The sequence below is a fragment of the Enterococcus massiliensis genome (assembly GCF_001050095.1).
Classification (GTDB): Bacteria; Bacillota; Bacilli; order Lactobacillales; family Enterococcaceae; genus Enterococcus_C; species Enterococcus_C songbeiensis.
In genome coordinates this window covers 115343-230685 of the sequence record NZ_CVRN01000006.1, presented here as the reverse complement: position 1 = coordinate 230685, position 115343 = coordinate 115343, and the positions used below count along the sequence as shown (strand labels likewise).

The following is a 115343-nucleotide window of genomic DNA, read 5'->3' as shown; positions in this document are numbered from 1 at the left end:
TATTCTAAAATAGGTAATTTTACCATCAACACTTCCATTTGTTACTTGTTAGATGTGCTGTACAGTTGTATTTTTGCCGAAAATTATCAGCAAAATCTTCAGCATTTGGTTCAAATCGGTCAAGCCATCGACAAACGACCAATCTCTTCTACCGTTATGCAGGAAAAACCGTTGGACTCTTTGATTCATGATTCTTTTTTGCCCAATTGACAATAAAACAAACGGTCTCAAAAGATTTTTTCTTGAGAGACCGTTTAGAAATCCATTAAATCAAAGCCGTAATCAATTCATCTCCATTACTGACGAAGGAATTCTGACTTTCTAAAATATCCAAATAATCCTCTGCATTCGTTACGATAACCGGAGTTTCCACACTGTAGCCGGCTTGTTTGATGGCTTCCAAATCAAAGGTAATCAACGCCTGTCCTTTTTTCACATGGTCGCCTTGCTGCACATGCGCTTCAAAAAACTTTCCATTCAGTTGAACAGTATCCAAACCAATATGAATCAACAATTCCAATCCGCCGTCAGAAACCAGCCCAATGGCATGTTTCGTTGGAAACAATGTCATCACTGTACCGTCAAATGGTGCCACGACTTCGCCGGTTTTTGGATAAATCAAGATTCCTTTTCCTAAAGCCCCTTGAGCAAAGGCTTCATCTTTTGCGACCGATAAAGGGGCGATTTCTCCTTGCAGAGGGGCGCTAATCGTTTCTTTAACTGTTGTTGCCGTATTTTTAACCGAAACTTCTGCTTCCACTGCATCGTCTTTCCAGAAGAAGAAAGTCAAAACAAAACCGACAACCGAAGCGATGGCAACAGCAATTAATGAGTAGACCATTCCACTCATATCACCTGTCTCTGTGTTGACAAAACTAGGAATCCCAAAAACGCCTAATCCGCCCATTGTGAATTGACGTGCTCCCATTGCAGCTAAGAAAGCACCACTGATCCCTCCACCAATCATTGAGAAAATAAATGGTTTTTTCTTAGGTAAGGATAATCCATAAATCGCCGGCTCTGTTACACCACAAAGTCCGGAAATAACTGCCGGAATAACCAAGGCTTTTTCTTTCGGGTTTTTCAATTTGAAATACATTGCAAAGACTGCCGCAGTTTGAGCAAAACTTGCCCCAAAAGTACCAATTAAAGCTGTCGCAAACCCTAAGGAAGACAGTTGAATCATCGCAATTGGAATGACACTCCAATGAAGCCCGAAGATAACCAAAACTTGCCATAGCGTTCCTAGAATCAGACCAAATAAAATCGGTGAGAAATTCATCAAAGCATCAAATCCACCTGCTAATAGATTGGTCAGCAAGCTAATCACTGGTCCAATTACTAAGAACCCTAGTGGAACGGAAATCAGCAATACGAAAAAAGGAACAAAGAATGCTTGAAGCAATTCAGGCAACGTCTTTTTCGCAACCTTTTGAACCTTGCTCGCCACCCATACGACAAAAATCGCTGGAACCACTGAACTGGTATAGTTTGTTGCTACCAAAGGAATCCCTAAAAATGTTGTGTAGACGGGACTAGCAAACAAACTGCCATTAAACAAAGTCATGATCGGTTCTCCAGCCGCCGAAAAAGCATCCAATTGCAAACTCGGATAAACTAAAGCTGCACCAATCGCTAATCCCACATATTGATTGACGTTGAATTTTTTCGCCGCCGCAACAGCCACTGCTACTGGCATGAAGTAAAACAACGCATCCCCAACACCATTCAACATCTGATAAGTACCGCTGGTGGTCGCTAAAACCCCTGTTGCTACCAATAGCGCATTGATCCCTTTAATCATCCCACTGGCAGCTAATGCGCCTAAAAACGGTTGAAACACCGAACTGATGACATCGATCAACGTATTGAAAATTCCTTGGTTTGTTTTTTCTCCCCCGTCTTCACTCATGACACCCGTCACTTCCACGACATCCTCAAAAACTGCTGGCACATGATTACCAATGACCACTTGATACTGACCGCCGCTTTTCATTACGGTCACTACCCCATCCATGTTTTTCAGAATTTCATCGTTTGCTTTGCTTTCATCTTTTAACTTGAAGCGTAAGCGAGTGATACAATGTGTCAAACCATTGATATTTTCTTTTCCGCCGACATTTGCTACAATTTTCTTTGCTAATTCTTGATATTTTCCCATGATTCTTCCTCCAATTTTGTTTTGATTGAAGGTTTAGCCAACTGAATGTCACTATCCAAAACGAAGCTTTTCCTGAAGCTTCATAGGCAGATGGGCTCTGCATTTTTGTTCAACAATCCTCCTTAAATTTTTTATTCTCAACGACTTTTTTGCACCAAACGGGCAATATGAATCGTTAAATACATTTTTTCGTCACTAGACATTGTGTAGGAATATTTATCTGCAAGAAATTGATCGATTTTTTCGACACAACGCAACGCATTACTGTATTTTTTTGTAACGATCTGCAACAATTCCTCTTCTACCTCGCCATCGTGGATTGTTTGGCTGGTAACTCGGGATAAAAAAAAGCGTAAATGAGTAGTAAATCGATAAAAATAAACCGACTCTTCATCAAAATCAATCTTAAAATAATAGCGAACAATATTTATAATATCCTGTAAAGTCTTGGTGAAGGCGTACATGTCTTCCTGACCTTCTTCTGTCTGACCATTCACCAGATGCAAGGCGATAAACCCAGCTTCATCTTCTGAGAGCTGCACTTGATAATATTCACTGATTTTTTCCGTTGCCTTTTTCCCAACTTGGAATTCTTTAGGAAACAACCGTTTAATATCCCAAAGCAAAATATTTGGGACTGAAATGTTGTTTTTGCTGCGTTCGATTGCTGTGTACAAGTGATCCGTCAGCGACACATAGACTGATTCATTCAAGGAGATCTCAAGAGAAGATTTTGCGTATTCAATAATTTCATCTGCCAACGCTAGATACTCAATAGGAATATCGTTTAGCAATTCCTGAAATTTCTGTGCTGTTGAGGTATTTGTTAAACGAAAGACTTTGTCGATTTTTTCTGCTGGAATCAAATCTCCGGCGCGTTTATTAAATGCCAAGCCTCTGCCCATTGCGATGATCTCGTTGTTCTCATTATCCCTTGAAACAATGACATTGTTATTTAGAATCTTTTCAATCCGCACTTTTCAAACTCCTTCCCATAAAAAAAGCCTAATTATCCTCAAAAAAAGACGAAAAAATTCGTTTTTAAGGCAATTAGGTTTAGCTTGTATTGAAACAATCACTATCCACATATTCTTATTACTTAAAATATACCGAGTTTGCGAAAGAAAGTCAATGTTTTTTAAAGCGCTTTATTTTATGAACTATACAATCCGTGTATTTCGTGTAACAACTTCTATCTATTCAAGAAAACTATGGTAACATACACTAAAAAGAGGAAATCAGCCTATGTTTAAAAAATTGAAAAAGGAATTTCATGAAACGAAACAAGTAAATGAAGACCTTTTGCAATGGATGCTTATCAGAAAATTAAGCACAAAAGGAAAAATAATCCTAGCACTAGTCCTTTGGATTCTATGGATGAGATATGCTTTTAACATAGTTTTTATGTTTAATTTTTTCAAATTTATTTTTATTATCAGCATTGTTTATGGAGTGATACGTCTGGGATACAAACTATTTACCCTATTGCATAAATCAACAAAAAATAAGTTTTAGGAAAATGAAACCTTGATCTAATTATTCTTTTTTGTCTTCCTTTCGTTCCCGTTCCCTTTCAATACGTTTGAGATTTTGTTCTCGTAAATACAATTCAGAATTTGCGTTCCGATTAAATGAATCTCCACCTAAAAAGTGCAGCAATTTTTTTTACTATGTTCCCCATAGCCCTCTCCCTCCGATCAGAATAGTAATACACTGTATATCTTCTATTTTATCATTTAATGTCCACCTGACTAATTAATCCGTTTGATTTCACAAAAATCAAAGATATTTTTGATAATAGGCAGATTTTAAAAACTTTTCCTCATTCAGGTATCCGTTTTGACGAATGCATCAGACAAAAAATATTCCTGATAAAACATTGAGAATGAGCATTTTCCAAAAAAGAGAGTTGATTTTCTACGTGATAGAAGGAGAGCTGGTTTTCATGTTGCAAGTAATCAACGTAAAAATGGACTATGTGAACCGGTTAAAGAATTTATTTAACATTTATCAACCGGATAAACCCGACTGATTTATACCTATAGAGAATTATTGTGAAAAAATCAAAAAGCAACGAAGCAAGATTACTTGATATGCTTCGTTGCTCATAAAATCATCCATCTTCTAATTAAAAAAGTAATTTTATTTATGATTACTCGTGTCATTAGCTTGTTTTTTTAACTCTTCTTTTATTTCCTTTAAACTATTTAAAACTTTAATCATAAAGATAAAAAGAGAGATACCTAGAATGAGTTTTCCCACACCCAAAATATAACTGAGGACCATAGCTATTTCTACTATCATTTCAATCCTCCTTCCGATATTTTATAAGTTATATTCTAACCAAAACTTATCACTTCCGACGCTAAAGTATAGGTATTTAGTTGATGTACCAGAAGATAATCCTAAACTAGATGCAACGTCTCATTGCCTTTTATTCCACCATAACACGAAACCGTTTTCTTTAAAATATTTTTTTGATTTTTTGAATAGTAGTATTAATTTTATTTATATGACACTATACGATAACGATTCAATGGAAATAGACAATTAATTTTTATCTGTAGCTAAGACAAGTTAGGATCAAAAAACGAGCACTACTCCAAAAATAATCAAGACCCTCTCCTTCATTCATTTCCCATCGCCCAAACTTAAAAAGACTGTAGACCTAAGCCAACCCACAGCTTTGTCTACAGTCTTTTCCCTTATGTTATTTCTTTAGATAGGTTTTCAAACGATTGATTTCATCTTCACTGACTTGATGGTCACCGTCCAACAATAGAAAATGAACATTGGAAAAAGATTTTTCCAATTGTTGTGACAATGCCAACGCTTCTCCCGGTAAGCTGATGGAATCTTGCGCACCACTTGTCAACAAAAGCTGTGTCGAAGCTGCTGTCGTTTCGAATTGATAGACGAAATTACTTGGATGAAGTAAAATAACCGTATCAGCAAGTTCAGGCTGCTTTTCCAACAAGCCTAAAATAAAATTAGCACCATTAGAATAACCGATGAAAATGATTCGTTCTTTTTTGGTTACGGTTGGCCATTCTTCTTCAAGAAATTCTGTCACTCGTTTTTCAAAATCAACCCGATCCAATTTTCCATCGACTAATTGTGCAAAGAATCGACGTTCCTGACCCGTTTTTTCAGTTCCCAAATAGCTCAGTACACTGGCATCCGGAAATAAAGCCGCGATTGTCGACAGCAGTTGGTATTCATTGCCGCCGGTTCCATGAAAGGCAACGACTAGCGTGTCATCTTGCCCTTGTTGAAAAAATTTTTCCATAATAACCTCCTAAGAGAAAGGATTTTTTAAATGAATGCACGCATCCATCATATCTCCATTTTAAATCGATTTATTCAACCGACGTTTGATTTTTATCATAATATACTTGGCTTAAAATTACTAATGAAAACGATCAATCAAGATGATCACACCATGTATCATCTCTTTTTTTCCGATAACCAAGAACGGATTGGTACAGAACTGACTTTTTTTGAAGTCCGTGAAGGGGAAGATCATAAATTTGGGACCAATAATATCGAACGGGTAGTTATGAAGGTCCCCTCCGAAGAATCCCTGACTTTCTGGGAGGCGCGATTGGAAGCTGCCGGCATTTGCCATTACGGTATCGAAACGTTCAATGGTCGCCCACTCTTGCGTTTTGAAGCCCCGGATGACACACAAATGTCCCTCACACCACTCAGAGAATTTGAAAAAGCCGATGATTTCTATCCCTTTGCAGATACCGACGTACCAGTGGAACATGCGATTTTGGGAATTGATGCAATCCAACTGCGTGGGCAATACCCAGCCGCCACAGAAAAAGAATTAACGAATCTTTTAGGTTGGCACCAACAAAAGCAAACGACTTTTTTTGACACAAATACAGAAGTCACCATTTTGGATAATCAAGAGACGACTTTCTATCAAGAAGTTCATTTGATCCACGATATCCATAGCCCATTAGCAGAACTGGGTATTGGCGGCATCCATCATGTTGCCTTCGGAGTCAAAGATGAAAAACGGCTGCGGGAATTGGACGAACAATTAAATCAACGAAATTTCCTAAATTCTGGTATCAAACATCGCGAATTTTTTACCTCCCTTTATTTCCGGGAACCAAATCGAATGCTGATTGAAATTGCAACGGAGGAAGGAAGTCTTGATCCTTCGGCTTATGAAAACCAAAGCAGGGTTTTTGAAGAGATTCCTTTGTATCTGCCCCACTTTTTAGCGGGCGAACGAGAAAGCATTGAACAAATTTTAGAGAATCAACCGCACGATCACGATGCGTAACAAAAAAGTTCGAAAAACTGTCCAGTTTGAGACAGTTTTTCGAACTTTTTTATTTGGTCGCTGCTGAAAAATAGGTTTGTGCAGCGGCTTTTTTTAAACGATTCATGTATGCAGCACCCAAGCCGGTTTCTGGAAAAACTTCAACAAAAATTACATCTAATCCCAAGCGAGGTTCATCCAACGCCCGCAATCCGGCAAATAAACCTTTTGCAGCAGCCTCAACTGTGTCTTTCGGAAACATAAAAACTGCGGCAGCTTCATAACGCATTTTTTCTGAAATTTGCGGTCCAGCGATCACTCCTGCACGAATTTGTTTGTCCTTCACCCAATCTAAAACGGCTTGCCAGTCTGCGGATTTTACCATCATGACTGGTGTATCCGGTGAATAATGTTTGTATTTCATTCCTGGTGCTTTCGGGGTCTCCGATTCTTTAACCAAATGCTTATCTAATAAAATCGTTGTCTGCAACTTGGCTTCTAATTCTTCTTTCGTGATCGCACCCGGACGCAAAATCACCGGTGAAGTTGTTGGATCACTTAAATCAAGTACCGTTGATTCAACCCCAATGGCAGTCGCTCCGTCTTCTAAAATTCCTGCAATTTTCCCTTTCAGATCATGGAAAACATGTTCACTAGTAGTGGGGCTGGGTTTCCCTGACGTATTTGCGCTCGGTCCAACGATTGGTACACCCGCCTGCTCAATCAATGAAAGTGTTTTTTTATTTGCAGGCATACGAAATGCCGCTGTGGATAACCCTCCCGTCACAACAGTTGGTAACTGTCCTTTTTTGATGGAAAAAATCAACGTTAACGGACCTGGCCAATACATTTCAACGATTTTTTCTGCTAAAGGATGTATTTTATCCACAAATGGAAGCACTTGCTGAAAATCTTTCACGTGAACGATCAGTGGATTGTCGCTAGGGCGTCCTTTAACTTTGAAAACCTGCTGGACAGCTTCTGGCAAAAGAGCGTTAGCCCCCAGTCCATACACCGTTTCAGTTGGAAAAGCAATTAGTTCTCCATCTTTAATTTTTTGTGCCGCTTCCGCAATATCCGTCCACTCATAGCATTTTGTTTCCACAGTTTATTCACAGCCTTTCTCAATAAAATGATTAAGTTTTCAACATTCCTCAATTAGTTATTCACATTTTGTGGATAACTAATTTGTCAAGTGTGCATAACCCTGTTGACAACTTTTAAACTTGTGTAACTACCAGTCTTAACCTGTTTTTTTAACGTGAAACATTTTAAAAAAATTTTTTTCCACATGTTGGCCTTTAGGAGACAAAAATCATCCGATCTTTCCCAGACATATCTTGAAGAATTTTCACTTTCTTTTCTGGAAAAGCTTTCTCAAAAATCTTTTTAACTGCGGGTCCTTGTTGAAAACCGATTTCTAAAAAAATCTTGCCTTCTGGATGAAGTTTTTTCTTTCCTTCTGCGGCAATTTTTTGGTAGAGAGCCAAACCGTTTTCCTCGGCGAACAAAGCCATTTTCGGTTCGAAAGTCCGAACACTTTCATCCATCAGTCCCCATTCTTCGGTACTGATATATGGAGGATTGGAAATTAAAATATCTATTTTTTCTTCGACAGGTGCCAAGGTATCCCCTAAACGAAAATCGATCACAGCACCTAAATTTGTTGCATTTTCTTTCGCCACAGTAAGTGCTTCAGGAGAAAGATCAACTGCAATCATTTGCCAGTCAGGACAAGCCAACTTTAAACTGATTGCAATGGCTCCTGTTCCAGTTCCTACATCAACAACAAGTTGTTTTTCTTTCCCGCTTTCCTTCAAACATTCCGCCACCAGCTCTTCTGTTTCTGGTCGAGGAATCAGTGTTGCTGGTGTCACTTTGAAGCGATGTCCGTAAAAATCCGCATAGCCCAACAAATAATGCGGAGGATGATTTGCCAGCAATGCCGTTAAATCTTGCTGGATCAGCTCTTCCTCTTCTGTAGAAATTGTTTGATTCATTGCCAGTAACCAGTCCATTTTCGTCCATTTTTTTCGTTCCAAAAACAAAAATTGAATGGCGTAGCCTTCTTTTCCCTGAGATTCTAAAAAAGAAGAAGCCCGGTTCAGGACTTCTCGATACGTTTTTTTAACCATTTTGAATTTCTTCCAATTTTGAGGTTTGATCGTAAAGAATCAACGCATCAACGATTTCATCTAATTTACCTGCAAGAATTTGATCCAATTTTTGGATAGTCAAGCCAATTCGATGATCGGTCACCCGATTTTGCGGAAAATTATAGGTACGAATCCGTTCCGAGCGATCTCCAGTTCCAACAGCTGATTTACGAGTTGCATCGTATTCGCTTTGTGCTTCGTGGGAAATTTGATCATATACCCGTGCCCGCAATACTTTCATGGCTTTTTCCCGATTTTTTAATTGTGAACGTTCGTCCTGCATCGCAACTACGATACCGGTAGGAATATGGGTCAGTCGAACCGCTGATGCCGTTTTGTTGACGTGCTGTCCACCAGCACCGGATGCGTGGTAAATATCGATCCGGATATCTTTGTCGTCAAGTTCCGCGTCTACTTCTTCTGCTTCCGGCATAACGACCACGGTTGCAGTAGAGGTGTGAATACGTCCTTGCGATTCTGTTGAAGGAACCCGTTGGACCCGATGCGCACCGCTTTCGTATTTTAATTTTGAATACACGTTGCTGCCGGAAATCATCATGATTACTTCTTTGTACCCGCCGATTCCTGTGATGTTGGCATCCATGACTTCAACTTTCCAGCCTTGGCTTTCTGCATATTTTTGATACATAGTAAATAAATCACCAGCAAAAAGTGCTGCTTCATCGCCGCCTGCTGCACCACGGATTTCCATGATAATATTTTTGTCATCATTGGGATCTTTTGGCAACAATAAAATTTTGATGCGGTCTTCGATAACTTCTTTTTCTTTTTTTAGATCGGATAATTCTTCTTTCGCCATTTCAGCCATATCCGCGTCCAAGCTTTCCCCTAGCAGTTCTTCTGTATCCTTGATTCCTTGGACTACTTCTTTGTAGCGACGATAAACTTCCACGGTTTCACGGGTATTTGCTTCTTCTTTTGAAAGCTCCATGAAGCGCTTGGTATCGGAAATTACCGCTGGGTCGCTCAATAGTTCGCCTAATTCTTCGTAGCGATCTTCAATCGCCTGCAATTGATCGTACATGCCTGTTCTCCTTCTTATTTGATTTCAGGATGGAAATAATGGTGACGACAAACTGGGTAATAGGCCTCATTGCCCCCAATTTGAACTTGGTCTCCTTCATAGATTGGTTTTCCATCAATATAGTGCAGATTCATAGTGGCTTTTTTATGACAAAACCAACAGATTGTTTTCATTTCTTCAATTTTATCGGCATACAGCAGCAAATATTTTGAGCCTTCAAACAGCTCATTACGGAAGTCATTTTTTAACCCAAAGGCCATGACTGGAATATTCAGATCATCTACTACCTTTGTAAAATCCAGCACGTGCTTTTTCATTAAAAATTGCGCTTCATCAATCAAAATACAATAAGGTTTGAAGGGTAAATCGCAAATAACTTGAAAAATATCGGTTTCCTCAAAAATCGGAATCGCTTCTCGCTCCAAGCCAATGCGACTGGATACATTGCCGATTCCAGAACGTGTATCGACACCGCTAGTCATGATTACCACGGGTTTGTCTTGTTCTTCGTAATTATGAGCAACCTTCAAAATTTCAATTGTCTTTCCACTGTTCATTGTACCGTATTTAAAAAATAATTGTGCCATATTCCGCCCTCCGCTTTCCTTTGGTATTATAGCGGAAAATCGAAGTTTTTTACAGTCCTAAATTCAAGGTAGATGGGAGAAAGGGCAAGACAGCATTCACTTTGATTGAAATTGCTGATAGATTTTATCTAATTGCCGTTGTTTTTTTATGAGGATTGTTTTTGTCGGATACTGGTTCTTGATTGCTGTAAAGTGGTTGCGTTTTTCTGCTGTTCTTCCTTCATACAACACCCACCATAAAAAAGCAGCATCTACTTTTTCGATGCAGCCGGCTGCCATATCTGGACGAACTTTCCCTCGATATTTAATGCCCCGGGCAAGAATTCTTCGTAAGGAGCTCCATCTTGAAAAGGTCAAAATATAAATCTGATCCGCTTGTTTTAAACGCTCCTGTTGCAAAAAGTTATTGTAATTGCCTTCAATGAGCCAGTCTTTCTTTGTTAAAAAATCCCTCACAATTGTTCTTGCTTCTTCTTTGTCTCGCTCTTGCCAATCCTGAACAAAATTGACCGCGTCAAGATGAAGGAGAGGAAGATTTCTTTTTTCAGAAATAAACCGCGCCAACGTTGACTTTCCACTGCCGGAATATCCTAGAATCGCTAGTTTCATGATAAAACCTCCTTCCTTTTGCTTCTGCCGCTTTTTTTCAGCGAGAACTCATTGCTTGTCCTTCGTCTCCCAAACAATCGTGGCGATTGCTTTTTCTTTGTCTTGGGCTTTTATTGCAGTGATAGTTGTCAGCTGTTTGTCCTCTGTGATGGCGTGATACACCGCAATGGGTTCATCTTTAGCGATTTCTTCTTCAAAGCGCATCGTCAATTTTTTAATTTGATTTTCCCGTAGTATTTCTAATGGCAAGCTGTCTAACATCCAATCATAGTAAAAGACATTGTATACATGCTGATTATAGTCTAGATGACTGTATTTTGGGAGTATCTGATAGGTTGGTGCTTCCGGTAATTGCGTTCCGTCTGTTCGTTCAAAACGATGGATTCGTTTTGAAAATTCTGCTCCAAAAGCTTCCCCGACTTCTTCGGAAATCGTATGAATCTTGCGCTTCTCCAGATTTAATAAGGATAGCGACATAAAAACTGTTCCAATAATTTCCTTTGTCTCGTTAAAAATCTCAAATTTACGGTAGATAAAAAATTTATTGTAGGTGGTTGCGTAGACTTCAATCGTAATCGTATCATTGTATTTTGGAAATTTTTCGAAGCTGCATTCAGCTTCATTGATGATCCAATTTACTCCCAAGCGATCAAGATATGCCGTATCGATTCCAATCACATTGCTATGTTCATAAGAAACAATGGTGCAAAGATCAAACAATCGGGAAAGTTTGATTTGTTGGAAAGCATCACTATCAGGATAATTTATCTGAAATGTTTTTGCGTATTTTTTTACCATTTTTGAAATAACCTCTTTTATTTTTAGTCTTTCCTATCATAACAAAAGACACCGAAAAATAAAATTTGAAAATAAAAAAGAACGTTGCAACTTCTTTCGTGGATGGATAGGTTCGGTTATAATATCAAAAAAAGGAGGGCTTCGTTTGACCGAAGGAATTCATTTTAGATTTTGGAATACAGTGGTTGTAAAAAAAGAGCAGCAGGTTTTGTTGATTGAACGAAACAAAGGTGATTTTTCTGGTTTTGTTCCACCGGGAGGGAAAGTTGAATTTCCTGAAACCTTTACCGATTCTGCCATCCGTGAATTAAAGGAAGAAACCGGGCTTGTGGCAAAAAGTATCACCTTGAAGGGCGTTTCTGGATTTATCAATGAAATCAAGCGGGAGCAATTTATTTTTTTAGACTACTTATGTACGGATTTTACCGGTGAATTGATTCCAACTGGAGCAGAAGGTGCGTGTCAGTGGTTTGATGTAGCTGAGATTCCTAATTTAGAAATCAAATCAGATATTAAAAAAAGGCTTCAACTGGTTCTGGAGGGAAAAAACTTTGAATATCAGATGTTCTGGAATGAGTTAACCCATACCTTTGAATCGGATAAATTGTTTGATTAGAAAAAGGCTGATCTAAAATTCTCTCAAGGTCAGCGTTCTTTTTATTTTTTCTGATACCTCATGTAGGCTTCAATCCACTCTGTTACAGTTATTTTTTGCGCCAATTCTCCTATCAGCTTATAAGGAATATGTTTCGTATTTGTAAAGCGAATACAACTTTTGCCCATGTTTAGCTTTGTTGGTACAGCTTCTGCATACTTGGTTTGAAACCAGGTCAGCAGTTCTTTGTTACCCATCAACCCCATGTGATAAAGGGCCAAATGATTTTTTTGCGCCGCTAAAGAAAGAAAAGGCAACGGCTCATTTTTACGTCCCAAATACCCTTGTGGAAATGTACTGAGAGGAACGACAAACGTTGGCATTCCGTATTGCATTATCAATTCAAAACCTTCTGGAAGATTGGTGAGAAGGCTTTCCTTTAAGCTGAAATAACTGTCCCGCCATTTTTCCGGCAATGTTGCTTCATAAGCTGCTAACTCCATTACTTTCCCTCCATTCTTTTTCTTAGTTAGCTTTTTCTAATACTTTCGCGGTACTTTGAAGGCAGCAGTCACCTGCTCAAAACCGAGTTTAGGATAATACGCCATCGCCTCAGGTGCCGCCAGTAAAACAAGAGAAATCTTTGGACCCAAGTCTTGCTTTAATGCTGTCATTAACTTTTTTCCGATACCTTGTCGCTGATAGCTTTTATCCACGGCCAAATCAGAAATAAAGCAGCAATATGAACCATCGGAGACGCCTCTTAAAAGTCCTACAATTTGTCCATCTTGCCAAGCTGTATACAAGATAGTGGCATTATCTCGCATTCGTTTCAACCGTTGTTTGTCGTGAATCGGACGTCGGATACCGGAATTTTTAAAAACTGCACTCATTTCTTCAATAGAAATGGTTTTATTTTTCTCAATAATCAACATGTTATCTCTCCCGATGGATTCGAAACATCGCATCCGTTTTTTCATACCCAATTTTTTGATAAAATCCTTGTGCTGTTTCTTCTGATCGCAAAGTCAGCAATACTCGATTTCCCAAATACTCCTGTACCTCCGCTAACAATCGGCTGCCGATTTTTTTCCCTTGGTATTCAGGAAGAATCACCAAATCACTGATATAACAAAAATATTCAAAGTCAGTCAAACATCGGACAAAGCCAATCAGCTCTTCCTTTTCCCATGCACTGATTGTCAACGGTGTCTCCGTCAGCATTTTTTTAAGCCGCATTTCATTTTCAATCGATTTATCAAATTCAGCCTCTTGATAGACGGCAGCAATTTGCTTAGGAGTTATTACCACATTTACTTTTATTTCAATCATAGACATCCTCCATTCTTAACTAGTTGTAAATAAAGGGAATTTTTTATACTAAAGATCAATCATTTATTTTTGTATAAACAGCTAAATCACCTAAAATCTGTTTGATGATGTTCTCTTTCTTTTGATGGTCAGTGAGTAAAACCGCATTAGTCACTCCTAGAAAATCTTTTTCATTCCACCATTTTTGTAGCTGTTCCTCGCCAAATTCCTCTTTATTTGGTTTTGTTTTATGACGTTTTACCGTTTCAGAAAAACTCAAATCAAAATAATAAACCAATGCATTCCCTTGAAAAGATTCAATCAAGGAAAACAGCATGGATTGGTAACGCCTATTGACTAAAATCCCTTCAATAATGACAACTGGGCTAACTGTTTTTCCATATTCAGCCATTTGCCGGATCAATTCAACAGATGGATTATTTTCTGTGTCGCGAACTTTCAAAATTTCTCGGCGTATAACATCTTGCGAAATCAACATGGTTCTAGCTCCTAATTTTTCTTGAAGAGATTTAGCAATCGTTGTTTTTCCGCTACCAGAAATCCCTCTTAAAACTACTAAGACACTCTCCATCGTTTCCCTCTTTCTTTTCTTTTTCCTCCTATTATAGTCGTCTCCCAAAAAAAGGATACAAAAAAACACGCCATTATCAAAAGATATGACGTGAAAAAAAGGGCCCCGTCCTTTTTCAAGAACGGGGAAGGAGTTAAAAATGAAAAGTGTTTTGGGTTGTTTGTTGGTATATCTATAGAATAGCTGGAAAGTATGAATAAATTGTGTTCAAAAGATAAGGTTTTTTTTAAGATTATTGATAATTATTGAAAAAAGTCTGGTTTTTGCTAACCGAAGGAAAAATACCGTATTTTCATTAAATTTGCTATACTGAAGGTATCGAATTTTAAGTTAGGAGAATTTCATGGACATCCGACGCTTTTTTCGGCTTTCTCTTCGTAAGGGCCGTTTTTTTCTTGCAAATAATGTATCTTCCATCCAGATTATCGTCTCGTATTATTTGATTATGACGGTGTTATCCTTGATTTTATTTTATTTGCCGGTCTTTCGCCAACCGGGAGCAGAAGCTTCCTTCATTGATATGCTCTTTATGGCGATCAGCACTGTCAGTGTGACGGGGTTAACGACATTTAATATCAACAGCGTCTTTAACGATCGCGGCATCTTGCTTTTGGAAATTTTGTTTCAAGTAGGCGGCTTAGGGATCATGATGATTTCCACCTTCTTTTTCATTGTATCCAAACGTAGGATTTCTTTGAAACAGCGGCAGTTGATCATGACTGATATGAATCAGCCACGACTCAGCGGAATTGTGCGTTTGATTCGTATCACCTTTATTATTTTGTTGGCAGCGCAAGGAATTTTTGGAACATTATTTTCCATTTACTTTTATGTTAGGGGATATTACACCCATTGGCGAGATGCGATTTTTTACGGCTTTTATCAAGCGGTTTCCGCAGTGACCAACTCCGGCTTTGATGTGACCGGTGAATCAATTCGCCCTTTCGCAAAAGATTATTTTTTTCTAACGATGATTATGATTTTGATTTTTCTCGGTGGAATCGGGTTTCCTGTCCTGATGGATTTTCGCGAATGGTTGCAGTATCGAAGAAAGAAACGCAAAGGAATGCTGCCTTTTCGCTTCTCCTTGTTTACAAAAATCGCGGTACTGGCATTCGTCATTTTATTTCTTGGTGGAGCGCTTTTGATCTATCTTTTGGAAAACAATCATCTGTTTGCGGACATGTCTCTTAGCGGCAAATGGATCAACAGTTTTTTCTACTCCATGACCACCCGTAATGCTGGCTTGCAGATTCACGATCTGAACCAATTTCAAGTAACCACCTTGATTATTTTTTCTCTTTTGATGTTTATTGGCTGTAGTCCCAGTTCAGTAGGAGGAGGAATTCGAACGACGACGGTTGCAATCATCGGTTTATATCTTTATTCTTTTCTGAAAAGTGAAGATCATATCAACATTTTCGGTCGACGAATCAGTGAGGCAGATGTGCGAAAATCCGTGGTGGTCTTTATGCTTTCTCTCGGGATGTGTTTTTTCAGCGTGCTTTTTCTTTCCGCAATTGAAGATCAGCCCTTGATTGCAATCATCGTCGAGGTGACCTCCGCTTTTGGAACCACCGGATTGTCTTTGGGCATTACTGCCGATCTTTCTGCCACCGGTAAAATCATTATCGCAATTTTAATGTTTATTGGACGAATCGGTATGCTTTACACCCTCCTGCTTTTCGTGCCAAAAGAAACCCGGGACTTGAGCTACGAATACCCTACAGAACAGATTATCATCGGTTGACTTATGGGTTTCAGCAAAATTTCTCTAAACTTTTTTAAGGAATTGAAAAGCTGTTTCCACATTTTTTCAATCCTATGGTATGATAAGTTGATTATTTTCATTATCCAACGTTACTTACTCAATTGGAGGCAAATCATCTATGAGTTTACGCAGTCATCTGGCGGTCACCGTCGGCAAGACATCTCAATGGGTTTTAAAAACCTTTTTTAAAGGCGGGTCCAGTTATCCTGGCAAACTTGCCCTAAAGATCGATCCAAATATTTTACACCATTTTTCTGAAGATTATGAAGTGGTCGTGGTTACCGGTACAAACGGTAAAACCTTAACGACAGCCTTAACTGTCAATATTCTTCGTCAGGAATTTGACGAAGTACTGACAAATCCAACTGGCGCCAATATGGTACAAGGAATCGTGTCCACCTTTTTATCAGCAAAACCAAAAAAAGGACAAAAAAACTTTGCGGTGCTGGAGATTGATGAAGCTAGTTTAAGCAAAGTCACAGAGTATATCAAACCCAAGCTTTTTGTTTTTACAAATATTTTTCGGGATCAAATGGATCGGTATGGTGAAATTTATACCACTTACCGTTTGATTGTCGAAGGTGCGGCAAAATCACCGGAAGCAATGATTCTTTGCAATGGCGATTCACCGATTTTTAATTCCTTAGAAACGGTCAATCCGCGCAAGTATTACGGATTTGATCATCTGCCGGATGAAGAGCAAATGGCTCACTACAATACCGACGGCGTTTTATGTCCCAAGTGCCATCATATTTTACACTATCAAATGATCACCTACGCCAACCTTGGGAAATATTACTGTCCAAATTGCGGATTTCATCGTCCAGAACTTGATTACAAATTGACAAAGATGGTCTCGATGAACAACACTTCCGCTAATTTTGTCATTGACGACCACCCCTACACGATTGAAGTCGGTGGCATGTATAATGTCTACAATGCATTAGCAGCCAGCGCTGTGGCAGAATACTATCACGTTGCTCCGGAAAAAATCAAAGCCGGACTAGGTTATGATGAAAAAGTTTTTGGCAGACAGGAAATCATCGAGATTGATGGAAAACAATGTACTTTGGTTTTGGTAAAAAATCCCGTGGGTCTAAATCAAGTCATCGACATGATCGGATTATCCCCTTATCCTTTCTCTCTTGTGTGTCTTTTAAATGCCAACTATGCAGATGGAATTGATGTCAGCTGGATTTGGGATGGCAATCATGAAGCCTTTGCTGAGATGGCTATTCCAAAAGTTATCGCTGGCGGCGAACGTCATAAAGATATGGCACTGCGTTTGAAAGTTGCCGGTATCCCAGAAGAAAAATTGACGGAAACAAAAGACTTGGATGAAGTAATCACCGATATCAAAGCTTTGCCGACAGAGCATGTCTATATTTTGGCAACATATACGGCTGTACTGCAATTACGAAAGAAATTAGCAGAAAAAGGTTATATCAAAGGGGGCATGGATCGTGGGTAAATATGAACTAACCTTGGCGCATCTTTATGGCAACTTGTTGAATACCTATGGCGACAATGGTAATCTGCTGATGCTGCAATATTTGGCAAAAAAATTAGGAATCACCATGACGACTGAAGTTGTCAGCATTCATCAACCCTTTGATCCGGAAAAATATGATTTGGTGTTTTTCGGCGGTGGTCAAGATTTTGAACAGCTGATCGTTTCTCAAGATATTCAAGAAAAAAAAGCTGACTTAACCAAATATATTGAAGACAATCGAGTGATGTTAGCAATTTGCGGCGGCTATCAATTGCTGGGGCATTATTACATGGGCGCCCACGGAGAAAAAATCGAGGGTATCGGAGCATTGGACCATTACACCCTTAGCCAGGACAACAATCGCTATATTGGTGATATCGTGATTCATAATGAAGAATACGATGAAACCTATTATGGATTTGAAAACCATAACGGTCGTACCTTTTTAGGAAAAGGGGAACGCCCATTGGGGAAAGTTGTCGAAGGTCACGGCAACAATGGCGAAGATCAATCCGAAGGTGTCATCTACAAAAATGTTTATGGCTCCTATTTTCACGGACCAATTTTAGCCCGCAATGAACAATTGGCTTATCGCTTGCTTAAAACAGCCTTAGAAAATAAATACGGCAAAGACGTAAAATTACCAACTTTATCAGAAATTGCTTAATCGCGAACGTTTACGACAAATCAGTCTGTTTGTCGTAAACGTTCTTTTTTGTAAGTGTCCTTTCTTGAAATTCCCTGCACTTCCTTCTATAACGAAAGAGAAGTAAGTGAAAAAAAGGAGTGATAGATAATGGAGATAGCTATTTTAGGCGCCCACGGAAAAATTGCGCAGCTAGTCACAAAAAAATTGGTGAAGGATCCAGTGACTCAACGCTTATTTTTACGAAACACAGCACGCCTTACAGCCCCACAAAATGGTCGGCTGATTGAAGGCGATGCTGAAAATTTAGAACAAGTAAAAGAAGCTATTGAAGGTGCAACGATCGTGTATGCAAATCTTGCCGGCAAAACCATTGAAAATCAAGCAAAAACTATTGTAGAAGCCATGAAAGAAACCGGTGTAAAGCGATTGATTTGGGTTTCAACCTTAGGAATTTATGATGAAGTACCGGGAAATTTTGGTATTTGGAATCATCAAATGCTGGATGGCGGCTATTTGGAAACCTATAGTAAAGCAGCCGAACTAATTGAAAACTCCGGGTTGGACTACACGATTCTTCGTCCAGCATGGTTAACAAATAAGACGGAGGTTTCCTATGAACTAACTCAAAAAGGGGCCCCCTTCAAGGGAACAGAAGTATCTCGTGAAAGCGTGGCGGATTTCATTCGTCAGTTGATTTTGCACCCTGAATCCCATCAAAAAGAATCTCTTGGAATCAATAAACCCAATACAGACGGAGATAAACCGGCATGGTATTAAAAAAAAGGGTCTTGCAAATTTTGCAAGACCCTTTTTTCACGCGGTTGTTACTGCTACGCCATAATGGTCACTGACAACAGGTGTTTGTTTGCCATCAAATACGGTTTGATACGTTAAAACTTCAAAGGAAGCAGAAAGAAAAATAAAATCAATTCGCAACGCTTCAGTATTGTTTTGCCATCCATCGATTTCTTTTTCGATCGTGTGGTTTCCCTTTCGTTGCTGCGCAGTCTGGAAGGCGTCTTGCAAGGTTAATGTGCTTTCAGTCACCAAGTGATAGCCTTCGCTGTCTGCCGGATTATTGAAATCACCCATAATAACCAACAACTCTTTTCCTGTCAGAGCCTTTTCTGTTTCTCGCCATTCCTTGGCAAAGCCTTCTTGCCACCAAGAATAATGACAACTGACTAATCGCACCATCTTCCCTTCGATTTCAGTCAGTCCCGTCACCAGTTTTCTTGTGTGATAGTCCGTTTCTGCTCGACTTTGAGAAACGAAAAAATCGTTGGCAATGATTGGTTCTTTGGACAAAATCGCAGAACCTTCTTGGTAAATATCATAGCCAATGTGACTATAAGCCCAAGTCCAATAATACTCTTGATCCTGAATCTGTAACAGTTCCACTAAACGCAGGGCAAAATTATCCTCCCGAATCGTCACTTCACTGTTCGTCGGGCAATAAGCCCCGTCAAGAACAGCTTCCTTTGCATCGATTCGTTGATTGACCTCCTGAAGACAAATTCCATCATACTGTTCTGCAAGAATTTGTTCTGCAAGTTGTTCCAATTTTTCTTCTGGATCTTCCTCCATCCAACTATGGGTATTTAACGTTAAAAATTTCGCCATTTCACCAAACAACCTTTCTGTCTTGCTTCTTTGTTTAGCTTAGCATTGATTGCCGCTATTGGCTAGAGTTCCACGGTACCGATTTGTTTGCCGGCTGTTTGTGGCCCCTGTTCAGTCAATTGAAGAGATTTAATCACAGCACTATTTGTAAAAGCAACGATCATAGTCGTTTGTTTGCCGGCTTGGGTGATTTTATCTAGAGCCACCTCTGCCAGTAAATCACCTGCTGCAACGGTTTGGCCCTCACTGACTTTAAGTTCAAAAGGTGCTCCTTTTAAATCCACCGTGTCGATCCCCATATGCACTAAAACTTCGAGTCCACTTTCTGTCAAAATTCCCAATGCATGCTTTGTTGGAAAAATACTTGTGATGCTGCCGTTGACGGGGGCAACGATCTTGCCATTTTCAGGCTCCACCCCAAAACCGTCTCCCATCATTTTTTGTGAAAAAACAGGGTCATTAACTGCCGTGATTGGGAATACATTTCCTGTTGCAACGCTCACAAATGTTTCTGTGATTCCTTTGTAGTCATCCGTTGCTGTTTCTGCCCCTGTCTCTGAAAAAACAGCTTTTGGAATTTCAACTCCGGATTCTAAAGTGTCTTGAATATCCGATTTTAAAATATCTGCTTTTGGTCCATAAACGGCTTGCACCCCATTGTCTTTTACCAATACGCCCATCGCTCCAGCGTTTTTCCATTCTGCTTCGCCGCCAACTTTTTCTCGATCCTTGACACTGACCCGTAAACGCGTCATGCAGGCATCAACGTCTGTAATATTTTCCCGACCACCTAACAAATTAATAATTTTTACAATTTGATCGTTGGGATCAAGAGTTCCTGTTTTTCTATCAGTTGTGGGAGTTGTTTCCGGTGCATCTGTTTCATAATTGCCGTTTCTTCCCGGTGTAGCAAAATTAAATTTCTTAATCAAAAAATTAGCCAAAAAGTACATCAACACGCCAAATACGAGAGTAACCCAGACAAAGTTCACCAAATCCATTCCCAGTCCCGCTTTAAGTGCCATCGGGGTTCGTGTCAACAATTCAATATTCCCGAAAGAATGCACCCGCAAATTAACAATATCTGCCATCGCAAAGGCTGCACCTTGAATGACAGCGTACACGGCATAAAGTGGTACTGCTGCAAACATAAACATAAATTCCAACGGTTCTGTCACACCAGTTAAAAAGACAGCCAGTGCTGCTGAAAAATACATTGATTTGTACCGATCTTTTTTATCAGGATCAACATTGCGATACATTGCAGCCGCCAAGCCCATCAAAATACCAGATGCCCCAATCATTTGTCCGACTTTAAACCGGGCAGGTGTCCAATTGCCTAAAACGTGTTGGTATTGACTAAGGTCACCGGCATCTTTCAAATTCACCAAATCCGTTGCCCACGCTAGCCAAAGAGGATCTTGTCCAAAAACCTGCGTTCCTGCTTGCGCACCAGAAAGAATCGTGTAGGCGCCTCCCAATTCTGTGTAGTTGATAGGAATTGTTAACATGTGATGCAAACCAAATGGCAACAGCAAGCGTTCCAATGTACCATATAAAAACGGCGCTAAAACTGGTGCAGATTCTTGTGACTGCGCAATCCACAAACCGAAATTATTAATTCCGGCTTGAATGACCGGCCAAACAAGTGCTAAAACTAATGAAACAAGCACCGAACGAAAAATAACGACAAAGGGAACAAATCGTTTGCCATTAAAAAAGGACAACGCTTCCGGTAATTTGCGGAAATTATAATATTTATTGTAGGCAGTGGCTCCAACAAATCCCGCAATAATCCCGACAAATACGCCCATGTTCAAAGCTGGCGCTTCTAAAACGCTGGTGAAAAATCCGTCTACCATAATTTTTGTTCCCAATAATGTGTGGGTAAATGCTTTTTCATCGGCAAGCATTGCACTGGTTACGCCAAAGATCGAACCGGTGATTCGGTTAATCAAAATAAATGACAGCCCGGCAGCAAACGCACCGCCTGCCCGTTCCTTCGCCCAGCTTCCACCGATTGCCAGTGCAAACAGAACATGCAAATTACCAATAACTGCCCAACCGATATTTTCAATAACGCCACCTGTTGTAATCAAAAATCCCAGCTCCGGATTGATCATCGGAATCGTTTTTCCAATACTGATCATTAATCCAGCAGCCGGCATTACTGCAATTACAACCATCAGGGCTTTCCCAAATTTCTGCCAAAATTCAAAGCTCAATAATTTTTTCATCTTTCTATCTCCTTTTTTATGTAGCAAGTTTTCACGTCAGCCATCGGCACTATCATTATTCAGCAACAAGCAGAACAAAAAGGCTTTTATTAACGCAATCGGTTTCGTTATGTTTTTCATTATAGTCAGAAAGATTGCGTTTGTAAACCACAAATAAATTGTTTTTTCTCTTCACTCTTTTTCCATTCGTTTCGGCTACCATCAACAAAAGACTCGTGACATTTCTCCTTTTTCCAAAAAAATTCTATTTTGCAACGATTCTTCTTGACTAATGCAATCGATTGCGTTTACTATTAGGTGGAAGAACGAAGTCTATTGGAGGGAAAATAAATGAAACAAATCCAACGCCTTTTTGCTATTGATCCTTGGAAAATCGCAACCACCACTTTAAGTAAAGACCACCGCCGCTTGCAGGAATCTTTGACCAGTATCGGCAATGGGTACATGGGCATGCGGGGAAATTTTGAAGAAAGCTACAGTGGTGACCATCACCTTGGCACCTATCTTGCCGGTGTTTGGTATCCTGATAAAACCCGCGTCGGTTGGTGGAAAAACGGGTATCCGGAATATTTCGGCAAAGTCATCAACGCAGTTAATTTTATTAAGATGGATCTTTTCGTCAACGATCAAAAAATCGATTTAAATCAACTGCCCCATCGTGATTTTTATTTGGAATTGGACATGCAGACAGGTATTTTGTCACGATCCTTTACCGTAGATGTTGACGGTGCAACCATCAAATTCAGCTTTGAACGCTTTTTAAGCATTGTTAAAAAAGAATTGGCTTTGATACGGTTAACAGCAGAAGTACTTGCCGGGGAAGCTGACATCACCGTTCTTTCTCAGCTTGACAGCAATGTTCGTAATGAAGACAGCAACTATGACGAACTGTTTTGGGAAGCCCTTGATAGCGGAACGACGGAGGATATGAGTCATTTGACCGTCCGAACAATACCAAATAACTTTGGTATTGAACGCTTTACTGTGACTGCTGCAATGAAACATTCTCTTTTAAGTGAAGAAACAACGACGGAAACTCTCGGCATCACGGATCGTTTTAATTTCCACGCCGCTGCCGGCGAAACAATCACTTTAGATAAAAAAGTCATTTTACTGACCAGCCGTGATGTTCCAGAACAACAAACAGCAATGGCTGCGGAGTTATTTTCAACCTATTCGGAATCCTACGAAGAATTAAAAGACGAACAAATTGATGCGTGGAAAAAACGTTGGGCATTGGCCGACGTAACAATTGAAGGCAATCCTGCAGCGCAACAAGGCATCCGTTTTAATTTATTCCAACTCTTCTCCACGTATTACGGCGAAGATGAACGTTTGAACATTGGACCAAAAGGATTTACTGGTGAAAAATACGGCGGTGCAACCTATTGGGACACAGAAGCCTATGCTGTTCCTTTGTATTTAGCTTTGGCAAAACCGGAAGTTTCGTTGAATCTTTTGAAATACCGTCACAATCAATTACCGGAAGCCCATCACAATGCGCAACAACAGGGATTAAAAGGAGCGCTTTATCCCATGGTCACCTTTACCGGTGTCGAGTGCCACAACGAATGGGAAATCACCTTTGAAGAAATTCATCGAAACGGTGCGATTGCTTATGCCATTTATAATTACACGAACTACACAGGTGACACAACGTATTTAAAAACAGAAGGCTTAGAAGTATTGACAGAAATCGCCCGCTTCTGGGCTGATCGGGTCCATTACTCTAAACGCAATAAAAAATATATGATTCATGGCGTGACCGGACCAAATGAATATGAAAACAACATCAACAATAACTGGTACACCAACACGATTGCAACGTGGGTTCTCAGCTATACCTTAGAAAATTATCGTCGTTTCAAAGAAAGTGCGACGGTGTCGATTTCTGAAGCTGAACAAGAAAAATGGCAAGATATTATCGACAACATGTACTTCCCAGAAAATAAGGAATTAGGAATCTTCGTCCAACACGATACTTTCCTAGATAAAGACCTAATGCCAGTTTCTGATCTTGACCCTGCTCAATTACCATTGAATCAAAACTGGTCATGGGATCGCATCTTGCGTTCTTGTTTTATCAAACAGGCAGATGTGCTGCAAGGAATTTATTTCTTCCAAGATCAGTTTACAGAAGAACAAAAGCGCAATAACTTTAATTTCTACGAACCAATGACTGTTCATGAATCTTCCCTTTCTGCCAGCGTTCACGCCATTTTAGCGGCGGAGCTGGGAATGGAGGAAAAAGCGTTGGAAATGTACGAACGGACAGCTCGTTTAGATTTAGACAATTACAATAACGATACGGAGGATGGACTGCATATTACTTCAATGACTGGCAGCTGGTTAGCAATCGTGCAAGGATTTGCACAAATGAAAACCGATCATGAAACCTTGCGTTTCGCACCATTCTTGCCTAAGACTTGGGACAGCTATGCCTTTCACATCAACTATCGCGGACGACTGATCGCCATTAATGTGAACAAAGAGACCGTTCGCTTGTCACTGGTTTCCGGCGAACCGATCGCCTTATCTCTCTACGATGAACCAGTTACCTTAACAGATGAACTTACTGTAGCGATTCCTGAATAAAAAGAAAGCGGAGATTTCCTCCGTTTTCTTCATTTGTCCGTAGAATCTTCAACAGAACTTTGATATGATGAACAAGAAAATTTTATCTTTAGCATGAGGAAGTGTTGATCCATGAGTATCACGGTTAAAGACGTAGCCAAAAAAGCGGGAGTCGCTACCTCGACTGTTTCCCGCGTGATCAATGACCATTCCAGCATTTCTGAGGAGACTAAGAAAAAAGTCCGCAAAGTGATGAAAGAACTGGGGTACGTACCAAACATGACTGCCCGCAATCTTGGGAAACAAATTTCCAGTGCGATTGGTGTCATCTTGCCACCGTTGGATTCCAAAGAACGTTTAGGCAATCCCTTTTATTTAGAAACGATCGAAGCAGTCAACGAGGAAGCCAGCCGGTTTCAAATGTCAGTGGCGGTTGCTTCGGCACCTGATTTTGACACCCTTTTAGAAAACGTTAAACGGATGCACCAACAAAAACAAGTGGATGGCTTCATCCTTACCTATTCAGACAATCATGATCCGGTGATTGATTATTTATTTAAAAACAGTATCCCCTTCACCTTGATTGGACAAGCCTACAAAAACGAGGAAAAAATCGTTTTTGTCGATAACGACAATCAACTGTTGGGAAAACAAGCCACCGAGCATTTGATTGAAAACGGGCATGAACGGATTTTATTCATCACCAATACCGTTCGGGAAAATCTTTATTTTGAACGCTATTTTGGTTACCAAAAAGCCTTGATGATTGCGCAATTGCCAACCTTTCCAGCAGTCACTTTTGAAGAACCGGAAGATTATGTAGCGTTTGAAACCGTATTAAAGGAAACCAAAGCAACTGCACTAGTAGTCATTGATGATTTGTTCGCTGTGCGGGTCATGCAACTGGCAAATCTTTTCGGGTATCACGTTCCGGACGATCTTTCTCTTGTCAGCTTTAATAACTCGATCTTTTCTACATTGACTCATCCTTACCTCACCAGTATCGATGTGGATGTCACGCAATTGGGAAAGATGGCGACTCAAAAACTGATGGAACAAATCAATCAACAAGTTTCTTCCGGTATCCGAGTAATCGTTCCTCACAAATTGATCCGTAGAGAAACCGTATTGAACCTGAAAAAAATCTAAAAAAATGCTCAGAGCTCGTTCATTTCGGGCTCTGAGCATTTTGTTTATTTCCCTGGTTCAGAAGCGATGATCGTTAGTTCGCCCTCTAGTTGCCATTGATCGATTCCTGTTGGTAAAAGACAACTAGTGCCTTTTTTCAATTCATACGATTTTCCATCAATAATCAAATGTCCATAGCCGTCAATAACTGTCATCAACGTATAAGGGGCTTGTGCCTCTAATTTAAGTTGACCAACCACTTGCCATTCATATACGTTGAAGAAATCTGTTTTCAGATAAGTGACTACCGACGATTTTCCTTGTTTGACTTCGGTGATTGATAATTCAGGCTTGCGTGCTGGAACTGTTGTCACATCAATAGATTGTTGAATATGCAGTTCCCGCGTATTGCCCTGATCGTCTTTGCGATCGTAGTCATATACCCGATAAGTCGTATCTGAACTTTGTTGAGTTTCTAAAATCATAATGCCTTTCCCAATTGCATGGATCGTTCCACTCGGTACATAATAGAAATCCCCTTTTTTCACAGGGACCCGTTTTAATAAATCATCCCAACGTCCATCATGAATCATTTCTGCTAATTCTTCCCGTGTTTTGGCATGGTGACCATACACAATTTCTGCGCCGGGCTCCGCATCGATAATGTACCAGCATTCCGTTTTTCCTAATTCGCCTTCGTGGATTTTTCCGTAGGCATCATCAGGATGGACTTGTACTGATAAGTCATCTTCTGCATCTAAAATTTTAATCAGTAATGGGAAAACTGGTTCACTAGGATTGCCAAATAACTCTTTATTGGTTTGCCACAATTCATCCAATTTTTTTCCTTTAAATTTACCGTTTTCAATTACGCTGACTCCATGGGGATGGGCACTGATTGCCCAATCTTCGCCAATTTTATCGTTAGGAATGTCAAAACCGAAAACAGAACGCAGACGGCTGCCGCCCCAAATTTTTTCTTGGAAGACAGGTTTCATAAATAGTGGTTCCATCTTAACTCTCCTCATTCATTTTTTTGGTATAAAATTTTTAGATTTCATACGATTTTTCATTACGGTCATCTTTCTCTTGCTTTGATTTACAAAATTAGACAGAATGACCGCACTTTCCTTAGCCATTATATCATTTTTTCATTCAAGGAAACGTTCTTTTTGATAGACCGCCAGAATTTCGTCTCGGTGTTTGATATAGCCCGCCCGATCATCATTGGGGTGAATGCGATTGCTCAAAAAGATACACGCCTCCTGCCTTTGAGGATCAATTAACAAAAAAGTGCCGGTATAACCGGTATGAAACAAAGCAGATTGTTTGGATGCTATTTTTAGATCCCAACCGAATGAGCGTCCGCCTTTTCCATCAGGAGTTTGATCTTTTAGCAGCTGAATAATTGTTTTTTTTCGCAAAAAAGACTGTCCCGCTATCATTCCCCAATCAAGATACATCTGCACAAATTTTTCCAAATCCGCCAAATTCGTAAATAATCCGGCATTTCCGGCATGTTCTGCTAATATTCGCGCTTTCGGATCATGGGTGATTCCCCGCAAAACAGTGCCGTCTGCTTGCTGCTGGGTGGGAATGATTTTTTTCTTATCTGAAGGCAAAAAGCAACTTGCAGTCATTTTAAGCGGTGTTAAAACTTCTTCTTGAAAGATTTCTATCACCGGTTTTTGAAACAATTTTTCCAACATGAATCCTAGCAAAATCGTACCGGCATCCGTATAATTAACGACTTTCCCAATATTTTCGCCATTTTCCATTTTTAGATACGCTTGTCGCAACGCCTCTTTATTCAGCTGATCCCGATTTGGAATCCAGGTCTGGATATCCGCCGTATGGGTCAATAAATGACGCAACGTAATTTCCCGATTCAAAAATTCTGGCAAATAGGTATGCAGTGATTGATCAATCATGAGTTTTCCTTGTTCCCATAATTTGAGAACCACCGTGGTTGTACATACAACTTTAGTCAAAGAGGCAACATCAAACAGCAGAGATTCTTCCATTCCCTGAAACTCCGGAAGGATGGCGGCAGCGCCGTAAATTCCCATCTCTTTATTTTTCCCATGAATCAATTCATAGATGACCCCGGGATAAACACCTTGTTGCATTTTTTTCTGGATGATTTTTTGTGTTGCTGGATACATGGTGTACCTCCGAAATTGGTTTTCTTTCATTATAACGCTTTTTTCCTTGTTTCGTTTTTTCCATGACGTTTGTTGTTTGTTCTTTATTACACATTGTAAAAAAACTTCCTTTTATGTAACAATCTTTATCCATTTGTGATGAAACGTCATCTTGTTTTTACCAATGAAATATAAATGCGTGTTAAAGTAGCTCTTGTACCTGAGAAACACACAATCCGCTTAGTGAACTCGGCCTAAGCACAGATGGAGGAATTTTTTATGAAATTAGGAAAAACAGTACTTTTTGGCGGCTTGCTTGCTGCAGGTCTAGGCTTTTCTTTTGGTTCAAATGCAGATGCGGCTGAAGTATATACCGTGCAAAGTGGTGATACGCTTTTTTCTATCTCTCAAGCATTCGTTGGAGATGACAGCTTAATCGACACTCTAGTTGCTGACAACGAAATCGCTGATCGCAATTTGATTTATGTTGGTCAACAATTAACAATCGATACTGAGGGAACAGTTACAACTGCACCTGCAGAAGTTGCTGAAACAACTGAAACAGCACAAGAATCAACTGAACCTGCTTACCAAGCGGAAGCAACACAAAGTACCGAACAAGCAGACACAACAGAGACGACATCGACCGCAACAACTTCTTCTGCAAAAGAATGGATCGCGCAAAAAGAATCTAGTGGTTCTTATACTGCACAAAATGGCAGATACTACGGTCGTTACCAATTAGACTCTTCTTACTTAAATGGTGACTACTCTGCTGCAAACCAAGAAAAAGTCGCAGACAACTATGTAGCTAAACGTTATGGCTCTTGGGAAGCTGCTCAATCCTTCTGGTTAGCAAACGGCTGGTATTAAGCCGACTAAATAAAAAAATCAGGTTGGCTCTCACGAGTCAACCTGATTTTTTTCTATTTCCTGTTTAGTTTGCGGCATCTGCCACAAACCACCATTCAAGACCAATAGCATCATAAATAGTTAAGATACCTTTTTTCTTATCGTAATAAAACGATTGTTTCTTCGCTTCCAAGCGATTTTCCAACGCTTCTAATTCTTGATTTGTTACGCTCACCTTGAAAAAATCCAACCCTAATACTTTATGGGTTTCCAGATCAATCGTTCCACCATGGGCTTCTGTTAATTCCACCTCGAAGCTCGCTTCTGACGTTCCATCTGCCGCGACAAAATCAGCTAACTTCAAATATTCGTCAAAAAAGAGGACTTCTTCGTTTAAATTGCTGGCGTGAAGATGAACTTTTCCAAAATGAGCGGGCTCTGTCAAACCGGCAAAGGTGCCTGTCGCTTGCGTTGCTAATTCTTCCGGTGCTGTTTCAGTTGCTTCATAATAAATTTCCAGCGGATTGCCTTCCGGATCTGCCACCAAAATTCCCCAAGCTTGTTCATAGGTTACATATTCAAGCGCGTACTCCCGATCATTCAAGCGTTTCAAAATTTCCGCTGCTTCGGTATCCGATACGACTAAACGCAGGCGCTGTAATTTTTTGATTTCTCCTAAAAAGTCTTCTGCTCGTGGGCTTTCCTCCAACCACAACAATTCATTTGGTTGATCAATCGTCCCAAAAATCGCTAGTTCGTTTTCTTCTCGTTTCAAAGAAAAGCCAATCATATCACGATAAAACTCAATCATTTTATCACGGTTTTTTACACGAATTGCAATCGTCTTGATACGTGACTGTCTACCTACAGTAAATTCTACCATGCCTATTGCTCCCTTCTGTCCCATCAACATTTTACTGACAAACCAGAAATGGCGCAACTGATATCCCTTGAAAAAAAGCAGATTACCGCAAATTATTCGTTTTTTCCTGCAAAAAAAGAGGTCGCTTTGTAATCTATTTTTTGATTTCTACAGCGATTTCCTCCTCACTACTTATTTTTCCTCAGAAAACACCATGTAGACCATTTATCCTATAAAACGAATAAGGAGCGTGAAATATCATTATTTACACCTATACTTTTAATTTATTATTTGCTATATTGGAAAGTGACCATGTAAAAAGGAGCGAAAATCGTGGAAGAAAAATACTTGCAACTATTGAAAGAAAAATTTGCAACGAAAGAAGCCGTTTTGACGGAATTGATCAATTTAGAAGCGATTCATCGCCTGCCAAAAGGCACCGAACACTTTGTCAGTGATATCCACGGTGAATTCGCAGCATTCGATCATGTTTTACGTAATGGTTCAGGAAGTGTGAAAGAAAAAGTTCGAGAATGTTTCCCCACGTTTTCCGAGGAACAATTGCTGGACTTATGTACACTGATCTATTACCCGGAAGAAAAAATGAAACAGTTACAGCTGTCTCCTGAAAAACGCCCCGTCTGGTTTCGCCAACAATTACTGGCTTTGCTACGGGTAACCAATTATGCCGGACGAAAATATACCCGTTCAAAAGTCCGCAAAACATTGCCTCCTCAATTTGCTTACATTTTAGAAGAATTATTAAGCGAAGTCGAAGCGCAAAAAGATAAAATCGATTATTTCGAAGGAATCATTACAAAATTAATTGCTCTTGAACAAGCCGAGGCGTTGATTGTGGCTCTTTCGTATACAATTCAACGTTTGGTGGTGGATCATTTGCATGTGGTCGGAGATATTTTTGACCGGGGACCTAAACCTGATGCAATCATCGAGCGATTGATGCAACTTCCCTCCGTCGACATCCAATGGGGCAACCACGATTTGATTTGGCTTGCGGCGGTTGCCGGCTCTCCTGTCGCAATGATGAACGTGATTCGCATCTGCGCCCGTTACAATAATCTCGCCTTATTAGAAGACAGTTACGGCATCAATTTGCGCCCTTTACTGCACTATAGCAAACGTTACACCGTTTCTCCGGCTTTTGATCCTAAATTCGATGACGTTCCCTGCTATCACAAAGAGGAAAGAAAACTTCTTAATCAGGTGCAGCAAGCAGCAGCAATTTTGCAATTCAAATTAGAAGGACAACTAATCCAGCGGCGACCTTGCTTCTTATTGCAGCAGCGAAATGTCTTGGAGCGGATTCATTTTCCGACACAACGGATTCATTTAGACAGCGGCAGCTACCCCTTGACTGATTTTTACGCCCCAACGATTGATCCTACTGATCCCACTGCTTTGACAGAGGAAGAAAATCAGTTGATTCAACGACTGCTTGCTTCATTTCAGCAGTCTGAAAAATTAACTCGACATACCGATTTCTTAATGGAAAAAGGTGGTATGTATCTTTGTTTCAATAATAATTTATTGTTTCACGGGTGTATTCCTCTTCATGAAAACGGCGATTTAAAATCACTGCGGATAGAAGGAATCAATTATGCCGGTAAAGACCTGCTGGATTATTATGAACAGCAAATTCGCAAAAGCTATCACGAACCAGAAAAACAAACCGATCTAGCCACCGATCTATTATGGTATCTCTGGATGGGAGAATGCTCTTCTTTGTTCGGCAAAGAAGCCATGACGACCTTTGAGCGCTATTATTTAAAAGATTCCCATACCCATTATGAGAAAAAGAACGCCTACTATCGTCTGCGAAAGGAAGAACAGACATGCCGTGAAATTCTCACACTGTTTGGTTTGCCGGAAAGCGGACATATCATTAACGGACATACCCCCGTTCAAGAAAAAAATGGGGAAAATCCAATCAAAGCTAACGGCAAATTAATCGTAATTGATGGTGGCTATGCAAAAGGTTACCAGAAAAAAACTGGCATCGCCGGTTACACCTTGTTAGCTAACAGCTACGGTATGCAACTAGCTGCCCACCAGCCTTTTACTTCCGTGGCGGATGCTGTGACCAACGGAACCGACATTTTATCCGTCCTTCGTTTAGTTGCTGTGGCAAAAAAACGGACCACCGTCAAAGACACGACAATTGGTAAAACAATCACGCAAGAGATCGCTGATTTGGAGAAACTTTATCGTCAATTCAACATGCTTTGATTTTTTATAGCGTTTTTTCTCATTTTTGTTCTTATTTTCTCTGACAAAAAACCAATGACTCTCTGCCTGCAACTACTTTCTGAAAATATTGCTCATTATTTTCTTACAATTAATCAGAAAGGTTGAAAATTCTATGGAAATGTCCTAAAATTCTACCATCTTACAAAATGAAAGTTGGTAAAAAAATGACCTCTATTTCGATGCAAGATTTCAATTCCTTGCGTGCAGAAAAAGATCTCGCGATTCTCGATATTCGCGATACTCAAGATTTTGACCTTCGCCACTTAGCAACCGCTCAATCGATTCCTGCCACCAGCATCCCTGGTAGCTTGAATACCTTAGATATGACAAAAACCTATTACATCATCAGTTATTCTGGTCGTCGTTCCGAAATCATTGCGAATTACCTAACCAGCAAAGGGTTTACTGCTGTCCATGTGATTGGCGGAATGCGAGCATTAGGGCAGCTCGCGGCTTAATTAAATGAATCAAGGCGACAAAAAATAAGGCAAAAAAAATCCGACCAATAGCAAAAGTTTCCCGCTGTTTAATAATGCAGCAGCTTTGCTATTGGTCGGATTTTTTCATCTGCAGAAACTTATTCTTTTTTGATTTCCTCTGGTTCTTTTTCATACAAACCGGAAATGCTGCGATACCATTCAAATAAGTGGGTAATCACCACTTTGGCGGCTGCATAGACAGGAATCCCGAAGATAACGCCGATAACACCAAAAAGTTTTCCAGAAGTCAGCAGAACCAACAGAATTGTTACCGGATGGATCGACAACTGACTACCTAAAACCAACGGCGAAATCAACCGTCCTTCAATTGTCTGCTCGATGACAAAAACAATCAAAACCTTTACCAGCATGAAAGGTCCCACTACGATTGCCAGAAAAACCACTGGAACCATTGCCAAAAATGAGCCTAAGTAAGGAATCAAATTTAAAAATCCTGCGATGATTCCCAAAGTAACGGCATACTCCAATCCGATGATTGAAAAACCAATGATAAACATAATTCCTACAGCCAACGCAACCGTCAACTGCCCACGAATGTAGGAAGAAACTTGTTCATTAACCTCTTTTAAAACTTTCAAAGTTGGTTTCCGCAAGCGAGTCGGCAAAAATTTTACAAAATAAGGTGCAAGGTTACGTCCGTCTTTCAATAAATAAAAGAGGATAAACGGCATCGTTAAAATTGCCACCACCACCGTTGCCACTGCACCGACAAAATGACCGATATTTTCAATCGTTGATTTTGAAAAATCCTGAATAAAAGCAGTCAACCAACTCATTACTTTATCGCCGTATTCTTCGACTTGATCTTGAATCTGTGAAAAAATCGGATCATTCAATATTTCCTGTACCTTATCATCCACCACTGTCAGATACCCGGGGAAATTTTCGGCAAAGCTTAACGATTGCTCACGGATTTTCGGTACAATGACCACAATTCCCCAAACAAGCAAGCCAATCAACAGTAAAAACAGCAAAGTGATACTATAAACACGTTTTAACCCTTTTTTCTCTAAAAAATCAACTGCCGGATTCATCAAGTAATACAAAATTCCCGCCATGACAATGGGCAGACTCACAACACCAATAAATTGAACCACTGGTGTAAACAGATATGAAACCTTTGTAAAAGCATTGAGAATCAACAGGATCAGCAGAATCATCAGCAACGCTGTCACAAATTGATTATTCAAAAACCATTTCCAAAACCAGGAAAGTTTGTGTTTGTCTTTTCGTTCCATCACGACCTCCTATGGATAAGTAACTGTCATCCCGACTGCAATTTTCGGTAACGCATCTGGTGCTAAATAGACCCCGTTGGCGATCACATTAGTTTCCGGTACTTCGTCAAAAACAAAGGTCACGTGTTGCAATGAGTGCAGATTTTGATTGACAGTATTTCCGGTAAAAGTCACCACATAGGATTTATCTCCAAAAGTAATTTGGTCTCCTTGCTTGATTTCGATGGTTTTCGGATCTGAAATCTCCTGAATCACCGAATAACGTTTCAAGCCCTCCGTCGCGCCGTCTCCGAAGAAAAGCAAAATTTTTTCATTTTCATCGATGGCTTCTTTGCCAATCGCAACGATTTTTCCTTTTGTCATAGCTTCGATCTCCTTTCGTCCATTCAAAAATATTATAACACAGTCGATCATTTGGTGAACGCTGACAATCCTTTATATGGTAAAATAAAAGAGTATTCATTTCTTAGGAGGTAGCTTATGTTAAAAAAAATATTGCTTGGTACGTATACTCGCCGAGAAAGCAAAGGCATCTACTCAATCGTACTAGACACCGAAAAAGAAACACTGGAACAATTAGAACTTGTTGCATCAGAAAATAGCCCAACCTATCTTGCCCGCAGCAAAGACAGCAATACTTACTCGGTAACTTCCGTGGAAGGCCAAGGCGGTTGTGCGGCTTACAATGAGAATTTTACCTTTTTAAATGCCATTACCGAAGAAGGTGCTCCCCTTTGTTACGTCTCCGTTGACGAACCACGTAAATTAGTCTATGGCGCCAACTACCACAAGGGGGAAGTCAATGTCTACCGCATTCTGGCAGACGGCTCTTTGGCAGCATCAGATGCTTTGTACCATGACGAACCGACCGGCAGCCACGAAAATCAAGACAAACCCCATGTCCATTATACTGACCTAACACCAGATGGGCGGCTGGCTGTTTGCGATCTTGGTACAGATCGTGTGTACACCTACGATGTTTCCATCGAAGGCAAACTTTCAGAAGTTGCCGTTTATGTTGCAGAAGACAAAACTGGTCCCCGTCATTTGGCGTTTCATCCAAACAAAGAAATTGCTTATCTTTTTGGTGAATTGGACAGTACGATTACAGTACTGCGTTACAACAAAGAAGATGGCAGCTTTGCAGCGTTACAAAAAATTTCTACCTTGCCAGAAGATTTTCATGAATTTAATGGTGGTGCTGCCATTCGTGTTTCCAATGACGGTCGCTTCGTTTATGCATCAAACCGAGGACATAATTCCATCGCTGTTTTTCAAACGGCAGACAACGGACAACAGCTTGCCTTTGTTCAACACATTTCTACAGAAGGCGACTTTCCACGGGATTTTGCCTTAGATCCAAGCGATCACTATCTCGTAGCAGCGAATCAAAACAGCGACAATTTGACTCTTTACCGTCGCGACAGCGAATCTGGTAAATTAACTCTGCTTCAAAAAGATGTCTACGCACCGGAAACCGTTTGTGTTTTATTTGAAAACTAATGGAGGAATCTTATGTTTACGAAAACCCCTGTAGAATTATTGCTTAAGGATTTTTCTAATCTGTTGAATAAATGCCAATCGGTGTACGACTTGGTGCTAAGCCGCCGCTACAACGAAAATCTGGCTATTTTGACGACTGCCGAGGCCTATGCCATTGCGGAAAAAACTTATGTCCGCTGTGATCAAAATCCCCAGTTGCAAACAACCGAAGTGGAAAACTTCATCAATGCTTTCGATGATTTTTATTTTGAACTAAAGCAGGTGTTGTTCCATGCGGATGATGACCTGCCTTCCCTTGAGAAACGTTTGGCAAAAATGCGGGATGAGTATGAAGCCTTGACCGCTGCCTTTCAGCTTTTTTAAGACGAAAGAAAGAAGGAACTCTGAATGAATCAAGATGAAGTTGTTGCACGTTTAAAGGAAGAATTAAATCTCCCTTTTTTTAACGGAAAAGTCGAAGCCAAAGAATACAGCGAAGAAGATTATCAAAAAGTAAAAGCTGATTTGATCAAATACTTCGACGACTACGTTCGTAATGTTGAAAATTAATCAAAAATAAAAAAACGCCAAAACAACCGTTCTTGCGGGCTGTTTTGGCGTTTTTCTTATTCTGGCTGCAACGTAACGATCTGTGTTGCCACATTTTGTAAAAACGTTTCATCATGCTCTACGATTAGCATCGTTGGTTGAATTTCTTGAATAATCTGCTCCAACTGTTCTTGATTGAAGACATCCAAATAATTCAACGGCTCATCCCAAATAAATAGTTCTGCGGGTGTTGCCAAAGATTTTGCCAGCTCAACTCTTTTCCGCTGCCCCATACTCATTTGCTCAATTCGATTTTGAAAAACGGTTCGCTCAACACCTAATTTACGCAAATTGTTTAATAATTCTTGATAGGACAAATGATGTTCCTCTGCAAATTCTGTCAACGTCCCCCGATTGTCCTCGTAATTTTGCCGAACATAACTGATAGCAACATTTTGCGGACGGAGAATTTTCCCAGCTGCTTCTCCGTTAAATTGTCCCAACAAATAATTAATAATGGAGGATTTTCCTGATCCGTTTGCTCCCCGTAAGGCGATACGTTGCCCTTTTTCCAAATCAAAGGTGATTGGGGCAAACAAGGGCTTTTCATAGCTTAACTGCAGATTTTCGACCTGCAACAGTGATTTATGATAACTCGGCTGAAAATTCATCGTCAACGGGTCGATATACTCGATATCTTTTAACAGTTTTTCTTTTTCCGATACCTGATCGGTCATACGTTTCACAATTGCCTTGGAACGTTTCATGGTGCGGGCAGCATCCGCACCGATAGCTCCTTTATTCGTTCGTCGGGCTTCCGTGTCGATAAACCCTTTTTTCTTTTTCGTTTTATCTCCTTCACGGGAACGCGACCATTCTGCTTTTTCAGCGGCAGTTTGTTTCAAACGTCCAATTTCTTTTTTCAGCTTGGCATTTTCTTCCTGCTCATGCTGATCCCGCAATCGTTTTTGTTCTTCATAAACCGAAAAATTACCCTGATACAAAACCAGTTGACTTTTCTCGATAGATAAAATATGATCCACGACTTCATCGACAAATCGTCGATCATGACTGACCACGATAAACCCCTGCCGTTTTTCCCGCAAATAATCCGCTACCTGTTGCCGGGCAACGATATCCAAGTGATTGGTGGGTTCATCGATCAAGGGGAAATTCACATCGTCTACAAACAATAAAGCCAATAAAACTTTTGTCTGTTCTCCCCCTGAAAGGCTGGAAAATTCCCGCCATAAAATTTCCGGGTCCACCTGCAGCAAATTCAGCTCCCGTTCGATCTTCCATTGCTCAAAATCGGATAATTCCTGCAAGACATAGTAGGTCAACTGCTGCTTATCCTCAATTTTTTGAGGAAAATAAGTGAAGGTCATTTGATGCTCGATTTTTCCGCTGTAAGGTAGTTTTCCCCTCAATAAATTCAGTAGTGTCGTTTTTCCTCGACCATTTCGCCCAATCAAACCCAATTTCCAATTGGTGTCAATCATTAGATTTGTGTGGTCAAAAAGATTGATTGTCTGACTATCAAAGCCAAACGTTAAATTTTTAATTGTAATTGTCATTTTTTTCATCACCTCAATAAAAAAACCTCTCCTATTTTCAGGACAGGCTTTCACGGCAGACGGATAGACAAAAAAGACCCCGCCAATTGAAAAACCACACCAATCCTGAAAATCTGCACACTGTCCCCATAAATTATTGAATACATCATAAATTAGGCACACTCTTAATGCAGCTTCAATCAATTGGTTAGTTTTTCAACGCAGGATCCCTCATTTCGTTTTTAATAAATTTAGAATAGCACGAGATTGCTATTTTGGCAATTCTAACTTCTTCACTACTTCCTCTTTACGAAACAAAACCATTTTTTTAATCAGTTCCGTCGGTAATGGCTGCGTATAGACAAACTGAACAGCACCTTTTGAAGAAGGGTAATTTATCAGCTCTTCTTGAAACTGTGCAATCGCTGAAGGTGTCGGATAAAAGCCCAGATGTTTTTTCGCTGCAGCAAAATGCACTAGGTTTTCATGAAAATAAAAAGTTGGCATTCCGTAGCTGATTTTTTCTGTTGCATCCGGTATTAATTTCTTAATTAGTTGATAGACTTCGTTTAAAATCGCCTGATGCTCGGCTGGTGCTTCATGGATATAATGCTCGATAACGGTCAAAAGACACGACCTCCTTTTTTCAGAAAAGAGTAGCATATTTTAAGAAGAAAGACGAATAAAAGAGAATTAAATGACGAAATAAAATCATTTCATAACAGACATAAAAAAACCATTGGGTCGGTTAAGCCCAATGGAAAAAGGAGTAATTACTCTTATAAGGAGTAAAATGAAAAATAAAAAGGTTGTTGTTGGTTATGAGTTAAGTATAGCGGTTCTTTTTATTTTTGTCCTAAAAATAACGTTATATTTAAATTAGATAACTCTCGTTTTTTGGATACGTTTTATTTCAGCAACAGACTCGTCATCCGTTGAATCGCAAAAGAAATTTCGTCTGTGGCTTCGTCTTGTTTTTTCTCTGAAGCATCAAATGCCGCCACATCAATTCCTTCTACTTGGAGGCTGGTCGTCATTTCTTCACAGCCGGCAACATATTTAACATACGAACGTTCAAATTTTTTATGGATTCCCATTACTTTTGCCGGTGGACGCAAATTGCTGATCTGTTTCAGCATGTCTTTGTATTTCACCGTTCCCTCGCTAAATAACGCAACAGTTTCTTTCAGTTGTTCTGCTGTGATTTCCGCTGTTTTATCCTCATCGATTGCTTTACGGATTGCTTCATAGCTGGGGTTCATTTTTTCACCGATTTCCTCGGTTGTTTTTACGATATCATTAATTGCTTGAACATAAAATCCTAAATTAGGTCTCACAAATTATTCCTACTTTCTGCTCTATTTATGGCTATTTTACCGTTTTTTTCGACTTTAGGGAAGAGTGACCGGCAAATTCTCACCGACCATCCTTTTTTTCTCCAAAAAGAGAAGTGCAAAAAATTCAGACTACCTGTTCATTTCCTCTGCAAGAACTCTTTTTCAACGCTAATCGGAGCAGATTTGGTGAAAAGGTGGTGCTTTTTTTATAAAAAATAGGTACCTGTTAGTTACAGCTAACAGACATCTTCGGCTCGATTAAGTTTTTATTTATATTTTCACCCATTTTGTAAACAAAACCACTAGCAAAACAACAGATTAAGTACCATCCAAAAAGCATCTCTTGACTAGTCAAACCATCTTTTTTCTACCCTATTTAAAATCATAATTGAACTTCTCATCTCAATCTATCTTTCATAAAAAAAGAAAAGCCCGTTTAAAAGGCTTTTCTTTTACTTTTTATTTCAATCAATAGTTCTATTAGCTTTTGCCCATTGCCCGTTGAATTGCTTTGACGATTTCTACAATCGGGATGATTGCAAAGGATGAACCTAACACGATACCCCATTGATACAAATCAAGGTGTGCAACGCGGAAAATGTCATTTAATCCCGGAACAATGATAATGACCATCATTAACGCAAAGGACAACAGGATTGCCCAGTTGAAGGTCTTGTTGCGGAATGGTCCCACCTTGAATAATGATTGGTGAACAGACTTCACGTTAAAGGCATGGAACAATTGCATCAAACCTAATGTTGCAAAGGCCATCGTCAACGCATCCGCATGAATAGCATCATATCCTTCATGCACTGGCCATTGAATGGCAGACCAGTATACAAATAGAACAGTTGCTGCTTCCAGCAACCCTTGATAAATAATACTGCTTAACACGCCACCTGAGAATAGGTTCGAATTACGTCCACGAGGCTTGTGTTCCATCAAATCTTTTTCGGCAGGTTCCATTCCCAATGCGATAGCAGGGAATGTATCGGTTACCAAGTTGATCCACAACAAATGAATTGGTAATAGCGTATCCCAACCCCAAAGAGTTGCCAAGAACAAGGTTAAAACTTCACCTAAGTTGGCTGCCAATAAATATTGAACTGCTTTTTGAATATTTGAGAAAACTTTACGTCCTTCTTCTACCGCTACGACAATGGTTGCAAAGTTATCATCGGCAAGTACCATATCAGAAGCTCCTTTGGAAACTTCTGTCCCGGTAATCCCCATACCAATACCAATATCCGCCTGTTTCAAAGCAGGCGCATCATTAACACCGTCACCGGTCATGGCAACTACTTTGCCTTCTTTTTGCCATGCTTTAACGATACGAACTTTATGCTCAGGAGAAACCCGTGCATAAACAGAATATTTTTCTACATTACGTGCAAATTCTTCGTCGGACATTTGATTTAATTCTGCTCCAGTCAAGACTGCAGCATCGTCACCAGGTTGGATGATCCCTAAACGTCCGGCAATTGCTTCTGCCGTGTCCCGGTGATCCCCAGTAATCATGATTGGACGGATACCAGCTTCTCTAGCTACACGTACAGCATCCGCAGCTTCAGAACGTTCTGGATCGATCATGCCGACTAAACCAGCAAAAATCAAATCATTTTCAACGATGTCTGATTCCAAGCTTTCTGGAATTGCATCCACATATTTATAAGCCATTCCTAAAACACGCAAGGCTTGTTTTGCCATATCTTTGTTGTTTTCAAGAATTGTTTGTTCTTCTTTGTTAGTCATTGGTTTGATTTCATCAAAGATTTGAACTTTTGAAGCACGTCCTAGCAAGACATCAGGAGCACCTTTGACAGCTACTAAGTAACGTCCTTCTGCTTCTTTGTGGATTGTTGTCATCAATTTACGTTCAGAATCGAAAGGAATTTCGGCTACCCGAGGTTGTTCTTGGACTTTGGCTGTTACATTAAAGCCCTGATTATTTCCGAATTGAACCAAGGCTGTTTCTGTCGGATCACCAATCAAACTACCGTCTTGGGCAATTTTCGTATCATTCGCATAGTTCATAATCTTTAATGCCATATTGTCTTCAGGAATATGTTGTGAAGAGCTGTATTGGCGATCATTTGTATACAATTTCTCAACGGTCATTTGGTTCAGTGTCAGTGTTCCGGTTTTATCAGAAGCAATGATGTCTGTTGAACCTAATGTTTCTACAGCTGGCAATTTACGGATGACAGCATTTCGTTTTGCCATGACTTGTGTCCCCAATGCCAAGATGATTGTAACAATAGCTGGCAAACCTTCTGGAATTGCCGCAACGGCTAGTGAAATTGACGTCAGCAACATGTCGCTCCATGAAGTATCGTTAAACAGTGTACCAACAAAATACATAACAACAGCAATAACCACGATAGCAGCTGTCAGGAATTTACCTAAATGGTTCAAGTTGTTTTTCAACGGTGTTTCTGTTTCATCTGCTTGCGCCAACATTCCGGCGATTTTCCCTACTTCGGTATTCATCCCCGTATTGACAACGATCCCTTTTCCGCGACCGTACGTTACGTTACTATTTGAGAAGGCCATGTTGATGCGGTCTCCGATACCAATTTCCGTACCTTCAAGGACAACAAGTCCTTTTTCAACCGGCACAGATTCACCTGTCAATGCAGCTTCTTCGATTTTCATCGAATTAACTTCTACTAAACGCATATCTGCAGGAACAACATCTCCTGCTTCTAGTAAAACAATGTCCCCTGGAACTAATTCATCACTCTTGATGGTAATGGTATGCCCATCCCGCAGAACATTTGCATTTGGTGTAGACATTTCTCGCAAAGATTCGATGGCTTCTTCTGCCTTCGCTTCTTGCACAACCCCCATGATTGCATTAATGATAACAACCGCTAAAATAATCGCAGCATCCACGATTTCATGGGAAACTGCTGCAGAAATAACAGCCGCTACCAACAAGACAAGAATCATCAGATCCTTGAATTGCTCCATGAATTTTTGGAACATGGTTTTTTTCTTACCTTCATCCAATTCGTTTGGACCATATTGTGAAAGACGTTTTTTTGCTTCTTCACTCGATAGTCCATCGACGGTAGTATCCATCGCTTTCAAGACTTCGCTGTCAGTTTGCGAATAGAAAGGTTGGTTTACCTGCGCTTTTTTGTTCGTTTCCTCTGCCAATGTTTCTCCTCCTTTGATTTTGTCGCTACACACCGCTCTATTTTTCAAAATTGAAAAAAAATAGACCTGTGTATGTAACGAACATACATAAGTCTCACTAATTAAGGCAACACCAGAAATTTCTTCCAGGATTGGTGACGTTGCCACAGCGTATGCTGCCAGTTACTCCCTCATGAAAATTAAATAATTACACCAATCATTATATAGTAGATTATCTGATAGGGCAACATTTTTAGATTTCTTAAAAATGCGCTTTTTAGGAAAGAAATCAACAAATAATCTGTAGCAGTGAAAAAAACCTGCTCTTTAATGATGAGCAGGTTTTTCACTAATCGCTTTATTAGTATTTCAGTTTATCCTTATAGTGGTAGCTGCTATCCCGTTAGAAACATTTGCAGTAATTTCTGATTAAGCGGCTTTTTTTCTATAAATCAGATAGCCACCCGCTCCTAGGAAAAGAACACCTAAAAGTGTGAGTGCAGCATTTCGTGTTTCACCGGTTTTAGGAAGATTTTTCTCACTATTGGTATTTCCTTTTGAAGTACTTGTGCTTGTTGCCGTTGTTGAATCGTTGCTGGATGTCGTTGACGTACTGTCATCCGTCGAATCACTGGAATCCGTTGTAGCAATCGTCGCTGCTACTATCGTTTGCGAGAATTCTGCCGTATAACCATTTGCATCCGTCACCGTTACTAGTAATTGATTCCCTTCTATAAACTGAAGAGATTGAATATCTAATTGAACGCTACCGTTTTCATCTGCAGAGGCACTGATTATTGGATTTACTGCTTTTTGTTTTGAAATTTTTGACACATTGATTTTAGCAGAAGTAAGTGTTTTTCCAACTAAATACGGATCGCCTTCTTTCACTTGTTCAAAAGAAGTTGCTTCTTTAATTTTGGCGATTGCTTCATTTTGGATTTCTTCTGCTGATTTATAAGTTTTTCGTCCTTCGACAGATGCTGAGATTTCTTTTCCCATAGACTCTAACGTCTTGATATAGTTGACAAAAGTTTCTGTATCCGGCTGCATAGCATCTTTGTAAATAGCATCCCTAAAGCCGGCAAAACCGTCTCCTCCGCCAAATAAAAAGTCATTGATGACAACATTATATGTTTGATTTTCTTCAATCGGCGTTCCATCAGATTCCATCATCTGGTGAACCACAAACGGATGTTCCAAATCTGTGGTATCCGGGTTATCTGTTACTGTATAGTTTAAACCGGAAACTTGCAGGAAGTAAGCACGTCCACCTTCCAGCTTTGTTCCAAAAGTTTGCTGATTCAAAACGGTTCGAATTTGAGCACCAGTCATTTCAACGATTTGCATGATATTACCAAAAGGTTGAACAGTTTGTGCCGCTCCCCAAGTAATTGAGCGGTCAGCATCGACAGCTAAATCTGCACGGACACCGCCATTATTTGTCATTGCAAAATCTGCATCAATACCATTTAATTTTGCCATAAAGACTTGACCATCTGTAATCAAATTTCCAACTGGTGATTCACCTAATTCATTTGTTGAACGAGAAATATCCTCAGCAGTTGCTGCTGTACCGATTTTTTGCTCAGTTACTTGAGCAACGATTTTATCTGCCTCTGCTACGATTGCTTCAACTTCTGCATCCGGTTCTATGGTAGGCATGACTGGATCAACTGTCGCCGTTGGTACGTCAGTAAAATCGCCCGTTTCAAGACTGATTTCTCCCTGCAGATCAATAAACGCTTTTCCTTGCGAGGTCGATTGAACGATTCGTGTTTGATCGACAACTCCATTTGTATACACATGATTATGTCCGGCAAAAAATGCATCCACACTATTTCCTGGATAAATATTTTTTACCTTCTGCATAATCGTTGCGGCTTCACCAACCACACCGTTTTCGCCAGATTGTTCAGAAGCAGTATGAGAAAGGACAACGATTGCATCTATATTTTTTTCTTCTTGCAATTCTTTCGCATATTTAGCGATTGTCTCCGCTGGATCAAGGAAGTCATAATTTATGTGGTGCTCCCGCAAAACTAAATTTGGAATCTCCGTTGTTACCACACCGATAAAAGCAATTTCAGCACTTTCATCCCCAGTACCCACGGTTTTAATACTATAAGGTTGCCAACCAAAAGGAATCGCCCCAGTATTTTTTTCAACAACATTGGCAATAGCCAAATCGAAGCCGCCCTTTAAAATTTCAGGCCCATGCTCCTTATTATAATCGTAAACGATCGGATAAAAATTATCCTCTGCTGTGGGAGCTTGTCCCAATAAAATTCGATTGAATTCAGCTAGGCCTTCATCAAATTCATGGTTTCCCAGTGTTCCAACATCAAAATTCATTTGATTCAAGATTCGCATCGTTGGTTGGTCCTGCAATAGACCTGAGTTGGCAGGACTTGCGCCCACCATATCACCGGATTGAACTCTCAGTGTGGTAGCATTTGTTTTATCCGTTTGAAAGGCAGTTTCTGCAGCTTTTAAATGGCTCGCTAACAACGCTGCGGTTCCAGCACCAGAATGGCTTTCAGAACCTAGATGAGCTGTACCTGTCGTGCTTAACGCACCATGAAAATCATTGATTCCTAAAAGTTGTACTGGAATCGTCGTTTCCTCAGCACGTTTTTCTTTCTCAATATTTCCTGTTTCTGCTTGAGAAATTGATTCTTCAGTTGTTTCTTCTGTACTCGTTGATTCAACAGTTGTATTTTCACTTATACTCGTATCTGTTGATTCTGTTGGAACATCTGTCGCAATTTCACTTGTTGCGGTTTCCCCCGTCTCACTTGTCGCAACTGTTGCAACCGTGGAGTCAACCGTCTCAGCTATGGCAATCGTATTAGGAACCGTAACTCCCGCTAAGATGACTAATGTTAACAAACTTCTACCAATCAGACGAATCTTTTTCATTTCATTACCTACCTTCCATTATTTTAACCCTCTATTGAAAAGGCTATCAATAATTTCATATAAGGTCAATATAATTATTAAAAACGATAAAACTTTTATTTTTATGTCCATTTTATAAACAAAAAAAACAGTCTGAAATAAATCAGACTGTTTAATCTTTGTTATATTTACGCAATAATCGCTCCGTTAGGCATCCCTTTTGGTGCTTCGACGATTGCTAAATTCCCTGCTTCATCTTCGGCGGATAAAATCATACCTTGGCTGACTTGTCCTCGCATTTTTCGTGGTTTCAAGTTGGCAACGATCACGACCTTTTTACCGATCAAGGCAGCTGGATCACTATAAAATTCAGCGATTCCCGATAGAATTTGACGATCTTGTTTATCTCCGGCATTTAAACGGAATTGCAGTAGCTTATCTGCACCTTTGACTTTTTGACAGTCAATGACTTCTGCAACTTTTAATTCGATTTTGTCAAAATCATCGTATTTGATTTCTTTTTTGGTTGAAACCAGTTCAGTTTCTTCAGGGTTCCATTTCACAGTGGCTTCCTCGGTTTGAACACCTTCAGACATTTTTTTCTGAATAAATTCTACTTCCGTCTCGATATCAAGACGAGGGAAAATCGGCGTTCCTTTACCTACGACTTTGGTTCCACTTGGGAATTCGCCAAAATGCAGTTCTTGCAAATTCATTGCTTCCACATCTAGTCCCAGTTGTTCAAAGATTTTCGCCGGTGTTTCTGTCATGATTGGTTGCAATAAAATCGCAACGATCCGTAAGCTTTCTGCTAAATGGACCATCACACTGTTTAACTCTCCGCGTTTTTCTTCATCTTTTGCAAGAATCCAAGGTTGTGTTTCATCAATGTATTTATTGGCTCTGGAAATCAACGTCCAAACCTCGCTTAAAGCTGTATTGAATTCCATTTTTTCCATTGCTTGGTGGTAACGTCCGATCACGTTAGCGGCAGTTGTCGATAATTCACTATCAAATGCCGTCACTTTTGATGCATAATCCGGCACAGTGCCTTCACAATATTTGTTAATCATGGCAATCGTTCGGTTTAGAAGATTTCCTAAATCATTTGCCAAATCATAATTTACCCGGGAAACAAAATCTTCAGGGGTAAACACGCCATCACTGCCAAAAGGAACTGCCCGTAAAAGATAATAACGTAATGCATCAAGTCCGTAGCGTTCTACCAACATTTCAGGATAGACAACGTTACCTTTTGATTTCGACATTTTGCCGTCTTTCATCAATAACCAGCCATGACCGTAAATTTTCTTTGGCAATGGCAAGTCTAATGCCATTAGCATGATTGGCCAATAAATCGTGTGGAAACGCACAATTTCTTTTCCGACCATATGCACATCTGCCGGCCAATATTTTTGGAACAGGCTATCGTCATCCGAGCCGTAGCCCAAGGCTGTAATATAGTTGGATAACGCATCGATCCATACATAAACGATATGTCGTGGATCAGATTTTACCGGGATTCCCCATGTAAAGGTCGTCCGAGAAACGGCTAAATCTTCTAATCCAGGTTTGATAAAATTATTGATCATTTCATTCTTGCGGGATTCTGGTTGAATGAATTCTGGGTGTTCGTCATAATAGGCCAGTAAACGATCTGCATATTTGCTCATACGGAAGAAATAGGATTCTTCTTTGACTAATTCTACTTCATGTCCACTTGGCGCTTTTCCGCCGATTACGTTGCCTTCTTCGTCTCGATAAACTTCAGCCAATTGGGTTTCAGTGAAAAATTCTTCATCTGATACAGAGTACCAGCCTTCGTATTCTCCAAGATAAATGTCCCCTTGTTCCAATAACTGGTCAAAAATCTTTTGAACTGCTTTTTGGTGGTAATCATCCGTCGTGCGGATAAATTTATCATAGCTGATATCAAGGGTTTTCCATAATTTTTGAATATCGGCAGCCATTTTATCCACGTATTCTTGTGGTTTGACCCCTAATTCCTCAGATTTTTTTTCGATTTTTTGGCCGTGTTCGTCGACCCCTGTTAAATAAAATACATCAAAGCCCATTAAACGCTTATACCGAGCAACTGCATCACAGGCAATCGTTGTATAAGAGTTTCCAATGTGTAATTTGCCACTTGGATAGTAAATCGGCGTCGTAATATAAAAAGTATCTTTTTCAGCCACGGGCGTGTTTCCTCCTTCTCACTACTGTGAATATGTTCTTTGATAGTATACCATAAATTAGGTTTTGTTTAAGAATTTTCCGCCAAATTGCGAATTCTTTCCCCTTTGTTCCCTGCATGCCGCTGGATATTTGGTATAATAAAAAAAGATCAAAACAAAGGAAGTTGTCTATGACAAAAAAACATCGAAATTTTCTTATTGGCATTCTGATTTTTTCTATTCTCCACCTGATTTTTTGTACTTTTTATCAGCGACTCTACGGCTACTTTAATCTTCATCAAGGTGTGCAGGGCTTTGTCACACTCACACAGATTCTCCGAGTTCTTTTTTTGGGAGCTATCGGTATCGGTGGCTTTCTCAGCTTGCGGGAACAAGTGAAAAAAGCGATTCCTTTTTATTTGGCATTTTTTCTCTTTAACTTGATTTTGCCATTTATTTTTCGCTGAACGGTTTGTTTTTTTTCTATGCGTGCTACAATAAGAATGAGCAATCAAAACAAGCGAGGTGCCATTTATGAAACACTTTTCTTCCAAAGCTGAAGAAAAAATATATTTTGAACAACAGGCAAGCGAAGAAGAGTTTCTTCGCTGGTACAAGCAGCAAGAACAGCCAGAATATGAAAAACCTGCCTTAACGGTAGATATGGTATTGATGTGTTACAACAAGGAAGAAGATCAGATCAAAACCTTGTTGATTCAACGAAAAAGTCATCCGTATAAAAACTCATGGGCTTTGCCGGGGGGCTTTGTCGAAGCAAATGAATCGACTGGCGAAAGCGTCATTCGAGAAACCAAAGAAGAAACCGGCGTGGTGATTTCCAATCATAATATCGAACAACTGCACACCTTCAGTCGACCAGACCGTGACCCTCGTGGTTGGGTGGTGACCGTCAGCTATTTGGCTTTCATTGGAGAAGAGCCTTTGAGTGCCGGTGACGATGCCGCAGAAGTCCGTTGGTTTACGTTGGAACGCAAACGCAACAATATCCATTTGACTAACGGAGATGTCGAGATTATCTTGGATCTGCAAACCGGAACCTCTTATGGTCGTGATACACTGGCTTTTGACCACAGCGAGATTATCTTGAAGGCCTTCAACCGGATTGCAAACAAAATGGAGCATGAACCCCTTGTGCTGCAAGTTTTGGGAGATTCTTTCACCATCACCGAAGCACGGAAAGTTTTTGCTAAATTTTTAGGTATGGATTTCAAAACCATTGACCATTCCAACTTTAAAAAAGCAATGCTGCAATATTTTGATGAAATTGGTGAACGTCCGGTGGGAATTGGTCGTCCTTCCAAAATTTATCGTCTAAAAGAATCGATTATTCCTGAAGAGGGATAAAAGAAACCCAGCGTCATCCATTGGCTTTTCAGCCTTGGAACGCTGGGTTTGTTTTTGGTTTATCATAATTAGTGAGCAATGATTCCTAGAAACAAAAATTTTTGCAAATTTTTTCTATGGCCTAGGCGATCCCTGGAGCCCCTTCCAGTTCTTACTTTCTTTTCTTCAACTGCTTGGTCCTTCACTGAGGAGCATTGTTTTGCCATACCACGTGCTTTTGTACTTTATTTTTTGGATAAAGTGCAGCCAGTCTGATTCGCTAAAAAGGCCTTTTTCTTCCATCTGACAAAGATTAGTCACGTGAATCACATCATATTGCCGAATAATGCCAATCGATAATTCATCAAGATAGGCTTTTTTTCGATCATAATAACGAGTATAAAGAGTGGCAACTTTGTGTTTTTGCTTTTGATAATTCTTTGCATCAGACAAATGGACCTTTCGCTTCTGAGCAGCCTTTGCCCGAGTAGCCAATTTCTTCTCTGCTTTTTTCAAACGAATCTGATCATTTTCTGATAAGAAAATAGGAACATCAAAGGAAAGCTCAGAGGATTCAACCAGTGTTTCCGGTGAAAAGTGCAGCTGGATGACTTGATTGGTTTGAGGCAGTGGTTCGATTTTTTCTTCGCAGAGGATCGACACATAAAATTCCTGACCATTTTTAGCAGAAATGGTGGCAGACTTGATATGACCGTAGACCCTTCGATGGATATTGACAGGAATCAAGGTTTTTAGCTTAGGGAGCTTTAGTTTTCCTTCCTGAAAATAAATCGTGTGCTGCTGATTATTTGTTCGATACGACTGCCAAACGCTTCTTTTGGTTTTCAGCTTAGGATAGCCGGCACGCCCCTCATAATAATTACGAAAGGCTCGCTCCAAATTCATCTGAGCATTTGCCAAGGCAAGGCTATCGGTCTTCTTTAAAAAAGGAAAGTCTTCTTTTAATTTAGCCGGCGTTAATTTTCCGGCGGGCTGCTCAATATGCCGCTGCTTTAATAGCATGTTATAAGTAAAGCGAACACAGCCAAAAGTTTCAATAAAAAATTGTCGCTGTTCTTCCGTTGGGTAGAGTCGAAATTTATAAGCTTTTAAAACGCACATCTATCCAAACACCCCTTTAACTTGCGACAGAACTGCCTTCTTTCTTTTTCTGTAATTTCTTTTGGTAGAAGACGATTTCGTCTTCTGTACAATAAATGTAGTGTCCCTCTTCGATCTCATGCATTCCACGAACCCGTCCATCCTCTGGTTCTGACTGATATTTGATTCGTGTGCGAGTGCGTTCATACTCAGGATCAGGCAATGGAATCGCAGATAATAGACTTTCTGTATAAGGATGGACACCGTGATGGTAGATCGCATCGCTCGTACCGACTTCCAATAATTTGCCATGGTGCATCACGCCAATTCGATCACTAATGTGTTTCACCATGGATAAATCATGGGCGATAAACAGATAGGTCAAATTTTGTTCTGCTTGCAAATCCTGCAGCAGATTTACCACTTGGGCTTGGATTGATACGTCCAAGGCCGAAATAGGTTCGTCACAGATAATGAATTTGGGTTTGACAGCTAACGCCCGAGCAATGCCGATCCGTTGCCGTTGCCCGCCAGAAAATTCATGGGGGTAACGGGTACCGTGACTGGGATTTAAGCCCACAATCTTCAATAGTTCATCTACGCGGTTATTTCGTTCCGTGTCAGAGGCTGCCAACCCATTGATGTCGATTCCTTCTGCAATGATATCGCGAACCTTCATCCGAGGATTCAGTGAAGCATAGGGATCTTGGAAAATCATCTGCACGTCTCGACGAAATTCTTTCAACGCCGCTTTGCCTTTGATTTTAGTGACATCCACACCGTCAAAATCAACTTCACCACCTGTAGGTTCGTTCAGTCGAATGATTGTGCGTCCAGTCGTTGATTTTCCACTACCAGATTCACCCACCAAACCAAACGTTTCTCCTTCATAAATATGGAAGCTGATATCATCAACGGCTTTTACTTCGTCTTTGCGACCAACGTTAAAATATTGTTTCAGGCCGTCCACTTTTAATAAGACTTTTTTCACCGGGCTTCCCTCCTTTATTTCTATTTAATGTCCTTAATTTTCTTTGTTCCATTAGATGATTGGAATGACGGCTTAAGCTGTTTCATTGGCTTGCTTGGAACGGAATTTTTCCCAACGAATTTGGATTTCTTTTGGCGGCACTACTTTTGGTGCTTGTGGTGCCAAAAGCCATGTTGCCGCTTTATGGGTCGGTGATACCTCAAAAAATGGTGGCGCTTGCTGGGTATCAATTTTCAACGCATATTCGTTCCGAGGATAAAACGCATCCCCTGTTGGCGGCTTCAATAAATCTGGCGGAGAACCGGGAATGGCATACAATCGATCGCCGGTTCCTTCCAACGTTGGCATGGAACCTAAAAGTCCCCATGTATACGGATGTTGCGGATTATAAAAGATTTCTTCTGCTGTTCCAACTTCAATGATTCTTCCCCCATACATAACTGCCACCCGATCAGCCACATTTGCCACGACACCAAGGTCATGGGTGATAAAAATAATTGAGGTATTGATTTTTTGTTGGATATCCTTCAATAATTCTAAAATTTGGGCCTGAATCGTTACATCTAGTGCTGTAGTTGGCTCATCGGCAATCAGAACTTTCGGGTAACAAATCAGTGCAATGGCAATCACAATCCGTTGGCGTTGTCCACCGGAGAATTGGTGGGGATAATTCTTTAACCGTTTTTCTGCATCTGGAATTCCGACAAGTTTCAATAGTTCCAGCGCTGAAGCCATCGCTTCTTTTTTCGATACTTTGTTGTGGATACGCAAAGACTCTGCCACTTGTTTACCGATTGTCATGGTCGGATCAAGAGAAGTCATTGGATCTTGAAAAATCATTGCGATTTCTTTTCCGCGGATTTTTTGCATTTCCTTTTCAGACTTATGCACCAAGTCTTCTCCTTCAAATAAGATCGACCCATTATCAATGTTGGCGTTGCTTGCCAACAAGCGCATGATCGTCCGTGTTGTCACGGACTTGCCGCTACCGGATTCTCCAACGATTGCTAAGGTCTCTCCTTCATTCAAATCAAAACTGACGTTACGAATCGCCCGAACTTTTCCGGCGTAAGTATCAAATGAAATTTCTAAATCTTTTACTTCTAGTGCTTTTTTCATAGTCCTCACTCCTTCATTTTCGGATCAAAGGCATCCCGCAAGCCATCAGCCAACAGGTTAAAACCAATCATGATCACAGACAGTGTCACTGCCGGAATCCATAATAGATAAGGTAAATATTGGAAGGTTTTGTAGCCATCACTCAGCATCATTCCTAGAGAAGCTGAAGGTGGTGTCAAACCTAAACCGATAAAACTTAGGAAAGCTTCAAAGAAAATCGCTGTCGGAATACTGAACATCATCTGAACGATGATCACGCTGGAAATATTAGGCAGAATATGTTTAAAGGCAATTTTGACATTGCTTTCTCCCAGTGTTTTTGCTGCTAAAACAAATTCCTGATCCTTCAGCTTCATGGTCTGTGCCCGTACAATCCGCGCCATAGGAATCCAGTTGGTGATTGCCATTGCCGCTACAATCGACATGAACCCCGGTTTGAACATAACCAGCATCAAAATCATTACAACCAGATTGGGAATCCCGGAAAGGACTTCAAGGAAACGTTGCATCAAGTTGTCTGTAGTGCCGCCTTTTAATCCAGAAATCAAACCGTAGCTGACACCAATCACGATATCAAACATTGCCGCTACAAAAGCAATCAACAATGAAATTCGTGTTCCCATGAATAAGCGACTCAAAACGTCCCGACCTAAACCATCTGTACCAAAAAAGAAATTTACATTGTCCGGTACTTTCGCTTGCGCATATTTGTCGACTAATTCTCCGCCCACCATTGCTTTTCCGTTCAAACCATCAATATCGATTCCCGGAATTCGAGGGGGCAAATTAATATAGCTCACATTTTGCTTCGTCGGATTGTGGGGAGAAACAAAAATTGTTACAAAAGCGATCAGAATAATGATGCCAAGTAACGACATGGAGAAAACAGCCGCTTTGTTTTTTCTCAAACGCCGCCATGAATCCTGTAAAAAGGTCAATGAAGGAGCCGCGATTGCTTCCCGTTCTTTTACGGTATCTTTTTGCAACAATTCAAAGTCTGTTGCGGGAATTTTTGCGATTTCCGAGTAGTTTTTTGATACTTCCATCAGCCTCTGCTCCCTTCTGAAACGCGGATCCGTGGATCAACGATGCCATATAAAATATCGACGATTAAAATGACTACGATCAACATACCAGAATACATTAGTGTAACTGCCATAATCGTTGGGTAATCATTCGTGGTGATCGATTTTACAAATTGTTCTCCGATTCCCGGAATAGCAAAGATGTTTTCAACAACCAAAGAACCAGTCATCAAACCAACTGCCAAAGGTCCTAATAATGTCAGTAATGGAATTAAACTATTCCGCAAGCCATGCTTGAAGGCAATTTCCCAACGCCCCAGCCCTTTCGCGCGAGCCAATTCGACGAAGTCACTGTGCATAACTTCCACCATTTCTGTTCGAATAAAGCGGGCAGAATCGGCTAATGGCGACATGGCTAACGCGATGGTTGGTAAAATCGTATAGGCAAAGCCTTCCCATTTTGCGATTGGCAACATATGCAACTGAATTGCAAACACATATTGTAATAAAACTGCAAATACGAAGTTTGGAATCGAACGACCTAAAATTGCCACTAGGGTTGCTAACGTATCTGCCCAGGAATTTTGTTTCATTGCTGAAATCGTTCCTAAAATAATACCGAACAATGTTCCAAAGATGATGGCCTGCATCCCTAATTGCAAGGAAGGTCCAATTCGATTAGCCAATAAAGCGGCAACCGGTTGATTTTTAAATTGGAAGGAAATACCAAAATCAAATTGCACCAAATTTTGTAAATAAATGCCATATTGAACCAATACTGGTTTGTCTAAACCAACTTGCTTATTCAGCAACTCGATGGTCTCAGGGCTTAACCGTTCCGCATTGGTATACGGTGTGCCCGGCAGTAATTTCATTAAGAAAAAAGTTACTGTTGCAATCAGCCACAAGGTGATCACACCGAAAAGCAGACGTTTTAGAAAGTATTTAATAAAACTGTTCACTATTTTTCCCCCTACTCTTTCTTGTCTTTGACTTTCTTTGCTGGTTTCGCTACATTATATAAGAATAAACTTTAAGGAGCCCATTTATGAATAAACGCAACTTCCCCTATATTCTATCCCTTTTAGGAATCGCCGCCATCTTATTGTGGCATTTTCTTCAAAAAAGTTTTACGCTTATCCAGCTTTCTGATTCTCTCTTTTTAGTGGGACTGCCTTTTTTGATTGTCGGCAGTTTGTTATGGGTTTTTTCTTCTGGCTTCTTCGACACCTTTCAACGCTCGATGCATGAAGCCTTTGGAAGAAGACAAAAGAAAAAATCTAACTTCATGCCGCTTTCACAAGTCGGCGCTCATGCCTATCGTTTTTGGCTGATTATCGCAGGGAGTTTAATTGGACTTTCCATTCTCCTGCTTTTAATCCATTATTTATAGGTTGAACAAAACAAAGTCCGGGGCATTAATCGATCGTTGATTAATGTCCCGACTTTTTTTCAAGTTCAAACTCTTACTTTTATTCTTCTACATAAGTCCATTTGTAATCCCATGAAGCGCCGGCACCGTGGTGAACGATTCCTTTGATTTTCGGATTAACCAAGTGTCCTTCTGCTTTTTGATAAACTGGAAGTACGCCCATTTCATCCATGATGATTTGGTTTGCATCCAGCATATTTTGCCAACGTTTTGCTGGATCTCCCGCATTTGTTGAAGAGGATTCTTTGACAGCGGCATCGTATTTCGCGTTGCTCCATTGGCCACGGTTGTATGAATTTCCCGTTACGAACAAGTCAGTAAAGCTGCTTGGATCAGAATAATCAGCTGCCCAACCACCTAATACGACATCGAAATCACCAGAATTTGAACGATCCAATCGAACAGAGAACGGTACAGGTGTTGGTGTGACTTTGACACCATCCAATGTTTCTTCCCATACATTTTGTAGGTATTCGATTACTTTCTTCGATGAATCATCATCAGAAGCCATCAATTCGAATTCTAAGGAGTCGATTCCTAATTCTTTTTTCGCTTTTTCCCAATATTCTTTGGCTTTGTCAGCATCAAAGGAAACTAATGTGCCGGCATCTTCGGTGAAGTCTTTCCCAGTTTCAGGATTTTTAGCCAAGTCTACCGGAATCAAACTAGTGGAAACAACAGAACCGTCACCCAAGACTTTGTCCACCAATGCATCACGATCGATTGCATAAGAGAACGCTTTTCTCAAGTTCGTATTGTTGAATGGGGAATCTTCATCCCGTTGATTGAATTCCGCATATGTTGTACGTGCTTCTTTTGCTGAATAGAACGCTTCGTCATTTGCATTTTGCTGTGCTAATTCACCAGTCAAGATAACGTCATCTGCTTGACCATCTTTAAATAGGTTCAAGCTAGTGGAGGATTCTTTCACAACACTGACGTTGATTTGATCTAATTTTACAGAATCTTTATCCCAATAATGATCGTTCTTCTTGTAAACCCAATCCGTATCAGAACCCGGACCATCAAATTCTTCTAAAGTAAATGGACCATTATAAACTGCTTTGTCACTGGCAGAAGCATATTCTTTGCCGTTTTCTTCTACAACCGCTTGGCTTTGTGGGAAGAAAGAAGCAAAGGCCAACAAGTAATCAAAGTAAGGTGTGGTTTTTGCCAAAGTGATTTCCAATTCATAGTCACTTACAGCTTTGATTCCTAATTCAGATGGGTCTTTCTTGCCGGCTGTGATTTCTGCCGCATTTTTTACAGGTTCGTAAAGATACGCATATTCAGAGGCGGTTTTGGGATCAACTGTCCGTTGCCAGCCATAGACGTAATCTGCTGCGGTAACGTTCTCGCCATTAGACCATTTAGCGTCTTCACGCAATTTTACTTTGTACGTTAAACCGTCTTCGCTGACTTCTGCCAGTTCGGTTGCACCGGCAGGAATGGGTTGATTGTCTTCATCAATACGGTAAAGACCTTCATACACATTGTTCAACGCGGTAAAACTAATTGTGTCAGTAGCTACTGATAAATCAGCGGTAGGCATTTCTTGTGGTACGACCAAGTTAAAAACTTGTTTACTGCCTCCTTTGCCTGAATCGCCCGCTGCTGCACTGTCATCTGTGGATTTGCCGCCACCATAACATCCAGCAAGAACGAAACCGCAGACTGCTACGATGCCCAATAACGATTTCTTTTTCATTTGCGTTACCCCTTTAGTTTGTAATTTTCAGAAAATTTAGCAACTTCTGAAGTTGAATAGAATTTTAATTAATAATTATTAAAAAAGCAATAGCAATTTCATCATTTTCGCATAAAAAAACAGTAAATTATCATTATTCTGATAATTCACACACCTTTAGAAAGCGCTATTATTGGTGATATATCTCAACTTCTTTATTCAAGTGATTTCTTTTTAAATAATTTCACTTTTTTTGAAAAAATCGCCGGATTTCAGAATTTTTCTCATTTAATTAGATAATCATGGCATAATTCAATTAAATTCAAAAAACAAAAAAATCCTTTATCCGCAAAGCAGATAAAGGATTTTTTCACTCAATCTTATTTTTATCAACAAATAAAAATGAGATAACTTTCATTGTAAGTGTAACTTTCTGAGAACTGTCAGATAAGAAACAGCTCTATTTCTTTTCAAATTTCATTTCCTTGATTTTATGAGGGAGAATTTTCATTTTCCGGTTCGGCAATTCGTTTTGCCATTAAAATATCTGGTTTGTTCCAGCCATTGGCATCTGGAATAACACCCACAATCTGATAGCCTTGTTTTTCATAAAATTCAAAGGGATGATTTTTTAAATTTTTGATTTGACTGAGGGCTTGAAACGTATCTTGATACAAATCCAGCTCACTCAATGAAGTGGCATGATTTTCATCATCTGTCCCCAGATACATGGTGATACCACCATGAGAAGCAACTTCTTTTTCTAAGAAATCCACCAAACGCATACCGATTTTTCGTCGACGATAGGCATCTCCAACGACTAACGGATGCAGCTCCCATCCCGTATGATCGTATTGTGGAATTGCGCCGATAAAGCCAATCAACATGTCCTCTTCCAGCGCCGCGACTGCCAAACGTTCTTCTGCTAACAAGGCGTTGATCTGCGATTCCTCCCTATATTCCTCCGGCCAAGTTTTTTTCAACAGGTCCGCCAACTGATCCCGCATGACCACATCTTCTCGATCAAATTCTGTAATAATCAAAGCAATCGCCTCCCGTTCTTATCGATTCTACCAGTCATTCAAAAAAAATGTTACTGATTTGCTTTTTGAAAAAACAGCAGGCACAAAAAAAACAATCCCACCCCATGAAAAGGGGCGGATTGCTCAGATTGACTTTGGGTTATACAGCAGCTTCTTTTTTCATCTGCTTGCTGCGTAATTGTCCGCAGGCAGCATCGATGTCTGTCCCATGTTCCTTACGAATAACACAGTTGATCCCATTCTTTTTAAGAATGTCATAAAACTTCAGCACGTCCGCTTTTTTACTGCGGGAATACTGATCGTGCTCACTGACTGGATTATACGGAATCAGATTGACGTAAACCAGTTTTTTCTTGTCTCTTAGCAAGTTTGCTAATTGTTGGGCATGATCTGGTCGGTCGTTCACATTTTGCAACATGATGTATTCAAAGGTGATTCGACGATTGGTTTTTGCCAAATAGAAATCAACGGCTTCCATCAATTTTTCAATTGGAAAACTGCGATTGATCCGCATCATAGAAGTCCGCACTTCATTGTTTGGTGCATGAAGTGAAATCGCCAAGTTGACCTGCAACCCGTTTTCAGCAAATTCTTTGATTTTTGGTGCTAAACCGCTGGTAGAAACTGTGATATGCCGTGCACCGATTGCTAAGCCTTTCGCATCATTGATGATGTGCAGGAACTTCATTACGTTGTCGTAATTGTCAAAAGGTTCTCCGATTCCCATCACAACAACATGAGAAACTCGATTTTCTGATTCCTGTAAATCAAAATAATGCTGTACCATCATGACTTGCGCCACGATTTCACCAGCAGTTAAATCTCGTTGCTTTTTCAGCAGACCACTGGCACAAAACGTACAGCCGATATTGCAGCCAACTTGTGTGGTCACACAAACAGACATCCCGTATTCTTGTCGCATCAGCACGGTTTCGATCATGTGTTTGTCTTGCAATTCAAAAAGGTATTTGACAGTCCCGTCTTTTGCTTCTTGAACGATGGTTTGATTTAATGGATTAATGATAAAATTATCCGTCAGTTTTTGAATCAAATCTTTAGAAAGATTCGTCATTTCTGAGAAATCCATCACGCGTTTTTCATAGAGCCATTCCCATAACTGATTGCCGCGGAATTTCTTTTCTTGATTTTCCTCCAGCCATTGGATCACTTCTTCTTTTGTCAGACCATAGATTGATGGTTTATTCACAAATTGTCCCTCATTTCACGAACTTCGCTACATACTATACCCGATTCCCTCAGTGATTGCAACCGGTCGAAAACGACAAAAACTCCTTTGAACCAATAAAATACGGCTCAAAGGAGTTTTCTCAGTGTTGAACACTTGCATAAACTTTTTTAAAGTAAAAATGGCGGGCAAACAGGTAATAAATCAGCTGAATGACGATAAACAGTCCTAAGACCATCAGTCCTTCTTTTTGCATCCCCATATTAAAAATGTGGTACATCGCAGTCAGAGCCACACCGCCATGAATAACCGACACAATAATCGGCGTAAAGAACAAAATTCCCACCTGTTGGCTGATCATCTTCTTTAATTCTTTTTTCGTCAAACCGATTTTATAAATCATCGCAAATTTTTCGGTATCTTTTGCTAAATCACTATATAGTCGGAAATACAAGAAGCTGCCGGCAGAAATGAAGAAAATCACTCCGATAAACACGCCCACAAATAAAATAGGTGCGTAGGAATCGATCACGGTTTGTACGATATAGGTTTTTGCCATCACATAAGTTTCCGATTCCTTTGTCAACGCTTCTCCAAACTTGATCAGAGCTTCACGGGAGGTGTTTTTCGGTTGCCAAACGATCCGTTTTGTTTCTTCCATTTTACTAAAGTTTGTTCCATCTGGTACGACATACGTTGGGAGGTAGGTCGCCACCAAATTGGTTTTCTCTTTTCTCTCAACTTGCAGCTTTTGCGTGCCGATCGTCACCGTTTTCGCTGTGGTTGTTTGAGCATCCATTTGCGCTTGCTGACTTGCCGGTGTGAGAGAAACTGCTTGTTTTACAGAAATGGTCTCTTCATCCAGCAACGTTGCTAATTTATTGTAATCCGTCTCCGTTAAAAACTGTTTGTCATCCATCGAATAAATCGTGGTTTCCACTTTATCAGCGGTGATTTTTTTCTCAGAAAGCAGAGTGTCAATTTTTTCAGCTTGTTTTTGTACTACTGGGGCTTTGTCCATTACTTCCAATTCATAAGGTTGCTCTTCAATAGCGCCCAGCAAAATCTTTTCTACCCCATAGAGTGTGCCAATTGCAGCAAAGGCTACTGTTGAGATCACGGCAACTAAAATAAAAGAGCGGGCATTATCTTTCATCCGAAAAGACAAGTCAGAAAAGACAATCATATTGGTTTTCTTCCAAAATAATTTCGTGTTCTTCTTTAATCCTTCAATAATCATGACACTGGCTTGATTGAAAAAGAGACTGGTTCCCACAATAACCACTGCCACAACCGGCAATGTCGCCATGATTACTCCGACACCTGGTACCAACAAGGCTACGGCATAACCGATTCCAATCAGTAGAAGACCAAGAATCGCTTTAATTTTTGAAAATTTGATCACACCTTTGCCCAAATCTCCCGCCTGTAACAGCTCTTGCACGCTCATTTTTGGCAAGCGTGTCCGAATCAAGAAAGAGATCACAACGAACAAAAGGGCAAATGCCGCAACGGTAATTAAAATCGACTGCGTTGGAAAATATAAACTAAAATCCAGATGCATCATTTTATTTGCCAATAAAATAATAAGTTGGGTAAAGCCGATTCCAATAAGACTTCCAAAAATCGTGGCAAAAAAACCAATCACTAAATTCTCAATAAAGATCATGTTCTTCAACTGCTTGGGACTCATCCCTTGAATCATCATCAGACCAAACTCTTTTTTCCGAGACTGAATGAACACATCCATCGAGTAGAAAACAAAGAGAAAAGCAAAAAGATAGATAATGATGGCCGCCGTCAACATCCCCATGTCTGCCCGTTTGTCTAACGAACCGTTAACAATGGCGGGATGATTTGCCAAGGCAGTAAAAGCAAAGAAGACCATCACCGATACAGTGGTACTTAAAAAATAGGCCAAATATAAATGCTTGTTGCGAATCGTATTGCGAAAGACAAATTGATTAAAATTCATTTTCGACCTCCTCCACATGGGCCAGGTCGGCAATGATGCGGTCATAAAAATTCTTCTGCTGATCGTCGTTGCGAATTTCTCGTACGAGTCCGCCATCCTTGATGAAAATGATTCGCTTGCAATAGCTGGCTGCCAATGGATCATGGGTAACCATCAAAATCGTTGCTTTTTCTTTTTCATTTAATTGTCGCAGCAAACGCATCACATCTTTTGAAGATTTTGTATCAAGATTTCCCGTTGGTTCATCGGCTAAAACTAGATTAGGTCGATGAATCATCGCCCGTGCGACGGCGACCCGCTGTTGTTGTCCGCCAGAAATTTCCGGGATTCTTTTTTTCAATAAATCAGAAATTCCTAAACGCTGTGCGACTTCTTGCGCAGCTCGCTGCATTACCGCAACCTTTTCACCATCTAATGTTAAAGGCAGCACAATGTTTTCTTCTACGGTTAACGTCGGCATCAAATTGAAATTTTGGAAAACAAAGCCCAACTCTTTTCGGCGAAATTTTGCAATTTGCTCTTGATTCATCTCATGGGGATTCTTGCCGTTCAATTCAATACTTCCAGAAGTTGGATTATCGATTGTTGCCAACAGGTTCAATAAGGTGGATTTTCCCGATCCGGAGGGTCCCATGATTCCTACGAATTCGCCATCTTCAACCGTTAAGTCAATTCCTTTTAATGCTTCATATTTTATGGAGGTGCCATAAACTTTTCTCAGATTTTTTACTTGTAACATATCGTCGCTCCTATTCCTTATTTGACTCTAGTCTACCGAAAAGATTAACTACTGACCATTCATCCAGATAACAACGGTCTAACAATTTTGTTATATCCTTTTATAGTGACTTAAAATGTCTGCTTCTCTTATCCTATCCTGTCTTTTCATTAAAAACATCCGACTTTCGTCTGAAAAAAAAGACGTTGCCATTTTTGACAACGTCTTGCAGTATTTGCGATTTACTGTGGTTCCAAAGGATCGGTACTTTCTTCCGGTTCTAGTTCAAGCAAAACTTTTCGAGGTTTACTACCTTCTGAAGGACCAACCACACCATGAGCTTCTAATTCATCCACCAACCGAGCTGCACGGTTGTAGCCCACTCGAAAGCGCCGTTGCAGCAAAGAAACGCTGGCAGTCTGCATATCCACTACTAGAGCTTTTGCCTGATCGTAGAGTTCATCTTGAGGTTGTTGATTTGGACCGGCTGATTCTTCCGTAATCATCATTTTTTCTTCATAGTTTGCCCCTTGCTGATTGGTGATGAATTCAACCACTCGTTCCACCTCGTGATCAGAAATAAAGGCGCCCTGTACCCGAATCGGTTTATTTTCTCCCATCGGCAGATACAGCATGTCTCCACGACCAAGTAATTTTTCCGCACCGTTGCTATCGATAATCGTTCGAGAATCAACACCACTGGAAACGGCAAAAGCGATTCGCGAGGGAACATTGGCTTTGATGATTCCCGTAATAACGTCGACACTTGGACGTTGCGTTGCTAAAATCATGTGGATACCCGCCGCCCGTGCCATTTGTGCCAAACGAATAATTGCATCTTCCACTTCATTGCTGGCAACCATCATCAAATCTGCCAATTCATCAACGATGACAACAATAAAAGGTAGAATTGGACGATTTTCGCCATCTTCAAGATTTTTTTCAATGACCAATTCATTGTATCCAGTAATGTTTCGGACGCCCGTAGCTGCAAATTTTTCGTAACGTTCTTCCATTTCTTTTACGACTTTTTGCAATGCTTGTGCCGCTTTCCGAGGATTCGTCACAACCGGAGTCAATAAATGGGGGATGCCATTGTAAACATTCAGTTCCACCATTTTAGGGTCGATCATCATCAATTTCACTTCATGGGGTTTTGCCTGCATCAAAATACTGGTGATAATTCCGTTGATTGCGACTGACTTCCCGCTCCCAGTTGATCCGGCAATCAGCAAGTGAGGCATTTTCGTCAGATCGGCTGTTTGTACTCGCCCGGAAATATCCCTACCTAATGGAACTTCCAACAATTTATCTGGATGTAGCGGTTGAGCATCAATAACTTCTCTAAAGGAAACTGTGCTGACAGTACTGTTTGGCACTTCAATCCCAATCAATGATTTTCCGGGAATCGGCGCTTCCATCCGCACATCTTTTGCCGCCAGCGCTAATGCGATATCATCTGTTAAACTGACAATTTTGCTGACTTTTACCCCGACAGCCGGTTGTACTTCAAATTTTGTTACGGCTGGGCCCAAGCTGGCTTTGACAACTTTGGCATCCACGCCAAAACTTTTGAAGGTTGTTTCCAGCACGCCGATATTGCGTTCGATTTTTGAATATTCATCGCTTTGATCGGTGGCAGGGATTGTATCCAACAAGACTGCTGTCGGCAACTCATAATCCTGATCTTCTGCCTCTTCAGAAATTTCAAAATCCAAATCTTCTCCGTCATCTTCCGGAACTTCAGTTGTCGGTTCTGCTTTCGTTTCTGCTTTCGTTTCTGCCGGAATATTTTGCTGAAAGCTGTCGATGGGAACAAAACTTAATTGCTCCGGTTCAGCAAGTGGTTCACTTTCTTCCGGTTCCTCCGCCAATGGACGGACTTGATTTTTTTCGTTTTCTTTCATTTCAGCGAGAACTTTTTCCCGCTCTGCCGCAATTTTGGCTTCTTTTTCTGCTTTCTTAGCCGCTTTTTTCTCTTCTCGTTGAGCTTTTTTCTCCGGGTCCTCTGCTAAAAGCTGTTGCAACCGGTCGCTTAACCCTTGCAAGCCATCAATAACTTGATGACCGCTCATCATACTGAATAAGAACCCGCCGACCGCTAGTAAAATCACTGCAATCAGATAGCTTCCCACTTGCGAGACCAAAAAATAGCTACCTTGATATAAAAGAGCCCCAACCAGTCCACCGCCAACATTTTGGCTTACTTGATTGATTCGCAAGTCACTGAGCAATGCCTGCCAAGTCGTTTGAAAAATATTTGGGTCACTGCTTTGTAATTTACTGAATAGATGGGCATGTAAAAGAAGCAAAATGCCCAAATAAAAAACCACACCCCCAAAAAAGCGCCGATAATTCGTAATTTTTGCTTCCGTCGTTCGCAACATCAACCATACCCCATACCCTGCCAACGCAAGGCATAACAATGGATACGTATTGCCACCAATCAACCGAAACCCGTTTGCGACCAATGTCCCTAAAAATCCTAATTTAAATAAACCAAAGCCAGCCAACAGAACAAAGACCAGACCTAGTAAAATCATAATCAACTTTTCCTGCTGCTGCATTTGCTTTTTCGTTTTTCTTTTTTTCTGGCGTTTCTTTTGTGCCATTTCACCGATCCCTCATTTCATCACTTCCCATTATACAAAAAAAAAGAGGCGAACAAAAGTTTTGTTTTTTGATTTGAGCCGTTTGAAATGCCAATACTATTCAATAAGAAGAAAAAAGGAGACAGCTTTCACTGCCTCCTGTCTATTCCTATTGCTCACTTCACCGAAACATCTTCTCCAAACCATTTTTCAGAAATTTTGGCAAATTCGCCATTTTCCTGTAATTCCTTAAGCCCTTCGTTGACTTTATCTGCAAGTTTTTTGTCATCCTTACGCATACCGACTGCAAAATCTTCGCTTTCAAATGGTCCTTCTGTGATGGTGTAGTCTTCTAATTGGTCCTTTTGTGTCAGGTAATAATTTGCATAGACTTTATCAATCAACAAGCCATCAATTCGTCCAGTTTCCAAATCGATGAAGGCTTCATTAAAGCTTGCATAAAGGACCGCATCGTTGTCTTTCACTAAATCTTTCAAGACTTCTGGTTGATCTGTAAACAAGCTATAACCGGAAGAACCTTCCTGTGCACCTAAAGTTTTGTCTTTCATTCCGTCAAAAGTTGTGATGTTGCTTTTCTTTGGAGTGACCAGTACTTGGTCATTTTCCATATACGGATCAGAAAATAGTACTTTCTTTTCTCGTTCGGCTGTTTTACTGTAACCGTTCCAAATGAGATCAATAGTGCCATTGGATAATTCGGTTTCTTTCATCGACCAATCGATTGGTTGAAAAGTGACCTTCATATCTTCTGCTTCAAAAACGGCTTTTGCCAAATCAATATCAAAACCGACTAATTCCCCCTCCTCATCCTTAAATCCCATTGGTACAAAGGTATCATCCAACCCCACAATAACTTCTTTTGAGGTATCTTTGGCTTCTTCTTTGCCTTTCCCACAGGCTGCCAAACTCAACAGACTTAACCCGACAACCAACCAGCTTGCTGCTTTACTCATTTTTTTCATTTTGTTTCCTCCTTTGTATTTGGGTTTACTTGCAATAAATTGTCTGCGATATTTTCCGCAAACGTCAAATCATGGGTTACCACGATTTGTGTCACACCTTGTTTTTTCAAATCTAAAATCAATCGTTCCACCTGTTGCCGCAGTTCAGGATCTAAGGCACTGGTGGGTTCATCGTAAGCCAATACTTTAGGATTCATCGCCATTGCTCGTGCGATGGCTACCCGTTGCTTTTGACCGCCGGAAAGTTGAAAAGGATATTGTTCCAATAATTCTTCCAATCCTAACTGTTTTGCTAAATGCTGCGCTTTTTCGGTGTATGCTTCTTTGCTTTCCTTTAAAACCATTTTTGGTGCCAACGTGATATTTTCAACGACACTCAAATGGGGAAATAATTGAAAATCTTGAAAAACGACGCCGACAACTTGCTCCTGTTCGTTCAAAGCTGTCGGGTCAAATGCTTTGCCATCCAATAAAAACTCCCCATTATCTACCGTTTCCAAACCGGCTAATGTTCGCAGCAATGTCGTTTTTCCACCGCCGGAAGGTCCGACGATTGCGAGGATACTGCCATCGGGAATCGTCAAATTTAATTGTTCAATCACTTTTTTATTGCCAAATGCCTTTGAAATATTTTTAAGCTCTAACATGATTTTCCTCCTAACATCCTGACCGACTAACGGTAGTAATCCATTTTATTCTCAATTGTTTTCAATAATACGGTAAATACTCCGGTCATTACTAAGTAAACCAAACCAACACCTACTAAAGGCAGTAACGTGGAATCTCGTTCCATTGCGATTTTTCCCAAACGCATGACATCGGATAAGCCAAGAATATAAACCAAGGAAGTGTCTTTGACCAAATTAATAATTTCATTTCCTACTGAAGGAAACGTGATCTTTACTACTTGTGGAATGATGATTTTGGTAATGGTTTGTCCTTTGCTCAAGCGTAAAACCTGTGCGGCTTCGTATTGCCCTTTCGCAATCGACTGAATTCCCCCACGGAAAATTTCTGCAAAGTAAGCGGCATAGTTGATAACGAAAGCCAACACTGCTGCATCGAATCGATCAAAAACGATTCCCACTAATGGCAACCCGTAAAAAACAAAAATTAGTTGCAACAAAAGAGGGGTTCCCCGCATCAACCAGACATAAAGTTGTACGATAAATTTGAACGGCTGCAAATGACTCGCTAAAACAAATGCGAGAATGATCCCGATCGGAATGGCTCCTAAAAGTGTAAAAGCAAATAATTTAATGGTGATTCCTGCTCCATTTAAAATTTGCGGCATAACTGAAATTAAATACTCCATGATTTTCCCTCCAAAATTTTGCGTTTTTCCTACATTCGAAAATAAAAAAAATCCTCTGGCATTGTGCCAGAGGACGTTCACTACGTGGTTCCACCTCAGTTCCTTCTCTTTTCGCAAAGAGAAGCTCCTGCAGTCACTGCATCACTAGTTTTGAACCCATAAAAATAAAAAATCCTTTAGTCATAAGACTAAAGGACGTAAATTACGCGGTTCCACCTTTTTTTATCAATGCTTCGCAGCGATTGATCTCAACTAGTCATCCAACAATGACTGCGGCTATAACGGGCCAACCCGGAAATTCCTACTCTTTTCAGAAATTCGACTCCAAGATGTGTTTCGCAGGAACTGTTATCTCTTTTCACCAACCAGAGACTCTCTAAAAACAAATTTACTTGCTACTCTTCTTTTCGATGTCGTATTATTAAGTTGTTAACAATTTACCTGTATTTAACCAAAATGTCAACTGTTTTTAATTTTTTTTTGGAGGAATGTGTATGACTGCTACTGAAAAAGAAGCTTATGATTTGTTGAATCAGCTATCTATCAACTATCTTCGGGTGGATCATCCGGCAATCACCTCAGTTAAAAATGTTCCCTTTGAGCTTCCCGGACCGCAAGTCAAAAATCTTGTGCTGAAAGCAAAAAAGGGTAACGGAGTCTATCTGGTCATTTTGCCAGATGAAAAACAAGCAAATCTGGCATTGATTGCAGAAGAATTATCTGAAAAACGTCTGTCATTTCTTTCAGAGTCGGATCTCTTCAATTTATTGAAAATTCCGGCAGGTACGGTCACGCCGTTAGCCTTGCCCCATGATCACGAACATCGCATCACCGTCGTAATTGACCGTGAGATCGACCGAGAGGATACAGTGGGGTTTCATCCAAATATCAATACCACGACATTGATGATCCAGTTTCATGATTTCGAAAAAATGCTCACTCATCTTGGCTATGAGCCGCTTTTTATCACGGTCTAAAAAAATAACGCTGCACCGGTAATTGGTGCAGCGTTTTTGAATTAGTGCTTGTAGCTTAAATAATAAAATGCCGAAACAAAAATTGAACCGCCAATGATGTTTCCAAGATAAACTGGAATAAAATTACGGATGAAATCCATCCATGTTGCATGACCTTCAAAGATTGCAGCCGGAATCACAAAACAGTTTGCGACACTATGCTGAAAGCCGATCGCAACAAAAATCATTACTGGAAACCAAATCACCAATACTTTTCCAGCAGCATCTTTGGCACCATAAGACAACCATAAAGCCAAGCCGACAAACCAGTTACAGCCAATTCCTGAGCCGATTGCTTGAATCGTTGTGACATTGATTTTGTGGTGAGCAAGATCAATCAATTGTTCTAAATAGGGACCGGAATGCGTCAGTGCCACGACATGTCCAAAGAAATAAGCAACAAAAATTCCGCCAATGACATTCGCAAAGGTGATGATCAGCCAATTTTTCAATAAATCCGCCAACCGAATTTTTTTATCCATAAAGGCGATTGCAACCGCCATCATATTCCCCGTAATCAGTTCCCCACCGCCAAGAAGTATCACCAACAACCCAATTGGAAATACCGAAGCGCCAACTAAACTTGTTAAACTGCCTAAACTTTCAGGAATTGATGCGGAAACGCGAATATATGCCAAGTACCCCAAGGAAATCATTGCGCCGCCGATAAATCCTAAAATCAGCTTTGCCCGCAATGGCTTGTGAATTTTTTTCTGTCCGTACTGAATACTCAATTCCATAATTTCTTCTGGTGTGTGCATTTGTTCATCTCTCTCCTTTATCCGTGCTTTTTTTACTTTACGATATTTGAAAAAAAAAGCAATCCCTATTTCGAAAAAACTAGTGAATTTTGTCACAATTCTCATTTTTTTTGCCCTTTATTTTTTTAAGTAAGAAATGATTGACATCCCTACCACAATTTCCGATAATGAGCTGTATTGAGAGACGCCACTTCTCGTCAATTTCCTGCTATTTATTGAAAACAAATGAACCAATAAGAAGGTTAAAATTTATTTTCACCTTCTCCACGTTGTCTAGTGGAAGGTGGATAGGGTATGAGAATCAAATGGATTTTTCTACTAAGAGAATTTAATCCATTAAAAATGAACAAGGATGTCAGTTCCACTTTTTACAAGTGCTCTAGTGGAATGATATACGGCATGAGAATCAAATGAATTTTTCTGCTAAGAAAAATTCATACATTCATACGAATAAGGAGATGTCGGGATGACAAAAAAAATGAACAAAGTATCCTTTGCTGGTCTTTTGGTAGCAATGGGCGTGGTTTATGGGGATATTGGGACGAGTCCGTTATATGTAATGAAGGCCATCGTGGAAGAAAACGGCGGCTTGAAAAGTATTAATCCTGATTTTATTTTGGGGGCAGTTTCACTGATCTTTTGGACTCTTACACTGCTGACAACGATTAAATATGTCTTGATTGCGCTAAATGCGGATAATCATGGGGAAGGTGGGATCTTCTCTCTTTACACATTGGTACGAAAAAGCGGTAAATACATCATTGTTCCAGCCATGATCGGTGGCGCGGCACTTTTGGCTGACGGAGTATTGACACCTGCTGTGACCGTGACAACGGCTATCGAAGGTTTGCGTGGAATTCCCAGCTTTGTCGATCGCTTTGGTATGGATCAAAATATCATCGTAATCATCACCTTGGTCATCATTCTTGTTTTGTTTGCGATTCAACGCTTTGGTACCGACTTTGTAGGAAAAGCGTTTGGTCCCATCATGTTTTTATGGTTCACGTTTCTAGGATTGGTAGGAATTATCAATTTCAGCGGAGATCTTTCAGTCATTCGGGCACTAAATCCGATTTATGCACTACGTTTGTTAACCAGTCCTGAAAATAAATTAGGGTTGTTTATTCTTGGAAATATTTTTCTGGCAACTACTGGAGCAGAGGCGTTGTACTCTGATATGGGCCATGTCGGCAAAAAAAATATTCGCATCAGTTGGCCTTACGTAAAAATTTGTCTGGTACTGAATTATTTTGGTCAAGCGGCTTGGTTGATGAAGGCATATCAAAATCCTAAAATGCAGGCAATCGAACATCTGAATCCTTTTTTCCAAATCTTGCCTGCCGGCTGGATGGTTTTCGGCGTAATTTTTGCTACATTGGCTGCGGTCATTGCTTCTCAAGCGCTGCTTTCCGGCTCCTTTACCTTGGTATCTGAAGCCATCAAATTAAAATTATTGCCACGATTGAAAATCTGTATCCCGGAAAATCAATCGGTCAAATGTACATTCCAGCGGTCAATTTAATTTTGTGGATTGCCTGTTCCTTGATTGTTTTGACCTTCCGCACCTCTTCTCATATGGAGGCAGCCTACGGACTTTCAATTACTGTGACCATGCTGATGACGACAATTCTTTTGTATTTCTATTTGGTTCAAAGTGGTCGTTCCCGCATCTTGTCACTACTAACGACATTATTTTTCGGTTTGATTGAATCGATTTTCTTCCTATCCAGCGTGGCAAAATTTTTCCGTGGTGGTTTTGTCGCAGTCGCCATCGCCCTTGTCATTTTGGTCTTAATGACGATTTGGGAACGAGGAAATATCATTCAAGAAAAAGTTGCCGAAGAGGTCGATTTAAAAGAGTATCTTCCGCAGCTTGCGGCATTAAAGGATGACAATAGTATCCCGATTTATCAAACGAATGTCGTCTTTTTAGTGCCACGTATTGAAGGAGACATGGTGGGTCGACAATTCGTCTATTCAATTTTAGATAAGCAACCAAAACGTGCCAATGTCTATTGGTTCGTCAACGTGGAAGTCACGGATGAACCCTTTACTCAAGAATTTGAAGTTGATACAATGGGAACTGATTTTATCGTGAAGGTCAAATTTTTCCTAGGCTTTCGCAGCAAACAGGAAGTCAACGTCTATATCCGCCAAATTATCCATGATTTAATGAAAGATGGACGCTTACCAAAACAACCCCAACGTTACTCCCTGACCCCAGGTCGTGAAGTGGGTGATTTCCAATTTGTGCTGATTCAAGAAGAATTATCCAACAACACAGTGCTGGACCACTGGGAACGGCAGATCATGCAGGCAAAATTATTCATTAAAAGCCACGCCATCAGTCCCCAAAAATGGTTTGGACTTGAGTACAGTGAAGTAAAATATGAAACCATTCCATTAGTGATTGGGAAAACCCGCAAGACTCGATTAAAAGAACGAAAAGAAAAAATCTAAACAAAAACTTCTGTCAAAAAATCTCAAAGATTTTTTAGCAGAAGTTTTTTTCTCCCTCTTCCAATCAACCCCCGTTCCTTGCAACGGGTGATTAAAGGACTATAATCGGTGACGAGGAGATGGGTTTATGTTTACCAAAATTATTGGTGTAGCATTTTTAGTTTTGGCTGTTTGGCAACTTTGGGCAACCAAACAAACGCTAGACAACACAAAGAAACAAGGAAATGAGGCAACTTCTTCCTTTTTGCTGGTCAGTCTGTGGTCAAGCATCGTCTTTGCACTTGCCGTTGCAGTTGTCGCTCTAATCACTCTTTTTGGTGGTTGGAGTTGATACAGTAAAATGACGCACAGTGACAACGAATTTTTTCAGAAATACACCATAAAAGCGGGCCCTTATCCATTATCGATAGGAGCCCGCTTCTATTTTTTTTATTGGCTTCGCAAATTACCAAAGCTATTCCTTATTTCAACTGCCATTGCCACTCATTGACTTCAGGAAGATCAACGCCATACGTCCGGATGTAATCATGATGTTTGTTCAATTGATCGGTCATTTTTTGAGCAAACTCGCCAGCCTTTTCTCCGTAGACAGCGGTTGCCGCATCTTGTGCAAGGTGGAAACGATCCAATTCAGAAAGGACCCGCATATCAAATGGTGTGGTAATATCCCCATTCTCACGATATCCGTGAATATGCACACGATGATTGTGGCGATCAAAGAATAGATCACGAATCATGCCTTCATAACCATGATAGCCAAAAATAATCGGTTTGTCTTTCGTAAAGTAGGTATCAAACGTTTCATCAGATAAGCCCCGCGGATCAATTGATGGATGACGTAATTTCAAAATATCGACAATATTAATAAAACGAATTTTCAACTCTGGATATTCTGCATGCAAGAGAGTAATTGCTGCTAAAATTTCCAAATTAGGTTCAGTTCCAGCAGCAGCCATCACGATATCCGGCTCACTGTCTCCGTCCGTTGATGCCCAATCAATAATTTTCAAGCCATCTCGGACCAAAACCTCTGCCTCTTCCGCCGAATAAAACTGTGGACGAGGGTGTTTTGAAGAAACCACCAAATTGATTTTTTCTTCGCTGCTCAAAACTTCCGCCATCACCGCCATCAAACTATTTGCATCTGCTGGCAAATATTCTCGAACAAATTCTGCTTTTTTTTCAGCTAAATGGGTCAAAATTCCTGGATCTTGATGGGTATAGCCGTTATGATCCTGTTGAAAAACGGTTGACGTTGCTATCAAGTTCAAGGAAGGATAATGGTTTCGCCACGTTTGCTCTTTGGCTTTTCGCAACCATTTGAAATGTTGGGTAATCATGGAATCTACCACTCGCAAAAAGGCTTCATAACTAGCAAAGAATCCGTGCCGCCCGGTTAGAACGTACCCTTCCAAAAAGCCTTCTGCTTGATGTTCGGATAATTGCGAATCAATTACTCGACCAACAGGAGAAATCCATTCATCATAAGCATCGTTTTTTGCTTCCAGCCATTGGCGGTTGGTCACTTCAAAAATTTTGTTCAAACGATTGGATTTGGCTTCATCTGGCCCAAAAATCCGAAAATTATCCGGATTGGCAACAATCAAATCTTTCGCAAATTTACCAAATTCAATCATATCTTGTGCAGTGACCGCTCCCGGTGTGCGGGTATCAATGGCATGCTTTTTCCAATCCGTCACTTTCAACGGACGAGGATTTAATCCGCCATTCGTAATTGGATTCATCGCCATCCGGTAATTACCTTTTGGTGCCAATTCTTTAAGTTCTGGTTTTAATTTTCCTTCTGGTGTAAATAATTCTTCTGGTCGATAAGACTTCAGCCAATCAGTCAATGCATCAACATGTTCCATGTGTTCGGCATCAACCGGAATCGGTACTTGATGAGCACGAAAACCACCTTCGATGGGTTCGCCATCCCATTCTTTTGGTCCTGACCAGCCTTTTGGTGTTCGGACGATCAGCACAGGCCATTGAGGCATTTCTGCTTTTTCCGCCACACTGGAGCAGGCAAATTCTTGAATTTTTTTGATTTTTTCAATGGCTTTGTCTAATTTTTCTGCCATGATCGGATGAACTTTCTCCGGATCTGTTCCTTCAACAAAAAGTGGATCCCAACCCATTCCTTCAAAATATTTCCGTAAATCTGTATCTGACTTACGAGCTAAAATCGTAGGATTGGAAATTTTTCCACCATTGAGGTAAAGAATCGGCAAAATTGCCCCGTCATTCACTGGGTTGATGAATGTATTGGAAAACCAGCTTGTCGCCAACGGCCCAGTTTCTGACTCCCCGTCCCCTACGACAACTGCTGCAATAACATCAGGATTATCCAAAATTGCTCCGACACCATGAGAAATTGAATAACCTAATTCGCCACCTTCATGAATGGATCCAGGAGTTTCTGGTGCCGCATGAGATGCTACCCCACCCGGAAAGGAAAATTGTTTAAAAAGTTTCGCCAACCCTGCTTCATCTTCGGTGATTTCAGGATAAATTTCAGTGTAACTACCATCTAAATAAGCATTTGAAACCATCACTTGTCCGCCGTGTCCCGGTCCTTCGATGTAAAACATATTCAGTTTGTATTTATTGATAACTCGGTTCAAGTGGGCATAAATAAAATTTTGACCAGCAATCGTTCCCCAGTGTCCAATAGGATGGACTTTTAAATCGTCTTTTTCTACAGGACGCTTCAATAAAGGATTATCTTTCAAATATAATTGACCAACTGAAATGAAATTGGCTGCACGCCACCAAGCATCGATTTTTTCTAAATACGCGTTTGAATCATAGATCGTCGTCATAAGAAAACTCCTTCTTTCAATAAAAGTAAATTAGACTTAAACTCACAGCTATCCTACTGCTATTTTTATTAATAGTCAAATATACTTTTATTAATTATTTTCAAGTCCTTCTTTTATTATCAATGATATCCGCAGGTGTGGCAACTAATTGACTCACCGCTGATTAATTGTATGAGATGGATTTTTTCCATTTCATTTCTTTTTGTATTTTTAGATAAAAGGCTTTCAACAAACTGCACAAGAATTTCTTTTGGTTTTTGTGCACTTTGCCACTTACCTTGTGGAGCGCTTTCATTTATAGTTAACCCATAAGAAAAAGAAAAGAGGAATTTTTTATGGTACAAATGGCATTGAATCACGTGTATAAAAAATATGACAACGCAGAAAACTATTCTGTTACCGATTTCAATTTAAACATCCAAGATCGCGAATTCATCGTTTTCGTTGGTCCTTCCGGTTGTGGAAAATCAACAACTTTGCGGATGATCGCTGGATTGGAAGATATCACAGAAGGTGAATTAAGTATCGGTGAAACAGTCATGAACGATGTGGCTCCAAAAGACCGCGACATCGCCATGGTATTCCAAAACTACGCATTATATCCACATATGACCGTGTATGATAACATGGCTTTCGGACTTAAATTGCGTAAATACGACAAAGCAAATATCAAAAAACGGGTAGAAAATGCCGCTGAAATTTTAGGCTTGACTGAATATCTAGATCGTAAACCCGCAGCTTTATCTGGTGGACAACGACAACGGGTAGCTCTTGGACGTGCCATCGTGCGTGATGCAAAAGTCTTCTTGATGGATGAACCTTTATCTAACTTGGATGCAAAATTGCGTGTGGCGATGCGTGCTGAAATCGCTAAATTACACCAACGTTTGGAAACAACAACAATTTACGTTACCCATGACCAAACAGAAGCAATGACCATGGCTGACCGGATTGTTATCATGAAAGACGGCTTTATCCAACAAATCGGCACACCACAACAAGTTTACGATACACCAGTAAATGTTTTCGTTGCCGGCTTTATCGGATCACCTGCAATGAACTTCTTTAACGTAACACTAAATCAAGGCGTTATCACAGACGGTTTTGGTTTGAAATTACGTATTCCTGAAGGAAAAAATAAAGTCCTAGTTGAAAAAGGCTATGAAGGCAAACAAATTATCTTTGGTATTCGTCCAGAAGATATCCATAGCGAACAAATCGCTATTGAAGCTTCACCAGAAGCAACAGTAAACGCTCAAGTCGTCGTTTCTGAATTGCTTGGTGCTGAATCCATGTTGTATACAAAAACTGGCGAAACAGAGTTTGTTTCTAAAGTTGACGCTCGAGATTTCCATAAACCAGGCGAAAACATCAACTTGGCATTCAATATTAGTAAAGGTCACTTCTTCGACAAAGAAACAGAACTAGTGATCAAGCTTCCTTAATCCGCTCCCCCTTTTTTCCATATATATCCTAGTAAGAAAGCCCAATGCTAATTCAGCATTGGGCTTTCTCTCTTTGTATAATTGATTCATTCTAATATTCCAACTGTTTCAAGCGGACCAAAGCAATTTTAGGCTGCTTTCTTTTCAATTTATACAAAGTGAGTAGCTGTTTATTTATCGCTGTGTCTTCCTTTGTTACACCTTTAAAACTTCCAAGCAAGTGATTCAACACCGGCTCAACAAGTGTCGCGCTTCCCTGAGTGCCTAATTCTACTCCCATACGTGCCTCATCACTTAACTGTTGCTGGAATAATTGATGGATCCTATCGGCTAAATCTCCGGTAATTAAGATCTCATCCGATTGTCTCCTTAACGCCTGCAACAGCTCATCATTTTTACTAACAACCACTTGTTCCATTGCCAGCACCTCCCATAAAAACAGCTTCTTTTACGCTAGTATACTCTATGTACTAAACGCTTTCAAAGCGTAGAAAAAAACGTCAGCAAGTTCGCTGACGTTTAAGAAAAATCGATTATTTACTTTCTTTGTAGCTTTCAGTGAATTCTTTAATCATTGTGTCGCCACCGCTGTTGCGGAAGTTTTCAACCGCCTTGTCGAAACCGTCCATGTCGATGTCACCCATCATATATTTATAGTAGGCATCTTCTATTCCTTCGATCAGGGTTGACCATTGTGTATCATAAGTTTCTGAAGTCAATGGTTGTGCTGGATTCGTAATAGCAAATTCTTCGTTTTCGGCAATTTTTTTGTTTGCTAAGTTGGCATAAGAATCGGTTGATTTAAAGGTCGTTACCAATTCAGACGGGCGAGAAGAAGAAAATGGTTGTACTTCTTGTTGCCATTTCGTCGTATCGATTTGCTCGTAGGCTTCATCATCGGTAATTTGGAAATGTTCCCCTTCAACCCCTTGTGTCATCAGCGTATAAGGCTCTTCATCCATCAAATCGTTGATGAACTGCAAAACAACTTTTAAATCTTCTTCTGATTTTACTTGTTGTTTTGGAATTGATAGCCATCCGCCCATACCATCGTTGGTATCAGATAGAATTCGACGTTCTACGTCACCATACGTCATGTCATTGATCAATTCCCATTCCATATGTTCTTGATCGGTTCCTTTAGCATCGTTTACATAGTTGCGGACTTCCTGCAATCCGGAAATAACGATTCCGCCTTTTCCTTGAACAATATAATCTTTTTGATCATTTTTCGCCATAACGGTAAAGTCAGAGTTCATCCAGCCGTTTTCATAAATATCACGGAACCATTCCATCGATTCTTTGTATTCAGGTTGCATGAAGGATGGAATGACTTCTTCCTCTTCTGTCACAGTGAAATGATTGCCGGCGCCAAAGTACCCAGTCAATGAACGGAAACCAACATTGAAGGATTCATTTCGCTCAACAAAACCGACAGTATCTTTTTGTCCGTTACCATCAGGATCGTTTTCGGTGAAGGCTTGCGCCACTTCCCGCAATTCATCCAATGTTTTTGGTGTTTCCAAACCTAAGTTTTCCAACCAGTCTTTTCTTACTAAAACTCCATAACGGGCAATCGGTTTTTGGAAAGGCACACCGTAAATATGTCCCTTGATTCGTGATGCTTCCAATCGATCTTCAGAAATATTTGCTAAATTCGGATAATCTTTCAAATAAGGTTCAACATCCCAGAACATGCCGGAACCTAACGCATTTCGAACAGTAGTACTAGAGATTTGTGTTAATGAAACAATGTCTGATAAGGAATTAGATGCTAAGGCTGCATTGATTCGTTCATCTTTTGATGCATCTGGAACCCAGTTAAATTCAATATCTACGCCGGTATATTCCTCCAATTTATTTTCGATATCACCGGCCGGAGGTGTTGGTGTATGTAGCATGGCCATCCATGAAACAGAATCTTTTGTGCTTCCTTCCGAATCTTTTCCACTTGCTTCATTTCCTGAATTTCCGCTGCAGCCTGCTAAAACTAGACTAGCTAGAAGTAACCCGCCCAAAGCTTTGCCCCAATTTTTTTTCTTTAACATATTTCTTCGCTCCTTTAGAATGAATTATTATTTCGAACACCTTTGACAGCGCATTCAATTACACTAAAAATGGTACACTTCTATTTAGAATAAGTCGATAATCAATTCTTAACATGATGAAATCGCTTTATTCATTGGTTTATTCCCTGTTCTATGTGCTCAATGATAAGAATTGATTATCCTTTTCCATCCGATTAAAATAACTATTTATTCGCTGTCATTCCCGTGATAGTCAAAAAAGTCAAAGTCAGCAAAACAACCAGCTTTTTTGTCCATATCATGAACAGCAATTCCTACAAAATTTCCGGTAAACCCACCGGCAAGAAATAACAAGTCCTGTACTTCATTAAGAGGCAGCCAATTATTTTTCTGATTTTCCCGATAATAGAATTTTCCGGTCGGACCATTGACGGATACTTTTAAGCAAGTTGTTGCCTCTGTTAATGGTATAGCTGTTTCAGATACATGGCATTCGCCATTTTCACAACGCATGAAACGCAACACTTTCCCCTGATTCTCCTCGTAAGTCACATACGCATATAAATAGTTGGTATCATTTAAATAAAGGAGCAAGCCTGCCATTTGATTGAAAGTTTGCGGCTCGAAATCGACTCGGGTCTTTGCTTCGAAGGCAAAATCTTTTTGTCGAATTGCTAAAATATGGTGGTCAAATAACGATTGTGGCGATTCGCCGGCAGATAGGCGTAAATAACCTGGTCGGCTTTGAAGGTCACACCATGTCTCTTCCGCCAAAATCCGTAAAGTGTTCCACTCTTTTTTTAATTTTCCGCTAAAATTATCAGAAAAATCCGTTTGAATTTTTTGCGTGACGGGTTCTGCTGTTTCGATTGTAGTGGTAAGCTCTGGTGCATTTTTCCCACTGGCTAAACGTAACCAACCCTCTTTTGTCCAAACGACTTCTTGGATTGCTGTCTCTCTGCCAAGAATCGCCGCACCCAGCAGTGGACGGGTAGTCAAGTAAGCCATGTACCATTTTCCTTGGGGCGTTTGGATGATACTGCCGTGTCCAGAACATTGTAACGGTGAATCCGGTTTGTCGCTGGCTGTCAGCATGGGATAGTCAGGATCAACTTCATACGGACCTGTGAGTGTTTTCGAACGACATACTGTAACAGAATGATCTTTCCCGGTTCCGCCTTCTGCTGTAATCAAATAATAATAGTCGCCGTAACGATAAAGATGCGGTGCCTCTGTTTTTGCCAATGGTGTCCCATCAAAAATTTTGTGTACGGGACCAACTAGACAAGCTTTTTTTGCATCGTATTCTTGTAAAACAATCCCCGCTGATTTATTCCCAGTGGTCATTCGATAATCCCAAATTTCATTTAACAGCCATTTTTTCCCGTTATTATCATGAAACAAGGAAGGATCAAATCCGCTGCTGTTTAAATAAATTGGTGTCTGCCAAGGACCATGGATACTGGGTGCGGTAATCAAATAATTATGGCAATCTTTGAAGGGGCGACGGGTACTTTTGACATCCGTATAAATACAATAAAACAGTCCATCGCAATAACTGATCTGCGGTGCCCAAATGCTGCCGTTTTGCGGATTGCCCTGCAACTCCACCTGGTCGGTCAAAATATCTGTTTCATGTTCCCAATTAACCAGATCTTTAGAAGTGTACACTCGAATTCCCGGCAGCCATTCGAAAGATGAAACGGCTAAATAATACGTGTCCTCCACCCGTAAAATATTCGGATCAGGATTGAACCCACGCAGAATGGGGTTCTTGATTGTTGTTTGTACCATTGAGAGTATCCTTTCTGAAAAAACATAATATTGAACTTACAAAGAATAAAAAGGCAAAAGGAAAAGCCAGTAATTGACTCCCAATCAATGCGGCAAGTCCTGCAATGAAATAGCAAATTCCCGCTAATTTCGGGTATTTATTTTTTGTGATGAACAAACTGGCTGCCGCTCCTACGAATAGGACTACGACAATGGTTATGGCAAACCAGGCTCCCAGCGTTTTAAATAATAGAATGCCCTCATCGACAGAAAGATTTTTTACTACCTCACTGAAAACCGGTTGAAAAATTTTTTGATAGCTTTCTGTGGATAACTGGTTCATGACGACGGAAAATCCTCCCAGAAAAAGTGTCACTAACACCATCCCGACGATTCCCAATCCCTTTTCGATTTTACGATTCATCTTGTTTGTCCTCCTTAGATTTGAAGGTAATCCATGCTGCTCTTTTCGGGGAAGCTTCATACCAGCAATTTTCTTCTGCATAACGACTGGTCAGCCGTTGTTCCGGTTTGTTCCAGTCCTCCCACCCCTCTTGCGCTAATTTTTTATCAAAAAAACAATGGGAAAAGCGGGTTGCTGCGTGCGGCCGCCACGGACGACCTAAAAAGTAAGGTTGCTCACCCACTACAACGCAGTTTTCAAAAACAAATCCCGGTTGTCCTTTACAAGTGGAAGCTGCGGTCAAATAATTGGACGTGTCGGAATCCACACGTTTCAGCGATTTTAACAGGCAGTGCATAAACTGTCCGTTGCCACCGCCAAAAATAAAATCAACTGTGCCCTCAATCTCACACTGGATAAACCGCGTCTGTTGCTGCTCATAAATTTTTTCTCGCCATGGACTTTGAAGTGGTCGTCCATGTTTATCGCTTTCCGGCAAGGGGCCTAGACAAAGGGTGTCCTGATGTCCTTGCAGGTGACAATTTTCCACCGTGATTTTCGTGCCTTCAAGATAAAGAGCAACGGCTTGTCCGACACATTCACCGGGACCTGCGGCATTTCGAATCGTCAAATTTTTTAGAAGAATTTCTTCCCCATTTACGAAAAAAGTTGCTGTTTGAAAAGTACCTAACGGCTTATCGTTTGCATCTTTTTGCCTTGCGGAAAGTTTGCCTTCAATGATGACTTCCCCCAAACCGATCACCTGGATTTCTTTCCCATACAGTCGTGGTGTTTCCTGATAAATTCCCGGCAATAGATAAAAAATCGTATGGGAATGTGCTTTTTGAAAAGCTGCTGTGATTGTTGGATAATCACAAAAAGCTGCTGATCCAATATATTTCGTTGTTACAGCCATTTTCGGAAAAAGTGCTTCCATGCTTCTCGCATCTCCTTTGTTTCCTGATGTCCTCCCGTTAACTGCAAGGATTGCCAATTTGGCAGCACGCCATTGGCAGCATAGGCTTCCTTCAACTGGTCATCTAAAAATGCGACTCCTTTTGCCGGACACATGCGATCTTCCCGCCCCACGATGCTTAATCGCGGACGGGGAAGGATCAGCCGTTGAATATCAATCGTTTGAAAGGCCGTTAAAATTCCCGGCAAATAATAATAAAAGCCATGATGATCCAATCCCCGCTGCTCGATCAATGCCGCCAAATCAACCTGTCCAGCAAGATCCACGCAACAGGTGATTCGCTGATCAATTGCACTCAACCACCAGCTCATTAATCCCCCCATCGACAGCCCAATCGTGCCGACCCGGGTTTCATCAACTTCCGGTCGTTGCAGCAAATACGTCAAAAACTGTTGGTTATCAAACAGGCGCATGCCCCAGAGTGTGTGACCTTTGACCAGAAATTCCTTGAACCATTCACTTTCTTTTTTTCCTTGTCGCTCACCAAACCCCCACATATCAATGCACCCTACGGCATAACCTTCGTCAATCAAGGTTTCCAAAAAAGAAGTCGGTTGCAGATACGCACTACTGTGAAGCAGCTCGTTTTTTCCCCGTGTAAAATCTCCTCCATGAGAATGGTTGAACAGTACAAGAGGTGCCGCTTTTTTCTGATTAGGATAGGCGAAATAGGCAGGTACGGTCTCTACTGTATTCAACGTCAGTTGCAATGTTTCTAGCGTATACGTTTCAAAAACCTGTTTTTCCAATCGTTGCGCTTTAGGTTCTACCGTCAGCGGTGTTCCCAAAAATGCCACGAGTTTTTCTCTAGTTGTCAACCGTCACGCCTTCTTCATAAACGATTGGTTCGCCGTTTTCACGGCAATGAACAATTTCGATTTTCTGACTGTTTTCGATGTGGAATGCCGGACCTTCACAGCCCTCCATCGTTACTCGGTCAAACAAAATATTTTTGCTGCAACCGAGGTAAAAGCCTTGTTTCGTCATATCCTCAATTCCCGTCATCATCGCCGGACGGCCTGGAATCGCTTGTTGCGCCATAGACAAATGAATGTTGTGGAAAGTAATGTCTTCAATAAATTGTTCAGCCAGTCCATAGATAAACCCAGCGGAAGCGTGAACATTTCTTGCAGTGATATCGGCAAAATGAATTCGACGGAACACGGGTGTTTCTTCCGTGATTGGATACGGATTTTTATCCCATACATATTTTTCTTTGCCTCGAGGACCGCAGAAATAATACAAGTTCAAAATAAAAGGACAGATGACATTGTCCATGACAATATTGCTTACTTGAATATCTTCAACGATTCCCCCACGACCCCGTCGAGATTTTAACCGTATGCCACGATCGGTTTCTTGAAACACACAATTACTGATAGTGACATTGCGGATATCTCCGCTCATTTCACTACCTAAAACCACACCACCATGACCATGGACCATCGTACAGTTTGTGATAGTGATGTTTTCACAGGAAACCCGTTGTGCCGTATCCTCGGTCCCTGCCTTGATCGCAATACAATCGTCACCGACATCGATGCTGCAATTGCTGATGCGGACATTTTTGCAAGATTCCGGATCGATTCCATCTGTATTCGGGGAATCAGCTGGATTTTTGATGCTGAGGTTGTCAATGGTGATATTTTCCGAAAGAATCGGATTGATCGTCCAGCTTGGTGAATCGATTGCTTGAAAATCCTTCAAGGTAATTCGTTCACAGGAATCAAAACTAATCAGTTTTGGACGAGGATAGCGCAAACTTTCCCGCTCATTTCGAAACACGTGCCACCATTTCTGTCCATTACCATCTAAAGTTCCAAAGCCTGTGACCGCAATATTGCGGGCATTTTCTGCATAAAGACAAGAAGCATATACTTCCTGCTTCACGCCTTCCCATCGAGAAGTTACTACTGGATAATCTGCTTGATCGTCCGAAAATACCAGCACTGCACCGTTCATCAAATGCAACTCGATATTGTCTTTTAAGAAAAGAGCACCGGTATAAAATCTTCCCACCGGTACACTGACCCGACCGCCACCTTGTGCGGCAGTGTGATCAATTGCCTGCTGGATTGCTTTTGTGACCAGCGTTCCATCTGTTGTTGCACCAAAATCTGTAATCTTTGTTTGTACCATTTTTCAAGCCTCCAATTATTGATTCAATGGTTCCATAACTACTGTTGCTTGTAAGAATGCCCCATAGCCTTTGAAATCGTTGGTGATGATCGGTTCACTGATGTAATAGACGAAAGAACCGTCTCGTTTGTCCTCGCCTCCTAAACCGGCGACTTCACAATTGCGGATCAAATTAATCCAGCCTTCTTCCGTATAAAAAACAAATTCATCCACTAGACCTTGATAACTTTTTTTAACAAAGTCCCGCCAGTTTTCTTCAAGCAAGCCAGCCTTCAATGCTTTTGCTGCTGCATAAACAATCATGCTGGAAGCTGAGGCTTCTAAATAATTGCCGTGTCGTGCTCCTTGATCCAAAACCTGATACCACGTATGGGTTTGTTTGTCCTGTACTTTTTGCAATGCAGTCAAACAATCAATAAACATGGTTTGCAGTTTTGCTTGTTGTTCTCCTTCTAAAAGAGTCATCGTATCTGCCAGCGCCATCATGAACCAACCCATTGAACGGCCCCAGAAATTCGGTGACACACCAGTTTTGGAATCTGCCCAAAATTGTTCTTTCTTTTCATCCCAGGCATGATAAAGCAGCCCGGAGGTTTCATCTAGTGTGTGGCGATAGCACAGCTCAAACTGCTTGATAACATCTTCCATACCTTCTCCATTTTTAAAGGTCAGTAGATATTCTGCGTAAAAAGGGGCTCCCATGTATAAACCATCTAACCACATTTGGTATGGATAGATTTTTTTATGCCAAAATCCTCCCTCTGAGGTACGAGGCATATGCTGCAATTGATCAAATAAGGTATCCAATGCTTTTTTGTACTTCTCTGCTCCGGTTTCTTGATACAGCAGGAACAATAATTTGCCGTTATTGACGTAATCAATATTCATAGATTCATAGGAATAGTTTTTGATGCTGCCATCTTCCTGGATGAAAAAATCCATGGTCTCTTGAATGTAGTTAAAATACTTTTCCTCTTTAGTTTGCTGATAGGCCGCCTGAATCCCTTTTAAGACAACCCCAAAGTCATAAGACCATTTACCGTGATAGCGTTTGACCTCCGGCAGTGATGGATAACGTTCCATGGTTGTTTTTAGTGCAACTTCTGATAATTTCACCTTGTTCCCTCCATTAATAAATCTGTGTGCTTTGTTTATATTTCTGTTGGTACTTCCTCTGGTTCCATAAATCCTTCCAAAATCAATTTTCCGGCTATGCCTAAAATAAAGCCTGCTCCACCTACACCAAAAAGAAAAACGACTGCCGGTGCGGTTCTTGCTAAAAGCACATACCCGCCAAGAATAACGGTCCAGCTGATGATGGTGTAATGCAAATACCCCAATCCCAACAATGCTGCTCCCCGCAAAACTTCCCAAATCTTTTTAAAACTTGTCGCTGCCATGACAGTAAAAACATGCGTCAGTGAAAATAAAACCACCACCAGAATCACAACATTTGCCGCCTGCAAGTACCACTGAGTCAATGAAAACAAATTGACCCACAAAATACCGAATACAGCTAAATAGATCCAACTGATTGCCACGGATTGACGAAAGCGTTCTTTGTAAAAACACCAGAAACTTTTTGTTACCGGCAAAGCTTCTTTCAACCGCAACCAGCGGTCATAGTATTTCATCATGGCATAGGTTGCCGGACCAATGCCGAAAAAAAACAATCCCAGTAAAGTAAACACCAGCCACAATAGATTCAAATAGGCAACTTTTAAAATCCCGATTAACACATCGTTCATTTTATTGATTTTTTCGAGGGTCATTTTGTGTCACCTTTCTTAATAAACGCCGTCTTCGCCGACTTTTTTCGCTAATTTATTTGCCATAACTACGAGGAGCAGTCCGACTAAACCTTTAAACAAACCAACTGCTGTGGAATAGCTCAGCTGTCCATTTTGAATACCGGCTGTGTACACATAGGTATCAAAAATTTGTGCTACTTCTCTGTTCATTGAATTCATTAATAGGAACATATGCTCAAATCCAAGCTCCAGCACATCTCCGATTTTTAGAATCAGCAAGGTAACAATTGTTGGTCGGATACAAGGCAATGTGATGTGCCACATTTTCCGTAATTTTCCGGCACCGTCCATTTCAGCTGCTTCATACAATTGTTCATCTACATTTGTGATGGCTGCTAAGTACACGATTGTCCCCCAACCAGCGCCCTTCCACATTTGTTGGAAGATATACATCGGCCGCAACCACGTTTGGCTTGTTAGGAAGGAAATTCGTTCGCCGCCAAGTGCTTCAATTAAGTTGTTGATCACGCCGCCTTCAGTTGTCAGTAACACATAAAAAATCGAAACAACGATTACCCATGACATAAAATGAGGCAAATAGATGATTGTTTGAATGCCTTTTTTCAATTTTTCTTGGCGCAATTCATTCAACATCAATGCCAAAATGATAGGGAAAGGAAAAGAAAATGCGATATTCAAACCAAAGACAGCCAGCGTGTTTTGCATCAGTAATCGGAAAGTGTCTTCCGTGAATAATCGCATAAAATGTTTAACACCGACAAAAGGACTCCCCATGACTCCTAAAAATGGTTGATAATCTTGAAAAGCAATGACAAGTCCGGTCATAGGGATATATTTGAAAATAACAAAATATAACACACCGGGTAGGACCATCGCATACAACCATTTATTGGTTCGTATCTGCGCCCATTTCTTTTTTCGTGCACGAATTTTTTCTTGTTTTTTTGTTTGTTCAATCACAACGGATGTTTCCACAATGATTTCCTCCATTTCTTTCTTTATTGATAGTCCTAGCATACGTTGTGATGGTTCATTACGTATATAATCATCTCATTACAAATGTAACCGCATTCACTCTTTTCCCAAAAGAAACCTTGTTATAACACAGATTTTTCGTGTTTTTTTCTTTCGGTTGAAAACTGACGGTCTTTTCTTCATTTCAGCATCTGTAAAGGTGATTATATACGTCATGAAAGGGGGATGCTAAAGTCAATTTGTAAACGTTTTATTGCTTTAAAAAGAATTTGGAGGTTCTTAATATGGAAACAACAATAAAAAAGAAGATTCGCGTTTCAACTAGTGAAAAAATCGTGCAGGGCTTGATTATCGCCTTCCTAGTTATTTTTTCTCTTATGTGTTTACTGCCCTTTTTGAACATCTTGGCTAGTTCTTTCGCAACAGCAGGAGAAATCTCAACTCGTCCTTTCATCCTGATCCCGCGAACCTTTACCTTGGATGCCTATCGCTACATTCTTTCTACACCTACGATTTTTAAAAGTATCGGCGTATCCCTTTTCGTCACAGTGGTGGGGACTTTTGTCAGCATGGTTCTAACTTCATTTATGGCCTATGCACTCTCTCGTAGATACCTGCACGGCAGAAAAATTATCAACTTTATGGTAGTCTTCACGATGCTTTTCAGCGGTGGTATGATTCCGATGTTTATTTTGGTGCAACAATTAGGATTGATTGATTCTCTGTGGTCCTTGATTTTACCGGGAGCAATTAGTGCCTACAACATGATTATCATGCGAAACTTCTTCCAAGGAATTCCAGACAGTTTGGAAGAATCCGCAAAAATGGACGGCTGTACCGACTGGGGCGTGTTCTTCCGAATCATTTTGCCTTTATCTCTGCCATCTATTGCTACTATCTCTTTGTTTTACGCAGTCACTTACTGGAACACCTATCAAGGAGCCATTCTCTACATCACCAGCTCTGACAAATGGCCGATCCAAGTATTGTTGCGACAGATTGTCATCGTCTCTAGCGGAATGAACGCCGATGCTTCCGGCTTTGATGTCGTTCCTCCTGCACAATCCGTAAAAATGGCTGTCATCATGCTGGCTACTTTGCCAATGCTGATCGTTTATCCTTTTGTACAACGCTATTTTGTCAAAGGAGTAATGATCGGTTCCGTCAAAGGATAGATCAATTGAAAAGGTTGTGGTGTCACGCGGGTGACATCACAACCTTTTTTATGCTTTAAACTGTTTACGATACTCGCCTGGCGTCATACATTCCCGCTTTTTAAAGAAACGGATAAAGTTTTGCGGATTGTTGTATTGGAGTTTCTCAGATAATTCTTTGATGGTGTAATTCGTGTTGATAAGCCAATCCTTAGCAACAGATAGCCGATAATTTTGCAAGTAATCCCCGAAGTTGGACTGCATTTCTTTTTTAAACACACTGCTTAAATAATTGGGATTGTAATGAAGCTGATCGGCAATGATGTCTAAAGATATTTCTTGATCATATTGCTGATGAACGATGTGAACCATTTTTTGCGACAGGGAACGAATCTCCCGGTCTGTCTTATCCTGAATTGTTGACACGATAGGCAAAATCAATGCGTGGTAAATCAATCCTTTGATTTTTTCAGGATTGTCATTATTCAGCACATCTAAGTAAATCCGATGATTATTTTGGAAAACTTCGGCATCTGCGCCTAAAAGCTGTCCTAGTTGAATGATATTGTTTACCAATCGTAACAAGGCCGTCTCAATAGTAATAGGTGTATGATTGGCAGAAAAAATACTGGTAATCACGGTTGAAAATGCCTGATCGATCCCTGTCTGGTCACCGGCCCGCATCGCATCGTTTAGCAGCAATTCTTCGTCCACCGGATATTTCACAACCGAGTTTGCATCCAACTGTGGAGCAATCTCATCATAAAAAATCAATGCCTCTGCTCCCAGATTGATTCGAAAATGCAGTGCCTCCTTCGCATTGTCGACTGCTTGTTTGCTTTCTTCCAATGACGCATAAACCTGTGAAATACCAAAACTGATTTTTATTTTCAGGTAGTCTTTGGCGGCTTTTCGAATCGCCTGACAGTAAGTGATAATCTGACGCTTCCACTGCTCTTCTGAAATTTGTAAAATCGTTGCCTGAGTGTCATTATTCAACACGATGGGCAAAAAGCGCTCGGATGCCGGTAGAATTTCTCCTACGACTTTTTCCAAAGCTAAAAGTAGAATATCTCGTGTGCTTTCTTGTCGTCCACCCAAATCATCGATTTGAATCAGCAACGTGACAAATTCTTTTCCCTCCGAATAACCAAATTGTGCCAAACGTCGAGGAATATCCGCCACCGCCACTTGATTACGAAAAAGGTTGAGGATAAATAGAGTTTCCAGCTCGGGTTGTTGGGTCTTGAGTTTGTTGGTCATGCCTTCGTTTTGCACGACAATTTCTTCAATCCCTCCAAGAATCTGATTGATTTCTGCTTTTCGTCCGCCGGGTGTTCGCGGGACTTCCAAGCGATCCCGAATTTCCCGCAAAGGTCGAGCTGCTTGGTTAGCCACCAGATAGGAAACAAATACCAGCAAAATGAGAACCACAAAAGTAATTGCAACTAAACCAATCACCAGATTTCTAATTGCGCCGGTCACCTGCTGATGGGTCAGTCGGGAAACATAGACCCACTGGTTGTAATCAGATTTGCTGTACAGGTAAATATCTCCGGCTTCATTACTAAAAGTTCCATTTTTATCCGTTGTCTGATTAAGAATCTGCTGCTGTTTTTTCGACAGACTTTCTTTATTGGCAAATAACTGCTGCCCATCATACGTGTAAATATCAAGCAGCTGTTCCTGTGAGCCTGTCAGTAATTGATTGATGGTCGTCTTAGGAATTGTCACTCGTCCCACCGCAGAACGGCTGGTTTTAAAAATCGGCAAAGAAATAAACATCTGAATACTTTTTTTCTTCGGCTGCCAAAAAAGATAGGAAGAACTGTCCCGCGTCATTTGATCGATTTCATTTTTTTCTTCCTCCGTCAAAAATGACAGCGAGCCATTGGCGATCCGCCAAGATTGTTCAAGACTGATCAATTCATAGGAGGCGTTTTCAATTCCCATCACACTAATATAGGCAAGCTGAGAAGTGACTTCACGAACATCTGTGTAGCTGCGGTAAGTGAGGGGTTTGGCGATAATTTTTTGAAAATTGCTGGTGGTACTATATGTAGAGAAAGAATATTCAACGGTTTTTACCTTTTGTTCTATGTTGTTTTTGATTTGCTGAAGGTTACTGGCTCGATCTTCAATTAAATTTTCTTGAATTGTCTGGTAGGTTTTCTGGTAGGTGTAAATACTGAAGCTGATGATCATCAACATTCCTACAAGAAAAACCGGGATAAAAATACTATAAAAAAACCGGAATGATTAAATCTTTGCCTTATTTTCATCGACAGACTCCTTTACTTTTTACTGGGAATTAAATAATCATTTTCTCATCTCATTCATTCTATCACATTGAAACAATATCACAAGGTCTTTTTTATATAATCATTTTAACGTGTGCATCATTGTTGTATTGACATTTTACTCATTTCACTATATGCTATTTTTGTACAGAGAGGAGCGTCACAAAATGGTTACTATCAAAGATATCGCAAAAATTGCCGGCGTTTCTCACACGACCGTTTCACGAGCATTAAATAACAGTTCGTTGATTCGTCCCGAAACGAAAGAAAAAATACATAAAATCGCAGAGGAATTAAATTATGTGCCCAACGTCAATGCAAAAAGTTTGGTGACGCAGCGTTCCTTTATGATTGGGCTGTTTTTTTCCTCTCTGGAACATGGAACCAGTGATAGTTTTTTAGTAGAAGTTATTAAAGGCATCAATTCCGTTTTGCCGGATCAATACAATCTTTCCGTCAAAGGGATCGATACCCTTAAAAATTTTGATTTTCTTTCACTGCAACGTTTTGACGGGGTCATCGTTATGAGCCAAACTGATCAAGACGATCAATTCATTACGGCACTGCAAACAGCCGCAATTCCGTTTGTCATTTTGAACCGTCAGGCAGACCCGAAAGATTTTGTTAGTGTCACCAGCAACGATCGCCAAGGAGTCCTCCAAGGAATGGAATATGCCATTGCTCGAGGAATTCGTGAAATTGGTTTTATCGAAGGCAAAAAAGGCTTTCGTTCCACTATTGAACGAAAAAAAGGCTATCTTGATAGTTTAGCGGCACACACGATTCCGTTTCGTCCAGAATGGGTTGCAGTCGGTGATTACAGTATCGAAAGCGGACGCATCACCTGCGAAAAGCTGCTGCAGCTTTCTCAAGTACCAAAATTAATTTTTTGCTCCAATGATGATATGGCCATCGGGGCTCTAAAAGCTTGCCATGCCCATGGATTACATGTACCGGAGGATATTTCCTTGATGGGATTTGATGGGATTCCTTTTACCCACTACACCTCTCCGGCACTGACAACCATTCGCAAACCAGTGATGAAAATCAGTCAGGTGGGCACTCAAGCGTTGTTGCATTTGATCCAAAAAGAAGTCGTTCAAGAAAAACAAATTTTGATCGACACCTCATTAGAAATACGTGATTCCGTTATTTAGCCCCTTCGAACTTGGAAGGGGAAAAAATATAAATTTTATGTTAACGTGTGCAGACAGGAGGAACTTATGAAACAATTAAACAAGCAGTATCAAGAATTTACTTTTTATCCAGAAAAGGTCATTCAATTTGGTGAAGGCAACTTTATGCGGGGCTTTTTTGATTGGCAATTGCAGCAAATGAACAAAGCCGGACACTTCAATGGGAGTGCCGTTGTGGTTCAGCCTATCAATCAGGGATTAGGTACTCTGCTGGAAAAACAAGACAATTTGTATACGGTCATTTTGGAAGGGCTTTTAGAAGGAGAAATTGTTAATACATCTGAGATTATTACCACCGTTAATCGGGTCATCAATCCTTACCAAGAATGGCAAGCTTATTTAGATCTTGCGGAAAATGATGCATTGGAATTTATCGTTTCTAATACAACTGAAGCGGGAATTGCTTTTGACGAAACCGATCAGTTGACGGATCAGCCGCCAAAAAGTTTCCCGGCAAAATTAACTGCCCTGCTTTTCCGCCGCTACCAGTTAGGAAAAAAAGGGTTTACGATTATTCCTTGCGAGTTGATCAACCGTAACGGAGAAAAATTACGACAAATCATTCAACAATATATCGCTTTGTGGGAGTTGGAAAAAGATTTTTCTGAATGGTTGGAAAATGAAAATACTTTTTGCTGCAGCTTAGTGGATCGAATCGTTCCCGGTTATCCTCGTGATCGAGCGGCAGAATTAAATGCACAGCATGGCTACGAAGACCAGCTGATGGTCAAAGCAGAACCCTTTTTGTTATGGGTAATCGAAGGTCCTGCCTCCCTAAAGGAATCCCTGCCATTAGCTAAGGCGGGCTTAAATGTTGTCGTTACGGAAGACATGACGCCTTATCGGGAAAGAAAAGTCCATTTGCTGAACGGTCCTCACACTGCAATGGTGCCTCTTGGGTTATTGGCAGGTTTGGAAACCGTTGAAGAAGTGATGCAGGATGCTGATTTCTCCGTTTTTATCGATCAGCTTTTTGACACACAACTGATTCCAATGTTGGATTTACCTAAAGAAGAATTGGAAGTTTATGCAGCACAAATCAAAGAACGCTTTAAAAATCCTTTTGTCCGTCATGAACTGACTTCAATTGCGTTAAACAGCGTTTCAAAATTTACTGCACGACTGTTGCCAATCCTGCTTCGTTACCAAAAACAAACACAAACCTTGCCAACTGGAATCGTGGCGGCTTTAAGCGCCCTGTTCGTTTGCTACCGAGGAGATGGTCCAAAGCCTCAAGACGATGCCCATGTTTTAGCATTGTTTAAACAGGTCTTTAGTGAAGCCTCCGATCCAGTCGAATTTTTATTGCAGCAATCTGATTTATGGCAGCAGGATTTAAGCCAAGTTCCTGCATTGTCTGAAACGATTCGTCAAATGATGACCGTCATTGATACTTCCGGTAGTCGAGCTTTAGTTCAGGAATTAAATAAAAATGTAGGAGAAAACATATGGAAACAACCTCAGTTTCAACATTAACCCAAAAAGCCGATCTGCTAAAACTGCATGATCGGGACAATGTGACCGTTGCTTTACATCCCATCGAAAAAGGCAGCGAATTGACCATCAATCAACAGACTCTCATTGCCAACCAAGACATCCCTCAAGGGCATAAAATCGCACTAAATGTCATCCAGCCCAATGAAAATATCGTAAAGTACGGCTACCCAATCGGGCACGCCACGGAATTAATCCAACAAGGCGATTGGTTGCATACTCACAATGTTAAAACCAATCTTTCCGGTGAGCTGGACTATCACTATGAACCAGATCTGCATCCAACTACCTATCCCCAAAAAAATCTAACCTTTAAAGGGTATCGGCGGGCAAATGGAAAAGTTGGTATTCGTAATGATTTGCTGATTGTTCCCACTGTTGGCTGTATCAATGGCATGGCAGAATTGATTTTGCAGGAATTCAAACGGCGGCATTCGGATTTTGGTCCATTTGATAATCTGACAATTTTAAAACACCCCTATGGCTGTTCCCAACTTGGACAGGACCATCAAAATACTCGGACTGTTTTGATTGATGCCGTGAAGCATCCTAACGCCGGCGCTGTTTTAGTGTTTGGTTTGGGCTGTGAAAACAATACGATTCCTGAATTTAAGAAAAAATTAGGCGCTTTTGATCCTGCCCGTGTAAAATTTTTAGTCGCACAAGAAGTCGAAGATGAAATTGAAGCCGGTGTGGTGTTATTAGAAGAATTATTACTGGCTTGCAGTGACGATCACCGAGAAGAAATTTCTTTAAGTGAATTGAATGTCGGCTTAAAATGCGGCGGTTCTGACGGCTTCTCTGGAATCACCGCCAATCCGTTGCTGGGAGCTTTTTCTGATTTTCTAGTGGCACAAGGCGGCAGTACCGTCTTGACGGAAGTACCGGAAATGTTTGGTGCTGAGCAAGTCTTGATGGCTCGGGCAGAAAACCAAGAAGTTTTTGATCAGATTGTTCATTTGATTAACGACTTTAAGAGCTATTTTCTTTCTTATGGCGAACCTGTTTACGAAAATCCGTCACCAGGAAACAAAGCTGGGGGAATCACGACATTGGAAGATAAATCGCTGGGCTGTACGCAAAAATCCGGTACTTCCGCTGTTGTGGATGTTCTGCATTATGGCGACAAAATTAAAAAAAGCGGCTTAAGTTTATTGGAAGGTCCCGGCAATGATTTGGTTGCGGCTTCCGCTTTGGCTTCTGCCGACTGTCATCTTGTTTTGTTTACCACGGGTCGGGGCACTCCTTTTGGTGCCTATGTCCCAACGATGAAAATCGCCACCAACACCGATATTTATCAACGTAAAACCCATTGGATGGACTTCAATGCTGGTCAGCTTTTGGAAAAACCGATGACTGAAGTTTTAGATGACTTTATCGCAAAAATCATTGCGGTAGCCAGTGGCGAAACTACCCGAAACGAAGAGAATGATGTCCGGGAAGTCGCAATTTTCAAAAACGGCGTTACCTTATAATCACCAACTGGCTTCCCCCAGTCCTACATTTTCACAGACAAAAAAATAGTCCGACTATTTTTATCAGAAAGAAGGAAAAAACATGTTTTTAGCAGATGATTTTTTATTAAGTACCGATTGGGCAAAGAAATTGTTTCACGATCACGCAAAAAAAATGCCGATCATTGATTACCATTGCCATTTAGAACCAAAAGAAATTTATGAAAACCAAAATTTCAAAAATCTGACAGAAGCCTGGCTTGGTGGCGATCACTACAAATGGCGGCTCATGCGGGCTTGCGGCGTCAGCGAACACTTAATCACCGGTAACGCCACCGATTACGAAAAATTCATGGCATGGTGTCAAACCGTGCCAAAAATTATCGGCAATCCGCTGTACAGTTGGACCCACTTGGAGCTGAAACGCTTTTTTGGAATCGATTTGCTGGTCAATGAAAAAAATGCCCCGGAAATTTGGGAAAAGGCCAATGAACAACTGGCATCCCCTGCCTTTCGACGTCGCAACATCATCGCCAACAGTCAGGTAAAAATCGTTTGTACCACAGATGATCCCGTTGACGATCTAGTTTTTCATAAAAAGCTGGCTGAAGAAGAAAATCGTTTCACGGTTTTACCGACCTTCCGACCAGATAAAGCCTTAAATATCACCAAACCAGATTTTGCTGAGTATATTCAACGATTAGCCGATGTTTGTGCTGCCGAAATCACAACCTTTAGTGAACTAATCACTTGCTTAATTAAACGAATCGATTATTTTCACGAATTTGGCTGTCGGTTGTCGGATCATGCGTTGGACGTGCTGACTTATCAGCAGGCAGATGAAGACACGTTGACAAAAATTTTGCAAAAAGCTTTGAGACACAAACAATTAACGCCGGAAGAAGAAGCTTGTTATCGGACAGAAACGCTGGTTCGTCTATTCCAAGCCTACCATCAACATGGTTGGACCATGCAACTACATATTCATGCGTACCGTAATTGCAATACAGCGATGCTTGCCCAATTAGGGCCGGATACCGGTTATGATGGCATCAACGATCTTTCCCTAACCATTCCGTTGCAAAAATTATTGGACCGTGCGGAACAGACAGATCAATTGCCGCAAACGATTTTGTATTCCTTAAATCCAAATGATTACCCTGTATTGGTGGCATTAATGGGCTGCTTCCAAAAAGAAACTGCCGGCAAACTGCAGCTGGGCTCCGGCTGGTGGTACAATGACACCAGAGCTGGTATGCGGGACCAATTGACCCAATTTGCTGATGGCAGTGCGCTACAAAACTTTGTAGGTATGCTGACAGACTCCCGTAGTTTTCTTTCCTATACCCGTCATGAATATTTCCGTCGGGTCCTTTGTGAATTTATCGGTGAAATCGTCACTCGTGGTGAAGCACCGGAAGATGAAGAACTTTTAGGAAACTTAGTGGAAGCCATCAGTTACCACAACGCTGCCAACTACTTTCATTTTTAATCAAAGAAGGCGAAGCAATGAAATTGTTTATTGACCACTTAGAAAAAGACCCAAGCTTTCAAAAGCCCAAAGAAACCAGTTTGCATTTGTGCTACCACGACGAAGAAAAACGCAACTGTCTGTTGATTTTCCCCGGTGGTGGTTACGAGCATCTTGCAATCAAAAAAGAAGGCACCACCATTAGTAAATGGGGCCAAACGCAGGAATGGCATACCGCAATCTTGACCTATCAGCTTGATCCCTTCATTCCCAGCCACGTAGTAGAGGAAGTGGCTGATGTGATGGCACAATTACGCACTGATCCAAAAATCGACAAGATTGTCGCCGTTGGCTTTTCTGCCGGCGGCCATCTTGCCGGTCTCATAGGAATGATTGGAGAGAAAAAACCTGATGGACTGCTTTTGGCCTATCCGGTTACCTTTGTCAACGGCTCTTTTGCCCACGAAGGAAGTGCCCGGCAATTTTATGGTGATCCTCTGATGAAAAAAGATTACTCCTTGAATCAGTTAGTTACCTCAAATACGCCCCCTTGCTTTATTTGGCACACGGTCACCGACCAAGCCGTTCCAGTAGAAAACAGTTTGTCTCTTGCCACTGCGTTAAGCAAACACAACATTTCTTACGAGCTGCATTTATTTCCAACCGGTCCCCATGGATTAGGGATGGATGATCCTACCCACCCTTCCTATCAATGGGTACATCTAGCCGAAACATGGCTGCGACAATTCTAGTCTTTTCTTAAAACATTTTCTAGGGAGGAACCCATGACTCAAATTTTTATTGCTGGTGATTCCACCGCAGCACAAAAAATCCCCGAAAAGCGACCGGAAACCGGTTGGGGAGAAAAACTAGGCGATTTTTTCACCTCTGAAATAACTATCAAAAACCATGCCCAAAACGGACGGAGTACCAAATCATTTCTTGCTGAAGGACGCTTGAAAACCATTGAAAAAGAAATTCAAACAGGTGACTATCTCTTGATTCAATTTGGACATAATGATCAAAAAGAGGATCCCACTCGAGGAACGAACCCTTTCGATACGTATCAGAAAAATTTACAGCTTTTTGCCGATGTTGCCCGAAAAAAACGGGCAACACCGATTTTTTTGACTTCGATTACCCGCCGAATGTATCTGCCAAATGGCACGCTTGATCCACTGACACTTGGTGATTACCCAGAAGCCATGAAACAACTAGCGCTGGAACAAAAAATTTTATTGTTGGATCTTTTTACTAAATCTCAGGAAAGTCTCCAGCAAAAAAAACAAGATGAAACAAAGAAGCTTTATCTTCACGGTACACCTGGTGAATTTTCGACTTATCCAGAAGGTGTTCAGGACAATACCCATTTAAACGAAGCCGGAGCAGAATGGATTGCTCAGTTAGTGGTCGATGAGTTACAAAAAACGGATTGTCCCTTAAAAGAAAGTCTAAAAAGGAGAAGCCATGTCTACATTTAATCTGGGGATTCGTGCCCACGATCTTGTTGCATCAACCCCTGCGGAACTGGTCACTAAATTAAAAACGTATCAACTAAAAAATATCCACTTTGCCCCAAAGAAATCCTTTCCCAATTTAGTGCCTGATTTATCCAAACTTACCGAAGAAACTGCCCGCTTTTTAGGAGATACCTTTGCAAAAGAAGAAGTCAAACTTTCCGTTTTAGGCTGTTACGTCAATATTTCTTCCCGTGATAAAAAAATTCGGCAACAGGCAGTTGACCAATTCAAGCACCACCTGCAATTGGCAGCAGCCTTTCATGCACCTTTGGTTGGGACAGAAACCGGTAGTGTCACACAAGGCTATACTGTAGAAAATTTTACCGAAGAAGCCTATGTTGCTGCTCGAGAATCTGTGATTGAAATGGTCAAAACGGCAGAAAATCTCCAAGTGATGGTGGGAATCGAAGCCGGACTAAACCATCCATTATACACCAGTCAATTAGCAAAACGCTTAGTGGAGGAAGTGCAGTCTCCCAACCTGCGAATCATTTTCGATCCGGCTAATTTGATGCGTCCAGATAATTACTTGCAACAGGAACGGGTGATTGCCGAGGCATTGGAAGATTTACAGGATGTCATCGAAGTTGTCCACTTAAAAGATTTTCAAGTCATAGACAATAAAATCAAGATTGTACCAGTGGGAACCGGGCGCATGGATTATACAGAAGTCCTGCGGTTTTTAAAACATCAACGTCCTGCTATGTTTGCCAGTTTGGAAGCAACCACAGAAGATCATCTCCCCTATGCGCTAGAAGTACTGCGACGACACTATGATGTTTTATAAGAGGGCTTTCGTCTGATGAATCCTGTTCAAAAAAGTTTCGAAAATAATACTGCTGATCCTTTTAAAACACTCCTTTACCTTTATAAAGGAAACTATCCTAAATTAGCGCTGTCCGGCGGATTGTTTCTAATCAAACACATTCCAGCTTGGGTGATGCCTCTTGCCATCGCCAATGTAATCAATGCCGCAATTGCTCCAGACGGCAAGTTGCAAACCATCTACATCAATGCCTTGGTAATGCTTTTTTTAGTCGGGCAAAATATTTTTTCGAATTATTTTCATATCAAATTTCAAAGTCTCTCCATTCGGCAAGTGGAGGCAAATTTGCGGGCAGCCTTGATCGAAAAATTGCAGGAATTGTCGATTATTTACCAAAAGGAGCTCCAATCCGGTCAGCTGCAGTCAAAAATCATGCGGGATGTCGAAGCGGTCCAAACCCTCTCCTCCCAAATTTTTTCCAGCAGTCTGAATATCTTGATCAATTTAGTGGTGGCATTGGCGATTACTTTGTACAAAAGCCCCATCGTTTTTCTCTTCTTTTTATTGACCGTACCGATTGCAGCTTTAATTATTGTTTTTTTTCGTAAGCGAATTAAAAAACAAAATAGTGACTTTCGACAGGAAATGGAACACACATTTGCTAAAGTAGTCGAAGCCATCGAATTAGCGCCAATCGTGCGGGCACACGCCTTAGAGACTACTGAAATGCAACGCTTGGGAAATCATTTTCAAGCAATTTATCAAAAAGGATTCTCTCTGGATATTTTGCAATCGACATTTGGTTCTGTCAGTTGGGCAAGTTTTCAGGCCTTCCAACTGCTCTGTTTGGTTTTTACCGGCTCAATGGCGCTGCAAGGAAGAATTCCAGCAGGAGATGTCGTATTGTATCAAACCTATTTCACAACAGTCGTCAATTCCGTCTCCAGCTTGATTACTTTGATTCCCACCATTTCAAAGGGAATGGAATCGGTTCGTTCAATTGGGGAAATTTTGACTTCAGGTGAAATCGAAACTTACCGCGGCAAACAAAAAGTTGTGAGGGTTTCTGGTGCCTTTACCTTTCAGCAAGTCGGTTATTCCTATCCGCTTTCCCCTCAGCCAGTTTTAGAACAGTTGAGCTTTACCGTAAAGGCGGGTGAGACGATTGCCTTAGTCGGTGAATCTGGTTCCGGAAAATCAACGATTTTAAGTTTATTGATTGGTTTTATTCAACCTTCCGAAGGGCGATTACTTTTAGATGGACAGGAAATGAACAAATTAGACCTGCGTTCTTATCGGCGCTTCATTGCCGTCGTTTTGCAAAATACGATTTTATTTTCAGGAACCATCCAAGAAAATCTGACCTACGGGTTAAAAAATATCTCCCCAAAACAAATTGAAACCGCCTTAAAAACTGCAAATTTATGGGAAGTAGTTTTACAACTCCCCCATGGCTTGCATACACAGATTGGGGAGCACGGTGACAAACTTTCTGGTGGACAGCGGCAACGTTTGGCAATTGCCCGCGCATTGCTTCGTTCTCCTCAAATTATTTTCATGGACGAAGCAACTTCTGCTTTGGACAATCTTTCGGAAAAGAAAATCCAAACAGCCTTAAACAAATTAACTAAAGGCAAAACGACGTTTATTGCTGCCCATCGCCTGTCAACGATTCGTGACGCCGACAAAATTGCAGTCATCAAAAATGGTAGCTGTCATGAATTTGGCACCTTTGAAGAATTAATGGCACAAAAAGGACTGTTTTATCAGCAATTTCAATCTCAAATTAATTAAAGAAGCAGTTGTTCCCATCAATCGGTAGGAACAACTGCTTTTTTAGTCTATTTCTTCTCCATAGCGGCTTTTAAAGCAGCGGCTAAAGGACTTTCTTCCGGCTCTGCCTGTTGGTTGATTTTTTTCAATAGGCGACGTTCTTCTTGCTTGCTGACTTTTTTGTTGCGCTCTTTTTTATCAGGAATTTTTTCCGTGATAGAGCAGAATTTGCATTTAAAGAAAGAACCGTTTTTCCCCTCAATGATTTCCATTTTTTTATGGCATTGCGGGCAACGATGATTGGATAGCTTAGGCTCTTTGCGGCGGCGATAGCTGCATTCACTATTGGAACACACATAAATCTTGCCGTCTCGGGTATTTTTTTCTTTCAAAAAGGAACCACATTCCGGACATTTCTTTTGGGTCAAAGAAAAATCCTGGTAGGTGCTGTCACTTTGTTTGATTTCTTTCACTAATTGTTGGGTATCTTTTTCAATCTGCTGCAAAAATTTCTGACTGGAATAACTGCCTTTGGCGATCAATTCCAGTTCCTTTTCCCATTTTGCCGTCAATTCCGGTGTGACCAGAGAAGGATTGACTAAAGATAGGAGTTGTTTGCCTTTTGGCGAGACTGTCAGATTGCTGTTGCTTCGTTCCATCAATTCCGATTTGATTAATTTTTCAATGATTTCCGCCCGTGTAGCTGGCGTACCAAGATTGAATTTTTCCATTTTTGCTAAAAGCGTACCTTCATTCAATGGTTTTGGTGGTGAAGTCAATTCTTTTTTGATGGCAAAATTCGGTTTGATTCGCTGCCCTTCCTGCCAATCCACCGAGTGTTCTTTGACGGTTTCTGTCTTCCATCCGGCTTCGATCACAGTGTTATTGGTAAAAAGAAAGTTTTCTTTTCCAAAAGACACCGTTACTTTTTGTTGTTTCCGTTTATGATTTGCCGCAAACAGCATCAAAAAGCGCTGTACAATCATCGTGTAGATACGTTGTTCATCGGTTGATAATTTTTCATAGCGGGGGCGCTGCTCGGTAGGCAACAACGCATGGTGATCTGAAACTTTGCTGTTGTTGAACACTTTTTGCTGAACGACCCGTGGATTTTTAAGGTATTGTTTGACTTCCGGCGCAAAATCACTAACCGCCTGCAAACGTTCCTGCATCGTATCTTTCATGTCTTCTGTCAAATACTTGCTGTCTGTTCGTGGATAGGTCACGATTTTATGGATTTCATACAAACTTTGGACCAGTGACAAGGTTTTTTTCGCAGAATAGCCGTAACGAGAATTAGCTTCTCGTTGAATCTCTGTCAAGTCATACGGCAATGGTGCAGCTTCCGTTTTGACTTTCTCTTCCACCGTTTCTACACGACCATTTTGTTGACTCATTTGATTTACCAATTGTTGTGCGATTTCCCGTTCTTTTAATTGGTAGGGATTTTTTTGCACCATGCGCGCCGTTTCATCCCCTACCGCTAATTCGATAACATAATAGGTTTGCGGACGAAAGGATTCGATTTGTTTTTCTTGCTCCCGCACCAATGCCAAGGTCGGTGTCTGCACCCGACCGGCACTTAAATTGTCTTGATATTTCACTGTCAACGCCCGCGTCACATTCAAGCCTACGAGCCAATCTGCCTTGGCACGGGCAATTGCTGACTGGTACAATGTATCGTAGTTTTTTGCCGGAGCAAGCTTGCGAAAGCCTTCCTTGATGGCTTTGTCGGTTTGCGAAGAAATCCATAACCGCTTGACCGGTTTATCAAAACGCACCCACTCTAAAATCCAACGAGCAACCAATTCCCCTTCCCGTCCAGCATCGGTGGCGATTACAGCTTCACTAACATCTTTTCGCTGTGCCAATTGTTTGATGGCTTTTAACTGATGCCCGGTTTTTGGTAATGGTTTGATACCCAACTGTTTAGGAATCATCGGCAATGTTTCCATTTGCCAAGTTTGCCAGTCTTTGTTTAAATCTTCCGGCATTTTTAAACCCAATAAATGACCAAGGGCCCAAGTCACAATAACATTGGGTCCCTCATAATAGTTTTTGTATTTTTGATTAGCGCCCAATACCTTGCTTAGGTCTTTGGCAACGCTTGGCTTTTCCGCTAGAATTAATTGTTTCATAAAATTCCTTTCCGCTTTCCTTTGCTACTGGTTGATAATCCTTTAAAAGAGCCAAGCCGGTATACTGTTGCAAATAATCATCGCATTCTTCACACCAGCGTTCGTCTCCTTCATTCCAAAAAGCAAAGAGATAATTTTGTTTGCCATTTACTTGGCTGAATTGATCCTTTTGGAGATACCATTCATGCTCAAAAAAAGCCTGGGCTTCTTCAAAGGTCGCAAAAGATGCTTCTCTGACAATATCCTTGCGCCAATCCTCGAAAAACCACCATGGTTCATTGTCTCCATACATCATGATTACTTGATACATTTCATCGCTCCCCGTTTGTTTTACGAGTTCATCTTACTCACTAACATTTCTATAAGCAAGAAATGTGCCTTACTTACAAAAATTCCTTGCGATTCTCTTAATTTTTTCCTACAAAGAATAGTTTACCATAATTTTGAGACTTGCCGGAAAGAAAATTCTGATTTATGCTATAAAGGCAGAAATTTAAGAAAGAAGGCTTTTTTTTGATCAACAAAATTAAATACCAGTTGTATCGTCCGCGGGCTGTTTGGGAAAAAAATCTGCAGGTTTTGTGGTTTGGTACATTTATGGCTGGAATCGGCTTTAGTCTTGTCATGCCCTTCATGTCGCTGTACATAGATACTTTAGGTCACTTTTCCAATCAAGAATTAAATTTTTGGAGCGGCATCACTTTTTCTTCCACGTTTTTAGTCACCACAATCATCTCTCCTTGGTGGGGCAAATTAGCCGATCAAAAAGGACGTAAGTTGATGCTTCTACGGGCATCTTTAGGAATGGCTGTGGTAATCGGTTTAATGGGCTTTGTTACTTCAGTATATCAATTGGTTGCGTTGCGTTTTTTGCAAGGAATTTTTTCTGGCTACATCAGCAATGCCACTGCTTTGGTTGCCACCGGGACACCACGAGAAAAAAGCGGGCAAGTGCTGGGAACGTTGGCAACCGGCTCCGTTACTGGAACATTGCTGGGTCCTCTTTTAGGAGGGATCACTGCTTCGGCATTCGGGTATCGTCCAACTTTTTTCATCACATCGAGCATTTTATTCATTGTTTTTCTGCTCAGTTTGTTTATGGTTCATGAAGAATTTACCCCGGTAGAAAAAAAGGACATGCAACCGGCAAAAGCAATTTTAAAAAATCTCAAGTACCCCCATGTCATTATCGGTATGTTTATCACTACAATGATTATTCAAGCTTCAAATAATTCCATCAGTCCGATTATCAGTTTATACATTCGACAATTACTCCACGGACACGGAAACGTCACCTTAATCAGCGGAGTAATCGCATCAATTCCCGGTATTGCTACGTTGATTGCGGCTCCACGCTTCGGGCGATTAGGAGATCGAATCGGCAGTGAGCGTATCTTGGCAATCGGATTATTGATGGCGATGGTGGTCTATCTGCCAATGGCGATTGTTACGAACGTTTGGCAATTGGCGGGGTTGCGCTTTTTGATTGGTATTTCTGACGCCTGCTTGCTACCGGCAGTCCAGTCCTTAATCACTAAATATTCTCCTCACCAAGCTGCCGGTCGAATTTTCAGCTACAATCAATCCTTTCAGGCTACCGGAAATGTTGTGGGTCCCCTGATTGGTTCCTCCGTTTCCAGTATGCTGGGCTATCGTGGGGTTTTCGTTTCCACTTCCTTATTGGTGTTAGCCAACTTTTTATTGGTTCGACACAATACTGCGGAAATCAAAAAAGAGTCTGGTGCTGTTTCATCTACCGAAGCAGAGGACGATTTATCAGAAGACAAAAGAGAAATGATTGAGCATCACTAAAAAAACGTTCCAGAATTTAAGATTCTGGAACGTTTTTCTACTTATACATATTGCAATACTTTTTCTGCTTGGTAGGCGTGATCAATCAACCCGCCGCCTAAACATTCCATGCCATCGTAAAATACAACAGCCTGTCCCGGAGTAATTGCTCGTACAGGTTCGTCGAAAATCACTTCCGCCCGATCGCCTTCAAGTAAACGAACAGTCACAGGAACATCTTGTTGACGGTAACGGAATTTAGCCGTGCACTTAAATTCTGTTTCCTTTGTTCCGTTAGTGGTGAAATGAATTTCGCTGGCATCCAAACGATCCGCGTACAATGCTGGATGATGGAAACCTTGACCCACATACAAAGTATTCGTCGCCAAATCTTTTCCTACCACAAACCAAGGTTCGTGGGAGGCACCGCCACCACCGATTCCAAGGCCTTGACGTTGTCCGATGGTATAATACATCAACCCATCGTGATCGCCTTTTTCTTCCCCGTCAAGGGTAATCATCTTGCCTTTTTTAGCAGGCAGATAGTTGCTTAAAAATTGTTTGAAATTCTTTTCACCGATGAAGCAAACGCCTGTAGAATCTTTTTTCTTTGCGGTTGCTAAACCCGCCCGTTCTGCAATTGCTCGAACTTCTGATTTTTCCATTCCTCCAAGAGGAAACATGGTTTTACTTAATTGTTCTTGAGACAATTGACTTAAAAAATAGGTTTGATCTTTGTTTTGATCCACGCCACGGAGCATATGCACCACGCCGTTTTCATCTGTTTCGACTTGTGCATAGTGACCTGTCGCAACATAATCTGCACCTAATTCCAACGCATAGTCCAAAAAGGCTTTGAATTTGATTTCTTTGTTGCACATTACATCTGGATTTGGGGTTCTGCCGGCACGATATTCTGCCAGAAAATACTCAAATACCCGATCCCAATATTCTTTTTCGAAATTCACCGAATAATAAGGAATTCCGATTTGTGCCGCAACTTTGGCTACATCTTTGTAGTCTTCCGTTGCCGTACACACACCATTTTCATCCGTGTCGTCCCAATTTTTCATAAAAATTCCTACGACATCGTACCCTTGCTCTTTCAGCAAAAGGGCCGTTACCGACGAGTCTACCCCGCCGCTCATGCCGACAACCACACGTGTTTGGCTGTTTGCCATGTTCTCACCATCATTTCAATCTAGATTCCGAAAACTCTACGATTTGAAGGTCGCAACTTTTCAGTATCTGCCATTATACAACAGAACGGTGAGAAATTCACTTGTTGAAGATTTTCTTTGGATATTTTTAGAAAGCAGGAAGCATTTCTCAGCGTAATTTCGCCAACTCTGCTGCTTTTTCTGCAGCAATCTGATCGATTTGATTCTCAGAAATCGGTGTTCCAAAAGGCATTTTTCCCGGTAAAAAATTCAGCTCCGGTGCATCCACGCCAACATTTATATTTTCTGGAATCGGCACACTGTAATGATGGATATGCCCATGAAGATTGCGAATATTTTTGGTGGTTCCCAACAACATCGGGTAATGGGTCAAATAATATTGGTGGTGATTGAACTTCAATAATACACCCACATCTTCAAAGGCAAATTTATTTTCACCTGTACTTGTTTTCGGATCATTTTCAGCCAAATACTTAAAAAAATCCCGTGTATCATGATTTCCTTTGATAAAAACAATTTTTCCCCGCAACTGGCTGAGGATTGCTAAAATTTCCGGAAAACCCGCCTCATAGTTTGGATGCATGGCGACATCGCCGAGATGATAGACTGTATCTTTATCCTCCACCACTAAATTCCAATTGTGAATCATCGTTTCGTGCATTTTTTCCGTTGTTTTAAACAAACGGGGAGCAAAATCGTTTTTTCCTAAAAGCGAGTCGTGAAAATAATGGGTATCACCGGTAAAAAATTTCATCGCTTTTTCCTCCTATAACACAGCAAGAGGCTGTTTTGTCGTAGGTTTTGGAAAGGTAGCATCTATTTTTTGCCATTCCGCTTCTGTCAGCTCCAATTCTGCTGCCTGCAAATTATCCAATACATGTTCCTTATTGGAAGATTGTGGAATAGCAATCGTTTGGTTGTCTCGCAAGGTCCAGGCAAGTAACAGTTGGAAAACAGAGCATTGATGTGCCTGTGCAATTTCTAGGAGAACCGGATTTTTTTGGAAATCATTCCCCAAACTGTCTCCTTGAGCGATTGGGGAATAAGCAATCAACGGCAGCTTTTTTTCTCGCATCCATGGCGAAAGATCAAATTCAATCCCACGACTGCCCAGATTGTACAGCACTTCATTGGTCAGGCAGTTTTTCCCTTCAGGAATCTGCCAGAGTTCCTCCATATCTGCCACATCAAAATTAGAAACACCCCAGCGCAAAATCTTTCCGGCTTTTTGGGCTTGTTCCATCGCCGCAACCGTTTCTGCCAAAGGAATTTCTCCTGTCCAATGAAGCAAATACAAATCCAGATAATCAGTATTCAAACGTTGCAAGGTTGCCTCCAGATGATTGGGCAGCTTTTGCAATGAGGCATTCCAAGGATAAATCTTTGAAATCAGATACAACTCTTTTCGATTGAAGGGCTGAATGGCTTCTCCCACTAAGCGTTCTGAATTGCCTTCTCCATACATTTCTGCCGTATCAATAATCGTTGCGCCTTGTGCCAGACCCGTTTGCAGGGCTTCGATCTCTGCTGCTCGTTTGTTTTTTTGATCTCCCATGTGCCACGTTCCTAGCCCAATCGGTAAATGCGGTGTCCCGTTCAATAGGATTCTCTTCATTTTTTATCACCTCAGTTTAAGTATACGGTAGGGGACAAATTCAAACAAATAATCCTCCCTAAAAATGAAAGCAAAAAAACAGCTCCAAGAAATTTCTCAGAACTGCTTCGTCTTATGCTTTTTCAAATAATCCCCGGCTGATAAAACCGTCCATCAGGAAATAAAATTTTTCCTGCAGCATTTTATGACTCTCATCTTTAAAAATATTGACGGCCTTCAATCCGTTGGAAGTCGTTACCGACATCTTTAAAGTTTTGATATCTTCGGAAACCGTGATTTTCAGCTTTAAGCCTTCCTTGCTTTGCGGTGTTGCTTCTAGCGGACGGATCAATTGAAAATTGCCACCGTTCGTTTCTGTAAAACCATTGTCTCGCAACGTGTAACGCTTGGCAGAAGGATTGATTCGGTAAGAAATATCTGCTCCTAAAACTGTCGCTTTTTCTTGGAATGCCATTTTTTCACCTCAAATTAGTAGTCTTTCCTCTAATTATAAAAGTTTTATAACAGATTTGCCAGCCCAACTCTAAAAAAGAAAAATTATTTGGATGCAGAAACAGTATTTGCCAACAGCGCAGCAAATTCTGCAACAGCTTCTTTGGTGTTGCCTAAGCCAAAACTGATTCGAATCGATTGATGGATTGCCATCGAGTCAGTACCATACATTGCTTCTAACACATGGGAAGGCTCCACATTTCCTGCGGTACATGCTGAACCGGTAGAAATCGCCGCCCCTTTCAAATCCAGTTTCATCAATAATAAATCATTGGCAATTTCCGGAAAAGTCAGGTTCCATACATGAGACAATTTGTGTTCTTCGTCTCCGTTGATTTGATAGGTAATCTTTTTTTCATCCAATGCTTGAAAAAGAAGTGCCGCAAAAGCATGATACTTTTCTGCGTTTTCCTTTTGTTTTTCAGGCGTCAAAATTTCTACGGCCTTTGCCATACCGCCGATTCCCACCAGATTCTCGGTACCTGCACGACGTTTTTCTTCCTGCTCTCCTCCATGAAGATAAGAAGGAATATTGATACCGTCTTTCTTGAATAAAAAGCCGACCCCTTTTGGTCCGTTGATTTTGTGGGCGGAGATACTTAGCAGATCAACCCCATCTTCATAGGGATGCAGCGGAATTTTTCCATACGCCTGCACAGCATCTGTATGGAAAATAGCTGGATGATCTTTTAACAGCTCGCCAATTTCTTTGATTGGCAGCAAATTTCCCGTCTCATTGTTAGCGTACATGACTGAAACTAAAATCGTATCTTCCCGTAATGCTTTTTCCAACTCTGATACATGAAGCTGCCCTTTTTCATCGACAGGTAAATAGGTGACCTCAAAGCCCTGCGTTTCCAAAAAGCGCATGGCTTCCAACACCGCTGGATGCTCAATGGCTGTCGTAATCAAATGTCTACCTTGTTCTTTTCGTGCATAGGCCGTGCTAATGATTGCTGTGTTATCCCCTTCTGTTCCACCACTGTTAAAAATAATTTCATGGGGTTTAACGGTCAAACTATTCGCAATAATCTGCCGAAAATTTTCCAATTGTTCGTGGGCTTGCCGACCATAATTGTGAATACTTGAAGGGTTGCCAAAGACATCCTGCATCAGCCGGCTCATTTCCGTAACGACTTCCGGATGCATCGGTGTCGTCGCCGCATGATCTAAATAAATGTGTTCCATTGCCTTCACCTTTTCTTTTTTTACTAGGCACATTCTAGCACAGAATGGACGGGAAACCAAAGATCAACCAACTTTTCAAACGATTCTTCCTTTTTTTCAACTTGAGCTGTTTGCTGCATAACTCACCACGGCTCGCCAGTATCTGTCGATCGGTATAAACAGTTATGACCTAAATCGTAGAATTTAGATAGACTCAGGGAAACTCGTTGTGAAACTTTATCTTTTGGTTGATTATTTTGTAAAAAAAGACAAGGAATCTAAGAAAACTTATGCAGCTTTCTTAGATTCCTTAATTAACAATGATTTAATTTATCGAGCTTTAAACATCTTTAATAATCAAATTGACGATAATAACGGCGAATATCAAGCGGATGACAATTCAATTTTTCCACATGTGCATCAATTCGTTGAGTAACACAATGCATTAGTAAAAATGATAACACTCTTCCTCTATATTTCTCACTGATTCCTTCTACAGGATAATCCTTGGAATCGATTAGGGTATAATCCCCACAAATCCGTGGAAGTAAATTAGCTACTCGTTCAGATAAAGGACGTTGTTCATCTTCACCTAAAAATACTGTAACCGGCGTCGTTTCATCAACGATTTCTAATGTTCCATGGAGAAATTCAGCTGCATGAATTGATTTTGAACGAAGCCAACTTTGTTCTTCCCAATAGCACATCGCATATGAGTACACAGCTCCCCATTGATTCCCTGCTCCAATAAAATAATGCATAGAATCATGGCGATGTTTTTCAGCAAATTCTTGTCCAAACTTATCTGCCTGCTTTTCTGCTTCAACTAAACCAACAGCCAAATGATTATCTAATTCTTCATAATATTCTTCATAGTCTTCAAATTCATTATTATTCTTCATCAATCGATCTGCAACCATAAAAAACTTAATTTGCTCTGTGCCTGGTGCTGGATAGGTGATGACATAATCACATATTTCAGCAAGTTGGCTACCTTCTGCATCAACAAAGCCTAGTAGTGTAGCACCAACTTTTTCAATTTCCTTTGCTGCTTTAACAACTTCTTGGGTTGTCCCGGTAACTGAAGATAAAATAACTAATGATTTATTCGTCAAGCGTTGATTCCCAGTAGTATAATATTCAGCTGCATGTTGTACATAAACAGGTAAGTTACTTTTTCCATTAATATACGTTACTGCCTGCATCGCAGAAGCATAGGTTCCGCCAATACCTAAATAATAAATATTATCAAAACCCTTTTTATATACCTCGTCAACAATTTTTTCGACATTTGAACGTAATTCTAAAGCACCTTGGATATCCTTGATTTGTTTTTCTTCATTAAATTTTAGCATCTTTTATCTCTCCTTTTTATACACCTAATACGCCAAAATAAGTTAATACGATTCCGATAAATGTTGCACCGATAATTTGCCACAAAACATTTACATTCTTTTTATTTAAATAATAGAAAATGAATAAAGCAGCTAAACTCAGCATTCCTGGCATTACACCATCTAGAATACTTTGCATTGTCTCGGTCGATTCTCCAGTACCTATTTTTATATCCATATTGATATAAACCATACTACTTGTCATGGCGCCAATAACCATAACTCCTAAAATTGAGGCAGCATTTTTAAATGTATCCATCATTCCAGACTTTTCAATCTTATCTAGATACCCGATACCTAATTTGTAACCAAAAATCGCACCGTAATATCTTAGAACATAACCTGGAATATTATAAATCAGTAAAAATAGAATTGGACCGAGTACATTGCCGCTTTTTGCAAGTGAAGCAGCTAATCCTGTGGCGATGACTCGAATAGTTCCGATGAATATTGAATCTCCAATACCTGACAATGGTCCCATCAGAGCGGTTTTGATAGAATTAATGGACGATTCGTCAAAATTTTCTGTCGTTGCTTTTGTTTCCTCCATAGATGCAACAACACCACCAATAAATGGTACAACTTGCGGCGTACAATTAAAAAATTCCATATGTCTTTGTAGCCCTTTAACATATTCGTCCTTGTTATCTCCGTACAGCTTTTTCATTAATGGTGCCATCATATGAGCAAAAGCCAAGTGCATTTGTCTTTCATAAGTCCAGCCAAATTCCATCGGTAACGATCTCCACATAATGTTGATCAAATCTTTTTTAGTTACTTTCTTCTCATTGTTAGAAGTCGTCATCATCCAATACCTCCCCGTCTGTTGCTATAGGTTGCTGTGTATTTGCTTTGTTATTGTACATAATAAATACAAGAATTAACCCAAAAAGTGCCACTCCAAGTACTGGTACTTTCAAATACGAAGACAATAAAAATCCTAAAAAGAAATACGGCAAAATTGATTTATTCAAAATCATTTGTAATAGTATTGCAAACCCAATCGCCGGAAGTAAATTTGCAGAAACTTCAAGACCGTCAATAATTGGTTGTGGAATCATATCCAAAACTTGCTCGATTCTTGTACTTCCTAAGTAATAACCCACAAAACAAAGTACTCCTCGACGGAAACATTCTATTAAACCTACTGACCACAGTGCACCAGTAATTCCCCCTGCTTTCCCTTCCTCTGCATACCTATCCCCCACATGTGCGATCATCGGAAATACGATACTTAACAAGTTTCCTATAGCAAGAGACAGCATAGCAATTGGCATGGCAATAGTTACAGCAGCACCGATTCCCTTTCCAAGGCTTATTGCAAATGCTGTTCCAAGAACTCCACCAACAATGACATCCGGTGGAAGATATGCACCTACAGATACAGCTCCCATAAAAATAAGTTCTAAGGAAGCACCAATAATTATCCCTTGAGTAAAATCACCTAAAATCAGTCCTACTAATGGTCCCATGATAATCGGTCTATTTAGCAAATTAGACCCTATCGCAAAATCCATTGGTCCAAGAAATCCAACTAAGCCAATTAATAATGCTGTTGTTAAATTACTCATTTTCATTCCTCCTATTTATTTTTTTTATTGCATTCATCACATTTTTATCTACAGCTTTAGGATTCAAAAAATAGGTTGAATTTGCAAATTCAAAGGTGAAATAACCTTGATATGAATTTTTTTCAAACTCTCGCAAATCGCTTTCCATATTCCTCGTTCCATCCCCCCAAGCTAAATGGCCAGTTGGATTTCCATCAACAAAATGGCAATGGATGATTCTTTCTTTGAAGGTTTCAAAATATTGATTAATTGTTTCATGAGAACGTGCCATAGCTCCTAAATCCAAATTAATAAATAGGTTTGGATGGTCTACAACTTTTAAATACGCAACTAATTCATTAATTGTATTCACTAGGTGAGATTCCTCAGGTTGCAGCGCTTCTAGTGTCATTTTTACTCCTCTTAGCTCTGCATACTCCACCAATTCTCGCATTAAATCAGTCGACCGCTTCCATGCCTCAGAAGGATTCTCTGAATAGAAATCCCAACCAGAATTCATAGATACTATTGGACTTTCCAGTTCATTAGCTGCATCAATGGCATTTTTAAAATAATTTCTGGCTTTATTTATCAATTTGGGAGTTTTTGCCGCTAAACTATAGGGTTTGGGATTACTTTGTTCAGGAGTCAAACAGATAATATTTAATTCATTACTTACAAACTTCTTTTTAAAATCTTTTACATTTTGGTAATGTAAATTATCAATTTCAAAATGATGAGTACAAGTCCATAATTCAAAATTTTCAATTTCATTTTCTTTTAACGACTGAAAGAAATATTCAATCGGATAATTACGATAATAGTAATTCATTCCAGAGAATTTTGATTTATCAATCATACTCTCACCTCACATCTTTATAGAGTAGCAATTTATCGCTAGGAACTTGTCTGATTTCTACTTTTTTCCCAAGAGAAACTAATTCATCTAATAAGTTTAATTCTTTCGAAGTAACATTGATTGCCTTTGAAATATTTTTAGTATCTTCTCTTACTTTCGTTCCTCCCAAGTTGATTTCTGTTATATCTGGACAATTTTTTGCTATACGATACGCATCCTCCACTGATTCAACGACAATAAATAATTTATATTTATCTGTTACACCACTTTCTAGGGCAGCAATTGAATCTTCAATATTTTTAATAACCAATTTTACTCCCTGTGGCTTTGCTAACTTTATCGTTGTTTTTCGAAGATCATTCGTGGGTACATCATCATTTGCAATTAAAATACAATCGGCACCTAAATTTTGTGTCCATGAAAAGGCAACTTGTCCGTGTAACAAACGGTGATCTACTCGTGTCAATAAAATCATCTATTTTTCCTCCCTAAAAATCTTCTTCTTTTATTTCTTTTTGAATACTTTCATTACAAAATTGAATAGATTTCTTTGCGCTATCTAACGCTTGTTGAATAACTGTTGTAATCGTACCAGTCGATTCAAGTTGAGTAACTAACTCAACTAAAAATGGTAAGTTTAATCCAGCAATCAAATAAAAATTAGGATTCTCAATATAACGTAAAAACTCGTTATTCACACTACCACCAAAAATATCTGTAACTATGATAATTTCATTTTTCTGATTTTCAGCTATTAATTCAGCAACTGCCCGAGTTAAATCAAAAGTTTCCTCCAAGTAACAATCCAAAGCACTAATATTTTTATTTTTTCCACAAATTAATTCTAATGAGCTTAAAATTCCTGATGCAAATTTCCCATGAGAAGCTAAAACTACTTTTCTCTCCAATACTGTTCACCTCACTTACACCCTAATAAACGCAAAAAGCGTGCCAAACTTAGTGGCACGCTTTCAACAATTATTAGAACTCACTATTTACTTCCGTTAATTCAGTCTTTCCAAAAAGAACATCATAAATATAAAACAATTCATAATCCGGTAATCGGACACTGTAAACCTTTTCCACGACACTAAATGCATCCTTTATCTCCGATAGCTCTTTTTCATGACACTTATGGCGAGTGTCACGACCAGTGTATGAATCAATGGGAACATTTCGAATAAGACGTTCAATCATACAACTTACATGTACATAAAGTGCAAGTTTTCGATCGTTCCTGATTTGAATATTCCATAGCTCTTCTAATCGCTTCATAAATAATTCGATTTGTGCGATTACCTTTTCAGTATCCAAAATCGTCACAGATTGGATAACTTGATCCAAAGAAAAGTTTCGAATCATTTGATTATTAAAATAAGTAGAATCTTCTTTGTTCAAATCATTTTTAACCCAAGTTAGCAGTATTTCTGTCCCTTTTCCAGAAATTAATCTTTCCAATGAAATAAAAGGAACCCCTTTATGTCTTGGATTGTCTGTACCAATTATTCCAATGATGTCATATGGTTCAAACATTTTTTCGAATTCAGTTGGATTAGTTAATTGTTTATATTCACAAGGAATAATTTTAATCTCTAAATTGCTTGGCATACTTTTTTCTAAAAGATTACTTATTTGCACAGCTGTTCCAATTCCTGTTGAACAAGTGGTTATCAAAACTTTTTCTTTGTCTAATTCAGGAAGAATAATTTCCCATCTATTTTTATGAACCTTTTCTACAAGTGTTGGAATTTCCGTGATATTATTTCTTTTCTGTATTACTTCACCTACTGCAATGGCTAATCCGGTCGTTACATTATTCATGATGGCAATTGGGGCTTTGATATCTTTAGGAAAGTATTGATAAATTTCTTTCAGTGAACCCATGTCAAATAAGATCATCAAACCATTGGATATATCATTTTTTTCGATATAATGAGTAATATTTTCTGCTATTTTTTTAGGAGTTACATCTAAAGGCATATCAAAAGACTGAAAAATCAACTCATTCAATAAACGATTCGCTACATTCGCAATGCTACTAGCAGTCGCATAACCATGCGCTACAATAATAGCTTTTGGATGGGCATTTTCTTTAGAATACCCTGAATTGTTAATATAAATTGAAAGAATAATCCGGTCCATACTTGATAATTCAATATCCAGCGTATTTTTTACCAAAACTAAAATCTGTTCAGCATATTGATAACTATTAGGAAATCTGTGTCTGATATCTGCTAATAATTGTTCAATCAGAAGAATTTTTTCTTGTTCTTCTGGGACCCAGTCGACATCTCGCCTTTGAAAAAGATAATGACTGATTGCATATACAATACTTCCATTAAAACTAATTTGAAACGAATTCTCGATTGTTTCCAACATTTGTCGTACATGTTGAGTAATAAACAACATCATATTATGTTGTCCATCTTTTTGAACATCAAATAATAAATGATCAAAAAGACGTTCGATTTCTTTTGAAAGTTTGGGAGCTGATAACTCTAAACGCCGATCATTTTTTACATATTCTAAAAGAATTTTTTCATAAATTTGTACAATCCATTTCAATTCAGGTTCGTTTTCTTCAAGTAGAGTCTCAAATTCTTTACTCCCATCAATTATAATTGGAGCTAACATACCCGATTCATAAATTTCTTTGGTTGATGATAACAGGTATGTTGGAATCATATGGATAGTTATAGCTATTTCTTTTTTACTTTGAGAATTTGCAAAACTTTTGGCTACAATAATTTTTATAAGATTTTTTAATTCTCCGACATTTCCTTTATACTTCCGATTCATTAAAATATTGATTACCTTAGGTGAAATCGACATCTTTTTCCCAATTATTTTTTGTTCCTGATAAAAAGACTGTAGAATCAACTGCTTTCTTTCTGATTGTGTTCGTTCATTAAGCGCTGGAATTGGTATCTGAACAGGAATTCTTCTTAAAAATGTGGTTAAAAATGTACTGGTGCTATCTTCCGTTGTAGCAAATGCTAAACGACAATGAATTTTGATTGATTGGGTACTGTCACCAACTCGATGTATTACCCCGTTATCTAGATAGGTAAAAAGCTTTTCTTGACCTTCTGCACTCAATCGATGGACCTCATCAAGAAATAATAATCCTCCATCTGCAGCTTCAAATGCACCTTTTTGATCTTCCGTTGCACCTGTAAAAGCGCCTTTGACATGACCAAAAAGGCTGCTAGTTAAAAGTTCCGGATTATCTGCATACTGAGCACAATTAACAGTAACAAGAGGTGCCTCAGCTTCTAAGACATCATTTGCTATACAGTATTGATGAAATAGTGTTATCAAAAAAGATTTACCTGTACCACTAGCCCCAGAAAGGAATACTGGCAATCCACCATTAGGATACAGAGCAGCCATTTTCAGCTGTTCAATTGTATAAGATAAACTTCCGTGACTTCCGATAACACTCGAAAAAAAATCCTTTTTTTTATCAAAAAACGGCTTTTCTTCAGCTATTTCATTTAAATTTTGATAAATACTTTTTTCCAATGGGTAATTCTGATTCTCAAAAATACTCTTAGAAAAAAAATAAACGGGACGAGTATTTACTTTTACTAATACTCCCTCTTCTACAAGCTGATTTAAATGATGACTTACTGTATTTCTCTTTACATTAAATTTTTCAGCAATATTTTTCGCAGTAAAAATATCGCTTACATTACTAGTATCAAAAAAGAAAGTTTGATTTTTTATATATCTCAATAAGTCTTCTCTCAACAACTGAATACCTCCTACTCATTATCACTATAATAGCTGATTTTTTTTAGAATTCTATTAAATTTATGATTTCATTAAAAAATTCTATGTATTAAAAAAGATAAATAAACCTGTTCCGTTTATCTATCTTCATTTAAACTATTCAAAAGTCAAAAAGTAAGAAACAAAATCTAATCTCACTGATAATCCTTTTTCTCCAATTTGAACAATGGACTCATTGGGGTGTTTTCATGGATGCGTTTGACTGCTTCTCCCATCAATTGTGCGCAGGTAACATACGTCAATTTCTCCGGATGGCGTTCGTCCGCCGTCCAACAGGAATCGGTGACGCAGATGTCTGCGATTGGTGCTTGGTCAAGTGTTGCTTTTGCGGTTTCTGAAAGCAATGCGTGAGAAGCACAGGCATAGACTTCTTTTCCGCCGGCTGCCTTTAATAATTCTGCGGCTTTTGCCATTGTTTCACCGGTATTCAAAATATCGTCTACCATGATACAATTTTTCCCTTGAACATCCCCGATAACATAGCCTTCGCTTTCTTCGGTTTCTTCCTGATCAACAATTGCGATCGTCGTGTCCAGATATTCTGCCAAACTACGGGCACGTTGCACACCAGAATTTTTTGGCGAAACCACCACGTAATCATCCCCCGTCATACCCCGTTTGCGATAATAATGGGCAAAAAGCGGCATGGTAAACAAATTATCTACCGGAATATCAAAAAATCCTTGTACTTGCACGGTATGCAGATCCAATGTCAGCACGCGGGTAGCACCGGCTTCCACAATCATATTGGCAATCAGTTTAGCCGTAATCGGTTCATGGGGTTTAGCGGTCCGGTCTTGTCTGGCGTAAGCATAATAAGGCAACACCACATTGATGGTTTTGGCGCTGGCACGCTTCATTGCATCAATCATAATTAACAATTCCATGTAATAATCATTCACAGGCTTGTTCGTTGCTTGAATCAAATACACATGGGCGCCCCGCACACTTTCTTCGATACTGATGGAAATTTCGCCATCACTGAATTGTTTGATAGAGCAGCGACCTAAAGTTGTTCCGAACACTTTTGCGATTTTTTCTGCAAGGGGACGATTGCCATTCAAACTAAAAATTTTCAATGAATCGTCTTGATATTTCTCAACCATTTTTGCCTCCAAAAAGTTTTTTGTCCTCAGTGAGAAACCACTGATTGTGTTTGCTTCGACAAATCTCGTTTCACTTCTGCTTATTCTACCATACTTTTCATGAAATTTTTATAACGGGAGCGAAATTGTTCCATTGATCCAAGCAGCAGGAATGACTTTGCGATGGTCTCCCCAATTATCATGGACTTTGAAAAAACGCTGACCATCTTCCGTTTCCAAATAAGCATAGGCAACCACCCAATGATTGCCGTAACTGCTGCCTAACCCTCTCATCAAGCCCAAAATGACCGGACGGCCTTGATCGATTCGTTTCGTTGCCCGGTGCCAACCTCCCAGCATGGTTGTTCGTGCCCGATAAGGCAGTTTGTAAAAATCAAAATAGCGAGACAATCCATACCCGACTTGGATCGGCAAAGTTGGCAATCCATGAGGCTGAATCAGTAAGTGCAAAATATCGATCAACGATTTCGAAGTTTGAGCATTTTTATTCCGAAGATTTGCTGGAATAATCTTTTCATCAACATAATCTTGATAATAAGCTAAAAAAACCGCGGCTGCATAAGTACCACAAAGATAACCACTAGGCGTCATCCAACGACGATACCGAGAAAAACGTTCTTCGGGTATTCCTATCCATTCATTTGTTGTCATTGTTTTCCCTCGTTTCTCATTTGATCGTATCCTTTTCAAATAGAAAATTTCATAAACGATTGGCCATTCTACTTTTGAAAAAACAGCGTTAACATCTTCCTCATTATAACGAAAAACCGCAAAATCTGCTATTCGGACTCATTTGATAAAAATTTTTTTGATTTTTGTTATACTACAAGAAACATCACTAAAGGAGATTTATCCAATGAACTACGCCATTTTTCTGCGGGGAATCAATACGGGGGGCTTGACCATTAAAATGAGCGAGCTGAAAACCGTCTTACAGCCCCTAGCTTTTGAAAAAATACAAACAATTTTAGCCACCGGGAACCTTTTGATCCAAACGACCTTACCGGCAGATGCCGCACTGCAACAAGTCATTGACTGTTTGAGCGCTCATTTTCAAACGCCGATTTCTGGATTGATTCGCACAGAAAGTGAAGTCCGAGAATTGCTTCATGACATTGTCACCGACGTCCCTGCAACCCACAATCAAATGGTTCTCTTCACTAACGCCGAGCTATATCCTGAATTAGTGGCTGAATTTGAAACCTTTCCTCACGATGCCTATGAATGTCTCAAAAAAACAAGTGGGCATGACCTACTTTGGGTCGTCAAAAAAGGGGAAACCACCAAAAATTTTGGTGGGAAAGTTTTGGGAAAAGCAAAATACAAACCTTTGCTGACTTCTCGAAATCTGACGACCATCAGAAAAATTGTCGCTGCATTTGATAATTTTTAGAAAATTCTCAAAAAAGCATTCATTTCCTTTGTTAAATT

Annotated in this window: 103 protein-coding genes, 1 pseudogene and 1 other annotated feature (1 of these 105 cut by a window edge); of the genes and pseudogenes, 34 read left to right on the top strand and 70 right to left on the bottom strand. The window is 40.3% G+C overall.

Features of this window, described 5'->3' with window-relative positions; genetic code table 11:
- Positions 1-210 carry the 3' end of a MurR/RpiR family transcriptional regulator gene (locus tag BN1875_RS05840; protein ID WP_048603914.1) on the top strand. 705 nt of this gene lie to the left of the window's left edge, so the window shows 210 of its 915 coding nt (coding positions 706-915); its start codon lies off the left edge, out of view; its stop codon occupies positions 208-210.
- Positions 211-265: 55 nt separating this feature from the next.
- Here the strand turns inward: BN1875_RS05840 and BN1875_RS05835 are convergent, their stop codons facing one another.
- The 4 genes from BN1875_RS05835 to BN1875_RS05820 form a co-directional block, all read right to left on the bottom strand.
- Complete coding sequence (locus BN1875_RS05835; protein ID WP_048603913.1) at positions 266-2161, bottom strand: beta-glucoside-specific PTS transporter subunit IIABC; 1896 nt, start codon at positions 2159-2161, stop codon at positions 266-268.
- Positions 2162-2298: 137 nt separating this feature from the next.
- Positions 2299-3138: a BglG family transcription antiterminator LicT gene (gene licT, locus BN1875_RS05830; RefSeq protein WP_048603912.1), complete on the bottom strand. Its 840-nt coding sequence runs from the start codon at positions 3136-3138 to the stop codon at positions 2299-2301.
- 1165 nt (positions 3139-4303) lie between these two features.
- Positions 4304-4465, bottom strand: coding sequence for a hypothetical protein (locus tag BN1875_RS13625; RefSeq protein WP_156171203.1), 162 nt, complete (start codon positions 4463-4465; stop codon positions 4304-4306).
- A gap of 406 nt (positions 4466-4871) precedes the next feature.
- A complete protein-coding gene (locus BN1875_RS05820) occupies positions 4872-5450 on the bottom strand; it encodes an alpha/beta hydrolase (protein ID WP_048603910.1) in 579 nt (192 codons plus the stop codon).
- A 30-nt stretch (positions 5451-5480) separates the two neighbouring features.
- On the opposite strand from BN1875_RS05820, the gene BN1875_RS05815 reads away from it, so the two are divergent.
- Positions 5481-6464, top strand: a complete 984-nt coding sequence (locus BN1875_RS05815; protein WP_048603909.1) for a VOC family protein — start codon at positions 5481-5483, stop codon at positions 6462-6464.
- A gap of 49 nt (positions 6465-6513) precedes the next feature.
- Here BN1875_RS05815 and BN1875_RS05810 read toward each other — a convergent pair whose 3' ends face one another.
- The 6 genes from BN1875_RS05810 to BN1875_RS05785 all read right to left on the bottom strand — a co-directional run bounded on the left by BN1875_RS05810 (position 6514) and on the right by BN1875_RS05785 (position 11638).
- Positions 6514-7548: an L-threonylcarbamoyladenylate synthase gene (locus BN1875_RS05810; protein ID WP_048603908.1), complete on the bottom strand. Its 1035-nt coding sequence runs from the start codon at positions 7546-7548 to the stop codon at positions 6514-6516.
- Positions 7549-7744: 196 nt separating this feature from the next.
- Entirely contained in the window at positions 7745-8578 is an 834-nt protein-coding gene (gene prmC / locus BN1875_RS05805) for a peptide chain release factor N(5)-glutamine methyltransferase (protein ID WP_048603907.1), read from the bottom strand.
- Positions 8571-9644: a peptide chain release factor 1 gene (gene prfA, locus BN1875_RS05800; RefSeq protein ID WP_048603906.1), complete on the bottom strand. Its 1074-nt coding sequence runs from the start codon at positions 9642-9644 to the stop codon at positions 8571-8573. The genes prmC and prfA overlap by 8 nt, the downstream gene beginning before the upstream one ends.
- A gap of 14 nt (positions 9645-9658) precedes the next feature.
- Positions 9659-10231, bottom strand: coding sequence for a thymidine kinase (locus BN1875_RS05795; RefSeq protein WP_048603905.1), 573 nt, complete (start codon positions 10229-10231; stop codon positions 9659-9661).
- 96 nt (positions 10232-10327) lie between these two features.
- On the bottom strand, positions 10328-10840 hold the full coding sequence (locus BN1875_RS05790; RefSeq protein WP_048603904.1) for a P-loop NTPase family protein: 513 nt from the start codon (positions 10838-10840) through the stop codon (positions 10328-10330).
- 48 nt (positions 10841-10888) lie between these two features.
- Positions 10889-11638, bottom strand: a complete 750-nt coding sequence (locus BN1875_RS05785; RefSeq protein WP_048603903.1) for an acyl-[acyl-carrier-protein] thioesterase — start codon at positions 11636-11638, stop codon at positions 10889-10891.
- A gap of 145 nt (positions 11639-11783) precedes the next feature.
- On the opposite strand from BN1875_RS05785, the gene BN1875_RS05780 reads away from it, so the two are divergent.
- The gene (locus tag BN1875_RS05780; protein WP_048603902.1) at positions 11784-12254 is read left to right on the top strand and encodes an 8-oxo-dGTP diphosphatase; all 471 of its coding nucleotides are present in this window, start codon (positions 11784-11786) and stop codon (positions 12252-12254) included.
- A gap of 41 nt (positions 12255-12295) precedes the next feature.
- On the opposite strand, the gene BN1875_RS05775 is transcribed toward BN1875_RS05780, so the two are convergent.
- The 4 genes from BN1875_RS05775 to BN1875_RS05760 are packed head-to-tail and all read right to left on the bottom strand — an operon-like array spanning position 12296 to position 14136.
- Entirely contained in the window at positions 12296-12736 is a 441-nt protein-coding gene (locus tag BN1875_RS05775) for a DUF1801 domain-containing protein (protein ID WP_048603901.1), read from the bottom strand.
- Between the two features lie 36 nt (positions 12737-12772).
- Positions 12773-13168, bottom strand: coding sequence for a GNAT family N-acetyltransferase (locus BN1875_RS05770; RefSeq protein ID WP_048603900.1), 396 nt, complete (start codon positions 13166-13168; stop codon positions 12773-12775).
- 1 nt (position 13169) lies between these two features.
- Positions 13170-13565 carry a GNAT family N-acetyltransferase gene (locus BN1875_RS05765; protein ID WP_048603899.1) on the bottom strand — a complete coding sequence of 132 codons (396 nt, stop codon included), beginning with the start codon at positions 13563-13565 and terminating at the stop codon, positions 13170-13172.
- A gap of 55 nt (positions 13566-13620) precedes the next feature.
- Positions 13621-14136 (bottom strand): AAA family ATPase, encoded by a 516-nt coding sequence (locus BN1875_RS05760; protein ID WP_048603898.1) that lies wholly within the window; start codon positions 14134-14136, stop codon positions 13621-13623.
- A 343-nt stretch (positions 14137-14479) separates the two neighbouring features.
- On the opposite strand from BN1875_RS05760, the gene BN1875_RS05755 reads away from it, so the two are divergent.
- From BN1875_RS05755 to BN1875_RS05740, 4 genes are all read left to right on the top strand, one after another.
- On the top strand, positions 14480-15886 hold the full coding sequence (locus BN1875_RS05755; protein ID WP_048603897.1) for a TrkH family potassium uptake protein: 1407 nt from the start codon (positions 14480-14482) through the stop codon (positions 15884-15886).
- A 139-nt stretch (positions 15887-16025) separates the two neighbouring features.
- Complete coding sequence (locus tag BN1875_RS05750; protein ID WP_048603896.1) at positions 16026-17378, top strand: Mur ligase family protein; 1353 nt, start codon at positions 16026-16028, stop codon at positions 17376-17378.
- Complete coding sequence (locus tag BN1875_RS05745) at positions 17371-18066, top strand: type 1 glutamine amidotransferase (RefSeq protein WP_048603895.1); 696 nt, start codon at positions 17371-17373, stop codon at positions 18064-18066. The genes BN1875_RS05750 and BN1875_RS05745 overlap by 8 nt, the downstream gene beginning before the upstream one ends.
- Positions 18067-18192: 126 nt before the next feature.
- Entirely contained in the window at positions 18193-18825 is a 633-nt protein-coding gene (locus BN1875_RS05740; RefSeq protein WP_231586077.1) for an NAD(P)H-binding protein, read from the top strand.
- Positions 18826-18861: 36 nt separating this feature from the next.
- Here the strand turns inward: BN1875_RS05740 and BN1875_RS05735 are convergent, their stop codons facing one another.
- Both BN1875_RS05735 and BN1875_RS05730 read right to left on the bottom strand, forming a co-directional pair.
- Complete coding sequence (locus BN1875_RS05735) at positions 18862-19671, bottom strand: endonuclease/exonuclease/phosphatase family protein (RefSeq protein ID WP_048604184.1); 810 nt, start codon at positions 19669-19671, stop codon at positions 18862-18864.
- A 62-nt stretch (positions 19672-19733) separates the two neighbouring features.
- Positions 19734-21908 (bottom strand): PTS transporter subunit IIBC, encoded by a 2175-nt coding sequence (locus BN1875_RS05730; RefSeq protein WP_048603893.1) that lies wholly within the window; start codon positions 21906-21908, stop codon positions 19734-19736.
- A 330-nt stretch (positions 21909-22238) separates the two neighbouring features.
- Between BN1875_RS05730 and BN1875_RS05725 the strand changes: the two genes are divergently transcribed.
- Together BN1875_RS05725 and BN1875_RS05720 are read left to right on the top strand one after the other, a co-directional pair.
- Positions 22239-24503: a glycoside hydrolase family 65 protein gene (locus tag BN1875_RS05725; protein ID WP_048603892.1), complete on the top strand. Its 2265-nt coding sequence runs from the start codon at positions 22239-22241 to the stop codon at positions 24501-24503.
- Between the two features lie 111 nt (positions 24504-24614).
- Positions 24615-25631 (top strand): LacI family DNA-binding transcriptional regulator, encoded by a 1017-nt coding sequence (locus BN1875_RS05720; RefSeq protein WP_048603891.1) that lies wholly within the window; start codon positions 24615-24617, stop codon positions 25629-25631.
- Positions 25632-25675: 44 nt separating this feature from the next.
- On the opposite strand, the gene manA is transcribed toward BN1875_RS05720, so the two are convergent.
- A complete protein-coding gene (manA, locus tag BN1875_RS05715; protein WP_048603890.1) occupies positions 25676-26623 on the bottom strand; it encodes a mannose-6-phosphate isomerase, class I in 948 nt (315 codons plus the stop codon).
- A gap of 138 nt (positions 26624-26761) precedes the next feature.
- Entirely contained in the window at positions 26762-27775 is a 1014-nt protein-coding gene (locus BN1875_RS05710) for a serine hydrolase domain-containing protein (protein WP_048603889.1), read from the bottom strand.
- A 258-nt stretch (positions 27776-28033) separates the two neighbouring features.
- On the opposite strand from BN1875_RS05710, the gene apf reads away from it, so the two are divergent.
- Entirely contained in the window at positions 28034-28627 is a 594-nt protein-coding gene (gene apf / locus BN1875_RS05705; RefSeq protein ID WP_048603888.1) for an aggregation-promoting factor, read from the top strand.
- Positions 28628-28691: 64 nt separating this feature from the next.
- On the opposite strand, the gene BN1875_RS05700 is transcribed toward apf, so the two are convergent.
- Complete coding sequence (locus BN1875_RS05700; RefSeq protein WP_048603887.1) at positions 28692-29489, bottom strand: CppA N-terminal domain-containing protein; 798 nt, start codon at positions 29487-29489, stop codon at positions 28692-28694.
- Positions 29490-29801: 312 nt separating this feature from the next.
- Between BN1875_RS05700 and BN1875_RS05695 the strand changes: the two genes are divergently transcribed.
- On the top strand, positions 29802-31715 hold the full coding sequence (locus tag BN1875_RS05695) for a fructose-bisphosphatase class III (protein WP_048603886.1): 1914 nt from the start codon (positions 29802-29804) through the stop codon (positions 31713-31715).
- Positions 31716-31900: 185 nt separating this feature from the next.
- Positions 31901-32194 (top strand): rhodanese-like domain-containing protein, encoded by a 294-nt coding sequence (locus BN1875_RS05690; protein WP_048604183.1) that lies wholly within the window; start codon positions 31901-31903, stop codon positions 32192-32194.
- 119 nt (positions 32195-32313) lie between these two features.
- Here the strand turns inward: BN1875_RS05690 and BN1875_RS05685 are convergent, their stop codons facing one another.
- Both BN1875_RS05685 and BN1875_RS05680 read right to left on the bottom strand, forming a co-directional pair.
- Positions 32314-33474 (bottom strand): AI-2E family transporter, encoded by a 1161-nt coding sequence (locus BN1875_RS05685; RefSeq protein ID WP_048603885.1) that lies wholly within the window; start codon positions 33472-33474, stop codon positions 32314-32316.
- A 9-nt stretch (positions 33475-33483) separates the two neighbouring features.
- Positions 33484-33837: a PTS glucitol/sorbitol transporter subunit IIA gene (locus BN1875_RS05680; protein WP_048603884.1), complete on the bottom strand. Its 354-nt coding sequence runs from the start codon at positions 33835-33837 to the stop codon at positions 33484-33486.
- 117 nt (positions 33838-33954) lie between these two features.
- On the opposite strand from BN1875_RS05680, the gene BN1875_RS05675 reads away from it, so the two are divergent.
- The 3 genes from BN1875_RS05675 to BN1875_RS13695 are packed head-to-tail and all read left to right on the top strand — an operon-like array spanning position 33955 to position 35526.
- Entirely contained in the window at positions 33955-34977 is a 1023-nt protein-coding gene (locus tag BN1875_RS05675) for a lactonase family protein (RefSeq protein ID WP_048603883.1), read from the top strand.
- Positions 34978-34989: 12 nt separating this feature from the next.
- Complete coding sequence (locus tag BN1875_RS05670; RefSeq protein ID WP_048603882.1) at positions 34990-35340, top strand: hypothetical protein; 351 nt, start codon at positions 34990-34992, stop codon at positions 35338-35340.
- 24 nt (positions 35341-35364) lie between these two features.
- A complete protein-coding gene (locus BN1875_RS13695) occupies positions 35365-35526 on the top strand; it encodes a hypothetical protein (protein ID WP_171000827.1) in 162 nt (53 codons plus the stop codon).
- Between the two features lie 56 nt (positions 35527-35582).
- On the opposite strand, the gene BN1875_RS05665 is transcribed toward BN1875_RS13695, so the two are convergent.
- The 6 genes from BN1875_RS05665 to metG all read right to left on the bottom strand — a co-directional run bounded on the left by BN1875_RS05665 (position 35583) and on the right by metG (position 46635).
- Positions 35583-37082: an Lsa family ABC-F type ribosomal protection protein gene (locus tag BN1875_RS05665; RefSeq protein WP_390622582.1), complete on the bottom strand. Its 1500-nt coding sequence runs from the start codon at positions 37080-37082 to the stop codon at positions 35583-35585.
- Between the two features lie 249 nt (positions 37083-37331).
- A complete protein-coding gene (locus BN1875_RS05660) occupies positions 37332-37688 on the bottom strand; it encodes an iron chaperone (protein ID WP_048603880.1) in 357 nt (118 codons plus the stop codon).
- 281 nt (positions 37689-37969) lie between these two features.
- A complete protein-coding gene (locus BN1875_RS05655) occupies positions 37970-38398 on the bottom strand; it encodes a hypothetical protein (protein ID WP_048603879.1) in 429 nt (142 codons plus the stop codon).
- Between the two features lie 480 nt (positions 38399-38878).
- A complete protein-coding gene (locus tag BN1875_RS05650) occupies positions 38879-41560 on the bottom strand; it encodes a cation-translocating P-type ATPase (RefSeq protein WP_048603878.1) in 2682 nt (893 codons plus the stop codon).
- 408 nt (positions 41561-41968) lie between these two features.
- Entirely contained in the window at positions 41969-44461 is a 2493-nt protein-coding gene (locus BN1875_RS05645) for a bifunctional metallophosphatase/5'-nucleotidase (protein ID WP_053082151.1), read from the bottom strand.
- Between the two features lie 167 nt (positions 44462-44628).
- The gene (gene metG / locus BN1875_RS05640; protein WP_048603877.1) at positions 44629-46635 is read right to left on the bottom strand and encodes a methionine--tRNA ligase; all 2007 of its coding nucleotides are present in this window, start codon (positions 46633-46635) and stop codon (positions 44629-44631) included.
- 170 nt (positions 46636-46805) lie between these two features.
- Here metG and BN1875_RS05635 point away from each other — a divergent pair, with 170 nt between their 5' ends.
- Together BN1875_RS05635 and BN1875_RS05630 are read left to right on the top strand one after the other, a co-directional pair.
- On the top strand, positions 46806-47081 hold the full coding sequence (locus BN1875_RS05635) for a hypothetical protein (RefSeq protein ID WP_048603876.1): 276 nt from the start codon (positions 46806-46808) through the stop codon (positions 47079-47081).
- A 67-nt stretch (positions 47082-47148) separates the two neighbouring features.
- A complete protein-coding gene (locus BN1875_RS05630) occupies positions 47149-47979 on the top strand; it encodes an NUDIX hydrolase (protein ID WP_048603875.1) in 831 nt (276 codons plus the stop codon).
- 165 nt (positions 47980-48144) lie between these two features.
- On the opposite strand, the gene BN1875_RS05625 is transcribed toward BN1875_RS05630, so the two are convergent.
- From BN1875_RS05625 to opp3b, 5 genes are all read right to left on the bottom strand, one after another.
- Complete coding sequence (locus BN1875_RS05625) at positions 48145-49080, bottom strand: RNA-guided endonuclease InsQ/TnpB family protein (protein WP_048603874.1); 936 nt, start codon at positions 49078-49080, stop codon at positions 48145-48147.
- A gap of 16 nt (positions 49081-49096) precedes the next feature.
- On the bottom strand, positions 49097-50050 hold the full coding sequence (locus BN1875_RS05620; protein ID WP_048603873.1) for an ABC transporter ATP-binding protein: 954 nt from the start codon (positions 50048-50050) through the stop codon (positions 49097-49099).
- 72 nt (positions 50051-50122) lie between these two features.
- Positions 50123-51169, bottom strand: coding sequence for an ABC transporter ATP-binding protein (locus BN1875_RS05615; RefSeq protein WP_048603872.1), 1047 nt, complete (start codon positions 51167-51169; stop codon positions 50123-50125).
- 5 nt (positions 51170-51174) lie between these two features.
- Complete coding sequence (locus BN1875_RS05610) at positions 51175-52215, bottom strand: ABC transporter permease (protein WP_048603871.1); 1041 nt, start codon at positions 52213-52215, stop codon at positions 51175-51177.
- Positions 52215-53156 carry an oligopeptide ABC transporter permease gene (gene opp3b / locus BN1875_RS05605; protein ID WP_048603870.1) on the bottom strand — a complete coding sequence of 314 codons (942 nt, stop codon included), beginning with the start codon at positions 53154-53156 and terminating at the stop codon, positions 52215-52217. Before opp3b ends, BN1875_RS05610 begins: the two co-directional genes overlap by 1 nt.
- 86 nt (positions 53157-53242) lie before the next feature.
- Here opp3b and BN1875_RS05600 point away from each other — a divergent pair, with 86 nt between their 5' ends.
- On the top strand, positions 53243-53587 hold the full coding sequence (locus BN1875_RS05600) for a DUF3899 domain-containing protein (protein ID WP_048603869.1): 345 nt from the start codon (positions 53243-53245) through the stop codon (positions 53585-53587).
- Positions 53588-53666: 79 nt separating this feature from the next.
- On the opposite strand, the gene BN1875_RS05595 is transcribed toward BN1875_RS05600, so the two are convergent.
- From BN1875_RS05595 to BN1875_RS05555, 9 genes are all read right to left on the bottom strand, one after another.
- Entirely contained in the window at positions 53667-55334 is a 1668-nt protein-coding gene (locus BN1875_RS05595; RefSeq protein WP_048603868.1) for a peptide ABC transporter substrate-binding protein, read from the bottom strand.
- A gap of 470 nt (positions 55335-55804) precedes the next feature.
- Complete coding sequence (locus BN1875_RS05590; protein WP_048603867.1) at positions 55805-56356, bottom strand: aminoglycoside 6'-N-acetyltransferase; 552 nt, start codon at positions 56354-56356, stop codon at positions 55805-55807.
- 139 nt (positions 56357-56495) lie between these two features.
- Entirely contained in the window at positions 56496-57563 is a 1068-nt protein-coding gene (rlmN, locus tag BN1875_RS05585; protein ID WP_048603866.1) for a dual-specificity RNA methyltransferase RlmN, read from the bottom strand.
- Positions 57564-57684: 121 nt separating this feature from the next.
- Positions 57685-59517, bottom strand: coding sequence for an ABC transporter permease (locus BN1875_RS05580; RefSeq protein ID WP_048603865.1), 1833 nt, complete (start codon positions 59515-59517; stop codon positions 57685-57687).
- Positions 59507-60256, bottom strand: a complete 750-nt coding sequence (locus tag BN1875_RS05575) for an ABC transporter ATP-binding protein (protein WP_048603864.1) — start codon at positions 60254-60256, stop codon at positions 59507-59509. The genes BN1875_RS05580 and BN1875_RS05575 overlap by 11 nt, the downstream gene beginning before the upstream one ends.
- Before the next feature lie 221 nt (positions 60257-60477).
- Complete coding sequence (locus BN1875_RS05570) at positions 60478-62847, bottom strand: FtsK/SpoIIIE family DNA translocase (RefSeq protein ID WP_048603863.1); 2370 nt, start codon at positions 62845-62847, stop codon at positions 60478-60480.
- Between the two features lie 155 nt (positions 62848-63002).
- Positions 63003-63800 (bottom strand): amino acid ABC transporter substrate-binding protein, encoded by a 798-nt coding sequence (locus tag BN1875_RS05565; protein WP_390622590.1) that lies wholly within the window; start codon positions 63798-63800, stop codon positions 63003-63005.
- A 5-nt stretch (positions 63801-63805) separates the two neighbouring features.
- Positions 63806-64456, bottom strand: coding sequence for an amino acid ABC transporter ATP-binding protein (locus tag BN1875_RS05560; protein ID WP_048603861.1), 651 nt, complete (start codon positions 64454-64456; stop codon positions 63806-63808).
- 26 nt (positions 64457-64482) lie between these two features.
- On the bottom strand, positions 64483-65124 hold the full coding sequence (locus tag BN1875_RS05555; RefSeq protein ID WP_048604181.1) for an amino acid ABC transporter permease: 642 nt from the start codon (positions 65122-65124) through the stop codon (positions 64483-64485).
- Between the two features lie 188 nt (positions 65125-65312).
- Positions 65313-65544 (bottom strand) — a binding site (T-box leader).
- 74 nt (positions 65545-65618) lie between these two features.
- Here BN1875_RS05555 and BN1875_RS05550 point away from each other — a divergent pair.
- Entirely contained in the window at positions 65619-66101 is a 483-nt protein-coding gene (locus BN1875_RS05550) for a YbaK/EbsC family protein (RefSeq protein WP_048603860.1), read from the top strand.
- A gap of 41 nt (positions 66102-66142) precedes the next feature.
- Here BN1875_RS05550 and BN1875_RS05545 read toward each other — a convergent pair whose 3' ends face one another.
- Positions 66143-66901, bottom strand: coding sequence for a formate/nitrite transporter family protein (locus tag BN1875_RS05545; protein WP_048604180.1), 759 nt, complete (start codon positions 66899-66901; stop codon positions 66143-66145).
- A 466-nt stretch (positions 66902-67367) separates the two neighbouring features.
- Here BN1875_RS05545 and BN1875_RS05540 point away from each other — a divergent pair.
- The 3 genes and pseudogenes from BN1875_RS05540 to BN1875_RS05535 form a co-directional block, all read left to right on the top strand.
- A pseudogene (locus BN1875_RS05540) lies at positions 67368-68701 on the top strand (KUP/HAK/KT family potassium transporter); the annotation flags it as partial.
- Positions 68696-69361 carry a KUP/HAK/KT family potassium transporter gene (locus tag BN1875_RS13915; protein WP_390622589.1) on the top strand — a complete coding sequence of 222 codons (666 nt, stop codon included), beginning with the start codon at positions 68696-68698 and terminating at the stop codon, positions 69359-69361. The pseudogene BN1875_RS05540 and the gene BN1875_RS13915, both read left to right, overlap by 6 nt.
- Positions 69362-69488: 127 nt before the next feature.
- On the top strand, positions 69489-69692 hold the full coding sequence (locus BN1875_RS05535; protein ID WP_048603859.1) for a hypothetical protein: 204 nt from the start codon (positions 69489-69491) through the stop codon (positions 69690-69692).
- Between the two features lie 130 nt (positions 69693-69822).
- Here BN1875_RS05535 and BN1875_RS05530 read toward each other — a convergent pair whose 3' ends face one another.
- Positions 69823-72186, bottom strand: a complete 2364-nt coding sequence (locus BN1875_RS05530) for a phosphoketolase family protein (protein ID WP_048603858.1) — start codon at positions 72184-72186, stop codon at positions 69823-69825.
- A 335-nt stretch (positions 72187-72521) separates the two neighbouring features.
- Here BN1875_RS05530 and BN1875_RS05525 point away from each other — a divergent pair, with 335 nt between their 5' ends.
- Positions 72522-73631: an ABC transporter ATP-binding protein gene (locus tag BN1875_RS05525; RefSeq protein WP_048603857.1), complete on the top strand. Its 1110-nt coding sequence runs from the start codon at positions 72522-72524 to the stop codon at positions 73629-73631.
- Positions 73632-73722: 91 nt separating this feature from the next.
- Here the strand turns inward: BN1875_RS05525 and BN1875_RS05520 are convergent, their stop codons facing one another.
- From BN1875_RS05520 to BN1875_RS05475, 10 genes are all read right to left on the bottom strand, one after another.
- Positions 73723-74049, bottom strand: a complete 327-nt coding sequence (locus BN1875_RS05520) for a hypothetical protein (RefSeq protein ID WP_048603856.1) — start codon at positions 74047-74049, stop codon at positions 73723-73725.
- 115 nt (positions 74050-74164) lie between these two features.
- Positions 74165-75679, bottom strand: a complete 1515-nt coding sequence (locus BN1875_RS05515; protein ID WP_048603855.1) for an extracellular solute-binding protein — start codon at positions 75677-75679, stop codon at positions 74165-74167.
- Positions 75680-75886: 207 nt separating this feature from the next.
- Positions 75887-77452, bottom strand: a complete 1566-nt coding sequence (locus BN1875_RS05510; protein WP_048603854.1) for a glycoside hydrolase family 43 protein — start codon at positions 77450-77452, stop codon at positions 75887-75889.
- Positions 77403-77855: a DUF4064 domain-containing protein gene (locus tag BN1875_RS05505; RefSeq protein ID WP_048603853.1), complete on the bottom strand. Its 453-nt coding sequence runs from the start codon at positions 77853-77855 to the stop codon at positions 77403-77405. The genes BN1875_RS05510 and BN1875_RS05505 overlap by 50 nt, the downstream gene beginning before the upstream one ends.
- Positions 77845-78771 (bottom strand): pectinesterase family protein, encoded by a 927-nt coding sequence (locus BN1875_RS05500; protein WP_048603852.1) that lies wholly within the window; start codon positions 78769-78771, stop codon positions 77845-77847. The genes BN1875_RS05505 and BN1875_RS05500 overlap by 11 nt, the downstream gene beginning before the upstream one ends.
- Positions 78741-79628, bottom strand: coding sequence for a dienelactone hydrolase family protein (locus BN1875_RS05495; protein ID WP_048603851.1), 888 nt, complete (start codon positions 79626-79628; stop codon positions 78741-78743). The genes BN1875_RS05500 and BN1875_RS05495 overlap by 31 nt, the downstream gene beginning before the upstream one ends.
- Positions 79618-80949: a glycoside hydrolase family 28 protein gene (locus BN1875_RS05490; protein ID WP_048603850.1), complete on the bottom strand. Its 1332-nt coding sequence runs from the start codon at positions 80947-80949 to the stop codon at positions 79618-79620. The genes BN1875_RS05495 and BN1875_RS05490 overlap by 11 nt, the downstream gene beginning before the upstream one ends.
- A gap of 15 nt (positions 80950-80964) precedes the next feature.
- Positions 80965-82032 (bottom strand): glycoside hydrolase family 88/105 protein, encoded by a 1068-nt coding sequence (locus BN1875_RS05485; protein WP_048604179.1) that lies wholly within the window; start codon positions 82030-82032, stop codon positions 80965-80967.
- A gap of 68 nt (positions 82033-82100) precedes the next feature.
- Positions 82101-82721 carry a YesL family protein gene (locus BN1875_RS05480; protein WP_048603849.1) on the bottom strand — a complete coding sequence of 207 codons (621 nt, stop codon included), beginning with the start codon at positions 82719-82721 and terminating at the stop codon, positions 82101-82103.
- 15 nt (positions 82722-82736) lie between these two features.
- Entirely contained in the window at positions 82737-83711 is a 975-nt protein-coding gene (locus BN1875_RS05475) for an ABC transporter permease (protein WP_048603848.1), read from the bottom strand.
- Positions 83712-83980: 269 nt separating this feature from the next.
- Between BN1875_RS05475 and BN1875_RS05470 the strand changes: the two genes are divergently transcribed.
- Positions 83981-84871 carry a carbohydrate ABC transporter permease gene (locus tag BN1875_RS05470; RefSeq protein WP_048603847.1) on the top strand — a complete coding sequence of 297 codons (891 nt, stop codon included), beginning with the start codon at positions 83981-83983 and terminating at the stop codon, positions 84869-84871.
- Between the two features lie 48 nt (positions 84872-84919).
- Here BN1875_RS05470 and BN1875_RS05465 read toward each other — a convergent pair whose 3' ends face one another.
- Positions 84920-87055 carry a helix-turn-helix domain-containing protein gene (locus tag BN1875_RS05465; protein ID WP_048603846.1) on the bottom strand — a complete coding sequence of 712 codons (2136 nt, stop codon included), beginning with the start codon at positions 87053-87055 and terminating at the stop codon, positions 84920-84922.
- Between the two features lie 262 nt (positions 87056-87317).
- Between BN1875_RS05465 and BN1875_RS05460 the strand changes: the two genes are divergently transcribed.
- The 8 genes from BN1875_RS05460 (at position 87318) to BN1875_RS05425 (ending at position 96845) form a co-directional block, all read left to right on the top strand.
- A complete protein-coding gene (locus tag BN1875_RS05460; protein WP_048603845.1) occupies positions 87318-88307 on the top strand; it encodes a LacI family DNA-binding transcriptional regulator in 990 nt (329 codons plus the stop codon).
- A gap of 66 nt (positions 88308-88373) precedes the next feature.
- Positions 88374-89822, top strand: coding sequence for a tagaturonate reductase (locus tag BN1875_RS05455; RefSeq protein WP_048603844.1), 1449 nt, complete (start codon positions 88374-88376; stop codon positions 89820-89822).
- The gene (locus tag BN1875_RS05450; protein ID WP_048603843.1) at positions 89795-91315 is read left to right on the top strand and encodes a UxaA family hydrolase; all 1521 of its coding nucleotides are present in this window, start codon (positions 89795-89797) and stop codon (positions 91313-91315) included. Before BN1875_RS05455 ends, BN1875_RS05450 begins: the two co-directional genes overlap by 28 nt.
- Positions 91316-91397: 82 nt before the next feature.
- On the top strand, positions 91398-92786 hold the full coding sequence (gene uxaC, locus BN1875_RS05445; protein ID WP_048603842.1) for a glucuronate isomerase: 1389 nt from the start codon (positions 91398-91400) through the stop codon (positions 92784-92786).
- 17 nt (positions 92787-92803) lie between these two features.
- Positions 92804-93517 carry an alpha/beta hydrolase gene (locus tag BN1875_RS05440; RefSeq protein WP_048603841.1) on the top strand — a complete coding sequence of 238 codons (714 nt, stop codon included), beginning with the start codon at positions 92804-92806 and terminating at the stop codon, positions 93515-93517.
- Between the two features lie 33 nt (positions 93518-93550).
- The gene (locus BN1875_RS05435; RefSeq protein ID WP_048603840.1) at positions 93551-94246 is read left to right on the top strand and encodes a rhamnogalacturonan acetylesterase; all 696 of its coding nucleotides are present in this window, start codon (positions 93551-93553) and stop codon (positions 94244-94246) included.
- Positions 94233-95072, top strand: a complete 840-nt coding sequence (locus BN1875_RS05430) for a sugar phosphate isomerase/epimerase family protein (RefSeq protein WP_048603839.1) — start codon at positions 94233-94235, stop codon at positions 95070-95072. Before BN1875_RS05435 ends, BN1875_RS05430 begins: the two co-directional genes overlap by 14 nt.
- A gap of 12 nt (positions 95073-95084) precedes the next feature.
- A complete protein-coding gene (locus tag BN1875_RS05425) occupies positions 95085-96845 on the top strand; it encodes an ABC transporter ATP-binding protein (protein ID WP_147570581.1) in 1761 nt (586 codons plus the stop codon).
- Positions 96846-96892: 47 nt separating this feature from the next.
- Here BN1875_RS05425 and BN1875_RS05420 read toward each other — a convergent pair whose 3' ends face one another.
- Positions 96893-98962 (bottom strand): DNA topoisomerase III, encoded by a 2070-nt coding sequence (locus BN1875_RS05420; protein WP_048603837.1) that lies wholly within the window; start codon positions 98960-98962, stop codon positions 96893-96895.
- A complete protein-coding gene (locus BN1875_RS05415) occupies positions 98895-99272 on the bottom strand; it encodes a DUF1033 family protein (protein WP_048603836.1) in 378 nt (125 codons plus the stop codon). Before BN1875_RS05415 ends, BN1875_RS05420 begins: the two co-directional genes overlap by 68 nt.
- 206 nt (positions 99273-99478) lie before the next feature.
- Here BN1875_RS05415 and BN1875_RS05410 point away from each other — a divergent pair, with 206 nt between their 5' ends.
- Positions 99479-100774 (top strand): multidrug efflux MFS transporter, encoded by a 1296-nt coding sequence (locus tag BN1875_RS05410; protein WP_390622588.1) that lies wholly within the window; start codon positions 99479-99481, stop codon positions 100772-100774.
- Between the two features lie 41 nt (positions 100775-100815).
- On the opposite strand, the gene mnmA is transcribed toward BN1875_RS05410, so the two are convergent.
- From mnmA to BN1875_RS05340, 14 genes are all read right to left on the bottom strand, one after another.
- The gene (gene mnmA / locus BN1875_RS05405) at positions 100816-101934 is read right to left on the bottom strand and encodes a tRNA 2-thiouridine(34) synthase MnmA (protein ID WP_048603834.1); all 1119 of its coding nucleotides are present in this window, start codon (positions 101932-101934) and stop codon (positions 100816-100818) included.
- A gap of 148 nt (positions 101935-102082) precedes the next feature.
- The gene (locus tag BN1875_RS05400; protein ID WP_048603833.1) at positions 102083-102688 is read right to left on the bottom strand and encodes a metallophosphoesterase; all 606 of its coding nucleotides are present in this window, start codon (positions 102686-102688) and stop codon (positions 102083-102085) included.
- A 12-nt stretch (positions 102689-102700) separates the two neighbouring features.
- Positions 102701-103549 (bottom strand): aldo/keto reductase, encoded by an 849-nt coding sequence (locus BN1875_RS05395; RefSeq protein WP_048603832.1) that lies wholly within the window; start codon positions 103547-103549, stop codon positions 102701-102703.
- A gap of 112 nt (positions 103550-103661) precedes the next feature.
- Positions 103662-104003 carry a DUF1831 domain-containing protein gene (locus BN1875_RS05390; RefSeq protein ID WP_048603831.1) on the bottom strand — a complete coding sequence of 114 codons (342 nt, stop codon included), beginning with the start codon at positions 104001-104003 and terminating at the stop codon, positions 103662-103664.
- Between the two features lie 83 nt (positions 104004-104086).
- Positions 104087-105229 carry a cysteine desulfurase family protein gene (locus BN1875_RS05385; RefSeq protein ID WP_048603830.1) on the bottom strand — a complete coding sequence of 381 codons (1143 nt, stop codon included), beginning with the start codon at positions 105227-105229 and terminating at the stop codon, positions 104087-104089.
- Between the two features lie 329 nt (positions 105230-105558).
- The gene (locus tag BN1875_RS05380) at positions 105559-106563 is read right to left on the bottom strand and encodes an SIS domain-containing protein (RefSeq protein ID WP_048603829.1); all 1005 of its coding nucleotides are present in this window, start codon (positions 106561-106563) and stop codon (positions 105559-105561) included.
- Between the two features lie 16 nt (positions 106564-106579).
- The gene (locus BN1875_RS05375) at positions 106580-107410 is read right to left on the bottom strand and encodes a PTS system mannose/fructose/sorbose family transporter subunit IID (protein WP_048603828.1); all 831 of its coding nucleotides are present in this window, start codon (positions 107408-107410) and stop codon (positions 106580-106582) included.
- Positions 107394-108173 carry a PTS mannose/fructose/sorbose/N-acetylgalactosamine transporter subunit IIC gene (locus BN1875_RS05370; RefSeq protein ID WP_048603827.1) on the bottom strand — a complete coding sequence of 260 codons (780 nt, stop codon included), beginning with the start codon at positions 108171-108173 and terminating at the stop codon, positions 107394-107396. Before BN1875_RS05370 ends, BN1875_RS05375 begins: the two co-directional genes overlap by 17 nt.
- Complete coding sequence (locus BN1875_RS05365) at positions 108166-109011, bottom strand: sugar phosphate isomerase/epimerase family protein (RefSeq protein ID WP_048603826.1); 846 nt, start codon at positions 109009-109011, stop codon at positions 108166-108168. The genes BN1875_RS05370 and BN1875_RS05365 overlap by 8 nt, the downstream gene beginning before the upstream one ends.
- Before the next feature lie 4 nt (positions 109012-109015).
- A complete protein-coding gene (locus BN1875_RS05360) occupies positions 109016-109486 on the bottom strand; it encodes a PTS sugar transporter subunit IIB (RefSeq protein WP_048603825.1) in 471 nt (156 codons plus the stop codon).
- A gap of 13 nt (positions 109487-109499) precedes the next feature.
- Positions 109500-109919: a PTS sugar transporter subunit IIA gene (locus BN1875_RS05355; RefSeq protein ID WP_048603824.1), complete on the bottom strand. Its 420-nt coding sequence runs from the start codon at positions 109917-109919 to the stop codon at positions 109500-109502.
- A gap of 73 nt (positions 109920-109992) precedes the next feature.
- A complete protein-coding gene (locus BN1875_RS05350) occupies positions 109993-112767 on the bottom strand; it encodes a sigma-54-dependent transcriptional regulator (RefSeq protein ID WP_048603823.1) in 2775 nt (924 codons plus the stop codon).
- Positions 112768-112940: 173 nt separating this feature from the next.
- Positions 112941-113912 (bottom strand): ribose-phosphate diphosphokinase, encoded by a 972-nt coding sequence (locus BN1875_RS05345; RefSeq protein WP_048603822.1) that lies wholly within the window; start codon positions 113910-113912, stop codon positions 112941-112943.
- Positions 113913-114020: 108 nt separating this feature from the next.
- Positions 114021-114563 carry a hypothetical protein gene (locus tag BN1875_RS05340; RefSeq protein ID WP_048603821.1) on the bottom strand — a complete coding sequence of 181 codons (543 nt, stop codon included), beginning with the start codon at positions 114561-114563 and terminating at the stop codon, positions 114021-114023.
- A gap of 205 nt (positions 114564-114768) precedes the next feature.
- Between BN1875_RS05340 and BN1875_RS05335 the strand changes: the two genes are divergently transcribed.
- On the top strand, positions 114769-115305 hold the full coding sequence (locus BN1875_RS05335) for a DUF1697 domain-containing protein (RefSeq protein WP_048603820.1): 537 nt from the start codon (positions 114769-114771) through the stop codon (positions 115303-115305).
- The last annotated feature ends 38 nt before the right edge of the window (positions 115306-115343 follow it).

Excerpts from the sequence above, each read along its gene's own strand:
- BN1875_RS05390 (WP_048603831.1), bottom strand. The coding sequence starts at position 104,003 with ATGGCATTCCAAGAAAAAGCGACAGTTTTAGGAGCAGATATTTCTTAC.
- BN1875_RS05530 (WP_048603858.1), bottom strand. The coding sequence starts at position 72,186 with ATGACGACGATCTATGATTCAAACGCGTATTTAGAAAAAATCGATGCT.
- BN1875_RS05635 (WP_048603876.1), top strand. The coding sequence starts at position 46,806 with ATGACAAAAAAACATCGAAATTTTCTTATTGGCATTCTGATTTTTTCT.
- BN1875_RS05435 (WP_048603840.1), top strand. The coding sequence starts at position 93,551 with ATGACTCAAATTTTTATTGCTGGTGATTCCACCGCAGCACAAAAAATC.
- BN1875_RS05575 (WP_048603864.1), bottom strand. The coding sequence starts at position 60,256 with ATGTTACAAGTAAAAAATCTGAGAAAAGTTTATGGCACCTCCATAAAA.
- BN1875_RS13915 (WP_390622589.1), top strand. The coding sequence starts at position 68,696 with ATGACGATTTGGGAACGAGGAAATATCATTCAAGAAAAAGTTGCCGAA.
- BN1875_RS05370 (WP_048603827.1), bottom strand. The coding sequence starts at position 108,173 with ATGAGTAATTTAACAACAGCATTATTAATTGGCTTAGTTGGATTTCTT.
- BN1875_RS05680 (WP_048603884.1), bottom strand. The coding sequence starts at position 33,837 with ATGACAAAAGGAAAAATCGTTGCGATTGGCAAAGAAGCCATCGATGAA.
- BN1875_RS13695 (WP_171000827.1), top strand. The coding sequence starts at position 35,365 with ATGAATCAAGATGAAGTTGTTGCACGTTTAAAGGAAGAATTAAATCTC.
- BN1875_RS05525 (WP_048603857.1), top strand. The coding sequence starts at position 72,522 with ATGGTACAAATGGCATTGAATCACGTGTATAAAAAATATGACAACGCA.
- BN1875_RS05515 (WP_048603855.1), bottom strand. The coding sequence starts at position 75,679 with ATGTTAAAGAAAAAAAATTGGGGCAAAGCTTTGGGCGGGTTACTTCTA.
- BN1875_RS05700 (WP_048603887.1), bottom strand. The coding sequence starts at position 29,489 with ATGGTAGAATTTACTGTAGGTAGACAGTCACGTATCAAGACGATTGCA.
- BN1875_RS05560 (WP_048603861.1), bottom strand. The coding sequence starts at position 64,456 with ATGTTAGAGCTTAAAAATATTTCAAAGGCATTTGGCAATAAAAAAGTG.
- BN1875_RS05815 (WP_048603909.1), top strand. The coding sequence starts at position 5,481 with ATGAATGCACGCATCCATCATATCTCCATTTTAAATCGATTTATTCAA.
- BN1875_RS05365 (WP_048603826.1), bottom strand. The coding sequence starts at position 109,011 with ATGATTGATAAATCAAAATTCTCTGGAATGAATTACTATTATCGTAAT.
- BN1875_RS05555 (WP_048604181.1), bottom strand. The coding sequence starts at position 65,124 with ATGGAGTATTTAATTTCAGTTATGCCGCAAATTTTAAATGGAGCAGGA.
- BN1875_RS05730 (WP_048603893.1), bottom strand. The coding sequence starts at position 21,908 with ATGAAAAAATTATTGAGCTTTGAATTTTGGCAGAAATTTGGGAAAGCC.
- BN1875_RS05420 (WP_048603837.1), bottom strand. The coding sequence starts at position 98,962 with ATGAAACAATTAATTCTAGCGGAAAAGCCAAGCGTTGCCAAAGACCTA.
- BN1875_RS05600 (WP_048603869.1), top strand. The coding sequence starts at position 53,243 with ATGAATAAACGCAACTTCCCCTATATTCTATCCCTTTTAGGAATCGCC.
- BN1875_RS13625 (WP_156171203.1), bottom strand. The coding sequence starts at position 4,465 with ATGATAGTAGAAATAGCTATGGTCCTCAGTTATATTTTGGGTGTGGGA.
- BN1875_RS05675 (WP_048603883.1), top strand. The coding sequence starts at position 33,955 with ATGTTAAAAAAAATATTGCTTGGTACGTATACTCGCCGAGAAAGCAAA.
- BN1875_RS05345 (WP_048603822.1), bottom strand. The coding sequence starts at position 113,912 with ATGGTTGAGAAATATCAAGACGATTCATTGAAAATTTTTAGTTTGAAT.
- BN1875_RS05775 (WP_048603901.1), bottom strand. The coding sequence starts at position 12,736 with ATGGAGTTAGCAGCTTATGAAGCAACATTGCCGGAAAAATGGCGGGAC.
- BN1875_RS05550 (WP_048603860.1), top strand. The coding sequence starts at position 65,619 with ATGACTGCTACTGAAAAAGAAGCTTATGATTTGTTGAATCAGCTATCT.
- BN1875_RS05430 (WP_048603839.1), top strand. The coding sequence starts at position 94,233 with ATGTCTACATTTAATCTGGGGATTCGTGCCCACGATCTTGTTGCATCA.
- apf (WP_048603888.1), top strand. The coding sequence starts at position 28,034 with ATGAAATTAGGAAAAACAGTACTTTTTGGCGGCTTGCTTGCTGCAGGT.
- BN1875_RS05735 (WP_048604184.1), bottom strand. The coding sequence starts at position 19,671 with ATGGCGAAATTTTTAACGTTAAATACCCATAGTTGGATGGAGGAAGAT.
- BN1875_RS05725 (WP_048603892.1), top strand. The coding sequence starts at position 22,239 with ATGAAACAAATCCAACGCCTTTTTGCTATTGATCCTTGGAAAATCGCA.
- BN1875_RS05465 (WP_048603846.1), bottom strand. The coding sequence starts at position 87,055 with ATGATCATCAGCTTCAGTATTTACACCTACCAGAAAACCTACCAGACA.
- BN1875_RS05450 (WP_048603843.1), top strand. The coding sequence starts at position 89,795 with ATGGAAACAACCTCAGTTTCAACATTAACCCAAAAAGCCGATCTGCTA.
- BN1875_RS05385 (WP_048603830.1), bottom strand. The coding sequence starts at position 105,229 with ATGGAACACATTTATTTAGATCATGCGGCGACGACACCGATGCATCCG.
- BN1875_RS05710 (WP_048603889.1), bottom strand. The coding sequence starts at position 27,775 with ATGTATCCAGCAACACAAAAAATCATCCAGAAAAAAATGCAACAAGGT.
- BN1875_RS05460 (WP_048603845.1), top strand. The coding sequence starts at position 87,318 with ATGGTTACTATCAAAGATATCGCAAAAATTGCCGGCGTTTCTCACACG.
- BN1875_RS05610 (WP_048603871.1), bottom strand. The coding sequence starts at position 52,215 with ATGGAAGTATCAAAAAACTACTCGGAAATCGCAAAAATTCCCGCAACA.
- BN1875_RS05835 (WP_048603913.1), bottom strand. The coding sequence starts at position 2,161 with ATGGGAAAATATCAAGAATTAGCAAAGAAAATTGTAGCAAATGTCGGC.
- BN1875_RS05720 (WP_048603891.1), top strand. The coding sequence starts at position 24,615 with ATGAGTATCACGGTTAAAGACGTAGCCAAAAAAGCGGGAGTCGCTACC.
- BN1875_RS05340 (WP_048603821.1), bottom strand. The coding sequence starts at position 114,563 with ATGACAACAAATGAATGGATAGGAATACCCGAAGAACGTTTTTCTCGG.
- BN1875_RS05750 (WP_048603896.1), top strand. The coding sequence starts at position 16,026 with ATGAGTTTACGCAGTCATCTGGCGGTCACCGTCGGCAAGACATCTCAA.
- BN1875_RS05670 (WP_048603882.1), top strand. The coding sequence starts at position 34,990 with ATGTTTACGAAAACCCCTGTAGAATTATTGCTTAAGGATTTTTCTAAT.
- BN1875_RS05580 (WP_048603865.1), bottom strand. The coding sequence starts at position 59,517 with ATGAATTTTAATCAATTTGTCTTTCGCAATACGATTCGCAACAAGCAT.
- manA (WP_048603890.1), bottom strand. The coding sequence starts at position 26,623 with ATGGAACCACTATTTATGAAACCTGTCTTCCAAGAAAAAATTTGGGGC.
- BN1875_RS05335 (WP_048603820.1), top strand. The coding sequence starts at position 114,769 with ATGAACTACGCCATTTTTCTGCGGGGAATCAATACGGGGGGCTTGACC.
- BN1875_RS05565 (WP_390622590.1), bottom strand. The coding sequence starts at position 63,800 with ATGAGTAAAGCAGCAAGCTGGTTGGTTGTCGGGTTAAGTCTGTTGAGT.
- BN1875_RS05360 (WP_048603825.1), bottom strand. The coding sequence starts at position 109,486 with ATGATTTTATTGACACGAGTAGATCACCGTTTGTTACACGGACAAGTT.
- BN1875_RS05375 (WP_048603828.1), bottom strand. The coding sequence starts at position 107,410 with ATGATGACGACTTCTAACAATGAGAAGAAAGTAACTAAAAAAGATTTG.
- BN1875_RS05790 (WP_048603904.1), bottom strand. The coding sequence starts at position 10,840 with ATGAAACTAGCGATTCTAGGATATTCCGGCAGTGGAAAGTCAACGTTG.
- BN1875_RS05755 (WP_048603897.1), top strand. The coding sequence starts at position 14,480 with ATGGACATCCGACGCTTTTTTCGGCTTTCTCTTCGTAAGGGCCGTTTT.
- BN1875_RS05820 (WP_048603910.1), bottom strand. The coding sequence starts at position 5,450 with ATGGAAAAATTTTTTCAACAAGGGCAAGATGACACGCTAGTCGTTGCC.
- BN1875_RS05395 (WP_048603832.1), bottom strand. The coding sequence starts at position 103,549 with ATGAAGAGAATCCTATTGAACGGGACACCGCATTTACCGATTGGGCTA.
- BN1875_RS05415 (WP_048603836.1), bottom strand. The coding sequence starts at position 99,272 with ATGTATCAAGTAATCATGATGTATGGAGACAATGAACCATGGTGGTTT.
- BN1875_RS05615 (WP_048603872.1), bottom strand. The coding sequence starts at position 51,169 with ATGAAAAAAGCACTAGAAGTAAAAGATTTAGAAATTTCATTTGATACT.
- BN1875_RS05505 (WP_048603853.1), bottom strand. The coding sequence starts at position 77,855 with ATGAATCGTAAAATCGAAAAGGGATTGGGAATCGTCGGGATGGTGTTA.
- BN1875_RS05510 (WP_048603854.1), bottom strand. The coding sequence starts at position 77,452 with ATGGTACAAACAACAATCAAGAACCCCATTCTGCGTGGGTTCAATCCT.
- mnmA (WP_048603834.1), bottom strand. The coding sequence starts at position 101,934 with ATGGCAAACAGCCAAACACGTGTGGTTGTCGGCATGAGCGGCGGGGTA.
- BN1875_RS05760 (WP_048603898.1), bottom strand. The coding sequence starts at position 14,136 with ATGGAGAGTGTCTTAGTAGTTTTAAGAGGGATTTCTGGTAGCGGAAAA.
- BN1875_RS05440 (WP_048603841.1), top strand. The coding sequence starts at position 92,804 with ATGAAATTGTTTATTGACCACTTAGAAAAAGACCCAAGCTTTCAAAAG.
- BN1875_RS05490 (WP_048603850.1), bottom strand. The coding sequence starts at position 80,949 with ATGGTACAAACAAAGATTACAGATTTTGGTGCAACAACAGATGGAACG.
- BN1875_RS05545 (WP_048604180.1), bottom strand. The coding sequence starts at position 66,901 with ATGCACACACCAGAAGAAATTATGGAATTGAGTATTCAGTACGGACAG.
- BN1875_RS05380 (WP_048603829.1), bottom strand. The coding sequence starts at position 106,563 with ATGCTAAAATTTAATGAAGAAAAACAAATCAAGGATATCCAAGGTGCT.
- BN1875_RS05795 (WP_048603905.1), bottom strand. The coding sequence starts at position 10,231 with ATGGCACAATTATTTTTTAAATACGGTACAATGAACAGTGGAAAGACA.
- BN1875_RS05455 (WP_048603844.1), top strand. The coding sequence starts at position 88,374 with ATGAAACAATTAAACAAGCAGTATCAAGAATTTACTTTTTATCCAGAA.
- BN1875_RS05520 (WP_048603856.1), bottom strand. The coding sequence starts at position 74,049 with ATGGAACAAGTGGTTGTTAGTAAAAATGATGAGCTGTTGCAGGCGTTA.
- BN1875_RS05485 (WP_048604179.1), bottom strand. The coding sequence starts at position 82,032 with ATGGAACGTTATCCATCACTGCCGGAGGTCAAACGCTATCACGGTAAA.
- BN1875_RS05570 (WP_048603863.1), bottom strand. The coding sequence starts at position 62,847 with ATGGCACAAAAGAAACGCCAGAAAAAAAGAAAAACGAAAAAGCAAATG.
- BN1875_RS05770 (WP_048603900.1), bottom strand. The coding sequence starts at position 13,168 with ATGTTGATTATTGAGAAAAATAAAACCATTTCTATTGAAGAAATGAGT.
- BN1875_RS05630 (WP_048603875.1), top strand. The coding sequence starts at position 47,149 with ATGAAACACTTTTCTTCCAAAGCTGAAGAAAAAATATATTTTGAACAA.
- BN1875_RS05595 (WP_048603868.1), bottom strand. The coding sequence starts at position 55,334 with ATGAAAAAGAAATCGTTATTGGGCATCGTAGCAGTCTGCGGTTTCGTT.
- BN1875_RS05400 (WP_048603833.1), bottom strand. The coding sequence starts at position 102,688 with ATGAAATTTTTTACCGGTGATACCCATTATTTTCACGACTCGCTTTTA.
- uxaC (WP_048603842.1), top strand. The coding sequence starts at position 91,398 with ATGTTTTTAGCAGATGATTTTTTATTAAGTACCGATTGGGCAAAGAAA.
- BN1875_RS05535 (WP_048603859.1), top strand. The coding sequence starts at position 69,489 with ATGTTTACCAAAATTATTGGTGTAGCATTTTTAGTTTTGGCTGTTTGG.
- prmC (WP_048603907.1), bottom strand. The coding sequence starts at position 8,578 with ATGGTTAAAAAAACGTATCGAGAAGTCCTGAACCGGGCTTCTTCTTTT.
- BN1875_RS05765 (WP_048603899.1), bottom strand. The coding sequence starts at position 13,565 with ATGATTGAAATAAAAGTAAATGTGGTAATAACTCCTAAGCAAATTGCT.
- BN1875_RS05690 (WP_048604183.1), top strand. The coding sequence starts at position 31,901 with ATGACCTCTATTTCGATGCAAGATTTCAATTCCTTGCGTGCAGAAAAA.
- BN1875_RS05685 (WP_048603885.1), bottom strand. The coding sequence starts at position 33,474 with ATGGAACGAAAAGACAAACACAAACTTTCCTGGTTTTGGAAATGGTTT.
- BN1875_RS05785 (WP_048603903.1), bottom strand. The coding sequence starts at position 11,638 with ATGGTAAAAAAATACGCAAAAACATTTCAGATAAATTATCCTGATAGT.
- BN1875_RS05500 (WP_048603852.1), bottom strand. The coding sequence starts at position 78,771 with ATGGAAGCACTTTTTCCGAAAATGGCTGTAACAACGAAATATATTGGA.
- BN1875_RS05480 (WP_048603849.1), bottom strand. The coding sequence starts at position 82,721 with ATGACCCTCGAAAAAATCAATAAAATGAACGATGTGTTAATCGGGATT.
- BN1875_RS05645 (WP_053082151.1), bottom strand. The coding sequence starts at position 44,461 with ATGAAAAAGATTCGTCTGATTGGTAGAAGTTTGTTAACATTAGTCATC.
- prfA (WP_048603906.1), bottom strand. The coding sequence starts at position 9,644 with ATGTACGATCAATTGCAGGCGATTGAAGATCGCTACGAAGAATTAGGC.
- BN1875_RS05625 (WP_048603874.1), bottom strand. The coding sequence starts at position 49,080 with ATGTGCGTTTTAAAAGCTTATAAATTTCGACTCTACCCAACGGAAGAA.
- BN1875_RS05665 (WP_390622582.1), bottom strand. The coding sequence starts at position 37,082 with ATGACAATTACAATTAAAAATTTAACGTTTGGCTTTGATAGTCAGACA.
- BN1875_RS05470 (WP_048603847.1), top strand. The coding sequence starts at position 83,981 with ATGGAAACAACAATAAAAAAGAAGATTCGCGTTTCAACTAGTGAAAAA.
- BN1875_RS05475 (WP_048603848.1), bottom strand. The coding sequence starts at position 83,711 with ATGGAGGAAATCATTGTGGAAACATCCGTTGTGATTGAACAAACAAAA.